Source organism: Streptosporangium heterodermiicola (assembly GCF_051390675.1).
In the GTDB taxonomy this organism is placed as follows: domain Bacteria; phylum Actinomycetota; class Actinomycetes; order Streptosporangiales; family Streptosporangiaceae; genus Streptosporangium.
In genome coordinates, this window is record NZ_JBPJSR010000017.1 from 112,804 (window position 1) to 202,232 (window position 89,429).

Here is an 89,429-nt window from a genome sequence, read left to right on the forward strand (position 1 = left end):
TACATTTTGTAACCTAGCATGGACGGCAACGCGAGGGAGAACGATGACCGCAGCGTCGACCCGCCTGTCCAAGCAGGCCAGGCGGGAGCAGTTGCTCGACACCGCGATGACGATCGTGCGTGCTCAGGGCACCGACAGCCTCACCCTGCTCACCCTCGCGGAGGCCGCCGGGGTGAGCAGGCCGATCGTCTACGACCACTTCGGCACGCGGCCCGGCCTGCTGCTCGCGCTCTACCGGCGGCTCGACGAACGGCACCGGACCGCGGCGGAACAGGCGTTGCGGGAGGCCGCCCCCACCCCCGGCGACACGGCCCGCGTCATGAGCGTCGCGTACTTCACCTGCGCCACCGACATGCCGGAGTGGAACGCCATCTCCGCCGCGCTGAAGGGGAATCCGGAGATGGAGGCGGCCGAGCACGAGATGCTCGCCGGCTACACGGACTGGATGGCCGCGGCGCTGCTGCCGTACTCCGGTCTCACGCCGGAGGCCCTCCGGCTGCGCTGCGTCGGCGCGCTGGGCGCGGCCGAGACGATCGCCGCGGAGCTGAACCGGGGGCGGGCCACCGTGGCCGACGCGGTCACCGCCCTGACCGACCTGATCGTCGGCGGCATCGGCACCGGGGCCGGGGTCGGTCAGTCAGTGGCAGGCGCTTCACGGCCGTACTCCACCGGGGAGTCCCGGCGGGATTGATCCCGCCGGGACCGGCGTACCTCGCGGGGGCTCCGGACCGGCGGGGTACGGCACCGGACCGCGCCCGCCCCGGTCCACCGACAGGCATCTGCAGACACCTGCAGACACCGACAGACACCGGCAGGGCCCCTTCTCACGCCACGACCGCGCTCAGCCGGTGGCGGCGCCGAACCACCTGGGCAGCCGGTCGAGCAGCTCCCCCTGGTCCTCGCCGGCCCACGCCACGTGGCCGTCCGGCCGCAGCAGCACCGCGGGCACGTCCAGCTCCTCGCTGACGTCGACGACGTGGTCGACCCGGTCCGCCCAGCCCGCCACCGAGAGCCGGCCGGTCTGGTCGAGCAGCAGCCCGCGGCCGCCGCGCGTCAGCTCGTAGAGGCGGCCGTGCTTCAGCGCCACGTCCCGCATCCGCCGGCCGAGCAGGTCGGGCCCCTCGCCGAAGTCGTAGCGGATCCCGATCGCGACGATCTTCTCGATCAGGTGGCGGTTCACGTCCTCGAAGTTCATCAGTTCCGCCAGCAGCCGCCGCACCGCCCGCGGCCCCGGCTCGGCGGACATCAGCTCCATCTGCGCGCGGGTGTTGTCCAGTACGTCGGCCGCCACCGGGTGCCGTTCGGTGTGGTAGCTGTCCAGCAGCCCCTCCGGCGCCCAGCCGTTCACCTCGGCGGCCAGCTTCCAGCCCAGGTTGAACGCGTCCTGGATGCCGAGGTTGAGCCCCTGCCCGCCGACCGGCGGGTGGATGTGCGCCGCGTCTCCGGCCAGCAGCACCCGGCCGGTCCGGTAGCGCTCGGCCAGCCGGGTGGCGTCCCCGAACCGGGACAGCCAGCGCGGCGAGTGCACACCGAAGTCGGTACCGGCGAAAACCCGCAGCCGCCGCTTGAAGTCCTCCAGGGTCGGCGGGACCGAGCGGTCCTCGGCCACCCCCTCGGCGGGCACGACGACGCGGTACACCCCCTCCCCGAAGGGCCCGACACCGAACCTCAGGTGGGTCTTGCGGACCTCGGCCACCGCCGCGGCCAGCGTCTCCGGTGGCACGGCCACCTCCATCTCGCCCAGCAGCGTGTCGGCCCTGGAGGGCTCGCCGGGGAAGCCGACGCCGAGCAGCCCGCGCACCGTGCTGCGGCCGCCGTCGCAGCCGACGAGGTAGCGCGAGCGCAGCCGCGTGCCGTCGGTCAGTTCGGCGGTCACCCCGTGCTCGTCCTGGCTCAGCCCGGCCAGCTCGCGACCGCGCCGGATCTCGGCACCGAGCTCGGTGGCGCGCTCGGCCAGCAGGCGGTCGGTGATGGGCTGCCGGATGCCGAGGACGTAGGGATGCGTGGTGTCCAGCCGCTCGGGCGAGGGCCTGGTGACGGCGGCGAAGAAACCGCCGACCGGGTGCCGCCGGCCGAGCGCGAGGAAGCGCTCCAGCAGGCCGCGCTGGTCCATCACCTCGATGCTGCGCACGTGCAGGCCGAGCGAGCGGACGTACGCGGCCGGCTCCGCCTCCTTCTCCAGCACGAGCACGCGCACGCCGTGCAGCCGCAACTCGGCGGCCAGCATCAAGCCGGTCGGCCCGCCACCGGCGATGATCACGTCGATCATGAAAGTCCCCCATCCGACTGATGTCGCGTTCCGGCCGGCGGCTCGGCGCGGTCCGGCGGCGCGCATGTCCGCGCCCCCGCGTCGTGGGTCCCATCGGCGGTTCGGCGTTCTGCGGGCCCCGCACGCCGACAAAGCACGCCTGCCGCGCGAACCCCTGATTTCCCCAGGTCCTGGCCTCGGCCGACGATTCTGCAGCACGACCCGGGTCTTGCCGCAAGCCCCCCGGTGCGCTATACGTTGAAAGTGGCAGGGAGTCTTTTATTTCCCTGCCTTTGCCTTTTGCCGTCCGTTGCGGACGTGCGGGCCCTCCGAAGCGATCCGCCACCGGCCGGACACACCTGGGCCCATCTCCTCCTCTCTCCCCGGCCCCCGATCGCAGGCTCATATTTCCATCTGGCAATATGAGTGGATGAGCGCCTACGCAGCCCTGGCCGAGCCGCACCGCAGGCAGATTCTCGACCTGCTGCGTGATGGCGAGCGGCCCGCCGGGGAGCTGGTGAAACGCCTTGATCTCAGCCAGCCCGGCGTGTCCAAGCACCTCAAGGTGTTACGCGAGGCCGGACTCGTCGTGGTGCGCACGGACGGCAGGCAGCGCGTGTACGCGCTGCGCCCGGAGCCCCTCGCCGAGGTCGACCGGTGGCTGGAGCCCTACCGCATGTTCTGGTCGAGGCGCCTCGACGCCCTGGAACGACACCTGGAGGAGAACCCATGACGGACGGAACCCTGGAAACCGTGGACGGCCGCCCGGCGCTGCGCTTCGAGCGCACGCTCGCCTACCCGATCGAGCGCGTGTGGCGGGCCGTCAGCGTGCCGGCGGAGCTCGAACGCTGGTTTCCCGCGGCCGCCGACTGGACACCGGCGACGGGCGAGATCTTCGAGGCCGGGGGCGCGACCGGCGAGGTGACCGAGGTCGATCCGCCCCACCGCCTGGCCTGGACCCATGCCGGCCAGTCGTACAGCTTCGACCTGGCCGCCCACGGAGACGGCTGTCGGCTGGTCTTCACCCACGTCATCGACGACCGCGGCCTCTCGGCGCAGACCGCCACCGGCTGGGACGCCTACCTTTCCCGGCTTGAGCCTCACCTCGCCGGCAAGGACCTCTCCGAGGAGGAGGCGCACGCGGGGTGGGAGGAGAAGCACGAACGTTACGCCGAGCGCTTCGGGGTCGACCCGGCGCCGGGCCGGCGCCTCGCGGCGGTCCTGCGCGGAGACGGCGAAGACAACAGGACCAACGGCGCCAACGGCGGAGCCTGAGGCCCCTGAGGCGCCGCGCCACCGCGTCGCCGGCGACGTCGGAGAAGGCGAAGGCGACCTCGTCGTGGGCGTTTCCCGGGGCCCAGACGATGCTGTCGCCGTCGGTGTGCAGGGTCATGGTGAGCAACGCCGTCGGGTGTGCGGTCGAACCGCACGTTGTCGTATCGGTCTTTGTAGTCCGCGAATCGGGTCAGCTTCGACATGGTGCTGGTTTCTCTTCCTTGGGTGGGCACAACGTTGGGAGGGCGTGCGCGCTCCGGGCCACGTGGTCGCGAAATGCCGAGACCACGGCCTGCCGGTGCGCACCAAGGTCAGGAGCGCGAGAAGTCCAGGACGAATCGCCCGCGGACTCCTCCGGCCTCCAGGGCGGCGTGGGCGCGGCCGGCGTCGGCGGGGTCGATCACTTCGGCGACGCGGGGTGTGAGTTGCCCGGCCTGCACGGCGTCGGTGAGTTCGCTGAGGCTGCCGGGGATGTCGGGGTTTTCATAGAAGCCGAAGTAGCGGTAGTCGATGCCGCGCGGCGCGGGTTCGGGCAGGGGGGCCGTGCCGCGTTCCCCGATGGCGCGCAGGCTGGAGTAGATGCCGTTGTCGGCGACCGCGTCCAGTACGGCGGCGCCGAGCAGGGCGGCATCGGCGAGGGCGTCGGCGCCGCCAGGGACCTGCCGGCGTACGTCGGCGGCATAACCTGGGCCGCGGCGGACGATCAGGTCGGCTCCCAGGCGGCGGACGAGGGCCTCGTCGGCGGCGCTGGAGTCCGCGATCACGCACGCGCCGGCGCGCTTGCCCAGTTCGATGAAGTAGCCGCCGAACGCCCCGGTGGAGCCGGTGATCGCGAGGGTCACACCGGGCCGCGCCTCCAGGACGCGCAGACCCCGCAGGGCCGTGAGGCCGTTCATCGGGATCGTGGCGGCCTCGATCAGGCTGACGTTCTTCGGGGCGGCGCTCACCTGGCCGGCGGGGACGACGACGTACTGGGCGTACCCGCCGTTGTGGGGCCGGTCGGGGATGACGACGGCCATCACCCGGTCCCCGGCGCTGAACCTGGAGTCGCCGGAGCCGACCTGGTCGATGATCCCCGCGACGTCCATGCCGAGGATGTAGGGCCCTGGCATGGCTCCCAGGTCGACGTCGCCGATGCGGATGAGCGTGTCGGCCGGGTTGACGGCGGCGCCATGGACACGGATGCGCACTTCGCCCGGCCCGGCTTCAGGGGCGGGAAGGTCCAGTTCGGTGAGAACGTCCGGTCCTCCGGGCATGTGGAAACCGACGGCTTTCATGATGTCTCCTTGATCGCTTTCATGGGTGATCTGGCCGCGGCGCGGGCAGGTTCTCTCCGCGCGGGAAGGGGGGAAGGGGGAGTCAGCGCGGGGAGTGGGAGCGTCCACTGCGCTTGATCACCCGCAGCAGGCGGGTGATCAGCAGCACGGTCAGGCCCAGTCCCCTGCGGCCGGGCAGGATCAGAGCTTCGGGGCTCTCGTGTTTGGCGACCAGGTCCCAGGCGGTGTCCGCGATGCGGTCGGGGTCGAGCAGGTAGGCCTCGTCCGACTGCCCCGAGGAGGACATGGCCGCGTGGATGTCGCTGCCGTTGATCAGTCCGCCGATGAGTAGCACGCCGGAGAAAAGGCCCTGCTTGGCGAGTGCGGCGTTGAGCGTGACGGCGTAGCCGCGGGCCGCGGCCGCCGGAACCGTCATCGCGCCGAGTTCCGGGACGGGAAGCACGGCGCTGATGGCGCTGGTGAACAAGAACGCGCCCCTCTTGCGCTCAAGCATTCCCGGCAGCGTCCTGGCGACCACGTCCGCCGCCGGGTGCACCAGGGCCATGGCCGCTTCGACGTCGGATGCCGCGATCTGGTCGATCGGCTTTCGCGCTTCGGTCATGTTGTGCGGCGACGGCCCGTAGTACACGAAGTCGACGTCGCCGAACTTCTGCTCGACCTCGTCCAGGGCCGCGCCCAGCCCGACGGTGTCGCGCACGTCCGCGGCGAACGCGGCCGCCTCGATCCCACGACCGGCCAACTCCCGAAGGGCGTCATTGTGGCGATCGGGGTTCCGTGAAACCAGAGCGATCTTGTATCCCCCGCGCCCGAAGCGTCGGGCCATCGCGAGACCGAGGCCCGGACCGGCTCCGATAAGGACTGCAGTGGGCATTACCGATTTCCTCAATCCTCAAAGTGACAGTTCGCGCTCGTTTTCCGTCGACGGGAACGATGCGGCTATCGTAAGCAGACAACCGGACAGGGTTATCCGTTTGCAGGGGAAGTGGGAAGAATGGCTGCGGAAGAGTCCCAGATACCCCGGGCGGCCGGCGGGTCCCCCGACGCGGAGGCGCCGGAGGCGACTTTGCGTGCCGACGCCCGGGAAAACCGGCACAAGATCCTCGACGCGGCGCGGCACCTGTTCGCGGCGAAGGGCATCGACGTGCCCATGGCGGCGATCGCGCGCGAGGCGGGAGTCGGTATGGCCACGCTGTACCGGCGTTTCCCGACCCGGCAGGAGCTGCTCACCGAAGTCTTCGCCGAGCAGTTCGCCCAGTGTGCCGCCATCGTCGAAGCCGCCCTGGCAGACCCCGACGCCTGGCGAGGGCTGCGCACCGCCGTGGAAGGACTCACGGCGATGCAGGCGGAAGACCACGGCTTCAGCGCCGCCTTCGTCGAACAGCTCCCCCAGGGGGCGATGATCGAGGAGAAACTACGGCAGGGCGTAGCCGGATTCCAGCAGCTCATCCACCGCGCGCAGAAATCCGGTCAGCTCCGCCGCGATTTCGCGTTCGACGATCTCGCGCTGGTTCTCATGGCCAACAGCGGTGTGGTGCACCACGCACCCAATTCCGCAGCCGCAACGTCCAGGCGGCTCGTCGGCTACCTCCTCGACGCATTTCGAACAGACGGCACCGCACGCCAGCCGCTTCCGCCTCCCGTCCCCACGGACTTGAACCAAGTGGCTTTTCCACCAGGCCCTCGATGAAGAACGGCGCGGTCGGCCTCCGGGAAGGACCGGACCGGGTTGTAGCGGTAGCCGACGGCTGCTGATGATCTCGGTCCGCTATCGCGGATAGTAGATGATCATCGTTCACCGGCCGGTGGGGCGGAGCGACCGCGGCGACCTTCAACGCCCGCTTGGACGCTGGGGTTGACGTCATCGTCTGGCGCACCACCGCTCGGCTACCACCCCGGCTGAGCGCCGTCATCTTCACCGCCGCTACCGGCTCCACGGCCACCGCTCCCGCGCCCAGACCTGCGATCTCCGCGACCCGGTGCAGCTCGGCGGTCATCACCCGGCCCGAGGCCCGGGTCGGCGGCGTACGCAGCCGCTCCAGCTCCGAGACCCGCCTGCCCTCGGGCACCTGGAGCAGCCCCGGCAACGCCGAACGCGGCTCCGGCCCTGCGCGCTCGGCCAACGTGCGGTACGGCCGTTCGTTCTCCTGCCCGCGCACCTCGCTGAATCGTCGTCAGGATCGTGTTCCCGCCGCCAAAATCCGGTCCGATCCCCCCGGAGGCTTACACGTCTACCAGCGCAATTCTCCGGTTTCATCCTGAAACGTTCCTGTCGGACCATCCGCGTCGAGGGTCGCCAGGCGTACGACGGTTCTGGCGCTCTCTTCCGGTGATCTTCCGCCTCCGAAGGCCGCGGTCAGGTCGGTGGCGGTGAAGCCGGGTTCGAGCGCGTTGAACTTGACGCCCGGCTGGGACTTGGCGTACTGGACCGTGAGCATGGTGGCCGCCGACTTGGACGCGGAGTAAAGCGCGGTCGCCAGGTGGAACTCCGGCCGGTCGGGATTGGTCACCGCCCAGAACGACCCGGCGCTGCTCGAAACGGTGACCACGGTCGGGTTCGAGGATTTGCGCAGCAGGGGAAGGGCCGCCTCCGTGACGCGCACGATTCCCACCGCGTTGGTGTCGAAGACGCGGAGAGCCGTGGGACCGTCGGTGACCCCGTTCTCCAGGATGCCCGCGTTGTGCACCAGGACGTCGAGCCGGCCCTCGGCCGGGTCGATCGCCGCCAGCGCGGCGCTCACCGACGCGTCGTCGGTCACGTCGAGTTGCACGAACCGTGCGCCGATCGCCGCCGCGGCCTTCTCGCCCCGCTCGACGTCACGCGCGCCGATGTGGACGACGTGGCCCAGCTCCAGGAGCTGCCTGGCCGTCTCGAAGCCGATGCCCTTGTTGGCCCCGGTGATCAGTGTGATGGTCATGCGTTTCCTCTCGAAACATGTGGCCCGAGCGGGCCGTCGGCGCCTCTACGCGCGGCTACCGGCCCTGGGCCGGGGCCGGGGCCCCGACGCGTGTGCCCTCGGCCGTGCGGCGCCGGCCAGGCCGATTCCGCCACCCCCGGCTGGTCCCACGCGAACGGCCCCCTCGATTTCTGTATCGATCGCTACAAAAGTTGTAGAGTAGCACTTCGGTAGCGATCGCTGCGGAAGAGGTAGGCTGCGGGAGTGGAGACGAGACAGAACGGCCCGATCGGCCGGCCGCGGGGATTCGACGCCGACGAGGCTCTCGAGCGCGCCGTGCTGGTGTTCTGGGAGCACGGCTACGAGGGGGCCAGCCTGGCCACCCTGACAGGCGCGATGGGCATCTCCACCACCAGCATGTACGCGGCCTTCGGCAACAAGGAGGAGCTGTTTCGCAGGGCCCTGGAGCGCTACACCGAGGGCCCGAGCGCATACCTGGTCCAGGCCCTGGAGGAGCCGACCGCCCTCGGCGTCGCCACCGCGATCCTGGCAGGCACCGTTCGGACCACCACCCGCCCGGCCCATCCTCACGGGTGCATGGGTGTCCAGGGCGCCCTGGCCGTCGGCGACTCCGGGCGTGAGGTCCGTGACCTTCTCGTCTCCTGGCGCGACAACAGCCACTCCCTCGTCCGCGAGCGGTTCCGGCGAGCCGCCGACGACGGTGACCTGCCCCCGGAGACCGATCCGGGGCTGCTGGCCCGCTACGTCACCACCCTGGCGTTCGGCATCGCCGTGCAGGCCGCGACCGGTGTCGGCCGCGACGAACTCCAGGAGGTGGCCGACGCCGCCCTCCGCAACTGGCCGCTCTCCTGAGAACCACCCGGCGCTCGGCTCAGCGGGTGACCGCTCGCCGTCTTCGTCCGGACACCCCCGGGCTGTCCCCTGTCCAACCGGCGGGCTGACATGTCCGCGTCACCGGTGGACCGGGCCGAGCCCGGCTCCCCGGGAGTCGCGAGACCCCGTCACCCGGTGCGCGTGTGGCTCATCCTCCAGTTGGGGACCCAGGTCCGGCCGCCGTCGGTGGAGAAGGACTGCTCCCACGAGGCCCGCTCCGCCCCGGGGGTCCAGAGGAAGCGCACGTCGATCGGCCGCCCCTCCCACTCGTCCGGGCCCTCGAAGACGCCCGTGCCGTCGGCGCCGAAGGAGCCGGTCACCGGACTCTCAAGTTTTCCGCGCAGGCTGTTGACCCAGTGGATCGACCAGGTCCTCGTCTCCGGACGGAAGAGCCGCAGCGTCACGCCGCGGAACCCCTCGGTCGGGTACCAGCCCTCGTCGAAGCTGATCGCGCCGTCGAAGTACGTGTAGCCCTTCATCGTGGAGGCCGCCTCGTACCACTCCGCGGGCTCGCCGAGCGCGGGCCCGCGGCGCTCGTTGCGCGTGTCCCACCCGCCGACCAGGAAGTCGAAGTCGCCCGTCGGCTTCGGGAGGTCCATCCGCGGCGGCTCGGTGTCGCGGCGGGTGAAATCCATCGTCCAGTTGACCTCCCACGACTCGCCGCCGTCCTCGGAGAAGGACTGCTCCCAGTGCGCGGTCGTGTCGGTGATGTCGGACCAGGCGTAGCTGACCAGGATCGGCCTGCCGTCGAGCTCCTCCTCGCCGACCAGCCAGCACGCCCCGTCCTTCCAGCGGCCCTTCACCGGCGGCTGGAGCTCCATCGTCGTGCTGTCGATCCAGTGGATCGTCCATTCCCTCTCGACCGGGTCGAACAGCCGCACCGACATCCCGTACGACCCCTTGTCCGGGAACCGCATCTCGTCGATGCTGATCGCGCCGTCGAAGTGGGTCCGGGCACTGCACGTGCCCTCGTACTCCCGCCAGTCGTCGCCGCCGACGAAGACCTTCTCCAGGGTCCGGTGCCGGACGTCGAAGTGGCCGTTGAGGAAGTCGAAGTCGCCGGTTTCCTTGGTCCAGATCGTCATGGGGACCAGTCTGCGGACCGACCCTGACAACCTGTGGCAGTGATCCCGCGCCGATCTCTCCCCGCGCGGCCCGGGTCCGGTCGGCGGCGGGGGACGGATCCGGGAGGAGGAGGCCGGGTCAGTTTCCCTTCGCGGCGCGGCCGAGACGGAGGGCCGAGACGAGGAAGAGGATGCCGCCGGGGATGGCGTAGCCGACCGCGTTGGTCAGCGTCGGGTTGTCCGCGGAGGCACCGAGGACGAACGACGCGCCGGCGAGTACGGAGACGCCGCCACTGATGATCATTGGCCACTGGCCGCCCATCCCGCGGCGGGTGACCCCCACGATCAGCTGGACCAGCCCGGCCACGACCGCCCAGGCGCCCCACACGCGCAGCACCGCCGGGATACCGGACGCGCAGGCGACGGCCACGCCGACGGCGGTGATCAGGCTGACCGCGACGTTCACGTACGGCAGGGCGGGTGATCCGGTGGCGCGCGTCGCGCGGGCGTCGACGACGGCGGCGGCCACGTCGAACAGCGGGTAGAGCACGAGCAGGGTGACCGCGAGCGGACCCAGTGTCGAGACGGTCGTGAACATCACGAGAGCCCAGACGATGGCGAACGCGAACCGGACGAAGTACAGCCGCCGCAGCACGGACGCGGTCCCGGAGATGCTGGGCGAAGCGGTGATGGTGCTCATGGTGACCCTTTCACGGGATGAGTGACGAGGAGAGCGGTCCGGTGCGTCCCGCGGCCGGCTTTCTCGATCGGGTGAGGCCTTCTCGATCGGGTGAGCGAGCGGTGCGCACTCGCGTACACGTGCCACTGGGACGACTCCCCAACAAGACAGAACGTTCTACCGCGACACAGCATGGCAACCTGCGGCGCGAGCTGTCAAGACCGAACGTTCTACCCGCTAGGATGGCGGCATGCGCAGCCAATCCGAAGGCCGGCCGTCCGAAGCGCGATCCCGGCTGCTCGGCACGGCCATCCGGCTCTTCTACGCGGAGGGCATCCACGCCGTCGGCATCGATCGCATCGTCGCGGAGGCGCAGGTGACGCGGGCCACCCTCTACCGGCACTTCCCCGGCAAGGAGGACCTCGTCCTCGCCTACCTGAACGAGGTCGACCGGGCCATGCGAGGCCAGGCGGACGCGGCCGTCGCCGCCGGACTCCCGGCCGCCGACACCGTCCGAGCCCTCGGCGAGTCCATCGCCCAGGGCATCCGGTCCCCCGGCTTCCGGGGGTGCGCGTTCCTCAACGCCGCCGCCGAGCATCCCGCCCCCGAGTCCCCCGTGCGCGAGGCCGTGCTCGCCCACCGCCAATGGTTCCTGGAGACCGTCACGGAACTGCTGGCCAAGGTCCGGGAGACGGGCGCCGAGCCCGCCGCCCGCCACTTCGTGATGATGCGCGACGGCGCCATGGCCGCAGGCTGCCTGTTCGACCCGGCGCTGGTCTGTGAGACCTTCCTGCACGGGGTCGAGGGGCTCCTGCGGGTTCATGCCGCCACCGACGACATCGGGCCGGCGGGGCCCGGGCACGCCGTCGACGCGCCTGCACGGTGACCGGCTCCGTCACCGATCTCGTCGGCGTGGTGGCCGGCACACGGCCGGGCCCGGGCGCGCGCCGAGGGGCCGGTGGCGCCGCGCGGTGCCACGGACGTCACCCGGAAATCCTGAGCGTCACGCGGGCGGGGCGGAGGGCTTCGCGTCGCGGCGGTTGGCGTGCACGCTCGTGATCGTGACGGTGATCAGGACCACGACGATGACCCCCAGCGAGATCGGCGTGGGAATCTCCGGGACCCACGTCCAGACGCCGTGCGCCCAGTGCAGGACGAGCTTGGTCCCGATGAAGGCCAGGATGACGCTGAGCCCGTGGTTCAGGTGCCGCAGTTTCGTCAGGACGCCCAGGAGCACGAAGTAGAGCGCCCGCAGGCCCAGCAGGGCGAAGGCGTTGGTGGCGAAGACGAGGAAGGGATCCTCGGTCACCCCGTACACGGCGGGCACCGAGTCGACGGCGAAGACGATGTCGGTGGCGAAGACGGCCACGATGGCCAGCGCCAGCGGGGTCAGGGCGCGGCGGCCGTTCTCACGGACGACCAGGTGGGAGCCGTGGTAGTCGTCGGTGACCGGCATGAAGCGGCGCAGCAGCCGGATCGAGCGCATTGAGGAGATGTCGACCTTGTGCTCCTGCCCCCTCAGCGCGTCCTTGAGGATCTTCCAGGCGGTGACGATCAATATCCCGCCGAACAGCAGGAACGCCCAGGTTCCGCTCCGCAGGACGGCCGCCCCAAGGGCTATGAAGATCGCGCGTAGCACCAGGGCCCCGATGATGCCGTACAGCAGGACGCGCTGGGCCAGCACGGAGGGGACCGCGAAGGCCGACAGCAGCAGCATGAACACGAACAGGTTGTCGACCGACAGTGACTTCTCCACCACGTAGCCGGTGAGGAACTCCACCGCCACACCGGACCCGAAGACCCCCCACACGTAGACGCCGAACAGCAGGGGCAGCATCAGGTAGAAGACCGACCAGCCCACCGCCTCGCGCATCCGCACCTCATGCGGGCGCCGGGTCAGTACGAAGTCCACGGCCAGCAGGACCATCAGGGCGGCCACGGTGATCGTCCACAGTTTCGGTGAACCGATTGTTTCAAGATCGTCTATCGGCAGGATCGCCTCGGCGGGCATGCGACCTCCTCGAACGCGCTCGGCTGTTCGAGGTCTCCTTCACCTGCGCCTGCGGGCGGCCGCCCGGGGACGCCGCGGGACGTCCGTACTGACCGGATCGGCTCTTGGGAAGTACTCCCCTCGTCCTCCCAGGTTAGGCGGATCCCCGGGCGGCGGTCTTCCCCGGGGTGCGTTTGACTATGGCCTGAGCTGCACGGATAGTGGAATTGACACGGAGGGGAGTACCCACCGTCCGACACCCCGATCGTCATCACGGCCCCCGAGCGCGGGGAGGCCCGGCGGGGTGGCCCTCGTCGACACGGGGGTGTGGGAAGACCTTCGTCCTCGTCGTCACCCGAGCGCAGCGAGGCCGAGGGAGGACTCGATGCCGACCACCACGTTTCTCGAAATTCTGCTGGGCGTGCTGCTGACGATCTCCGCGATCGCCGTCGTCGCCGTCCTGTGGCCGGGCAGGCCCCGGCCCCGGCCGCCGCTCCCCCTCGAACCACCCCCTCCGTCCCGTCCGCCGGTCACCGGCACGAGGACAGGCCGGAGGCGCCGCACCCCGGTTTCGCGTCGGCCGAGGCCCGGTAGGGCGCACAGGTTCAGGGGCTCAGCCGGGTTCCGCCCGTAGCTCGGCGGTGATCGCGCGCTCCCTGAGCTGGTCGGACTCGGCGCGCAGCGCCTCCACCTGCTCGCGCAGGTCCGTCAGGCGCATCTGTTCCATGGCCAGCCGCATGCGGGCCTCGTCGCGTTCGGCGAGGGCCTCGGCGACCTTGGCCGTCGCGCGCTCCCCCGCCTCGGCGATCTTCTCGGCGGCTCGTTCCTCGGCCCTGGCCGTCCGGCGTGCCGTCCGCCGCTCCAGCTCCGTCGCCTGCTTGTCCACCCGTTCCGCCCGCGTGCGCGCCTCGGCCGCCTCGGCCAGGGCCTGGGCGCGCGCGGCCGCCTCCGCGTCGGCGCGCGCCAGCGCCCGGTCCCGCTCCGCCTCGGCCGCGTCGGCGCGCGCCGACGCGGCCGAGGCGACACGTTCGGCCTGGCCCCTGGCCTCCTGGGCCTTCCTGGTCTCCTCCAGCGCCCGGTCCCACTCCGCCCGCGCCTGACCGGACTGCTCCTGATCGTGGATGGCGCGCGTCTCGGCCCGGCGCGCCTCGACCTCGGCGGCCTCCACCCGTTCGGCCATCTCCCGCAGTGCCGCGTCGCGGGCGGCCTCGGCCCGCTGAGCCCTGCGGGTGGCCTCCTGCTCGGCCTGCCTGGCCCGGCGTTCGGTGCTGGCCGCCTCGTGCAGCGCGGCCAGCGCCTGCTCCCTGGCGGTCTCCGCGTCGGCCAGCGCGATGTCGCGTTCGGCGTTGGCCTCCTCCACGCGGCGCGCCATCGCGTCCCGCTCGCGCCGGGCGTGCTCGGAAGCCTCCCGCGCCAGGCGTATCTGCTCGAAGGCCTGTTCCCGCTCGGCGCGCGCGATCGCCACCCTGGTGTGCGCCTCGGCCTGCACCGCGCTCACCTTGGCCTCCACCCCCGCCGGGCTCAACTCCTCGGACAGCACCTGCGCCAACGGGGCGATCGCCGCGATCATCCCCTTCTCCATGCGCTCGTAGAACTCCTCGGCCCTGGCCAGCGCCCCTTCAAGCCCCGGCGTCGCCCGCCGCATCTCGCGCTCGCGCTTGGCCGCCGCCTGGCAGTTTCCCTGCGCGCAGTACGCCCTCGGCCGCCCCCGCCCGGGCCGCTGCTCGATCGGCGTCCCGCAGTGTCCGCACGGCGTCACCGCGCCAGGCTCCCGCATGCCGGAATCCTACTGAAAATCTTTGATTTTCCAGAAATTAGAAAACAATAAACAAGATCCGTTGCGTCCCGGCCTGGCCGGGGTGTCCCGTGACAGAGAGCCGTCCTCGGCGAGGAGGCTCTGACCTGGGGCGAGGATTCTCAAGCGGCGAGCTGTCTTCGTGTTCTGTCTCACTCAATCTGAGTGAGCGTTTGATTCTGCGGGTTCTGTCTGGATCGGGTATTTAGGTTCCGCGCCAGGTTGGGGTGTTTTCGCCGGTGAGGCGGCGGGTCATGGTGTCGATCATGGCGAGGTGGATCATGGCATCCCATCAAGGCCGCACCCTTGGAGGTCTCCCCGCCCGGCGGCGACCGGGCGGGGGCCATGCTCGACGACGACGGGCTCCAGCGCCTGGCCGACAAGGTCAGTGCCGCACACCAGGCGCGCCAAGCTCGCGCGCACCCAGCCGGACTCCCGCCGTGGGAGCGTGCGATTCGTCGCCCACCGCGGCGGGCGACGGCGAGCGGCGAAACCCCGCACCGGATACGTCGCTCGCCGCCGCCCGTCCTGGCGCGTACGGGAAAGTCGAAACGACCCCGCACACCCTGCACGCGCACCCGGGCAGGGCCCCGACCCTCCGCAAAGTCACCGAAAAGCTGACCACGACGGCCAGGCCCCGGGGGGCGGGACACCGCGTCGACGCCGGTGCGTTTCGCCGGTTTCGCCAGGACTCTACGCGCGGGCGCGATCGGCCTGACGACGTCGTCGGTCTCGCCCCGGCCTGAAGTGTGGTCGACGCTTGCCGCCGGTCAAGTCCGGCGCCTCCTCGCTGCGCTCGTCAGCTCCGGACTGGACAGTCGGCCGCGCGCCGACCGGACAGGCCAAGGGGGCGAGGCCGGGAAAGGCGAGGAAGCGGCGCCCCCCTCTCCCCTGGTCAGCCGTCGTTCCGTCGCGAGGGAGCGGCCAACGTGCCAGGATAAATCACGTCAAGCCGTAACTCGCGTGGGCCGGTATCGCAGGGCGACCGCCCCCGACCGGAACTCACGGCGGTCCACGGGCTCAAGCTGGATGCGCTCGCGCAGACCGGCGAGCAACGTCGGCCCGTGTCCGGCAAGGACCGGCTGCACAAGGAACTCGTACTCGTCGATCAGTCCCAGATCTGCCAACGCCAGGGGGAGCGTCACGCCACCCACCCACAAGCCCTCGCCTGACTCCTGCTTGAGCCGCTGAACCGCTTGCCCGAAGTCGCCTCGCACCAGCTCGGCATTCCAGTCGACCGCGCTCAGCGTGCTCGACACGACGTACTTCTTCGCCCGGTCGATGGTCTCGGCGAACGGGATCTGCCACTCATCCATCCAGTCAGGCCACGTGTCCGTGGCCGGCTTCCGCCACGCCGACTCCATCATCTCGTAGGTCACCCGGCCGAATAGCAGGGCATCGGCTCGCTCCATCTCAGCGGTCCAGTAACGCATCGACTCCTCGTCCGGGGGGAGCCCCGCCTCGTGATGGCAGCAGCCGTCGAGCGTGACGTTGATCGAGTATCGAAGTGGTCTCATCTAGTTGCTCTCCCTTGATGCGCGCAGCGCGTTTTCACCGGACGTCTACTTAGACGGCCGTCGGCGCCATTTCTCATCGGCGCCCGATCCCACCTACTCCGGGGGCGGCCGGAGTACGCCAGAAACACACCGCGCTCCCATCCCCTTGCCGCTGCGCGATCGTCCACGTCCACGGACGATCTCGCGCGTCTGTTGCGCGCGGAGATGATGTCAGCGGGTCGCGCGGGCTCAATGTCAGTGACCGGCTGTCGATCACCTGGGGCGGCCGGGCGGCAGAGGGTGTGTTGGTGATCACCCGTTGATTCGATCACGATGACGTTCGTGCGGCGCGGGGAACGGTGAGCCCGGGAGAGGGACAGTACGGCCTGGTCGAACCGTGGTAGAACACGGCGGCGGCGAGCAGGCCCAAGCCCCACGACGTGTAGCCGAACATCTCCATCGACACCTTCCAGGCCGGGGCTTGGGCCAGACCGCCCTTGCCAAGGAGCCACGCCGCCATCCCGGCCACGCCGAAGTAGCCGACCAGGCTCGCGCCGACGAACAGGGCGGGTCCGAGCACGAGCCATCGCGGCACATCACGTCCTGCCAGCGGGACCACCCAGCGCGGCCAGATCCTGCCGAACCGGTGGACCAGTGCCAGCGGCAGAAGGGTGCCGGCCAGGATCAGCAAGGCCACGAAGATCCCGAAAGGCGAACCGAGCGCGAACGGCGCCTTACGCGCCGCGACGGAGTCGAGTACCAGCGCGGTCACACGAGCGGCGCAGCCGGCGATCGCGACGTAGGCGGCGAGGTAGGCCCACCGTGGCGTGGGATCGGTGCGCCGCTCCGGCGAACGGCCGTGGACCCGGGCGCAGCGGACGCAGGCCCGCCGGACCCTGCGCTGCTCGGCGACGGCACACGCCAGCGTCAGCGCGCCCGCCGTCGCTCCGGCCGCGCGGGTCGCCAGGCTCCCCCAGTGGTCGGCCTGGCCGAACAGCATGGTGGCGAGACTGATGGCGAGCATGTACGAATAAACGATCAGTCCGGTCCCGGCCACCCACGCCAGCACCACCAGCGTCCACCGCACAGGTGCCGCCCAGCGGTGGCCGATCCCAGCGGCGATCACCGAGCACACCGCCGTGGCCGTGAAGGCGAGCGTCACCGCCACCCACCGGCCAGGCGAGAACGCCTCCTCGGGAGGAGCCGACGGCGACCCCGGGTCCATCAGCCACCATACGTGGGCCACCCCGTAGGCCGAGCTCCACACCGCCGCAACGCAGGGCCATCTGCGTGGCCCGCTCAATGCCTCGGCTCTCATCCGAACTCCTCGGCCCCGTAACTCGATGACTCGATGACTCGATGAGCTTGCTCTGTCAGAGCTGTGATCCCGCTGAGGGGCGCTGAGAATCCACTCAGCGGCGGTTCCGGCGTCGGCCCCGGTGTGCTGGGTCCACGTTGCTGTCCGCGCGACCCACTGACATCAAGTCCGCGCGCAACAAGGTGGGAGGGCCGGGTGTTCGGGGAGAGGCGTTTCCTGCTTCAGCGAGATGAGGAACAGACGTCTGTTCGCCGCCGGTCCGTTCGGGGCTTTCGCCCGCGTTGATCCCCCGCCTACCGTCGTAGGTGATCTGTCCCCGCCCAGGGGCGGGGACGCTTCGCTGGGAAGGGGAGGCCGGTGGTCGACGTCGAGGACGCCTCACCGCCCGAGCCTCGCCCCGGAGGCGGACCGGGCGGCCGCCGCCGACGGGTGGCCGGTGGACGTCCCAACCGCAACACCGTGCGCTTCACCGACGCCGAACAGATCGCCCCCGAGCAGGGCTGGGTGTGGCACTGCGCCATCTCCCTGCCCACCGGTGAGGTGCTGGCCGATGCGCAGTGGGCGGTCGTGGCCCGCGCGGCCGTGGAGCGGCTGGGTTTCGACGAGAGTGACCAGCGGGCGGCGTGCCGGTGGATCGCGGTCCACCACGGGCCCTCGGCCGGTGGCAACGACCACATTCACCTGGCGGTCAACCTGGTGCGCGAGGACGGCGCCTTGGCCGTGCCGGGCCGCGACCGGCGGGTCATGTCGGAGCTGTGTGCGGACATGGAGCGCCGCTTCGGCTTGTACGTGGTGGAGGGACGTCCCGGGCGGGGCCTGCCCGGCTACAGCCGCGCCGAGGCCGAACGCGCCCAGCGCCTCCAGCCGGTCCAGCGTGCCCCGGGTGCGCGGTGCCGGGCCCGGTCCGCCATCGAGGAGCCCGGCCGCCGGACCGGGCCCGAACGGCGGGGATCCGGACCGTCAGCGCCTGGCCCGCCTGATCCGGTCGGCGGCCGCGAGCTCGGCCGGCGAAGCCGAGTTCGTGCGCCAGGCCAGGGCCTCGGGGGTGTGGGCGCGCGAGCAGCACCGCCAGCTGCGCCAGGCCGCCTCCCTGACCACGCACGCCGAGGCCTTGGCCCGCGATCTGCACCGGCGCCGCGCCGAGCATGCCCCGGCAGAGATCCGCGGCCTGGCACAGCGCACCCGTTACCGTTGCCGGATGCACACCATCGAGCTGACCTGTGACGACATGCTCGACTCGGCGGTGCGCGCGGCCTGGGACCGGCTGGCGGCCGAGGGAGTGCCCAGCCAGGCCCGGCACCCGCACCCGACCAACCGCCCCCATCTGACGCTGGCGGTCTGCGAACGGCTGCCGCCCGACGCGCCGGCCGCGTTCGCCGAGGCCTTCGGTGACCTGCCGGTGCCGGTCAGGCTGGGGCCGCTGCTGCTGTTCGCGGGCCGGGCGCGGGTGCTCGCCTGGGGCGTGGTGCCGCAGGCCCGGCTGCTGGCCGTACACGCGGGGGTGTGGCGGGTGCTGGGCGGCTCCCGCGGCGGCAACCCGCCGCACGCGCCGGGACGGTGGCTCCCGCATGTGACGCTCGCCCGCAACCTGGACGCCGCGACCCGGGCGCGGGCGGTCACGGTGCTCGACGGACTGGCCGAGGCCACCGGGGCGTTCTGCGGCGCGCGCAGCTACGACGGCGCGCTCCGCGCGACCGTCCCCTTGGCGGGACAGGGCTGACCCGGCCTGTCACCGCCACCCCTCCCGATGGGAGCTGTGCGTGGTGCTGGCCCTGCGGGACGGGCTCCGCTCCGGCGACGTGTTCGTGCCCGGCTCCCGCCGGTACGCCGACCCGGGCACCTACCTGTTCACGCCCGGGCAGTGGGAGAGCAAGCGAGCGGAGTTCTGCCAGCTGGTCCGCAAGCCCGCCGACGCCTCTGAGGCGATCGACCAGGTCAAGGAAGAGCTCCACCGGGCCCTGGAAGATCTGGAAGAGACCCTGGCGAACGCCGCGCCGAACGACGTTGGCGCGGTCCGCCTGGACGAGGAAGGGCAACGCTGCGGATGGCCGGATCCCTGAGGTTCGGTGAGGCGACCGCGTCGCTGGTGGTCGGAAAGTGGTCGGCGGCATCCCGGCAGAACACCCTCGCCGCGGCGATCAAGGAGTGGGGGCGCATCCGCAGGACCATCCACGCCGCCCGGTATTTGTCGGATCCGGTGTACCGGCGGAAGATCTCCCGGCAGCTCAACAAGGGCGAGAGTTTGCACGCGCTGCGCCGGGACCCGCACTACGCCCAGCAAGGCACGATCGTCCGGCCGCACCTGACCGACCAGTCCTGGTGCCTCACCATCCTCACCAACGCCGTCATCACCTGGACGACCGAGTACTACGGAAAAGGCATCACCGAGCTGCGCGCCCAAGGCCGCGAGGTTCCCGACGAACTGCTGTCGTTCATCGCACCCGGCCACCGCGAGAACATCAACTTCTTCGGATTCATCGAGGTCGACATCGAAGGCGAGACCGCCAAACTCGATGATGGATGGCGGCCACCGCGCCCCACCCTCGTCAACGAGGCGGGCACGACTGGGTCGGGGTGTAGGGGTTGATGTCGTCCGGGCGAGGGCTGCGCTGACCGCGCTGCTTGGCCTCGCGTCGAGCGGCCGCGTAGGCCGGCCTCTCCTCCTGCCAGGCCGAACGGCTGGCTTCCAGCACGGCCAAGGCTCGCGGGAGGGCGGCCTCATCGGTGCGGAACGGCCCAGCTGTGGCGTCCGGGAAACTCAAGGTCGCCTCGAAGCCGATCGGCCGGTAGAGCTGCACGCAGGAGCGAAGCGCGGATAGCCGTCGCTGATGGGGCAAGGTGGTATCGCGCGCCTTGCGGGCGAAGTTGCCGAAGCTCATCTGGCCGCGCTCATCCCCTCGTCGCCGATCCGATCTCACGTACGGGATAATGATCTATCATCACGCACATGAGCGATCATGGCGGAGCGGCGATCAGGAGAACCCTTCGCCGGGACGGTGCACGACTCCGGCACGTTATCCGGTACGTCGCCCAGGCCTGTGCAGCGACCGCCGCCCGGCGGCCAGCATGAGCGCCGCGCCGAAGGCCACCGCCCTTCGCGGTGGAGGCGTCAGCCTCGCCGCGGCCGCCGACGCCTTCCTGGCCACCCCGCGCACCGCCAACCCCGACACCCACCGCTCCTACGCCTAGGCCATCGACCGCGTCACCGCACTGCTCGGCTGCGACCGGCCGCTCGCCGACGTCGCCGACGCCGAGATCGGCGCCGTGCTCACCGAGTTGTGGGGCCGATGCGCGCCGGCGACCTGGAACCGCAACCGCGCCGCCGAGATCCTGGCGCTGAACGTCGAAGACCTCGACCTGGAGCACCGGCGCGCCCCCGTCCGCTCTAAAGGCGGCGCCATCGAGTGGGTGTACCGGGACCGTGGCACCGCCCACCTGCTGCTCCGGCTCCTCCGGCTCCCGGACGGCAGCACGCGCACGCACGGTCCGCTGTTCCTGTCCGAACGCCGCCCGGTCCCCGCCCGCCGTCCGGCGGCCGCCGACATCTGCCCCCACACCGGCCGCGCCCGCCTCGGCTACGACCGCGCCCGCGTCCTGCTCGACACCTACGCCGGGCTCGACCTCCACCAACTGCGCCACAGCGCCGCCACCCACCTCGGCGAAGCCGAAGCTGCAGCTCATCATGGGCAAGACCCGGCACAAGAACCCCCGCACCGCCGTGCGCTACGTCAAACCCGGCGCTGAAGCCATCGCCAAGGTCACCGAGGTCCTGGCGCCCCGCCGCCGTACCCACTGATCAACTGAGTGGCGGCTCGCCGGAGCTGTAGGAGTTCCGGGCCGTCACGGTCGGGCGGCCCGTCGCTGCGCTGGGCATCGTACTGTCCGTGTGGCGCGCCCGCGAGCTGCTCCGCCTGGTGGAGCCCCTGCGCGCCGCCGCGCGGCCGGCATCGCCGGGGCCTACGAGAGGTAGGCCCCGGCTCCCTGGGACGCTATCCCGCTGGCTCGACGACGGTGACCACGTGATTGGTGCTCGTTCCCTTGACGGTCGAGCTCCCGACCAGCGTGACCGTGTAGGTGTGCTTCCCGGCCGTGGCCGGCGTGTCGGTGAAGGCGAACGTCCCGTCGGTGGTGGCGGCCAGCTTCTGACCCTTGGTGGTGACGGTGCCGTCCGGCGCGACGGCCCTGCGGCTGACGGTGACCGTCGTGCGCGGGTAGACGACGCCCTCGGCGGCGAAGGAACCGCTGAACTCAAGCAGCTCGCCGACTGCGCCCGTCGCGGGCCCGGTCACGGTGAGCGCCGGTTCGTACCTGGCCACCGTGACGGTCGCCGTCGCGTAGGCCCCGTAGTACCAGGAGTTGCCCGGCCAGGACAGGCGATACCTGAACGCCCCGATGCCTGGTGGGATGTCGGTGAACTCGTAGGTCCCGTCCGCCGCTGTGGTGACCTCCCGGAAGGGCCGGTCGGTGCCGTCGGGGAGCCAGCTGTACAGTTCCAGCGTCTGCACGCCGGGGGTCGCCCCGGTGCTGAGCGTGAGCCGTCCGCTGATGGTCAGCGGCTTGAGCGCGTTCGCCTCGGCGGGCGCCGTCAGGGTCAGGGCCGAGGAGTGGTAGGGCGCGGACGGCAGCCGCCATAGGTGCATACGCCCGGTGCCGGGCTCCTTCAGTACCGCGAAGGTGTAGATGCCGTAAAAGCCGATGCTGCCCGGCACCAGCGCCTTTCCCTGGTGGCCGGCCGTGTAAATCACCTCTCTCGTGGTCGCGTCATAGACCACGAGCTCCGCCGCGTCACCCAAGGCGGAGTTCCAGCCGCCCACGACGTAGTAGCCGTTCTCGCTGGCCGCGACGGTGGCGGCCAGGTCGTGCCCGGCCGGCCCCTTCTCGTCGTAGGCCTGGGCTCGGTCGAAGGTCGTGGTGTCCCAGGCGTCGAAGCGGTGGGTGCCGGACGGCACCGGCAGCACCGCCGACCCTTGGTAGGCGAGGGCCAGGTCCTCCAGGGGCGGCAGCCCGTTTGCGTCGCCGAGGATCTCGCCGAGCGGGTTGCCCGGGTCGCGGTTGACGTCGTACAGCCTGACGGTGGCGGGGCTGACTCCCGGTTCCGACACGGCGAGGAAGGCGCCGGCGACCGCGACCAGCGGAGGCCTGGTCGTGGCCGGCCCGACCTTGGCGAGGATGGGGGTGGCCCGCACCTCGAGCGCGACGACCCCTCCCTCGCCCGCCCCACCGCAACCGTACCCGATCCACAGCCGGTTGTGGGCCTGCGCCAGCGTGGACGGGCACGGATAGGCGGACAGATCGATGCGCCGGGTGACGGCGACCGTGGCGGTGTCGATCTCGATCACCTCATGCGTGCCGCTCAGCGTCGCGTACACCTTCCTGGCGCCGTCCGGCGCGGACAGGGCGGTGACTCCGGACAGGCCGCCGATCGTGGTGACGGCCTCGCCGTCGAGGTGCGTGACCACGATCCGGTCGTCGGCGGCGACGAAGACCTTGCCGTGGCCGGCCACCAGGTCCCCGCCCATGCCCGCGACCCCGAGATCGGCGACGAGATCGGCGGCCGCGGCGGGGGCTGGGACGGCGAGCAGGCTCGCCGCCAGGAGCAGAGACCCGGCCGAGGCGACTAATCGGCTGATGCGTTCAGAGGCTGAAGGACGCACATGCACTCCGTTCCGAAAGACGATCTTCGTTCTTCGAACGTATATTCGCATGTCGCGCCGTCGCCGTGAAGGGCCAGTCGCCGAGTTTCTGAATGCGGTCCTTAACCAGGGGGGTCGCGATGGCCGCCTTGTGCGGCTGCCCCCTGAGGAACGCCCGGGCGAAACTCTGGCCTGGTCGGGGCCCTGGGTCGTTCCGGACCAGGGGCGGCCGCGAGCGCCGTCACGAGGCGGCGCTGTTCTTCCTGGTCAGTGGCGTCGGCCTGGTGCTCAGCTCTGCGCCGCTCTGGATCTCCCGGTACGTACTCGACCTGGAGACCCCGGACGTGAGCGTGGTGACCCAGGAGATCGCCGACTTCGTAAGCGCACAGATCGTCGGCACGCTGATCGCCATGATCTTCCGCTTCTGGGCGCTCAGGAAGTGGGTCTTCCCCGACGAGAAGCCCTCAGTCCGGCAGCGTGCGATTGGCTCCCGCTCCCGACTCCACGGACGAGGCGGCTTGATGACGGCGAATCCAGAAGCCGCCGGTCGTCGAACACGAAGCGCGCGTCGCAGTCGTCCTTCGCCCTGCCCAGGCGCACACACGACAGGACGGTCGCGGTGCCGGGCGTGCCCGTGTAGCCGAGCGCCACCTTCAGCGGCGGCGTGACGGCGAGGACCACGAACGTCATGAGGCAGGCGAACAAGAGCGTCAGAAAGATCGCGAGCCGCGCCTCCTTGATGAACACCCTGACCGTCGGGCGATCCGACGCCTTGGCGGAAGCCCGTTTCGGTGTGCGCCCTGGCCCGGACCGCCGCCTGCGGGCCAGGGTCTTACGGAGGGCCGGCCGGCGATGCCCTTCGGGCGTCGTGTCTGTGTCGTGTTCCTTCGTGTACGGGCCATGGCGCCCATGCTGGACGCCGGCACTTGGAAACCGCCTGCGACCGGCTGAGTGGTGAGCGTGCCGCCGGCCGTCGGCCGGGTTGATCGCCCGGGTCGAACGATTGGTCGGGCAGGGCGGCGGGGCAGGGATTTTCCGGACGCGCAGCCGTCGATGTGAAGGACTTTCACACGTTCCAAATTGGTCACCATCTGTGCCGAATTGAACCCATAAGGCTACGGTCAGGGCTCTGTCTCGTACGAAGGAGCCCCGTGAGCCGAAGCATCAACGCGTCCCTGCTCGCCGTCGTCCTCGCCGTGCCCCTGGCCGTGGCCGCGCCCGCCGAGGCCGGCGCCATACCGAAAGGCGCGAGAAAGGCGACGGTGGTGAAGATCGTGGACGGCGACACGATCGATGTGCGCTTCACCCGCACCGGCTCCACCGTCCGCGTCCGCCTCTTGCAGGTCGACGCCCCCGAGCGCGGCACGTGCTGGTTCACCGCCGCCACCAGGCGCACCGCCGCCTTGCTGCCCATCGGCAAGACGACGTACCTGCTCGCCGACAAGGAGCCCAAAGACCGCTACGGCCGATCCCGGTTCTACGCGTGGAACACCGGCGGGGTGTTCGTCAACCGCAACCTGGTGCGCTACGGCTACGGCAAAGCCGTGCTGTACAAGCCGAACGACAGGTACATCGCCGTGATGCGCGCCGAGCAGGCCAAGGCCAAGAAGGAGCGGCTGCGCATCTGGTCGGGCCGGTGCGACACCACCAACACTCCGGCCCCGAATCCGACCTCGACGCCCACCTCGACGCCGGATCCGCCCTCGGGTGGGAACGACCCCCGCTTTCCCACCTGCGCGGCGGCCAACGCCGCCGGATACGGGCCCTACCGGCGCGGAACCGATCCCGAGTACACCTGGTACCAAGACCGCGACGGCGACGGCGTCGTGTGCGAGCGCTGATCCTGACCGCGGAAAGGCTCCTGCCCGCAGATGGGCGGGAGTTTTCCGCGATTGATCGAGGTATTCCTCGGCGTACGCGTCGACGGCCTGAATATCTCCGGCCGTCGGCTTTCACTCGTTGCGAAGGACTTCGCAGCCGTCGAACAACTCTGTGACCGATATCTCGAGAGCGTCGGCGATCTGGAACAGGCCGAACTGTCTGCGCGGCTCGGCGAGGCGAGGCGGGATCGGGGCGGGATCGGGGCGGGATCGGGGCGGCCACTCACCCGCCGGCTGCCGATCCAAGCCGCCCAGCCGTCGTGGGAGATCAACTCCATTCTGTCCCTCATTCACGGCGCACGGCGCACGGCTCAACCTCGCCGAAAAGCCGTCCATCCAGCACGAGGCGAGCCCGCTCGCCCAGTAGAGGCTGTTGACATTTCTTTCCCGCTGTGAGGTATATGGCGTATGGTCATGCTCTTTGGTGGTCGGCGCCGGCTGCCGGCCACCGTGGTATTCGCGCTGGTCACCATTGCGCCACTGACCGTCGTTCCCGCCACTCCGGCCGTCGCGGGAGCGGTGAACCCGCTGGAAAGGTGCCTGTACGAGTCAAGCTCGTACCAGAACACCTTCAATATCCCCAGCACCGGGCTTTTGCCTTACACGAGCCCGCCGGGGTATCTGCCGAATGACCTTCTCGGCTTCCGGACGACAGGGTCGATTCAAACTCAACCCGGAGCGGGCGCCGCAAAGGGACCCGACGGCGATCCGGTGAACGCGCCCGCGACGGGAGGCTGGCCGGCACCGGGGCTGCGGCAGTTCGCCCTGCTGATGCGCGTCCAATACGGGCAGGTGCGCCTGGAGAGCAACGGCAGCGTTCCCGACGGTCGTACGCTGGGCGGCACCATGGTGCCCCGGCGCTGGTATGTCGCGGGCTCCTACAGTGGATGCCTGCGCATACTGGAGAATGCTCCGCCGTCCATCGAGTTCTTGGTGAACGAGCCCAATCTGACGGACAACAGCGGCCGTTTCCTCTCCGTGGGCAAGCACTGGTGGTGAGCCGTCACACCCGGTCGCTCTGAGCGGCCATGGTAATTCCGGACACGGCCTTGGAAACAGCGGAGCAGCGGTAAACGGCTGCGTCGCGGGTCGTGGGAGGCCGCTACTCCTTCCAGCCGCCCGACATGCCCGGCGGGCTGCGCGCACTGAACCCGCATGAGCCGCGCGCGGGGCGACAGGTGCCGCACGGCGACGGCGATTCCTTAGGAATGGCCTCCGGGACTGGTAAGAGTCGTTGATTAAGTGGCCTGTGTTCCTGTTCGAACAGGAACACAGACCACTCTTCGTGATCGCTGAGGCTGAAAGCCTCCGGAAACTTCTCCATGAACCGATGGCGGGCGCCGGAGGATTCTTCTGCGGCGAATGACTACGCCACTGTTCTGGCCGAGAATTCGACGACGGTCATCAGTTCCTCCCGGGTGGCGCCGCCGGCCTGCACGGCGATCCCTTGACCAACGGTGGCGACATAGCGGGCAAGAGCACTGGCACTCTGGTCGGCGCGAAGGCCGCCCTCGGCTTTCAGCTGTTCGAACCGGTGCTCCAGCGCGTCTTGGACGGCGCGGCGCAGAGCGGTCAACAGGGGGCACCGCCTGACGGTCCTGATGGAGCCGGGAAGGATCGAACGCGGTCTCGGAACTGACTCGTCTCACGAGCCGGCACTCGTCGCCGGACGCACCTACAGCCTTGTCGTCACGGCGCTCGGGCAAACAGCGCGCCATACCTTCCGCGTAGGCGATCCAGTTCTGAAGGCGGTCGACGAGACACACCGGAGCCTCGTCCCCCCAACGACGGGGAGCCTCGAACCCGCCGCCGTGCACTTCGACAGGGTGATGGACGCCGCCCTTTGCGAGGACGAGATCGAAGTCCTGGCCCCTTCGGGAAAGGTCGTTCAGACGCGTACGTCACTCGCACCGGACGGAACCGCGGCGCGACTCACCCCGAACCACCCGTGGCGCGCCGGGAAGCACCGCCTCGTCGTCTCCGAACGTCTCGAAGACGTTCGTGGCAACAGGTTGGGCGAGGCTCTGGACCATGACCTGGGCGCGGGTGGACCACCGCGGGCCGGGATGATCAACTTCACGACTCGCAGCGTCACCGCGCCCCCACCTGCCCAGGCGGTGGGGTCTGTCCGGAGTCCTCGCAGTGAGACCTTCCCGGCGTTGACCGTTCCCGGAGCGGAAAGGGAGCGGCCGTCCGGCGACGCGTCCCGGCGGTGAGCGCCCCGCGGTGGCCGCGCGGGCTCGGGGCCGCGTATGTTCGCCTTCATGGTTGACGCGATGTTCGGGCATCCGCGCCTCGCCGCCATCTACGACCCGCTCGATCCGGATCGCGGCGATCTCGACGCGTATCTCGCGATGGCGGAGGAGTTCGGCGCGCGGTCCGTGCTGGACGTCGGGTGCGGTACGGGCGTGTTCGCGCTGCTGCTCGCCGGGCGCGGGATCACGGTCACCGGGATCGATCCCGCGCGGGCGTCCGTCGACGTCGCGCGTGGCAAGCCGGGCGCGGAGCGGGTGCGCTGGCTCGACGGCGACGCGGGAGACCTGCCGCCCATGCGGATCGACCTGGTGACGATGACCGGGAACGTCGCCCAGGCGATCACCGATCCGCGGGCATGGCGCAGGACGCTGCGCGGCGCGTACGAGGCGCTGCGGCCCGGCGGGCGGCTCGTCTTCGAGACGCGCGATCCGGCGCGGCGCGTGTGGGAGGAGTGGGCGGGGTGGACGCGCGAGACCACGTACCGCATCACGGACATCCCGGGCGTCGGCCGGGTCGAGACCTGGGCCGAGCTGACGGACGTGAGCCTGCCGCTGGTGAGCTTCCGGGGTACGCACGTGTTCGCCGCCGACGGGAAGGTACTGACCTCGGAATCGACGCTTCGCTTCCGCGAACGTACGGAGGTCGAGCGGGACCTGCGCGAGCACGGCCTCGTCGTCGAGGACGTACGCGACGCACCCGACCGGCCGGGCGGGGAGTTCGTGTTCGTGGCGCGGCGCGATGTCGACCACCGCGCCGAAGTCCGCGGGCCTCTCGGCTCGCGGAGGGCGCGCGTCACCCCGGAACAGGCGGGGCCGCCCGTCCACGGCGGCGACCGCCGCGTCGAAGGGCCGCGCCGGTAGGAGGTCGCGATGCTCGCCGGCCGCCTCCACGGGCCTTTCGCCGGGTGAGGGAGCCGGGTTTACCGACAGCGGACCGACGGCAGGCTCGCCGCTCACCCGGCCTCGACCGGCCATGGGCAGGTCCGACGACGACCACCAACGACGGGAAGGCCTCTCATGCGAGCCGCGCCTACATCGACGAACTGCTGCCCGGGATCCTGGACGGCACCCTGGAGCCCGGCCGCGTCTTCGACCGCACGTCGGCCTGGAGCAGGTGCCCGACGGCTACCGCGCGATGAACGACAGAACCGCGCTGAAGGTTCTCATCCACCTCTGACACCGAGGAGGCGCCCGCGACGGCCACCCGGACCGGTGACGGACTCACCGCGATCGGCGACGCCGGGGAACCGGACCTCGCCTCCCGGCGGGACGACGGCACCCCGCGCCGGCCGGTGACGACATCGTCGGCCGCCAGGAGGAAAGGGCGTCCCACTCCCGGCCCAGGCCGGCCCGTACCGGCGGAGGCGGCCGGGCAGGGGCCTTCTCGCGTCGCCGGAGAGGCCGGGCGACCGGGTCAGAGATCCAGGCCGGAGCCGCCGAACCGGTCCTGGAGGAACCTGCCCTGGTCGCGCAGGGCCTGCTCGTCGCCCCGGTAGACCGACTCGGCCACCTCGCGCAGCCGGGTGTCCAGCAGGTCGAGCTGGGCGAGCAGTTCCTCGTGCGCGCTGCGCTCCCGCTCGCCGCGCCGCGTGAGCGCGTAGGAGCGGGGCAGGTTCGCGTACGCCTCCAGGCTGGACGGCAGGTAGTCCCTGATCGTCTGCGACACGATGTGCAGGTGGTCGGGTGAGGAGGTGAGCGTGTCCGCCCGCCGGAGGATGTCGCGCAGCACCTCGGCGAGCGCGCCGACCCGCGTCGTCACGTCGCCGGGGAACCGGTTCCCGCCGACCTTGGCCAGCAGGGCGTCCAGGTCGGCTCCCAGCTGCCGTGACTCCACCTCCGCGTGCGAGATCGTGAGCCGCACCCGGTCCGCCGGGGCGAGCAGCGCCCCGACGCCGTACAGCCCGGCGACCACGACGGGCCAGTACGTCCCGGCGACGCCGAGGAAGACCAGGACCACCCCGGCGAGGGCCAGGGCGCACCCGGCGATGTTCCTGGTCGACCCGGCGTAGGCGAGGATGCGCCCTCCCGGGCTACTGGTAGCCACGGATCTCCTTGAAGGCCGTGGCCAGCGACCCCTGCCTGGCGTCGAAGGTCGCCCCGCCGGTGAGCTCGGCGATCCGCCTCATCTCGTCGACGTCGCTGTCGCCGAAGAGCACGACGAACGTCCTGACCTTCACGGGAAGCGACGCGTAGTAGGCGGCGAAGTCGTCGTAGGAGCTGCCGTCGGTGTTCTCGCCGTCCGTCATCAGCACGACGGAGGTGAGGTCCTCCGACGGCGACGACCGGACCTGCTCGTAGGCGGCCCGCAGGCTGTCGAAGATCGCGGTACCGCCGTCAACCCGCAGCCCCTGGCTGTAGGAGCGGATCCGCTGGAGCACCGGTCCGGGATCGCGGTCGGGCAGCGTGAAGGTCTGTGGGGTGCCGGGGCCCGTGTTGAACGGGATCATCGTGACCGTCTCGCGGTCGCGGAAGCGCGAGAACGACCCGCTGGCGGAGGTGTCGGCGCCGGACAGGGCGGTCAGCGCCTGTTTGAGCGCGTCGATCCGCTCCCCGCGCATCGAGCCGGAGGTGTCCAGCACGAACAGGGTCCGCGACGGCCTGCGCACCTGGTTGAGGTAGACGCCGATCAGCCGGTCGGCGGCGCCTCGCCGGTTGGGGAAGGGCAGCTCCACCAGCGACGCGGTCCCGAAGCGCGGGTCGGGCCTGACCCCGGGGACGATGGGCCTGCGGTGGGTGGTGGTCATGATCTCTCGCTGGATCTCCGGCGTGCGCAGCCAGGTGGCGAGTTTCCCGTACAGCTCCTTCTTCTCCGGGGACGCCGAGCCGAGAAGCGTGAGCGGATAGTCGGCCGTCACCACCCCGTCGCCCGGGTAGACCAGCGTGAGCGGCTCGGCGAGCCTTCCGGAGGCGTTGAGGCCGAGCAGCACGGACTCGTAGTTCACGAGCCCGTCCACCGCGCCCTCCTTGACGTACGCGTCCGCGAGCCAGCCGGAGGAGCCGGAGGTGAGCGTCTGCGCCGAGAAGAACTCCTTCAGCCTGGGGGTCGCCGCGGCGATCTGGGCCTCCCCCAGCGCCTCACCGGCGTCGGAGAGCGCCGCCGTCACGCCGACCAGCGCCGAGAATCCGGAGTTGGACGCCGCGGGACTGGTCATGCCGAAGGTGAACCCCCCGGCGCCCGCGGCCGAGGCGATGTCGTTCCAGGTCACGGCCTTTTTGTCCCAGCCGAGCTCGCGGGCCTTGGACGCCTTGAGCCCGAGCAGCACGGGCGAGACCATGACCTTGGTCTGGGTCGAGAGCCGCGCGGCCGCCCCGTCGATCAGCGACAGGTAGCGGTTGGAGGAGAACCAGGTCGCGTCGTACCGTCCGTCCGCGCCGCCGCCCGCCACCTGGTCGGCCCCGTCGAGCGTTCCGGCGTACGACAGCGCGACCCGCACGCCGACGGCGTCCTGTGCCCGCCTGAGCAGCGGTTCCAGGTCGCCGACCTCGCTTCCCGCGAGGACGCGGAGCACGCCGGGGCCGTCGGTGGTGTCGCCGGGGGCGACGGGCGTGCCGGCCCCGCCGCACGCGGCCGACGCCACCAGCGGGGCCAGCAGGGCCAGCGCGGCCAGCGCCCGCCTGACAGGGCGGGTTCCTGTGCGTACGGTGAGCGCCCGTCGGGCCGGGAGCGTGTCCGCTCGCGCGCCGGGCACCGGCCCGCTCATCGGGTGGTTCCCTGGTCGTCACCCCGCTGTGAGCGCTCCAGGTACGTGCGCGCGTGGTCCAGCTCGACGGTCAGGCTGTCCACGGTGATCGCCATGTTCTCCACGGCCTTGGCCTTGAACGTGTCGATCATGTCCATGGTGGAGTAGATGTTGTCGAACGCCTTGCGCAGCGCGTCCATGCCGACCGTGGTCGAGGCCGCCTGGGTCTGGATGTCGGCGGCCTGCGTGCGCAGCATCTCGCTGGTCGCCACGATCAGGTCGGAGGTGGTGGCGTTCAGCGCGGTGATCTGGTCGAGCACGAGTTTCTGGTTGGCGAGGGCCTGGGCCACGGTCACGGCCGTGCGCAGCGCCGCGACCGTCGTCGTGGTCGCCCGGTCCACGCCCTTGATCAGTTCGAGGTTGTTCCTGCGGATCAGGTCCAGCGCGAGATATCCCTGGGCGGACACCGCGAGCTGGGTGAGCAGGTCCTGGTGCTTCTGCCGGATGCCGAACAGCGCGTCCGAGCGCAGGGCGGTGGCCTTCTCCGGCTCCGCCGCCTCGATATACATGATCTTCTCTTCCACCGCGGCGTCGAGGGCGGCGGCGAGCAGGGCGTACTCCTGCAGGCGCTTCATCGACTCCCACAGGTTGGTCTTCTCGCCCTCGATGGCCGCGTTGTCCTTGCGCAGCTCGTCCTGCCCGGACTTGAGGGCGCGGATGATGTCGTCCAGGTGTTTCTGCGCCGACTGATACTTCGCGAAGTAGTCGCGCAGCCTGTCGCCGAACGGGATCAGTCCCAGCAGCTTCCTGGCCGGGCCGGACGTCTGCTTGGGATCGAGGTCGACGATCGTCCGGCGCAGCGCGACCAGCTGCCCCGCCACCGCCGCCTGCGCGTCCCGGCCCTCTCCCCTGGCGGACGCCAGCGCGGCCACCGGGCGCCTCAGCATGCGGTTCGCCACCTGGGAGGAGGCCCGGATCTCCGCGTCGCCCATGGTGGTGATGTCGTGCACCTTGCGGGTGAACTCCGGCGACCTCGGGTCCAGGCCGCTCAGTTCCTCGGCGAAGCCGCCGGCCTTCTCCGCCAGCTCCGCGTCCCGCCCCTCCGGGATCGGCAGCATGGTGGCCGCCTTCTCCGTGGGCACCTTGGCCACGGGTTCGGGCGGGCTGAGCACGAGATCGCTCACGGTGGTCTCTCCTCGAAGCCTCGAAGCGCTGAAAAGGGTGAGGTCAGGGGGTGGGTGAAGGGGCCGCCCCGGACCGGTAGAGCGTCTCGACCGCGGAGATCATGCCCTCCAGCCGGTCGTGGTCGGGGGGTTCCACCACGTCGACCAGGCCGGGCGGCAGCGGGGCGCCCGCCTTCGCCACGAGGTCGTCGAACGCCTTGGCGGCGGCGGTGCGGAAGCCGTACAGGGCCGCGAGGCGCCCGAGTTCCGGGTCCTCCTGCAGGAGCCTGCCGACCTCGGTGCCCCGCGCGCTCAGCGGTACGAGCGTGTGCTTGCTCAGGACCGTGGGCGAGGGGTAGAGCAGCCGCATGTCGGGGCGGATCGAGCCGTCCCCGGCGAACAGGCGCGAGGCGTACTGCGCCTCGTAGATCATGACCATGGGCGTCTTCCCCATCCCCAGGGACAGGTAGTCCTCGAACGGCGCCTCGGTGGAGGTCTCGGAGTATCCCTGGTCGAGGAAGAGGGGGGCGACGGCCTGTGCGACCCTGGCGCCCTGCTCGTCCGAGGTGACCACGTCGTCGCCGTTGGCAACGTAACCGGCGATCGAGAGGTACATCGCCGCGGAGTTGGAGGTACGGATGTCGGTGGTGGTGAGCAGCACGCGCTTGCGCGCCGGGTAAGCGGTATTACCCGGCAATTTATCCCACCGAGTGCCTTTCGCCACCATGTCCAGATATTTCTGGATATCGAGTACCTGGTAACCCTGGCCGGAGTTCCGTACGACGCCCGCCTTGGTGAGCACGTCCACGATCGGGGTGAAAGTGGCGACCGCCATGGGCGAGGAGAACGGCGCGAACGTGCGGGTGGCGCCCCGGTCGCGCCTGATCTTCTCGGCCGCCGGAGCGCTGGACGGGAACGCGAAGCCGTATTTCCCCAGGTCCACCGAGGTCGCGATCTGGCGCGATCCGGCGGTGTCGACCTCCACCCGCAGGCCGTGCCCGGCGAAGACCGCCCGCACCCTCGGGTCGTCGAAGAACGGCTTCTTCTCCGAACCGATCACCCCGCGGACCAGGACGGGCTCCCGTGCCTCCGCGCCGCCGCCGCGGTTGCCCACCACGATCGCCGCCACCACGGCGGCGCCGAGGAGCAGCGCCAGCCCGACACCGATCCAACGCCTCATGTGATTCCTCGAAAGCTTGCCCCGTATCGCTATGAAATAGCGGTTTCAATTGAATTATGTGAGTAATGACGGCAGCGCGGAGCGGGGCACTCACGATGTATTGACAATTCACTTTCCGTTCACCGACGCGCCGCTCGGAGGGCGGTCGCCGTCGCCGCGCCGGAACCCGTGCGGGTCCCCCGACGCCGACGACCGACTCCCGCGTCCAGCGGTACGACTCCCGGACACCGGACATCGTCACCGGCCTTCGCGACCAGGGTGAGCGGGTCCGGCCGGTCGGCGTGAGCGCCGTCAATCGACCGGCACCCCGGCGGAAGCGTCCTCGTGCCCGCTCAGGTGGGCTTCCTGATGAGCCGGGCCAGCTCGGCGACCGTGGGATTGTCGAGGATGAGGCGCAGCGGCACCTTCAGGCCCGCGGTGTCGCGCAGGCGGGAGGCCATCCGGATCGCGAGCAGTGAGTGACCGCCGAGTTCGTAGAAGTCGTCGTGCCGCCCGACCCGCTCCAGGTCGAACACGTCGCACCAGATCGCGGCGACCAGTTCCTCGTCCTCTCCTCGCGGCGGGGCGCCGGGCGCGTCACTCGTCTCGCTCATCTCGCCGACCGCCCTTGGACACGTTCGAAAATGATCATTATTGGCTCCGGTGGTCGTAGAGGCCGGTGGTGTGAGGGGCCGCGGTGCCGGCGCCGCCGATGAGGAAGTCGAGACCGGTGCCGCGCAGCCAGGTGTCGCCGAGCGTCGCCGGGTCGGCTCCCGAGCGGCCGGTCTCGTGGGCGAGCTGCGACCAGAGCCCGTCCAGCCGGTGTTCGGACGCCGCGCAGGCGACGTCGGCCAGGTCGAGCACCGCCGGGTTGCCCTGCTCCGCGAGGTCGGCCGAACGGGCGAGCACCACGGAGAGGCCGAGCAGCTCGGCCGCGATCCTGCCGACGAGAGCGAGGGAGCGCTGCCTGGTCAGCAGCTCGTCCATCGGGACGTCATCGGTCATGGCCCGGCAGTGTTCGGCGAGCGCCTCGGCCCGCGACGTGAGACGACGCAGGTGATCGTGGTGTCTCGGCGGGAAGGGGAAGGGGCCGGCCGGTTCTGCTCCCCCCTCGTACGGCCGCGGGTCCGCCTCCGGCTCCGGTCCTCCCCCGGGCTCGTAGTACGGCCGCAGGTTCGCCTCCGCCGACCACAGGTCGAGCATGAACTCGACACCGCCCGCCACCCGCAGCCCGCGGGCGTCCCGGAAGCAGCGTTCCACCGGCAGCGGCGGAGCCCCCCTCGCCGCCTTGCTGCGGGCGGTCTCGTACCCCTCCCCGCCCAGCAGCGCCATCGTCCCGTCCACCGCGCGCCAGCTCGCCAGGGCCACGAGGTTCTTCGCGGCGGTCAGGTCGGGGCGGGTGTCCGCGCGCTCCGCCCCGAGCAGGCACCAGACGAGCAGGCTCTCGATGAGGAAGACCTCGGCGGCGTTCTCCGCCACGCGCCGCCGGATCTCCTCGTACTCGCCGAGCGCGCGGTCGTTGATCCTCCGCCTGTTGACGAAGTCCCGCGACCAGAGCAGCGACGCGCGCGCGACGGCGAGGGCCGGGGGCGCGATGACGAGGTGGCGTCCGAAGAGGGCGAGCTCCCCGAGATCGACGCCCGCCTCGCCGGGCGCTTCACCGGGCGCCTTCCCCGCTGCGGTCCCGGCCTCGGAGGACTCGGAGGACTCCGGTCGCATGCGCCAGCCGCCGGACTCCTCGGGCATGAGCTGCTCGGCCGGTACGCGCACCCGGTCGAGGCGCAGCATGCCGAAGGCCGCGCCGCGCAGTCCCATGAACTCGTGCGTGCTCACGACCTCGAAGCCGGGGCTGCGGGTGTCGACGAAGAAGAGCCTGACCTCCTCGGTGCCGTCGTCGCCGACGACGGTCGCGGAGACGTCGACCAGTTCCGCGACGGAGCCGTTGCCGATGAACACCTTCTCGCCGCTGATCAGGTAGGCGTCGCCCCCTTCGACGGGTACGGCGACCGTGGTGCGGCCACGGTTCCCGGCACCGGCGATCTCGGCGTCGGCGGTGCCGGAGACGACCCCGGCGGCGATCCGCTCGGCGATGAGGTCGCGGAGCGGGCCCGGTGAGAGCGCCCGCAGGTAGACACCGGAGCCGAACCCGTTGTGGATCGCGAGGGCGAACGCGACGGGCATGGACCAGCTCGCCGCCGTCTCGACGACCCGGCAGGCGTTGAGCCACGAGAGGCCGAGCCCGCCGAGCGAGGGGTCGATCATCAGGCTGAGCAGGCCGGCCTCCTGGAGGGCGTCGAGGAACCCCTCGGGCAGGCGCCCGTCGGCCTCGACCGCCGCCGGATCGACGCGGTCGAGCAGGAGACGGCCGAGGCGGGCGACGGCCTCGTCCCCGGCGAGGCGGTCCCCCGGATCCTGCTCAGGGAAGGGGCGGAGCAGATCCCACCGCACGCGGCCCAGGTACAGCTCCTGCAGAAAGCTCGTCGAGGCCGGTGGCGAGGTGTCGGAGGAAGTCATCGGTCCGCTCCCGGAAGTAGAAGTGGTCGCCTGGGAAGATCCGCACGTCGCACGGCCCGGTGGTGTACCGGCTCCACGCGGTCAGCAGTTCGCCGCTCTCCTCGTCCCGGTCGCCGCCGAGGACCACGAGCGGGCAGGTCAGCGGCTCGCCGCGCACGGGCCGGTAGGTGGCGACGATCGTCAGGTCCGCGCGGACGACCTCCAGCGCCGCCGCCAGGACGTCCGGGTCGGCCCTGACCTCCTCGGGTAGGGGACCGTGCTCGCTCTCGATCACGGCGACCAGGTCCTCGTCCCGAGGCTCGGGGAGGTCGGACCCGGCCTCGTGCAGGTGAGGCGCGCGGTAGCCGGAGAGGTACAGCGCGGCCGGTCCTGGCGAGCCCCGTTCGCGCGACGCCAGGGCGGTCTCGTACGCGACGAGCGCGCCGAGGCTGTGCCCGAAGAGGACGTACGGAGCGGCGAAGTCCACCTCGGACACCAGGGCGTCGACCAGCTCCGGCATGCTCGTCGCCGGCGGCTCCTCCCGCCTGCTGCCGCGCCCGGGAAACTGCACCGCCCAGACCTCGACGTCCGGCAGCGCGTCGGACCATCGCATGTACTCGCCCGGCGAGCCGCCGCTGTGCGGGAGGCAGTACATCCGCAGGCGGGCCCGAGGGCGGCGTTCCCGGCACAGCAGCCAGCGGGGGCGGGAGCCGGTCACGGCCGCTCCTGTTCGTCGAGGGCTTCGAGGGGGGAATCGCCAACGGGGGGTTCACCGGGTTCGCCGGGTTCGCCGGTGAGGGACTCCTCGACGAGGGAGGCGAGCGCGGCCACGGTGGGAGCGCGGAAGAACGCGCGAACGCCGAGCTCGACGTCCAGCTCCGCCCGGATGCCCGCCACGAGGCGGGTCGCGATCAGGGAGTCGCCGCCCAGGTCGAAGAAGTTGTCGTGGACGCCCAGCGACGCCAGGCCGAGCGCCTCGCGGAAGGCGGCCGCGATGATCTTCTCTGTGCGGGTCTCCGCCTGGACGTAGTCGGCGTCGAGCTCCGGCCGTTCAAAGCCCCCGAAACCCTCGGAACCCTCGGAACCGGTGGGTTCCACGGCCGGGGCCGCGTCCCGCGCCGGATCCGGCCCGTCGAGCCGGAACCGGCGGCGCTGGAACGGGTAGGCCGGAAGCGCGGCCCGCCGGGGCCCGCGCCCGTGGTGGAGCGCGGACCAGTCGACGGGCACGCCCGCCTGCCACAGCAGGCCGGTGGCATGGAGCAGCTCCGCGGCCCCTCCCCCGGCGTCGGCGGCGTGCGGGAGGCTCTGCGCCACCGGGCGGTCCGCCCGGTACTCGGGGTGCTGCCGGGCCAGGCCACTGAGGGTGCGGCCCGGGCCCAGCTCCAGCAGCGCGTGCTCGCCGCCGGTGAGCAGCGTCCGCAACGCGTCCGAGAACCGCACGGTGTGGCGCAGGTGAGCCGCCCAGGAGGCCGGGTCGCACGCCTCCCGGGCGCTGACGGGAGCTCCGGTCCTGTCGGAGATCCAGCGGATCGCGGGTGGCCGCAGGGTGATCCTCCCGACCAGCTCGGCGTACCCGGCGAGGGCCGGCTCGACGAGGGGAGAGTGCGCGGCCGCGCTGATGCGCAGGGGACGCGCGTCCACGCCCTCCGCGGCGAGGCGGTCCCGCAGGCGGTCCACGTCGGCGGCGGGGCCGGTGACCACGCACTGCGCCGGGCCGTTGATCGCGGCGATCGACAGGCCGCCGTCCAGCGCGGGCAGGAGCGCCGCCTCGCCGAGCGGCACGGCCAGCATCGAGCCGGAGGGCAGGCCGTCGAGGATCCGTCCCCGCGCGAGCACCAGCGTCAGCGCGTCGGCCGGTGCGAGCACCCCCGCCGTGGACGCGGCGGCGTACGCGCCGAGGCTGTGGCCGAGCACGACCTCCGGTGTGACACCGCGCGCCCGCCACAGCAGGGCGAGCCCGTGCTGGATCGCGAACAGCGCGGGCTGGCACACCGTCATCGTGGCGAGCCGCGCCTCCGCCCAGGACTCGGCGCCCGCGCCGGGGTACAGCACCTCCCGCAGGTCCAGCCCCAGTTCCGGCGCGGCCAGCTCGGCGCAGGTGTCGACCGCCTCGCGGAACACCGGTTCCCGCTCGTACAGGTCCCGTGCCATCCCGAGGTGCTGGCCGCCCTGCCCGGGGAAGAGGAACGCGACGCCCGCGGTACGGGCGGCGGCGCGGCCGGTCACCAGGCGGTGCGGCTCGGCACCGGTCAGCGCGCCCACGGCGTCGTCGCCGTCGGCGCAGACCGCGAAGGCCCGGTGCGCGAACCCCCTGCGGCCGGTCTGGAGCGTCCAGGCGACGTCCGAGAGCGGCGTGCCGCCGCGCTTCAGGTGCTCGCCCAGACGGGTCGCCATCTGGGCGAGCGCGCCGCCGGTACGGGCGGACAGCACCAGCAGCTGGGGTCCGCCGGAGGGGCCGGAGGGGCCGGGGAGCGCCGGGTCCGGCCATTCCTCGACGACGACGTGGGCGTTGGTGCCGCCGATCCCCAGGGAGTTGACCCCCGCCCTGCGGGGGGTTGGTCCCTTCGGCCAGGGGGTCGCCTCCGCCCGCACCACGAAGGGGCCGGTGTCGAGGTCGATCTCGGGGTTCGCGCGGCGGAAGTGCGCCGTGCCGGGGACGAGCTCGTGCCGGAGCGACAGGACGACCTTGATCAGCCCGATCACGCCGGCGGCGGCGTCGGTGTGCCCGATGTTCGACTTGACGGAGCCGAGCAGGCAGAATCCCTTCTCGTCCGTGCCGAGCCCGAACGCCTTGGACAGCGCCCGCACCTCGATGGGGTCGCCGACCGGCGTGGCGGTACCGTGCGCCTCGACGTATCCGATGGTGTCCGGGGACACCTCGGCGAGCAGGTGCGCCGCGCGCACCGCGGCGGCCTGCCCGTCGACGCTCGGAGCCGTGAACCCCACCTTGCCGGCGCCGTCGTTGTTGACCGCGGACCCGCGGATCACGGCGTGGACGGTGTCGCCGTCCGCCAGCGCGTCCTCCAGCCGCTTGAGCACGACGATCCCCGCGCCGTCACCGGACACGGTGCCGTCCGCGTCGGCGTCGAACGGGCGGCAGCGCCCGTCGGCCGCGAGGACGTCGTCGTCGCCCTGGCCCTCCATCGGGTGCGGGACCCGGATCGTCGCCCCACCGGCGAGGGCGACGTCGCACTCCCCGGCGAGCAGCGCCTGCGCGGCCTGGTGGACGGCGACGAGCGAGGTGGAACACGCCGTCTGCACGGTCACGGCCGGGCCGTTCAGGTCCAGCTTGTACGCCACCCGGCTCGTCAGGAAGTCCATGCCGCAGGCGAGCCGGAACTGCCAGTCCGTGACGCCGGGGAACAGGTCCCGGCGCTCCCGCAGCATCGCCAGGTGATCGGTGTCCCCGCAGCCGCCGTACACGCCGATCACGCCGGGGTAGGCGCCCGGATCGCATCCGGCGTTCTCCAGGGCCTCCCACGCGCACTCCAGGAAGATCCGCTGCTGGGGGTCGAGCATCAGGGCCTCGCGCGGCGAGAAGCCGAAGAAGCCCGCGTCGAAGAGGTCGGCGTCCGGTACGACGCCGTAGGCGGAGACCCTGCCGGTGCCCTCCTCGGGTGATCGCGTGATGAACTCGGTCCCGGCGGCGAGCCCCTCCCAGAACGCGTCGACGTCCGGCGCGCCGGGGAACCGGCCCGCCATCCCGATGATCGCGATGAACGTCTGCTCGACGTGCTGGGTCTGCTCGGCCTGCGGCGCGGTCATGCGAGGTCCCCCGTCCGCGCGGGCTCCGCGCTGTCCTCGGAACCAACCTCGGGGCCGTCTTCGGGTCCGGCCGGGGTCTGGCCGTCGCGCAGCTTGCGTACCGGGGAGAAGAGGGGAGGCAGCATCGACAGGACGGTGAGGACCGCGGCGATCCAGAAGACCTCGCGCAGTCCGAGGGGGGCCACGAGCAGTCCCCCGACGGTGGCGCCGAGGGGGATCATGCCCCAGGTGACGAAGCGGAAGACGGAGTTCATCCGGCCGAGCAGCCGCGGGGGCGTCACGATCTGGCACAGGCTGACCTGCAGGACGTTGAAGATGTACGCCCCGACGTAGATGACGAACAGGCCGGCGGCGAAGACCACCGGGCCGGTGGACAGCGGCAGGAGTATCGTGCCGCCGCTGAACAGGACGATCGACGTGATGAAGGCGGCGCCGGTGCCGAAGCGCCGGGAGAAGGGTTCCGCCGCGAGCGCGCCGACCAGGCCGCCGGCGTTGCCGACCGCGAGGACGATGCCGATCACACCGGCGCTCAGGTGCAGCTCGTCCGCCGCGTAGACGATCTGGAGGGCGAGCACGGCCGCGAACGCGAGTTCGGCGAGGGTGGCGCAGAGGATCAGCGGGCGCAGCAGCGGGTGGGAGAACACGAAGCGGATGCCTTCGGCGATCTCCCTGCGCAGGCCGAGCCGCTCCGCCGGAGCGGGCTTTCGCTCCTCGACCTTGATGAAGAGCAGGAAGACCGCCGAGACCAGGTAGGTGATCGCGTCGGCCAGGAGCGCCAGGGGCGCGCTGAGCACCTGGACGAGGAAACCGCCGACCCCCGGGCCCCCGAGTTGCGCGACCGAACGGGACAGTTCCAGCTTGCCGTTGGCGTCGACGAGCTTGTCCTCCTCGACCAGTTCGGGGAGGTAGGACAGTTGCGCCACGTCGAAGAAGAGCGTGCCCAGCCCGATGGCGAACGCCACGGCGTAGATCAGCGGCATGCTGAGCACGTCCAGCCACACGGCGACCGGCACGGCCAGCAGTGCCACCCCTCGCAGGAGGTCGGTGAGGATGAGCACCGGCCGCCGGGGAAGCCGTTCGAGCCAGACCCCGGCGGGCAGGCCGACGAGGAGGATGGGCACGTACTCCACCGCCCACACCAGGCTGACCTCGAACGCCGAGGCGTCGAGCAGGAGCAGCGCCGCGAGCGGCAGGGCCAGCAGGGTGATCTGCGTGCCGAACAGGCTGACGGTCTGGGCGGCCCAGAGGTTGCGGAAACCCGAGACGCGCCAGAGGCTCTTTCCCGTCACCTCATGCCTCCGTGCCGCGCGGGCCCGACGGCTGGACGCCCGGCCGTGTTCTCCCGGCGACGACTCTTCCGAAGACGGTTCTCCTGGCGACGGTTCTCCTGGCGACGGCGCGTCGCCGTTCGGCGTTGTCGTGGATCACGGGTGGTCTCTTTCCTCATGGGGTGGCGCGGTGGTCGTCGGTGCGGCGGCGCTGGAGTCCGAGGCGGGCCCGGCCCGCCGCCCGCCTGCTCGCCTGCTCGTCGTCGCCGGTACGAGGGGCCCGCGGGGAACCGGTGCCGGTGTCCGGGGTGTGGCCGGTCCCCGGCGCGCCCCGCTCTTCGAGGTGCCGGGCGAGAGCCGCGATCGTGGGAAACTCGAACAGCGTCACCATCGGTATCCGCCGGCCCAGGACCTCGGTGAGCCGGGCGTGGACGGCGGCGAGGCTGAACGAGGTGCCGCCGAGGTCGAAGAAGTTGTCGTGCGGGTCGATGTGGTCCAGTTCCAGGACCTCCTGCCAGATCCGCCCCAGCGTGAGCTCCCGCTCGCCGCCGCCTGACGCGGGGGAACCCGCGAGTGCCGGGGAGCCGGTGGAGGCCGGGGAGTCCCCGGACGCGGAGGAACCCGTGAACGACGGAGAGCCGGTGGAGGCCGGGCTCGCGCCGGGGTTCCGGACGTCGCCGCCCGCCGTGGGGAGCGGCCACGGAAGGGCGTCCCTGTCGACCTTGCCCGACGTCCGGATCGGCAGGTCGGCGACGACCGCGAGGCGCGGCACGAGCGCGGCGGGCATCGTCCGGCGCAGCCGGGCCCGCGCGCCGCCCTCGTCGAAGCCGGGACCCGGCACGATGTAGCCGACGAGGATCTGATGGCCCAGGCGCGTCGTGCGGACCGCGGCCGCGGCGGCGCCGACCCCCGGCAGCCGCCGCAGGGCCGCCTCCACCTCGCCGAGCTCGACGCGCCGGCCCCCGAGTTTGACCTGCTCGTCGATCCGCCCGACGAAGACCAGGCCCTCCGGCTCGGCCCTGACCAGGTCCCCGCTGCGGTAGGCCCGCTCCCAGCCGAGGGACGGCAGCGGGGCGTACTTCTCGGCGTCCTTCGCGGGGTCCAGGTAGCGGGCCAGGCCGACCCCGCCGATCACGAGCTCGCCGGTCTCCCCCATGCCCACCGGGTCGCCGTCCGGGCCCACCACGGCCAGGTCCCAGCCGTCCAGGGGGAGCCCGATCCGTACCGGGTCGCCGGGCGAGAACAGGGTCGCCGACGAGGTGACGGTCGCCTCGGTGGGACCGTAGCTGTTCCACACCTCGCGCCCGGGGGCGGTGAGCCGCTCGATCAGCTCCCGGGGACACGCCTCACCCCCCAGGATGAGCAGCCGCACGCCGTCGAACACCTCGGCCGGCCAGCGCGAGGCCAGCGTGGGCAACGTCGAGATGACGGTGATGCCGTTCGCCCTCATCCACGGGCCGAGGTCGGTGCCGGTACGGACGAGGGCGCGCGGGGCGGGCACCAGGCAGGCGCCGTTCCGCCAGGCCAGCCACATCTCCTCGCAGGAGGCGTCGAAGGCGGCCGAGAGCAGGGCCTGCACCCGGTCCCCCGGGCCGATCGGACTGTCCCTGAGGAACAGCCGGGCCTCGGCGTCCACGAACGCCGCCGCGCCGCGATGGGTGGCCACGACGCCCTTGGGAGTCCCGGACGAGCCGGAGGTGAAGATGATCCAGGCGTCGTCGTCCACCCCCGGCCGGGCGGCCTCCTCCGGCTCCCGGGACCCGTCCGGTACGCGCGCCGCGGGGGTGAGCGTGATGCGGCGGTTCTCCCCGACGACGGCGCGGACCCCCGCCTCGCCGAAGACGAGTTCCCTGCGTTCGGCGGGATCGTCGGTGTCGACGGGTACGTAGGCGGCGCCCGCGGCGAGGACGGCGAGGATCGAGACGTACAGGTCGGCGGTGCCGGAGGGCACGCACACCCCCACCCGGTCGCCGCGCCGCACACCCGCCGCCCGCAGCTCTCCGGCCAGGGCCTCGACCTCGGCCCGCAGCGAGGCGTAGTCGAGCCGTACGCGCCCGTCGTCGAGCGCGGTGGCCCCGGGGAAACGGCCGGTCGTCTCGTCGAGCACGTCGAGCAGGGTGCGCGGGGCGGGCGCCCGGCCGGCCGAGGTGAAGACCGCGGGCGTCACGGGCCGTTCCGTGCCGTTCCCGGTCGTGACGCGGGCCTTGTCCCGTGGTCCGGCGTCGGCGAGCGGGGGCAGGGTCCACAGGGGAGCCTCGGGGTCGGCCACCACGGCGGCGAGCAGCCGGTGGAAACGGTCGCCGATCGACCGGACCGTGCCGGGGCCGAACAGATCGGTGTCGTAGGTGATCGTCAGGTCGAAGGCGTCGCCGGCGGCCCGGAAGATCGTGAAGTCGAGACCGGCCTTGGCTCCGGTGGGCATGAGATCGACCAGCGACGCGGTGAGGTCACCGAAACGCGGCTCGGCCATCGGGGTCGGCTCGAAGCTGAAGAGGGCCTGCACCAGCGGGTTGCCGTCGAGGTCGCGCTGTGGCGCCAGCTCCTCCACCAGCTTCTGGAACGGGACCCGCTGGTGGCTCAGCATGTCCATCACGGTCTCCCGGGTCCGCCGTACGACCTCGGCGAACGAGGGGTCGCCGGACAGGTCGAACCGCACCGGCAGCGTGTTCACGAAGAAGCCGATCACGGGTTCGAGCTCCGAGGACAGCCGGTCGCCGGCCGGGGTGCCGATCAGCAGGTCGCGCGCGCCGGTGAGGTGGCCCAGCAGTGCCGCGTAGGCCGCGATCATCGGCACGAACGGCGTCACGCGCGTCCGCCGGGCCAGGGCGAGAACCTCCGCCATGAGCGGTCCGGGAAGGGTGACGTGGTGGTTGGCACCACCCCTCCGGCGGACCCGGTCAAGACCACCGGCGCCGTCCGCGTCGGCGTCGTCGGCCTCGTCGGCGTCGTTCCGTGCCGGACCCGGGTGATCGGCGGGAAGCTCCAGCGTCGTCGGGGCGCCCGCCAGCCGCTCGCGCCACCAGGCGAGGTCGGCGGCGTCCACGGCCTGGCGCCGCTGCCAGGCCGCGTAGTCGCCGAACTGGACGGGGAGCGGCGGGGGCTCGGGGGCGCTCGCGTACCCGTCGGCGAGTTCGTCGAAGAGAAGGTGGAGCGACGGCCCGTCGCAGACCAGCTGGTGCAGGAACACGCCGAGGATGTGCCGCTCGGCGTCGAGGCGGATCAGCCTCTTGCGGACGAGCGGCCCGGTCGTCACGTCGAAGGGCTCGTCGGCCCACCGCCGCAGCAACGCGCCCGCGAGGTCGTCGCGACGCTCGGGCGGCTCCGTCGTCAGGTCGACCAGCCGCGGCCCGAAGGGCGGCGACGGCGCGATCCGCTGGTACGGCTCGTCCCTGCCCATCGGAAACGCCGTGCGCAGGATGTCGTGCCGGGCGAGGACCCGTTCGACCGCGCGGCTCAGCGCTCCGAGGTCGAGCGGTCCGTCCAGGCGCACGGCCACGGGCACGTTGTAGGCGGAGCCGCCGGGGTGAACCTGCTCGATGATCCACAGCGCTCGCTGCGCGACGGTGAGCGGAACCGGTTCTCCGGCGTCTCCGCGGGACGGTATCGTCCGCCGCCGCACGGGCATGAGCTTTCTGTCCACGCTGTGGATCCACCGCCTCGCGGTCGTGGGTGGGTGCTGGGGAGTACCGGGGTCTCGCACGGGACCGGTCGGTTTCCGGCGCCGGGAACAGGAGCCGGGAACAACGGCCCCGGCCGCTCCCGGACATGGGCCGGTCGTGATTTCGCGGGTCAGGTGGTTTCGGGTGGCCCGGCCTTGTACCGGCCTTGTCCCGGTTATTCCGGCCCCTGGTTGTCATGCGGATCGATCAGCTCGCTCTCGCCCTGCTCAACAGCGAGAAAAATGCTCGGAGAACAGCGATGGAAAAATACGGCGAAATGGCACGCGGAGAGCCGTTTCCAAAATGTCGAAACTCTTCACGGTGTTTCATACGCCGATGAGAGGTAAGGGGAAACGGTTCGTCCCGATGCCCGTCCGGTGTGCCGTGGATTCACGGATTGGTGTCGTACGGAATCCTCTGACGCGTCCCCATGACGCACGGATTTCCGCACGGTAGTTAATGGGTGACGTTATGGACCATCGGTGGGTTGCGGACGGCGGTCAAGGAGGTGGAGCGGATGTTCACGCAGGGTATGGCCGTCTGTCACATCTTCTCGCCTTGTCCTCGGTCGCCCCAATGCTGAGTTGGCCAGGTTAACGAAGGGTTACCGAAGAAGGTGTCATCGGGAACGCGACGGTGGCCATTTCGCGGGTGAGGTGCCGTGTACATTACTCTCGGTAAATACTTCAGTTATGTCCGCAAAAGCCGTCGGTCGCGGCGATCCGGGCGTATTGCCACCGGCCGAACCGGTATGTATTGTCCGTTCGGGCGAAGCCACAACTCATGCGGTCGACCAGCCGGCACCTTTCCGGCCGCCCCCGTCCCGTAGGCCGAACAGTGCCTGGGACGGCGCGTTTCCCGCGATCCTCTCCCCTTTCTCACGCCCTTTAAGGCTGCCCATCTCAGCCTCGCCGTTCGGTGTGTGAACCCTGTACCAGTGAAGGAGCGTTCTCCCATGCCCGGAATTCAGGAGACAACTGAGGTCGAGCAGACGGTCAGGTCGATTCTGGTGACGGACCTGTTCGTCGAGGTGCCGGAGATAGGGCTCGACGACGGCCTCCGGGGCATCGTCGGGCTCGACTCGCTGGGCTTCGTCGAACTGCGTGTCCAGTGCGAGGACAGGTTCGGCGTCCGCATCTCGGAGAAGGAGTTCAGCCCGGAGAACTTCGCCAGCATCCGCTCGATCTCCGAGCTGATCCGCAGGCTGCAGGCCGCCGGGCCGGCCGCGCCCGGCGGCCACGACGTGACCGCGGATCGGACGCCGGGCGAGGAGCGCTCCGATGCTGGATGAGAACGGCACCGGCCTCGCCACGTACGGACCCGGCGAGGTCTGGTTCGACCGGACGATGCACATGAACCACTACGGAGAGAAGCTTCCTTTCGGCTGCGTGGGGGCGAAGGGGATCGTCCAGCGGTTCGTCGAGCTCGACGGCCCGCGGGCGGGGCGGTCGCTGGACGTGCTGGACGCCAGCGGGGGCTACGCGTCCGCGTGCCTCGGAGCGGGGTCGCCGGTGGTCGTCCCGGCTCTGGCGCGCGCCGTCGAGGAGAGCGGCTACGTGACCGACGAGATCGCGTCGCTGGAACGGGCCCGGCTGCTGGAGCGGCTGTTCGGCACCGGCGGGCTGTGGGCCGGCCGGTTCCCCGCCGCCGACTACCACGTCACCGGCCGCAACTCCGGTTCCGAGGGAATGGAGCTGGCGCTGCGCCTCGCGCTGGAGTCCCGCTTCGACCGCCGTAACCTGCGCGCCACGAAGAGCGGGGAGGGGCGCGATGTCGTCCTCGCCTTCGAGGGGGCCTGGCACGGCTGGACCGGCGGGCTGCTCCCGCTGCTGAACAGGCGGCACTACCGGGTCGGGCTGCCCGCCGTGGCCGCGGAGCCGTTCGGCTTCACGGCCGAGCACATCCCGTTCGGCGAGATCGAGGTGGCCCGGGAGTACTTCGCCCGCGAAGGGCACCGGGTGCTCGCCGTGGTGATCGAACCGGTCCAGGGAGACGCCGGGATCCTGACCCCGCCCCCCGGCTATCTCCGCGAGGTGGCGCGCCTGTGCCGGGAGAGCGGCGCGCTGCTCGTGGCGGACGAGGTCCTCACCTTCGCCAAGACCGGCGGGTTCTTCGGGATGACGGACGAGGAGGGCCCGATTCCCACCGATGTCACCGTGCTGGGCAAGAGCCTCGGCATGGGCGTGCTGTCCACGTCCATGGTCGTCGCCCGCCGGAGCCTGAGCGTACGGGAGTCCGGCGCGGTCGCCACGTCGGACCTGCGCCCGATCACGTGCGCGGTGATGGGAGCGGGCATCGAACACGTCCACGCCGAAGGCCTGCTCGAACGGTCGCGGACGCTGGGAGAGCACCTGGGGGCGTCGCTGCGGCGCGACCTGGTGGAACAGTTCCCCGCCCTCTACCGGGAGGCCAGGGGGGTGGGCGTCATGCACGGCGTGGAGCTCACCGAGGCGGCGGCCGCGCACCTCGGCGCGTTCCGGGAATGCATGATCCGAAGCGGCGTGTACGTGGAGTTCATGGCGGGCGCCGGACGGCGTTCGCACGGCCTGCGCTACGTGTTCCCCACCATGCGGGTCGCTCCGCCGCTCGTCGTCACCGCCGCCGAGGTGGAGTCGATGGTGGAGCGGCTGGTCGACGGCTCGCGCTCGTTCCGCAAGGAGGCCCTGTGACCGCCGCCGCGACGACCGGCCGTCCCGCGCTGCTCCCCGTCCGGCGCCGGGTCGAGCACGTCGACATCGACGCGTCCGGCGTGGTGCACTTCGCGCGCTACCCGTCCATGCTCGAATCCGCGGCCCTGGAGAACCTGGACCGCCTCGGCGTCGGGCTCGACGCCCTCGCACGCGACGGTCTCGACCTCGTCGTGGCGGAGATGAGCATGCGCTACCACGCGTCCGCCCGCTTCCTCGACCGGCTGGACCTGGAGATCTCCGTCCTGCACGTCGGGGCCGCGAGCTTCCGGCTCTCCGGCACGGTACTGCGCGCGCGACCCGGCTCCGAGCCTGAGTCCGGCTCCGAACAGCAGTCCGAGCCCGAGAACGAGCCCGAGAACGAGCCCGAGAACGAGAACGGGTCCGGGCGCGAGGAGGAGCCGCGGCGGCTGTCCACCGGCGTCTTCGTCTTCGGCGTGGTCGACAGGACGACGGGCGCGGTGCGCCCGCTCCCCGAACAACTCAGGAAATCGCTGAAGGAGTGCCGCCACGATGCAGACATCTGAGCCCGCCGTCACCACACCCCCGAACGGCACCACCCCGGCCGCCACGGGTGACAGGACCCTCGGGTTCACCGAGATCAAGCAGTGGCTCCGCCACCGGCATCCCATGATCTACATCGACCGCGTGCTGGACCACGAACCGGGTTCGCACCTCACCAGCACCCTTCTCGTCTCCGGCACGATGGACGTCATCGCCGGCCACTTCCCGGAACGCGCCATCTTCCCGGCGAGCCACCTCACCCAGGCCTTCGCGCAGTCGGGGATCATCCTCTACCAGCTCAGCACGTCCCCCGTCGCGGACGACGAGCTGACGCTCATCGGCTCGATGAAGTCGAGGTTCACCCGCATCGTGGTCCCCGGCGACCTGGTGGTCTTCACGGTGAAGAGCGAGCTGATCCAGGACTCCACCTTCTTCTTCTCCGGGCGCGCGACGGTCGACGACCGTACCGTGGCCGCGTTCAAGGGCACGCTCGTGCGCGTCAAGGTCGCCGACATGGGGCGGATGCTGTGGTGAGCGGCCCGGACACCACGAGTACGCCGGAGGTGTGGGTCACCGGAATGGCGTGGTCCACCCCTCTCGGCACCGGTCTCGACGACGTGTGGCGCTCCCTGCTGGAGGGGCGCGGCGGCGTCCAGACCCTCCCCTCGGCGCATCCCCTGCGCAACGACAGGGCCGCCGTCCTTCCGCACCTCCCGCTGGACAAGGACCCGGGCGAGCGGCTGCACGTCCTGAGCCGCGACACGCTGGCGGAGGCGGTGGCGGACGCGGGACTGGACGTCACCGACCCGCGCCTGCGGGCGGTCTTCGGAACCAGCTACGGTCCCCACCTGGACGACACGGGTGTGACCGCCCTGGACGACTGGTGCGCGGACGTGACCGGCGAGCTGAACATGCCCCAGGCCCCGGTGTCGCTCACCACCGCGTGCTCCTCGGGTTCGGACAGCCTCCTGGTCGGCGCCGAGCTGATCAGGAACGGTGACGCGGAGATCTGCGTCTGCGGCGCGGCGGACGTCCTCACCCCGGCCAAGCGACTGGGGCACTCGGCGCTGGGCACCATGTCGCCGACCTCGCTGCGCGCGTTCGACGAGGCCCACGACGGGACGATTCTCGGCGAGGGGGCCGCCTTCCTCGTGCTGGAGTCCGCCCGCTCGGCGACGGCGCGCGGCGCGCGGCCCCACGGGTACCTGCTGGGCGCCGGTTCGGCGAACGACGCGGTGAACGCCGCGGCCCCCGACCTGTCCGGTGACAGTGTCGTACGCGCCGTGGGCAGGGCGCTGCTGGCGGCCGGCCGGCACGCCGAGGACGTGGCCGTGGTGAACGCGCACGGGTCGGGCACCCCGGTCAACGACCTGGTGGAGTGCCGCAGCTACGAACGCGTGTTCTCCTCGGCGGGCTCCGCCGCGACCTCCCCCACGGTCTTCGCGACCAAGGGCGCTTTCGGCCACACGCTCGGCGCCACCGGCGCCCTGGAGGCGGTCGCCGTCCTGCTGGCCCTGCGGGACGGGGTCGTGCCACCGGTCCGCGGCCTGACGACCGTGATGCCCGGCTTCCCGCTCCCCCTGCCGATGGGGGGTCCGGCGGCGTTCGACGGCCGGATCGACCGCATCGACCGGGTCGGGCTGAGCGTGACGCTCGGGTTCGGCGGGTTCAACACCTGCCTGGCGTTCGAGGGAACGAGATGACCGGCATGATCGGCACGGCCGCCGGGCGGTCCGGGGTTCCCGGGGAGATCGCGGGCGAGGGCGTCGTCGTGGTGGCGCGGGGCGAGGCCGCCCGTGCGGAACTGGGCCCGGTGCGCAGCAGGATCCCCTCCCTCTACGCCGACCCTCTCGCCTGGCTCGTGGTCGACGCGGTCGACGACGCCCTGTCCACCCGCGCCGACGAGCTGGACGCGGTACGGGACGAGGTCGCCGTCATCCTGGTCAGCGCGCTGTGCACGCTCCAGACGATGGAGGCGCTCGCCCGATCCGCGCGGAGCGGCCGGGTGTCCCCGCTGCGGTTCGCCGGGGCCAGCCCGGGCGGCGCGGGAAGCCTCGCCTGCGTCGTGCGGGGGTTCAAGGGACCCTCGCTGACCCTGGCGACCGGCCCCGGGCAGGGGATCCCCGTGGCCCGTACCCTGGCCCGCTCGTGGCTGCGGTCCGGGGCGGCCGAGTACGTCGTGGTGAGCGTCCACCACACGGAGGAGGACGGCGGGCACCGGGTGCGCAGCACGGTGCTCGGGGCCGGGCCGGACCTCCGTCGCGCCCTCCCGGTGCCGGGCCGGTGAGCACGTTGAACACCGCGAGCGCGGACGGCGTCCCCGGCCAGGACGTGATCGACGCCTTCCTGGCGAACGTGACCGACGCCGACCGGCCCGCCTCCGGCGTGTCGCCGGCCGCCGTCGCCGACGAGCTGGCGGGCCTCGGGGTGAAGCCCGGCGCGGCGGTCGTGATCGCGATGCCCAACGGAAGGCCGCTGCTGCGCCTCTTCTTCGCGGTGCTGCTCGCCGGTGGGGTCCCGGTCCTCGTGCCCCCGTCGGCGAGCGCGACGCGTATCGGCGCGATCGGCCGCCGGTTCGGCGCCGACGCCCTGATCGCGCCCATGGTGAACGCCGAACGGTACGGCGCGCCGGCCAAGCACCCGGTCGGGGACGCCGAGATCGTGTTCTTCCCCTGGCCGGAGCGGCGGCACTACGCGGCCGGCGAGGTGATCCTGATGACGTCCGGAACGTCGGGCATCTTCAGCGGCTGCCTGCACGACGTCGGCTCCCTGCTGCGCAACGCCGCCATGCACGCGCACGCGGTCGGCCAGCGGGACACCGACACGGTGCTGCTCAACCTCCCGCTCCACTACTCCTACGGCCTCGTCGCCCAGGCGCTCGCGTCGCTGGTCGCGGGCTCGCGCCTGGTCGTCTGCGGACCGCCGTTCACGCCTTCCGCGTACGCGGCGACGCTGCGCGAACACCGCGTCACGTTCTCGTCGCTGACACCGGCGCTGGTCGCCCGGCTGGCGGCGGGCGACGCCTCCTGGTCGCGGCCGTTGCGGGTCCTCACCGTCGGCGGCGACCACCTCCACCCCCGGTACGTCGAAGGGCTGCTCGCCGGGCATCCGGAGCTGGAGCTGTACCTGACGTACGGCCTCACCGAGGCGGGTCCCCGGGTCTCCACCCTGGCGGCCCACCTGGAACCACCCCGCAGGCACGCCTCGGTGGGACTGCCGCTGCCCGGCGTCCGCACCAGCCTGCGCCCGTCCGCCCTCGGCGACGGCTCCCGCGAACTGCTGGTGGAATCCGGCACGGTGCTGCGCCGCCGGGTGCCCGACGACCGCGCCGACCCGCTGGTGGCACCCGGCACGATCGCCACCGGCGACCTCTTCGAGATCGACGACGACGGCTACCACTACTACCGGGGACGGCTGTCGGACTCGGTGGTCGTCAACGACGAGAAGGTGTGGCTGCCCTCCGTCCGGGAGATCGCGGCGTCGATCCCCGGCGTGCTGCGGGCGACCACCCGGGTGTACCAGAGCGACGACGAGCGCCGCTACGACCTCGACGTCTACGTGGACCGTCCGGACCAGGCACAGGCCACCGAGATCGAGCGGACCCTCGGGCGCCTGCTGCTGAGGGCGGAGAGACCCGCACGGATCACGCTGCGCCCGATCTCGGACGCGGGCTGGCACAAGTGAGCACCGCGCCGAGCACCGCGCTGAATACCGCGCCGAGTACCGCGTCGACCGGACCGGCCACGGTTCCCGCGCCCCCTACGGCTCCCGCGCTCCCTACGGCCCTCGCGACCATCACGGCCCTCGCGGCGAGAAAGGCAGGAAGAGACGATGAACGACCTTGAGCGGGTGGCCGGGACGGACCGGCCGCCACCCGTGCTGCGGGCCGTCGCGGAGCGGATCCGCCTCGCTCCCGACGCCGAGGCGGTCACCTTCCACGGGGACTCCGTGACCTACCGCGAGTTCTGGACCCGATCGGAACTCGTGGCCCGCCGGCTCGCGGGTCTCGGCGCCGGTGTCGGCACCAGGGTCGGGCTCCACCTCGACCGGTCGATCGATCTCGTGGTGACCCTCGTCGGCGTCATGCGGGCCGGCGCCGTCGCCGTCCCGCTCGACCCGGCCTACCCCGTGGACCGGCTGCGGTACATGTGCGCGGACGCGGGCGCCGACCTGGTGGTCGGGCACGCGGGCCATCTGGAACGGCTGGGCGGCCTCCGGCCGCTCGTCACGGACGGCCCGCTGGTCTACGCCACCCGGCGGGCGGAGGACGACGACGCGGGACACCGCTCGTCACGGACCGCCGAGCCGGACGGCCCGCTCCCGTCGGTCTCCGGTGAGGACCTCGCCTACGTCATGTACACCTCCGGCTCCACCGGACGGCCCAAGGGCGTCCTGTTCGAGCACCGCAACCTGGCCAACCTCATCGCCTGGCAGATCGCGGCGAGCGGCTGCGCCGAGGGGGACCGGACGCTGCAGTTCTCCCCCGCGGCCTTCGACGTCGTCTACCAGGAGGTTCTCACCACGCTCGGGGAGGGCGGCACCGTCGTGTGCTGCACCGAGGACGAACGGCTCGACCCGCAGTTCCTGTGGGAGCTGATCGCCCGCGAGCGGGTCAACCGGCTGTTCGTGCCGTTCGCCATGCTGCGCTCGCTCGCGCTCTTCGCCGACGACGTCGCCCCCGACCTCCACCCGCTCCGCGAGGTCTACTCGACGGGCGAGCAGATGCAGTGCGGCGACAGGCTCCGCGCCATGTTCGCCCGGCTGCCCGGCTGCCGCCTGGCCAACCAGTGGGGAACGACGGAGACACACGTCGCGACCTGCCGGTGGCTGCCCGAGGACGTGACGGCGTGGCCGTCGCTCCCGTCGATCGGGACGCCGATCCACGGCGCGCGGATCCACGTGTGCGACGAGGACGGCAGGCCGCTGCCCCCGGGACGGACCGGAGAGCTGTGGATCGCCGGAGAGGGCGTCGGACCGGGGTTCGTGAACCTGCCGGACCGCACCGCGCGAAGCTACGTGCCCGATCCCCTGGACCCGGCCGTCCGCGCCTACCGCACCGGGGATCTCGGACGGGTGGGCGAGGACGGGGAGTTCGAGTGCCTCGGCCGGCGGGACGGCCAGGTCAAGCTGCGCGGCTTCAGGGTCGAGCTGGGGGAGATCGAGACCCTGCTCACCTCGATGCCCTCCGTCGCCGAGGCGGTGGTCGCGGTGGTGGGAGAGGACCTGGAGGACCAGAGCCTGCGGGCGTTCGTGGTGGCCACGTCTCTGCCGTTCGACCGTGCCGGGGCGCTGGCCGTGCTCCGCGACAAGGTTCCCGCCCATATGGTGCCGTCGCGGATCGAGGTGGTCTCCTCCTTCCCCAGAACCTCCAGCGGCAAGCTGGACCGGCTCGCCGTCGCCACCTCGGCGACCGCGACCGGCTCCCCCGCGGCGTCCGGCCCCGGCCCCGCGATCGGCCCCGCGATCGGATCCGCGACCGGCGCGGGGTGACGAGGCCGGGCCCGCCGCACCGGCTGTCACGACCGCCTGTCACAGCGAGTTCGGCCCCGCACCGTCGCGCGACCGCGCGTCCGGCCGGGCCGATGCACCGATGCACCAATGCCACGACACCAGCGAACAGGGACCCAAGTGAGTGCCATGAATCATCAGCTGGAGAACCTCAAAAAGGTGTACCTCCCCCCCGCCGAAGGACAACCGAGCCTTTTCCAGATCTGGGAGGAAGGCGGCGCACGCGACGACTCGGTGACCCCGTCCACCTACTCGACGGAGTACCGGTCCTGGATGACGGAGAAACTGGTGGCCGAGCTCGGCCGCGGTGAGGGCGGCGGCCTGCTCAGCCTGGGTTGCGGCAACGCGGCGGTCGAGTCCGAGATCGCGCGAAAGGGATACCGGGTGCTCGGCGTCGACGCTATGGAGGAGGCCGTCGTCCTCGCGAAGGCCAAGGGCGTGGACGCGGTGTGCGCCGACATCGGCCAGTGGTCCCCCGAGGAGTCCTGGTCGGTGATCTACATGGACGGTGTGCTCGGTCACCTCTACGACCCGGCGAAGGGCCTGCGACCGGCCATGGAGCGGGTCCGCGCCTGGCTCGCACCCGCCCGTGACGCGGGGGTCGCGACGTTCGTCGCCTCCAACGACGCCACGAACAACGGGGCCCTCGCGCAACCGGCCCCCGGCATCGCCGGCTTCCACTGGCTGTCGGCGGAGTACATGCGCGACGAGGCCATCGCGGCCGGCTACGACGACGTGGCCGTGGAGGAGATCCACTACAAGCGCCCCAGGTCCGGAGACCGCGTCCGGTCGATCATCGTCGCGCACGTCCACCAGTGACCGTGGAACCCGATTCGACAGGGAGTCCCCCATGCCCATGAGCCCCGCCTTCGAGAACCGCCTCAAGGCCGCGCTGCCCCGGATCGTCGAGACCTTCGGCACGCCGTTCCACATCTACGACGCCGAGGGCCTCCACCGGACCTGCGAGTCGTTCGTCCAGGCCTTCCAGGAGATCGACTGCCGGGAGTACTTCGCGGTCAAGGCGCTCCCCAACCCCGCGGTGATGCGTCTGCTGGCCGGGCACGGCTTCGGCTTCGACACCAGCTCGATCTCCGAACTGACCCTGGCGCGGACGGCCGGGGCGACCGGCGACGACATGTGCTTCACCTCCTCCAACACCAGCGAGGCCGAGCTGGCCGCCGCGCTGGAGGCCGGCGCCATGATCACCGTGGACGACGAGGCGATCCTGGCCACGCTGGCCGACCGGCTCACGGTCCCCGAGGCGCTCGCCTTCCGGGTGAACCCGGGACGGTCACTCGAAGGGCAGGGCAACCACCTGTTCGGCGAGCCGGAGACGACCAAGTTCGGCGTGCCCGCCGACCGTCTGGTGAAGGTGTGCGCGCAGGCCCGCGACCTGGGCGTCCGCGAGATCGGCCTGCACATGATGACGACGTCCAACGTGCTCAGGCCCGAACCGCTCCTGCTCACCCTGGACCTGCTGCTGGAGCGGGCCCGCGAGATCGAGCACGAGGCGGGCCTGCCGGTGACGTCGATCAATCTCGGCGGGGGCATCGGCATCCCCTACCGCCCCGAGGAGGAGCCCTTCGACCTGACCGCGTTCGGCGTGGCCGTCGCCGAACGCCTGGCCGGCTGGAGCTCGCCGCACGGCGACGCCCGGCCGGCGATCCGGTTCGAGTGCGGGCGCTACATCACCGGGCCGCACGGAGCGCTGGTGACGCGCGTGGTCAACCGGATGGACAAGTGGCGGCCCTTCGCCGGGGTGGACGCGAGCATGGTCTCCCTGATGAGACCCGCGCTGTACTCGTGGGCCTACCACCACATCACGGCGCCGTTCGCCGAGGGCCGCCCGCGCGAGGTGGTCGACGTCGTCGGCTCGCTGCCCGAGAACAACGACCGGCTCGGCAGGGAGCGGGACCTGCCCGTCCTCGAAGAGGGGGACGTCCTCGTCGTCCACGACACCGGCGCGCACGGGCACGCCATGGGCTTCAACTACACCGGGCGGTCCCGCCCGCAGGAACTGCTCCTCCACCCGGACGGGTCCGTCGAGCTGATCCGGCGCGCCGAGACCGAGCGGGACCTGTTCGCCACCCTCGACTTCACCCCGCGCCTGCTGGAATCCCCCGCCGGTCAGGAGGACCCGGTGTGAGCGGAGCCGATACCGGCAGCACCTGGAACGCCGGGAGCGCCGGGAGCGTCTGGAGCAGGGAACGGGCGTGGGAGCTGGCGGCGTCGTCGGGACGGCCGCCGCTCGACCTCTCGCTGGGCGTTCCCGCCGAACCCGCGCCCGCGACCTCCCCCGCGGGCTCCCGCGAGAGCCGGACCCCGGCGGCCTACCCGCCGAGCGCGGGCACGGAATCACTGCGTACGGCCGCCGCCGGATACCTGGAGCGCCGCTTCGGCGTCACGGTGCCCGCGTCGGCGGTGGCGGCCTGCGCCGGAGCGAAGGAGTTCGTCTCCACGGTGCCGTCGCTGCTGCGGCTCGGCCGGCGTGACCGGTCGCCGGAACGCGACGTCGCCCTGATCCCGGCGCTGGGGTATCCGCCGTACGAGTTCGGCGCGCGGCTGGCGGGACTGGCCGTCCACCGCGTCCCCGTCGACGCGGCCGGCCGGATGGACCTCGGCCGCGTCCCGGGCCACCTGGCCGCCCGCGCCCTGTACCTCTGGGTGAACAGCCCCGCCAACCCGACCGGCACCCTCGAACCCCGGCCGGCCGAGATCGTCGGATGGGGACGCGAGCACGGCGTCGTCGTCCTCTCCGACGAGGTCTACACCGAGATGACCTGGGACGGCGCCCCCCGGACCGCACTGGCCGCCGGGCTCGGCGGCGTGCTGGCCGTGCACGGCGTGGCCAAGCGGTCGAACGCGCCCGGGCTGCGGCTCGGCTTCTACGCCGGGGATCCGGCGCTGGTGTCCGAGCTGCTGCCGCTGCGCCGGGACGCCGGGCTCATCGCCGCCGGGGACTCCCAGCGGGCGGCGGTGGACCTGCTCGGCGACGACGCCCACGCGGACGGCCTGCGCGCCCGCACCGCCCGGCGGCTCTCCGGGCTGGTCGAGGCGCTGAACACCCACGGCCTGCGATGCGACCACCCCGGGGGCGGCCCGTTCGTGTGGCTCGCCGCCCCGGGAGGCGACGGCGTGAGGTTCGCCTACGAGGTCGCGGCACGCGCCGGGCTCGTGATCGCGCCGGGGATCGCGTACGGCCCCTCGGGAGGCGGTCACGTCCGCGTCGCCGCCGTACACGATCCGGATCTCATCGAGCCCCGGCTCGCCACGCTCGGCCTCCGAACGCGTGAGCGGCCCGGCGACAGGAAGGAGCGCGTCCCATGACGCCGAGCACGTTACCGGCCGAGGTCGACGAGCTGTGGGACCGGCGGAGCGGCCTCACCCCGGCCGACGCCGCCGCCCGCGACACGGTCGTGGCCGCGGTCGACATGCTCGACCGCGGCGAGGCGAGGGTGGCGGTGGTCGATCCGGAGACGGACCTGGTCCGGGTGGACGAGCGGGCGAAGCGGGCGATCCTGCTGTCGTTCCGCCTCCTCGGCATGGTGGAGGCGGAGGTCGGCCCGTTCCGCCACCACGACCGGATTCCTCTCAAACGCTTCGGCCCGGGGGTACGGGTCGTCCCCGGAGCCGTCGCGCGCTGGGGCAGTTACCACGCGCCGGGCGTGATCCTCATGCCGTCGTTCACCAACATCGGCGGTTTCGTGGACGGCGGCACGATGGTCGACACCTGGGCCACCGTCGGATCGTGTGCCCAGATCGGACGGAACGTGCACCTGTCCGGCGGGGTCGGCATCGGCGGGGTGCTCGAACCGCCCACGGCGGTGCCGGTGGTCGTGGAGGACGAGAGTTTCATCGGCTCGCGGTCGCTCGTCGTCGAGGGAGCCAGGGTACGCACCGGGGCGAAACTGGGCGCCGGCGTGGTGCTGACCGGGAGCACCCGCGTCTACGACGCGGAGACCGGGGCGCGGCTGCCGAGCGGGGAGGCGCCGCCCTGGTCCGTCTGTGTCAACGCGACCCGGCCCAGGACGTTCGGGGGCGGCACCTTCGGCCTGTCCTGCCTGCTGGTCGTCAAACGGCTCGAAGAGGGCGAGGTCCACGACAAGCTGGCCCTGGACGCGCTGTTCCGCGAGCACGGGCTCGGAGGTTGAGCTCCGATGCGCCCGACCTGCCCACCGGCGAGCGACAAGGCCCCGCCGACGAGCGGCGAGATCCCATCAGCGGGCGTCGAGGCCCCACCGCCGGGAGAAGAAGGCTCCGGCGTCGGGCGAGAAGGCCTCAGCGGTGAACGAGAAGGCTTCGGCGGCGAGCGAGAAGGCCTCAGCGGCGAGCGAGAAAGCGGAAAAGTCATGACGGACACCCTTCACCTGTGGATGCGGCACGAGGCCCATCCGACCGAGGCGCGGGCACCGATCGCGCCCGCCGACGCCCGCGTCCTCACGGCGGACGGGATCACCGTGACGGTGGAGGACTCCCCGCGACGGATCTTCCCCACATCGGACTACGCGAAGGCAGGCTGCCGCATCGCCGAGCCGGGCACCTGGCCGGACGCGCCGGAGGACCACTACATCATCGGGGTGAAGGAACCGGCGGACACGCCGGTCCCGCTGAGACACCGGCACCTGTTCTTCGGCCACGCCTACCGGGGACAGGAGGGCGCGGGGAGGTTGCTGCGCCGGTTCGCCGCGGGCGGCGGCAGCCTGCTCGACCTGGAGCACGTGACGGACGCCGACGGGACCCGCGTGGCGGCGTTCGGCTACTGGGCCGGATACATGGCCGCCACGCTCGCCGTCCTGCACAGCGGAGGGCGGCTGGACCGGCCGCTGCGCCCCCTGCCCGAGCGGGCACTGACCGCGGCGCTGAGACAGCGCGGGGAGAAGGCGCCGACGGCCCTGGTCATCGGCGCGCTCGGCCGGAGCGGGCGCGGGGCACGGAGCGCGCTGGCCGCGGCCGGCATCGCGACGACCTGCTGGGACGTCGAGGAGACCCGCGACCTGGACAGGAAGGCCCTGCTCGCCCACGACATCCTGATCAACGCGGTGGCCACGGCCGAACCGGCACCGGCCTTCCTGACGCGCGCCGACCTCGACGCCCCCGACCGGCGACTGAGCGTCATCAGCGACGTGACCTGCGATTTCACCTCGGACCGCAACCTCCTGCCCGTTTACGACCGCCCCACCGACTGGCACCGGCCCGTACGGCGCCTGCGCGAGGGGCCGCCGCCGGTGGACATCATCGCGATCGACAACCTGCCCTCCCTGGTACCGCGAGAGGCGAGCGCCGCCTTCTCCGCGGACCTGCTGCCCCACCTGAGGCTGCTGGGCGGCTGGACACCCGCCTGGCAGCGCTGCCTGGAGACGTTCCACGCCGCCCGCTCGCACGCGGCCGTCACGAAGGAGACCGATGTCTGAGCAGATCACTCCCACCGGACGCGTCCACTGGGTGGGCACCGGCCTGTCGACCGGCAGCGGTCTCGGAATCGTCCGCGACCTCGCCTCCCGCGTCGTGCTCTGGGGCCGGACCCGGCGCAAGGCCGAGGACTGCCTGGCGCGTCTCGGCCAGGGCGGCCGGGCGGAGACCCGGGCGTTCGGCATGGACGCGCTGGCCGCCGAGCTCACCGCCGGTGACGTCGTCGTCTCGATGCTCCCGGCCGCGCACCACGCCGCCCTGCTGCGGCTCTGCCTGGAACGCGGCGCGCACTTCGCCTCTTCGAGCTACGTGTCCGCCGAGATCTCCGCGCTGGCGGCCGAGGCGGCCCGGGCCGGCATCGTGGTGCTGACCGAGGCGGGTCTCGATCCCGGCATCGACCATCTGCTCGCCCACCGGCTGGTCGCCCAGGCCAGGGCCGCGACGGGCGACGGCGGGGCGTCGGCCACGTTCACCTCCTACTGCGGCAGCAATCCCGCCGAGCCGAACGAGTTCCGTTACCGGTTCAGCTGGGCGCCACGAGGCGTGCTGACCGCGTTGCTGACACCGGCCCGGTACGTCGACCAGGGAACGGAACGGGTCGTGGACCACCCCTGGGAGGCCGTCCGCGAGCACGCGCTCGGGGACGAGAAGTTCGAGGTGTACCCCAACCGCGACAGCGTTCCCTTCGTCGAGCGGTACGGCCTCCCCGCCTCCTGGCGGCTGGACACCTTCGTCCGGGGCACCATCCGCCTGGACGGCTGGAGCGACGCGTGGGCGCCCGTCTTCGCGGTACTGCGCGAGGGCGACGACGAACGCGTCAGCGCCCTGGCCCAGGAGCTCGCCCTCCGCCATCCGACCTCGGAGACGGACCACGATCGCGTCCTGCTCTCCGTCGCGCTCGCCGTACGGGCGGACGACGGGTCCACCTGGTCGGGCGAGTACGTGCTCGACGTCGAGGGCGACGAGAAGGAGAGCGCGACGCCGCGCCTGGTGTCCGTGGCGCTGGCCTGCGGGATCGGGGACATCCTCGCCGGTCTGACCCCCGCCGGCCTGCACAGGGCCGCCGAGGAGCCGGAGGCGGTGCGGCGGTGGCTGGGCTTCCTGGAGGACCACGGCGTCGTCTGCGAGTTCCGGGGTCCCCGCCACGGCTGACCACCGCACGAGATCCGTCCGTGGCCCCGTACGACGCCATCGGCGGAGCGGGTCCCGCACAACGTCGTTGACGGAACGCCACCGAACCAACCTGGGAGTTTCACAATGATATTTCGTAACATCGCCGATGTCCTCGGCACCGAAAGGGACGTCACCAACGAGAACTACCGCAGCACGCGACTGCTCCTCGCCGAGGACGGGGCCGGCGTCGGCCTCACCGACACCGTCCTCAGCCCCGGGATCAAGGGCACCTACGGCTATCCCGACCGCACCGAGATCGCCTACTGCGTCGGCGGTGCCGCCACGGCCGTCGACCTGGAGACCGGCGAGGAGCACACCGTCGTGCCGGGCGTGCTGTGGGTGGCCCCCGCCGGTTCGACGTTCACCCTTGTCGCCACCGAGCCCCTCCGGCTCATCTGCGTGTTCGACCCGCCGCTCGAAGGGACGGAGACGGGGATCGTCGACGAATGATCGCGACACGCGCGGCACGGTGACGCCGGGGCGATTGCTCATCCGCCCGGCATCGGACCACCACTCCAGTGTCAACTCGATGTCATGAAGGCGAGTCAGATTTGGGTCGCAGGACGTTCTCCGAATGCCGAGGAGACCCATGTTCCGACGACTCGCCCTCACTGTCACGACCACGCTGGTGGTGCTGGCGGCCGGACTCCCGGCCGCCGCACAGTCGCCGGCCCCCACCACGGTCGCCCACCGCGGGGCATCGGCGTACGCGCCGGAGAACACCATCGCGGCGTTCGAACTGGCCGACAGGCAGGGCGCCGACATGTTCGAGCTCGACGTCCAGGAGACGAAGGACCACAAACTGGTCCTGATGCACGACACGACACTGGCCCGTACCACCAACGCCGAGAAACTCTTCCCCGGGCAGGCGCCCTGGAAGGTCGGCGACCTCACGCTCGCGCAGATCCGCAGGCTGGACGCGGGCTCGTGGTTCGACGCGAAATACGCGGGCGAACCGGTGCCCACGCTCGGAGAGGCCCTGCGCGCGATGAGCGCGAGCCGGCCCGGCCTGCTGCTGGAGATCAAGGCGCCACGGCTCTACCGGCGCATCGAGGCCCACGTCGCCGACGAGCTGCGACGCCACCCCGCGTGGCTGAGCCCCGGACGGCTCGTCGTGCAGTCGTTCGACTGGGGCTCGATGCGCACGTTCCACCGGATCATGCCCCGGGTCCCGATCGGCCTGATCGGCACCCCCGCGATCGCCGACCTCCCGGCACTGGCGAGGTTCGCCGACCAGATCAACCCGCCCCACGACGATCTCACCCCCGAGTACGTCAGGCGCGTCCACCGCCACCGCATGGAGGTCTTCACCTGGACCGTGGACGATCCGGCGACCATGCGGCGCATGATCTCCTACCGGGTGGACGGCATCATCACCAACAAGCCCGACCTGATGCCCTGACCCGCTCGCGCTCGAAGCGACGGAACCGACGGAACCGACGGAACCGACGGAACCGACGGAAGCGATGGAACACCCGCCCGCCGGGAACGCGCCGCAGCCCTGGCCGGAGAACGCGAGCGACGAAGAGGTCGGGGAGATGTCTCGCGCCGTTCATCCCGGCCGGGTGACGACGCCGGCCGCCCTGTTGGAAACATGGGCGTGCGAGACATCAGGCCACGACTCTGGAGCACGCACGGTGAGACCGACCAGCCCCGCCGCCGACATGTCCGGCGGCACCTCCCTGCTCCGCGAGTTCCTTCGAGCCCCGCTGCTGACCGCCACGGTCGCTCCGAGCTCACGATGGCTCGCCGCGCAGATGGTCGTGCCGATCCCCGAACGCGGAGAGCCGACGATCGTCGAACTGGGGCCGGGAACCGGCGCGTTCACCCAGGTCATCCAGGACCGCCTGGGCGGCAGGGGCCACCATCTGGCCGTCGAGCTCAACTCGCGCCTGGCCGGGCTCCTCGGCCGCCGCTTCCCCGGGGTCGAGGTCGTGCACGCCGGCGCGGCCGAGCTGCCCGTTTTGATGGCCGAGCGCGGCCTGTCCGCCGACATCGTGGTCAGCGGCCTGCCCTGGGTCGCGTTCCGGCCGGTGGCGGGCACGCGGCTGCTGCCGCTGGTGGCCGGCTCCCTGTCCCCCGAGGGGGTGTTCACCCAGTTCGCCTACCGCTGGACACGATGGGCGCCACCCGCGCGAGAACACCTGCGTGACCTTCGTACGACATTCGAGGAGGTCGTGCTCAGCCGGACGGTGTGGCGCAACCTGCCCCCCGCCCTGGTCTACCTCGCCCGCCGTCCCCGGTGACGGCGTGGAGCACGTGACGCCCACCGGATGAACCGCCGGGCCACCTCCCGCGTATCTGTGGGCATGAGGTGGGCTCCCCCGGCCGCGACGGCCGAAGACATGATCCACGATCCCGGTCTTCTCGGCGGGCCGCCCTCCTGACAAGATGTCGTTCGTGAGCCCTACGGCGTCGGCGCTGCGCGTGCCGCGAGCCGTCGTCTTCGCGACGATGTGCCTCGTGGCCTCCGCGGGCGGCCACGTCCTGGCCGGAGGCGGCCTGATCCCGCCGCACCTGGCCGTTCTCGGCGCTCTGGTCGCCTTCTGTGTGGCGTACGCGCTGAACGGGCGCGAGCGCGGGGTGGAGGTCGTGCTCGGCGCGACCACCGGCGCGCAGGTCCTGTTGCACGAGCTGTTCAGCCGTGCCGAGCCCGCGTCGCACGTGATGTCGTCCGCCGAGCACGGCCATTCCGGGCTGGGCATGACGGTGATCCACCTGGTGGTGGCGCTGGGCACCGGCTGGTGGCTGCACCGGGGCGAGAGCGCCCTGTGGCTGATGATCCGCCTGTACGCCGGGCCGAGACCGCTGATCCGGCTGCTGTTCGCCGTCCCCGCCGAGGTGGCGGCGCCGGTGTGGCGGGCCGTCGCGGCCGCCGACGTCCGGCCGTACGGCGGCTGGGAGATCCTGCCGGTGCGGCGGCGGCGCGGCCCGCCCGCTCCGCGACACGCCGGCTGAAGGACCCGCGAGGAAGGGGTCCGGTGGGCGGCGTGCCCCCGTGACCACGACGCCCTTTCACCGGAGGCGTCCCTTCCGTTCTCGCCGGCCCGCATCGAGGGCACGGCGAAAGGCCCTTTCTGGAGCCCACGATGGCGTCCCTGCCACGATCTGTCCGCACGACCGTTGTCACCACGCTGTGCTGCGCCATGTTCGTCCTGCTCGGCGCACCCGCCGCCCTGGCCCATGACCGCCTCAAGAGCAGCTCCCCGGCCAAGAACGCCAAGGTCTCCGCCGTCGAGCGGATCACGTTGAGGTTCAGCTCACGGATGCGCTTCCCGGTGGTCGCGCTGCGCACGGCGGACGACACGGTCATCGGCGTCGGCAAGGCCAGGGCGAGCGGCGACACGGTCACCTCCGACGTTCCCGAGCCGCCCGCGCCGGGCAGGTACGTGATCGCCTGGCGGGTGGTCTCCTCCGACGGCCACCCGATCGAGGGAGAGATCCCCTTCACCGTGACCGCCCCGGCGACACCGTCCGGCACCCCCTCCGCCGCCCCGTCCGCGGCTCTCACGCCGACGTCGGAGGAGCCCGAGACCTCCGCCGTCCCGTCGCCGGCCGCGCGACCCACCTCGCCCGCGCCCGCCCTGGCCGGCGGCCCTGTCCCGGCGGCCGACGACCAGGAGACCTCCCGGGGCCTGCCGGGCTGGACCTGGATCGCGGTCCTCGCGCTCGTGGTGATCGGCGCGGGCGTCTGGTCGCTCACCTCCCGCCGGCGCCGTCCCGGCGGCGCGGAGTGATCCGCCGCCCATGCCCGCGCACCTGACGTTACGTCTCGCCCGCGCCGCGGCCTTCGCCGCGGTGTGCCTGGGGCTGGGCGTGCTCGCTCACGTGTCAGGCGGGGGCGTCGTCTCCGCGCCGTCGGCGGCGTGCGCCCTGGCGCTGGCGTTCCTGGTGGCGCTGCCCGCGACCGGTGGCGAGCGCGGCCTGGCGGTGATCTGGCCGTTGCTGGCGGGTACGCAGGTGGCGCTGCACCTGCTCTTCTCCACGGTTCACCTCATCGCGCCGCTGGCCGAGGCCGCCGGCCACGCGCACTCGGGTTCCGGGCTGGTCCCCGGCCTGGGCATGGTGGTGGCGCACGGCTGGGCCGGAGCGCTGGCCGCGCTGTGGCTGGCGCGCGGCGAGGCCGCGCTCTGGGCGGTGCTGCGCCGTCTCGCCGTCCGGCTGCTGCGGCTGCTGAGGGTCCGGTGCGGTCAGACGGCCGCGCCCGCCCGCCCATGGCTCGCGAGCTCTCCCGCCCCGTCCCTGTTGCGATCGGCGTTACTGCGGTACGCGCTCAGCGGGCGGGCCCCGCCGCCGATCCGCGGCTGAGCCGCTCTCCCTCCACGGGCTGACCTTCACCGGCGGTCCCGTCTCCTCATGGTGCCCTCCCGGGCGGACCTGTGCCCGCCCGGCCGCCGCCGTGCCCCCACCCCCCACCCGGAGTACGCCCATGCCCGTTCCCCTTTCCGACTCCCCCACGAGCGCCGCCGGCCTGCGGCTGTCCGCCGTGAGCTGCCGGCACGGCAGGCTCCTCGCGGTGGACGCCGTCGACCTGGCGCTCGCCCCGGGTGAGCATCTGGCCATCACCGGCACCAACGGCTCGGGCAAGAGCACGCTGCTGCGCGCGCTGCTCGGACTGCACCGCGAGGTCTCCGGTGTGATCGAGGTCTCGGGGCGGCGGGCGCGTACGCCGTCCGACTGGGCCCGCCGTCGCGCCGAGGTCGCCTGGATCCCGCAGCGCCAGGCGGCCGGACGCTTCCCGCTGTTGGTCCGCGAGTTGCTGGCCAGCGGCGGGCACGCGGAGCGGGCGTTCGCCGCGGCCGGGGACCTGGGGGTGGGCGCCCTGCTGGAACGCCCGCTGGCCACCCTGTCGGGCGGCCAGTTGCAGCGCGCCTACCTGGCGCGGGCGCTGGGACAGGTCACGGCCGGAGCGGGGCTGGTGCTGGCCGACGAGCCGACCGCGGCCCTGGACTTCGCCGGTCAGGAACAGGTCGCCGGGGTGCTGGCCGGCCTGGCGGTGAGCGTGGTGGTGGTCACCCATGACCGGGTGGTCGCCCAGGCGTGCGGGCGGGTGGCCGAGATGGCCGCCGGGCGGCTGCGGGAGGTCCGGTGAACTCGATCTGGACGCTGCTGGAGATCCCCTCGGTCCGGCTCGCCCTGGTGGCGCTGCTGCTCGGCTCGGTGGCACTGCCGATCGTCGGGGTGTTCATCGTGGGGCTGGACATCATGCCGGTCCGTTTCGCGATGATGCACGTCGCGCTGCTGGGCATCGCGATCGGCCTGCTGACCGGCCTGGACCCGCTGCTGTGCGCGCTGGTGCTGTGCGGGCTGACCGGCGGCGCGCTCACGCCGCTGGCCCGCAGCGGCGCGGGGTTGTCTGGGGCGATGGGCCTGCTGATGACGCTGGCCATCGCGGCGGCGCTGCTGGTGCTGTCGATCTCCGGGGTGAACGCCAACGGGGCGTTCGAGCTGCTGTGGGGGTCGATCCTGGCGACCCGCCCCGGGGACGTGGCCGCGCTCGCCGTCCTGGCCGCGCTCGTCCCGGTGCTGTACGGGCTGCGCAGGAGGGACCTGGCCCTGCTGCTGCACGACCGGGAACTGGCCGTCTGCTCGGGGGTGGCCGTGGAGCGGCTCACGCTCGTCCTGCTGGTGGTGATCGCGGTGGCGATCGCCTCGGCCATCCGGCTGACCGGGGCGTTGCTGGTCGACGCGCTGACCCTGCTGCCCGCCCTGGCCGCGCGCCGGGTCGGCCGGTCGCTGTCGGCCATGGCCGGCTGGTCGGTCGCCTTCGGGCTGGCCTTCAACCTGGGCGGCTTCCTGCTCGCCCTGCTCCTCGACTTCCCGCCCGGCCCGGTACTGGTGCTGGTCGGCGGGCTGTGCACCGTCCTCCTCTACTCGATCCCGGAAAGGATCCTCACGAAATGATCATCTCGCGCCGAATCCGTCTCGCCGCCCTGGCGGCCGTCGCCGCGCCGGCCATGCTGGTCATGGCCGCCTGCGGGAGCACCCAGCCTCAGCAGGCCGCCCCCGCTTCGGCCGGGGGCGGCCTGAAGGTGGTCGCCGCCTCCACCTGGGAGGCGGGGTTCGCCAAGGCCGCGGGCGCGACCGACATCACGGTGATCGTCCCGCCCGGCGTGCACCACGCCGCCGACTACGACCCCAAGCCCTCCGACCTGGCCAAGGTCGCCCAGGCCGACGTGGTGCTGTACGCCGCCTTCGAAGGCTTCGCAGGCAAGCTGAAGGAGGCCGCCGGATCCGAGGCCAAGCTGATCGAGGTCTCCCTGGACAACGCCCCCGACAAGGTCAAGGCCGAGGTGCGGCGCCTGGGCGGCGAGTTCGGCACCGCCCAGGCCGCCGAGGCGTGGACCACGGCCTTCGACACCGAGTACACCGCGTTGAAGGAGAAGGTCACCGCCGCCACCGGGGGCACCGCGCCGGTGATCGTCTCGCAGGCGTTCGTGGCCTGGGCCGCCGACCTGACCGGCGCCCGGCCCGCCGGGGTGTTCGGCCCGCAGCCGCCCACCGCAGGCCAGATCTCCGAGCTGGCCGCGAAGAAACCCCAGCTGGTGCTCGACAACTCCGCCATGCCCGGCGGCGACGCCCTGTCCGGTGTGCGGTCGAAGCGTGTGGTCATCGACAACTTCCCTGACCAGGGGCTGGATCTGATCGCCGTGTACCGGGCCAACGCCGACGCGCTGACCGCGGCCCTGAGCTGACCCGTCGTGCAGGGCGGTTCCACACGGGCCGCCCCGCCCCTCTGTCGGAAAGGACGAACGTGGACGTTCCCATACCCGTCGTCGGCGCGGGACCGGCCGGCCTGTGCGCGTCCGCCGCGCCGTCCTGCTCAGCAGGTGAAGGGGTCGATCACCTCGGTGAGGATCGCCAGGCCCACGGCCAGGAAGAAGTCGCCCCACACCAGCTCGTGGCGGGTGGCCACGCCGTGCTCGACGTCGTGACACCCGTCCAGGAGGCGGCCGTCGCGCAGGTGCGCCGTGACCAGCTCGCGCAGCACGGCGACGGCTCGCCCCCGCAGCCGGGCCGCCGTGCGCGGGCAGGTGGCGACGGCTCGCGCGGCCAGCTTGAGGGCGGCCACGGCCTCGATCGCGGCGGCCGAGGTGTCGGGCGGCCCGCCGGGACGTGCCGGGGGAACGGCGGGCGAGGTCGCGGCGAACCGGGCGGCCACCCGGGGATGGGCCAGCAGTTCTCGCCGCGCCGCCTCGTCGCCGGTGTCGGCGACCGCCAGGGACAACCAGGCCGTCGTACGGCTCCAGCCGGGCGCCGGATCGGGGTGGCGGGCCCAGGTGCCGTCCGGCCGCGCCCGCCAGGCCGGATGCGGCTCCCGCTCTCCGAGCGTCAGCCCGAGCTGCAGTCCGAGCTGGTCGCCGGCGGCGGTGATCCCACCGGCTCCCCGCAGGCACAGGAGCCGCAGGAGGCCGGGCAGCCCGTCGACCCTGGCCACCTCACGAGGACCGCCGAACACCGCCCCCCAGGGCACCAGCCCGAGCCCCGGATCGTAGGCGTCCAGGCAGGCCCGGGCGGCGCGGTCGCGAAGCACCGCCGCCTCGGCGTCTCCGCCCGCCACGCCGAACGCGGTGCCGTACCAGAGGATCAGGCCCCGGGTCGCGGTGTCGGCCTCGATCCAGGGGGCGAGCAGCGCGGTGCGGCCGGTCGCGGCGGCCCGGTCGGCGCGATCACCGCTCACGATCGCTCGCAGCCAGAGCAGGCCCGCCCAGAAACCACCGGTCCATGACCCGCGGGCGGTGGTCGTCCAGCGGCCGGAGCCGGGATCGGCGTGCAGCGGCCACCGCCCGCCCACCTCGGCCTCGGTGTCCCCCGCCCGGACGAGGATCTCCGCCAGTGCTCTCTCCGCCCACCTCATCGCGGCGCTCCGGCCCGGAACCGCAGCGGTGCCGCGACGGCGGCGGCGACGGCGAACTCGGCGGCCACCAGCACCCAGCCCGGCCCGTACCCCGAGACCTCGACGAGGATCGCGAACAGGGGCGGCCCGGCGGCGAAACCGGCGAAGAAGCCCGCCGAGACGAGCGCGGAGTCGCGACCGGCGCCGCGAGGGTCGGCACGCCTGATCACCGCGACCATCGTGACCGCGTTGCCCGCGACGGCGAGGGCGCCGACGGCCGCCGCCCCCACCCAGACCAGGAAAGGAGTCGACGAGGCCGCCGCGAGCAGCAGGGCGGCCCCGCACGCTCCCGCCGCGAGAGGGGCGAGCAGCACCTCGGACCGGCCCAGCCGGCCCGCCCGCCGCGACCAGCCGACCCGGCCCGCCACGCCGGTGACGCCCAGCGCGGCGACGAGCCACGCCGCCACCACCGGTCCCAGTCCCAGCCGCTCGGCCCCGAAGAGCGCGAGGTAGGTGTTCACCGGGGCGATCCCGCACCCCAGCAGGAAGGAGAACAGCGCCAGCCGGCCGACGCGGGCACGCGGCACCTCCCGGGACGGCGGCGCCTGCGCGGGGCCGGGATCGGGCGGCAGCGCGCGAACGGCCCAGCAGGCGATGAGAGCGGCGAGCACGGCGGCCGTCCACACCGAACCGCGCCATCCCGTCCAGGCGGCGAGCGCCGCCAGCGGCAGTCCGGCCGCGAAGGCGCCGAGCTGCACCCCGGACTGCTTCCAGCCGGTGACCGCGCCGCGCCCGGCCGGTTCGACCACCGCCATGATGATCTTGTTGGTGGCCGGGTTGGCCAGCGCCTGCGGCAGCCCGCCCAGGGCCACCGCCGCCAGCAGGACGAACGCGTTCGAGGCGGCGCCGATCAGGGCCAGCGCCACCGCGGCCAGCAGCAGCAGGGCGACCAGGCAGCGGCGGGCGCCCAGCCGGTCCACCCAGCGGCCGGCGGTGAGCGAGAGCAGCGCGGCGACCCCGAACCCGGCGGTCGTGGTCAGGCCGATCGCCGTGCGGGAGATGCCCGCTTCGGCGACCAGGCGCGGGCCGAGGGCGCCGATCAGGAAGAGCTGGAGCATCGACACGCCCATGGCCGCGGTGAGCAGGACGGTCACCCACCGTCCCCCGGCCGTGCCGGGTGCGGGGCCCGCCGGTCGTTCCAGCCGCATCGCGGCCTCCTTCCCCTCGCGGAGTCCTCGTGACGACCGCGCTCCAGACAGTCGCTCGCGGGCCCGCCGGGGTTCCCGTGGCGGCGGGCGCGATGACGCGGCCCGCGCGAGCGGCTCTCCGGCCGCCCCGCGCCCTGCGACCCCGCGCCCTGCGACCCCGCGGTCCGCCTCCCGGCGTTCCGTGCCCGTCCGGCGCCCCTGTCTCCTCCACCAGCCCGTCAGGGGCCGCCTCTCTTCGAACCGTGTATCCGTTCTGCACCGCTCTGCACTGTTCTGCATCGCTCTGCACCGTGACCCGAGGAACGACCATCATGAGTTCTGTCACGCGCGACCACCGCGCCCCCGACCACGACACCACCGCGTGCTCCGACGAGCAGCTGACGGTACTCGCACTGGCCGCGCGCGGAGGAGCGCCCGCGGACGTCGAGGCCTTCACCCGCGCGGTCTACACCGACGTACGCAGGTTCGTCGCCTATCTGGCCGGGACCCCGTCGGCCGAGGATCTGACCCAGGAGACGTTCGTGCGCGTCCTGCGGAGCCTGCCCCGCTTCGCCGGCCGCTCGTCGGCCAGGACCTGGCTGCTGTCCATCGCCAGGCGGGTCGTCGTCGACCGGTTCCGATCGGCGTCCTGCCGCCCGAGGATCGCCGATCTCGCCGACTGGCAGGCCGCCGCCGAACGATGTCAGCCCCGCGGGCTACCGGGGCGCGAGGACGGGGTGGTCCTGGCGGACCTGCTGGCCAAGGTGCCGCACGAACGGCGTGAGGCCTTCGTGCTCACCCAGGTCGTCGGCCTGCCCTACGCCGAGGCGGCCTCGCTGATCGGCTGCCCCATCGGTACGGTGCGCTCCCGGGTGGCGCGGGCCCGTACCCAGCTCATCGAGTCGCTGGAGGCCGCCGACCGGGCCGCTTGAGCGAGGATCCCTCCCGGGCCGAGGGCGCCCTCGGCCCGGGAGGACTCACACTGATTCACGCTTTTTCACACTGATTCACATTGGCTCACGCTGGTTCACGCGGATTCCTGGTGCCCGGCGAGCAGGAGGTCGCGCAGCGCGTCCCGGTCGGGCTTGCCCGCCGGGGTCAGCGGCACCTCCGCCACCAGCAGCAGGCGCTCGGGGTGCCTGCCCCGCTCAAGTCCCCGCCGGAGCAGATGGGAGGACAGGCCGGGCAGGTCGGGTACGCGGCCGGGGCGCGGCACCACGCAGGCCGCCAGCCGCTCTCCCATCACCTGGTCGGGCACGCCCAGGCACACCACCTCCCGTATCTCGGGATGGTCGGCCAGCGCGTGCTCCACCTCGGCCAGGCTGATGTTGGCGCCACCGCGGATGACGACGTGCTTGAGCCTGCCCATCAGGCGCAGCCGCCCGTCGGCGTCGATCACCCCCAGGTCGCCGGTGCGGACCCAGCCGTCAGCGGTGCGATAGCGCTGGTTCAGCTCCGGCGCGCCGACGTAGCACATCGGCGTCATCGGACCACGGGCGATGATCTCACCGAACCTCTCCCCGGCCGGGGGCGCGGCGATGCGGATCTCCGCCACCTGCGGGTCGGGCAACCCCACCACCACGCCGGGGCCGCCGTCGCCCGCCGTGGCCGGGCGGAACCCGCTGTGGCAGTTCACCCCGTCGGCGGAGCCGTACAGGTTGATGACCGGGCAGCCGAACGCCTGGCCCGCCTCGGCCGCCGTGGCGGCGTCCAGCTCGGCGCCGCCCAGTACCAGAGCCGTCATGGGCGGTGTCGGCCCGGCGTCCGGCTGGTCGAGCATCATGCGGATCATCGTCGGTACGGCCAGCACGTGGGTGGGCCGATGCTCACGGATCGCCGCCAGCGCGGCCCGGGGAGAGAAATGGTCGAGGAGCACCAGGCAGCCGCCGTGCCGGGCCAGGGTGACGGCGGTGCCGTTGCTGCCGAAGGCCGAGGCGAGCGGGACCAGGAACAGGCAGCGCGGCGTACTCCCGCCGGGAATGAGGGTGGCCATGAAGTTGCCCCGCCCGCCGGCGAGCGCGTTGTGGGAGTAGGCGACCATCTTGGGCTCCGACTCCGACCCGGAGGAGACCAGGATGCGGGCCGCGCCGTCGGGGTCGGGCCTGGCCGGGACGAAGGCGCCGCCGTCGGCCGACAGCACCCGGCTCCAGGCGACGCTGCCCGGCGGAGGCTCCTGCGGACCCGCGGCGATCACCGCCCGCAGGCCCGGCAGGTCGCCGGCGGCGGCCACCAGGTCGCGGGCGTGGGCGGCGCCCCGATGGTCGACGGCGGCGACGACGGCCCGCGCGCCGGAGCGGCCCAGCAGGGAGGTCGCCTCGGCCACCCCCCGCCCCGCGGGGAACGGCAGCGCCACCGCGCCGAGCGCCGCCACGGCCAGGTCCGCCACGACCGCGTCCCGGCCGTTGGGCAGCTGGACGCCGACGACGTCACCCTCGCAGACGCCGAGCTCGCGCAGCCCGGCCGCGCCCGCCCGCGCCAGGCGGTCCAGTTCCGCGTAGGTGAGCTCGCCCGCCGCGTCGATCACCGCGACCCGGTCCGGGGCGGCCAGGCGGCGGGTGCGGAACAGGGCGTACAGGTCGAGGTCCGGGCAGGTGCCGTCGGCGGCCCACCGGCGCCTCAAGGTGGTGGGTACCAGGTCGTCCAGGCGCAGCGTCATGCGAACCTCCAGGGAGCGGGTACGGCCAGAGCCCCGTGCTCGTCACGGGTGAGGGCGGAGGCGAAACGCGGATCGGCGGGCAGTGCCTCCAGCGAGGTCGTCACGGTGGTGGCCCGCAGCCCCCGGCGCCGGAACGAGGCCAGGGCCTCGGCCGAGGTCATCCCGGTGATTTCAGTGATCCCGTCGATCCCGTCGACCTCGTCGAGCAAGGCCGTGCCCGCCCGTCCGGCGGAGTCGTCGGCGAGGCTCACCCAGCCGTCCGCCGTCCGCAGGGGACGGCGGAAACCCTCCGGAGCGCGGGACCCCTCGCCGCCGGCGGCCCGGCGCAGCGCGGGCCCGGTGAGCACCTCGGCCGCGCCCAGCAGCGAGGAGTCCACCCGCACCCCGCGCCCTTCGCGCTCGCGCAGCAGGAGTCCGGCGAGCACCGCCTCGGCGCCGAGCAGGCCGCCGAGCACGTCCAGCAGGGTCATCAGCGACGGCGCGGCCGGCTCACCGGCGGGCCGTACGGCCTCGCCCACACCGGTGCGGGCCTGGACCATGAAGTCGGTCCCCAGCGGCGCGCCGGCCAGCCGCCCGGCCCAGCCGCTGGTGTAGGCGTAGACCAGGCCGGGGTTGACCGCCGACAGGTCGCCGTCGTCCAGGCCGAGGCGCTCGGCCGTGCCCGGCGCCCAGTTGTGCACGAAGACATCCGCGCCCGCGACCAGTTCGCGCAGTTCGGCCCGGCCCGCGGCGGCCTTGATGTCGATCTCCACCGCGCGTTTGCCCCGGTTGAGCGCGAGCCACCGGGCCGACAGGTCACCGCACATGGGCGGCATGCCGCGCAGCGGATCCCCGCCGGGCGGCTCGATCCGCACCACGTCCGCACCCAGCAGGCCCAGAAGGTAGGCGGTGAGCGGCGCCTGGATCCGCCGCCCGGCCTCCAGGACCGTGAGCCCGGCCAGCGGGCGGGCGTTCTCGGCCGCCGCACCCGGCGAAGGCGGCCCGGAAGCCGACGAGGGCTGCCCGGAAGCCGGCGGAAGCGGTCTGGAAGCCGGCAGCAGCGGCGACAGCCGCCAGGGCGCCGCCGGGCGGGGTTCGGACAGGCGGTCGGCGAGGGAGCGCAGCGCGCACACCGAGGCCCCCGACTCCTTCGCGGCGTGCCGCACGCCCTCCCAGTCCGTCGCGCGAGCCCGCGCGTGCAGTTCCCCGGGGAGCGGGCAGCAGGCCGTGGCGTAGCGGAACTGGAAGGACCTCCACGCCGACCCGGCGAGGCGCTCGGCCACCCCCAAGGCCCGCCAGAACGTCACCCACGCGGCCGGGTCGAGGGTCTCGACCTCGAAGCACACCCCGTCGGCCGTGGTGAAGGGCGGCCCGCCGGGCGAGAACGGCACCGCCTCCTCCTCCCCGGCCGTGGCGGCGGCCAGATACTGGCCGACGGCGAGCAGCCCGGCCAGGTCCACCCCGGTCCGCACGGTCTCGGCCGCGCAGCCGCGGGCCCGGCCGACCAGGGCGGCGAGGAGCCCCTGGACGGCCAGTACCGAGCACGCGGTCGTCAGGTAGTCCGCGGCCAGGCCACGCGGCTCGCCGTCGCGGCGGCCGTGCACGTGGGCGACCCCGGTCGCGGCCTGCGCGGTGGCCTCGTCGCTCACCTCCTCCCGAGGGGCGAGGGCGGCCCAGACGATCTCGGCGCCGAGCGGGCGCCCGCCCGTACCGTCGAGTGACACGATCCCGGGGCCGTCCGACACGGTCGATCCGAGGTCGGTGGCGCCCAGCAGGGCCAGATGCCGGGCGGCGACGGCGGTGAGCGCGGGTGGCCCCGCCACCCGCAGGCCGAGGCCGTCGAGCGGGTGCGCCGCCGTGACGGTGACGGGGTGTGCCATGGCTCTCCTCTCCCGCGGCGGTGGCCGCGAGTCGTGCCCGACGCGGGCGGGAACTCCGCCGCGCGTCTACGCGACCTGTTCCACAGCAGGAAGTCGGATGAATTTTTCAATCAGTTCCCGACATGTACGGAGTTGGAATGTCACAGCAGACCGTCACCGCGACCGGCGTCGAATCGCCCGGCCCGGATACCTGGGGGGCGCCAGCCTGCCCGCCTCGGGTGCTCGCACTGCGCGAGCGGGTGGCCGGATTCGTCCGTGAGCAGGTCATGCCGCACGAGGCGGAACTGGACGCGGGCGGCGCGCCCGCGCGCGAACTCCTCACCCGGCTCAGGCACCGGGCGCGCGCCGAAGGGCTCTGGGGGCTGCCGCTGCCGGTGGAGCTGGGCGGCGCGGGCCTGCCGCTGACGGAGTACGCGCACGTGGCCGAGGCCGAAGGCGCGAGCGATCACGGTCCGGCCGTGCTCGGGTCCACGGCGCTGCTGGACGTGACCACCCTGGCCGGACACGCCGACCCCGCCGTACGGGACCTCTACCTGCCCCGGGTGGCGAGCGGGCGGCTGACCATGTGCAACGCGATGACCGAACCGGAGGCGCCCGGCTCCGAACCCGGCCTCACCACCACCCGGGCCACCCAGGAGGCCGACGGCTCCTGGACGGTCTGCGGGCGCAAGTGGTTCGTCACCGGTGCGGGTGACGCGGACCTGGCCGCCGTGCTCGCCCGTACCTCCGGCACCCCGCCCTCCACGACCGGCCTGTCCCTGCTGCTCGTACCCACCCGCGCGCCCGGCTTCCGCGTTGTCCGTGAGCTGCCGGTCCTCGGCGCGGGCGGCCAGTGGGAGATCGCCCTGGACGCGGTCACCGTCCCGCCCGACCACCTCCTCGGGGAGGCCGGGCGGGGGCTGCGCGTGCTCGCCGAGCGGGTACGGCTCGGCCGCCTGCTGCGCTGCCTGCGCTGGCTCGGCCAGGCCGAACGCGCCTTCACCCTCATGCGCGAGCGGGCCCGCTCACGGCCGTCGGCCTCGGGACGGCTCGCCGACCTGCAACTCGTCCAGGCGCTCGTCTTCGAGGCCCTGCTCGCGATCAGGACCACCCGCCCGCTGGTGTTCGAGGCCGTGGCCCTGGTGGAGGCGGGACTGGACGCCAGGGTCGAGACCGGCCTGGCGAAGGTGGCCGCCGCCCGGATGCTGCAACAGGTCACCGACGCGGCCGTCCAGGTCCACGGCGCGGCCGGACTGGGCCCCGGCACCCCGCTGCCCGCGCTGTTTCGCACCGGCCGGACGGCCCGCCTCCTCGACGGCCCCGACGAACTGCACATCACCGCGGTGGCCCGCAGGATCCTCGCCTGAGCTCACCACTGAGCTCACCACGCCGTGCGGCCTGCCGGTGCTCAAGCGTTCTCCAGAGGGTGGCGCGCCGGGAAAGAGGGCAGGTGAGAAGCGATGTCGATCAAGGGAGTGGTTGGTGTGCGGTTGAGCGCGCGTAACAAGATTCCGGCGAGGGTCGTCGCCGTGACCCACGGTGAGGCGACGGCGAACGTGGAGCTGGACGCCGGCGGGGTGCGGCTGGTGGCCTCGATCACCACCGAGGCCGCGCAGGAGCTGGGCCTGTCACAGGGCAGCGAGGTGATCGCGGTGATCAAAGCCTCCGACCTGATCCTGGCGGTGCCGGACTGAGGCCGTACCGGACTGAAGCCGTACCGGACTGAAGCCGTGGCGTGGCGGGCCGGGAAGGAGCGGGCGGGCCTTGCGCTCGCAGGCGCCGAAGCCCGGTCCGGCCGGTCGCGGAGCGCGCGGTACCCGGCGTTCCCCGGCGGCGTGAGCGCCGCCCCGCCCTGCCCCGGCCGGGTACGGCGAGGGCAGGGCGGGGCGGGACGGATCGCCTCAGGGCCGCTTCACGCTCACTCCGGGATCACTTCAGGATCACGGGTAGCTCGGCCAGCCCGCGTACCACCATGCCCTCGTTGCGCGCCGGGTTCTCCTCGGCGAGCCGCATGTCGAGGCGCGCCAGCGCGCCCACCGCCACCTGGGCGGTCACCCTCGCCAGCGGCGCGCCGATGCAGTAGTGGATGCCGTGGCCGAAGCCGAGGTTGCGCGCCCCGGAACGCCGGGTCAGGTCCAGCTCGTCCGGGTTCTCGTAGACCCTGGGGTCGCGGGCGGCCCCGCCGAGCACGAGCAGCAGGGTCTCCCCCGCCTTGACCGGGGTGTCCCCGACCTGGGTGTCCTCCAGCACCAGCCGGGAGATCATCTGGGTCGGCCCGTCGAAGCGGAGCAGCTCCTCCACCGCCCCGGCGACCTCCCCCGGGTTGTCGCGCAGCCAGGCGAGCTGGCCGGGGTTGCGCAGCAGGGCGAGCACGCCGTTGCCGATGAGGTGCACGGTGAGCGCGTACCCCGCGCTGATCAGCAGGGTGCAGGTGGTGACCAGCTCGCTCTCGGTGAGCTTGTCGCCCTCCTGCTCGGCGGCCACCAGCGCGCTGATCAGGTCGTCCGCGGGCTCGGCGCGCCGCTGGGCGGCCAGTCCCGCGAAGTAGCGGTTGAACCGCTCCCGCCCGCCCTGGCGCTGGCCCACCTGGTCGCGGGTGAGCACGAAGTCCGGGTCGAGGCCGCGCCCGATGGCGGTGGACCAGGCGCGGAACTCCTCAAGGTTGTCGGCCGGGACGCCCATCAGCTCGGCGAGCAGGATGCTGGGCAGCGGGTGGGCGACCGCCTTCATGAGGTCGACGGGGCCCGTCGTCCCGGCCTCGCGGGCCTCGGCGACCAGCTCGGCGACCAGCCGCTCGGCCCTGGGCCGCAGCCCCTCCACCACCTTGGCGGTGAACGCCTTGCTCACCAGGCCCCGGAGCCGGGTGTGGTCGGGCGGGTCCATGAAGGCGAACTGCCGTACCGGGTTGCCCTCGGCGTCCTTGGCGAAGTGGTCGGCCACGAGGTGGCCGTCACCCCAGCCGTTGCGGGGGTCGGCGAGCGCCTCGGTGACCTCGGCGTGCCCGGTCACGACCACGGTGCCCGCGGGGGTGCGCACCACGGGCCCCTGCCCGGCGATCCGCCGGTAGATCGGGTACGGGTCGTCGCGAAAGGCCGGGTCGAACGGGTTGAACGGCAGCATCTGCGAGATGATGTACTGCCCGGCCTGCTGCGGCAGGGACGAGGGCGGCAGCTCGGGCGCGGCGGGGGCGGGCACGGGACTGACGCCTTCGTAGGCCACCGGCATCCGCAGGATCACGGTGTGCTTGTTGTCCTTGGCCCACTCGACGGGGCCGGTGAGCCGGATCCGCTCCACCCGGTCGAGCAGCGCCTCCAGGACGAGCCGGACGTCGAGCCGTCCCATCTGCTCGCCCATGCAGCTGTGACTGCCGAAGCCGAAGGCCAGGTGCGGGTTGTGCGCGCGGCGGATGTCGAAGGTGAACGGGTCGTCGAACACGGTCTCGTCCCGGTTGGCCGACGCCCACCAGAAGGTCACCTTGTCCCCGGCCCTGATCTTCGCGCCGCGGAACTCCACGTCCCGGGTGGCCGTCCGCCGGTTGTACGGCGTGGGCGAGGCCCACCGCAGGATCTCCTCGATGGCCCCGGGCAGCAGGGAGCGGTCGGCGCGGAGCGCCTCCCACTGGTCGGGGTGCTCGGCGAGGGCGAGCAGGCCCAGCGCGATCGCGTTGCGCGGCGGCTCGGTGCCGGCGCCGAGCGTCAGGTTGAAGAACACCTCTCGCTCGTACGTGCCCAGCGGCTGCTGGCCGGAGCCGGCCGGGATCTCCGCCCGGCCCACGGCCGACATCAGGTCGGCCTCCGGGGCCGCCCGCTTGCCCTTCAGCACGCCCGTGCCGTACTGGTAGAGCGCTAGCCTGGCCATCTGCGAGCGCTCGTTGTCCTCGCCCGCCTCCCGGTCGTCGAAGCCGGTGCTGACGTCAACCCATCCCAGCAGCGCGTCCCAGTCCTGGCGAGGCGCGCCGAGCAGCCGCAGCGCCGACTTGATCGCGAACTGCCCGGCGATGTCGCCGATCAGCTCGCCCTCGCCCTTGGCCACCGCGTCGGCCACCACGGAGTCGGCCAGGGCGCGCAGGTCGGGTTCGACGGCGGCCAGCGTGTCGCCCGTCGCGCCCGGCCGGACCTGGTCCTTGATCAGCTGGTGGCGCGGGTCGTCCATCATGTTGAGCAGCGTCCCGGCGTGCACCCCGGGGGCGAGGTCGTCGATGTGCGTGCCGCCGCCGGTGCGTCCGCCGCCGCCCTGTGAGGAGAAGACCGGGTCGTGCGCGGCGGCGACCATGTCCTCGTAGCGGCTCAGCACCCAGAAACCCTCGCCGTCGGCGGTCTTGCCCGGCGGGTGGAACAGGATGCCCTCCTCCCGGCGCAACCTCGTGAAGACGTCGTGCGGGAAGCCCTCGGCGTATCTGCTCCGGTCCGACAGGTCGAAGCCGCCGAGGACCGGGGGGAACTCTTCGGATGACATGACTATCGCTCCAGGGTGGGGTTGGGGAGGATCTGCTTCAGTGCGCGGACGAGCGGGACGAGGTCGGTGTCCCGGCCGGCCGCGGCGACGTAGCCGTCGGGCCGCAGCAGGACGAACCCGCTGCCCGCGGTGGTGCGGTGGCGGTGCGCGACCAGGGTGGGCTCCTCCTCGGCGAGCTCGCGCCCGCGGCGGCTCATCGTGCCGTCCGCCGGGCCCATGCTGACGAGCTGGAAGCGCCCGATCGGGTCGGGGTCGGGTTCGAGGGGCCACGCGGGGCTGCGGGTACCCGGTGCGGGCAGGCCCCTGGGCGTCTTCTGACCCGCGAGGCCGAGGGCGTCGGGGTAGCGCACCTGCCACCCGGCGAGCATGGGGACGAGCTGCTTGGCCAGCACGCCGGTGCGGTGGGCCAGGCTCATGAGCGTGTTGCGCACCACGAGGGCCACCGGCCCGAGCACCGCGTTGCGGGTCATCCTGCCGGTCGCCGCGACGGTCTGCTCGGCCGCCGCGCGCCGCTCGGCGTCGTAGCTGTCCAGGATCGCCGGAGCGTACCTGCCCTCGATCACGCCGGCCAGCTTCCACGCCAGGTTGCGCACGTCGGCGAAGCCGAGGTTGAGCCCCTGCCCGCCGGTCGGGGTGTGCACGTGCGCGGCGTCGCCCACGAGGAAGCAGCGGCCGGCCCGGAAGGTGTTGGCGACGCGCTCGCTGCTGGTGAAGACGGAGACCAGCGTCACCTCCGCGAAGCGCAGCCCGCCCGGCCCGCGCTCGTCCAGCATGCGCTGCGCCGTCTCGGGCGTGACGACGTTGTCGCCGCCGTTCAGGGTGCCGGAGATGCGGGCCTTGCCGCCGGGCAGCGGCGCGATGAGCATCACGCCCGTACGGCCCAGGTAGTAGTTGACCGAATCGGTGTCGAAGGCGCCCTCCAGCGGGCCCTCGGCGATCAGGAACGAGGTGGGGACCTGCTCCCCGGGGAACACGATGCCGAGCTTCTCGCGGACCGTGCTGTGGTGGCCGTCGGCGCCGACGAGCCAGTCCGCCGTCAGGACGACCTCGGTGCCGTCGGCCCGGCGCGCGGTGGCCGTGACGGAGCCGGGGCCGGTGACCAGGCCGGTCACCCGCAGGCCGCGTTCCACCGTGCCGCCGAGCCTGCGCAGCTCCTCCTCCAGCAGCTCGCCGGTGTCCTGCTGGGGCAGCACCAGCGGCGCGTGGTGCGGGTCCAGCGGCAGCCGCAGCACGGTGCCCGGCGCGGTGTGGTAGCTGAGCGCCTGGACGGCCAGGCCCCGCTTGTCCGCCTCGGCGCGCAGCCCCAGGCCGTCGAAGAGCTCCAGGGAGTACGGCCACAGCAGCACCGCCCGCGACCCGGTGGCGCCCTCCTCCTCGGCGTCCACCACCGTCACCGCGACGCCGCGACGGGTCAGCTCGACCGCCGTCATGAGACCGCAGGGCCCGGCCCCGATGATCAGCACCTTGCTCGTGTTCATCTCTCTCGCACCTCTGGCACCGTGGGGAGGCCCGCCAGCAGATGCCGGGCGAGCGCTCTGGGGGTCGGATGTTCGAAAACCAGGGCTACTCGTAGCGGCAGCCCGGTGGCCCGGCTCAGCCGGTTCCTGAGCTCCATCGCCGTCAGCGAGTCGAGCCCGAGGTCGGGAAGGGGGTGGTCCGCGCCGATCGTGCCGGGGGTGTCCAGCCGGAACACGGCGGCGGCGTGGGCGCGTACCAGATCCAGCAGGACCTCCTCGCGCCCGTCGCGGTCGAGCCCGGCGAGCCGCTCGGCCAGGGCGGCCTCCTCGGCGGGGTCCATGTCCGGTGAGTCCGTCCCGAGCGCGCGGGCGGTGTAACCGGCCGACAGCCAGTAGCGCCGCGACTCGAAGGGGTAGGTCGGCAGGTCCACCCGGCGGGCCGGGGTCAGCACCCGCGTCCAGTCGACCCGCGCGCCGTGGACGTGGGCCCGCGCGGCGGAACGCAGGAAGTCGCCCGGTCCCGCCTGGTCGCGCCGCAGGGTGGGCACCACCGCAACCTCGGCACCAGCCGCCTCGGCGCTCTCCTGGACACCGACGGACAGCACCGGGTGGGGGCCGCACTCCACGAACAGGGTGTGCCCGTCGCCGAGCAGCGCCCCGACCGCGTCGGCGAAGCGGACCTGTTCGCGCAGGTTGCGGTACCAGTACGCGGCGTCCAGGCCGGTGGTGTCGGCGGGCCTCCCGGTGACGGTCGAGTAGAACGGCACCTCTGACGCCTTGGGCACGATCGGCGCCAGGTCGGCCAGCAGCCGGGAGCGTACGGCCTCGACCTGCGGCGAGTGCGAGGCGTAGGCGACCCGGACCGTCCTGGCGCGCACCCCGTCGGCCTCGCACCCGGCCAGCAGCCCGGCCAGCGCGTCCGTGTCCCCGGCGACGACGACGGAGGCGGGACCGTTCACCGCGGCGAGCGAGAGCCGGCCGTCCCAGCGGGCCAGCCGCCCGGCCGCCTGCTCGGCGGGGAGCGCGACGGACAGCATGCCGTACCCACCGGTCAGCCCGGCCAGCGCCGCGGACCGCAGCGCGACGACCCTGGCCGCGTCGTCGAGGGACAGCGCGCCCGCGACGGTGGCGGCGGCGATCTCGCCCTGCGAGTGCCCGGCCACCGCGGCCGGGCGTACGCCCAGCGACCGCCACAGGCCCGCCAGCGAGACCATCACGGCCCACAGCGCGGGCTGGACGACGTCGTCCCGGTCCAGGCCTGGCGCGCCCTCGTCACCCCGGAGCACGCCGGTCAGGGACCAGTCCACGTACGGGGCGAGCGCCTCGGCGCAGCGGGCGATCTCCTCGGCGAACGCCGGGGACGCGCGCAGCAGCTCGGCGCCCATGCCCGGCCACTGCGCGCCCTGCCCGGAGAAGACGAACGCCACCCGGGCGCCCTCCGATGGTGCCACGCCCTCGACGACGTCGGCGGAGGGCCGCCGCCCGGCCAGCGCGTCCAGCGCCTCCAGCGCGCGGCCGAACCGCTCCCGTCCCGTGCCGACGATGACGGCCCGGTGCTCGAAGGAGGCGCGCGTGGTGGCCAGCGACCAGGCCACGTCCTCCACTGTCGCGTCCGTCGCGTCTGTCGTGCTCGTCGTGTCCGCTGCGTTCGTTTTGTCCACTGCGTCCGGCTCATTCGGTTCGTCCGGCGCGGTCGGTCCGTCCGGCTCGCTCCGGCCGGGGTGTTCGGGGTGTTCCGTCAGGTGCGCGCGGAGGCGGGCGGCCTGCGCGCGCAGCGCGGTGGCGCTGCGTGCCGACAGCACCCAGGGCACCGTGCCGCCGTACGCCCGCTCCGTCCCGGGCGCGGTACCGGCGGGAGACGCGGAGGCGACCGGGCGCGGGACGATGATGGTGGTGGGTGCGGGGAGCGGAGCGGTGGTGGCGGGTGTGTCCGCCGGGGGTTCTTCGAGGATGGTGTGGGCGTTGGTGCCGCTCACGCCGAAGGAGGAGATCCCGGCGCGGCGCGGTTCGTCGCCCCGGGGCCAGGGGCGCGACCCGGTGAGCAGGGCGACGGCACCGGAGGACCAGTCCGCCTGCGGCGTGGGCTCGTCGACGTGCAGCGTGCGCGGCAGGACGCCGTGCCGCATCGCCATCACCATCTTGATCACCCCCGCGACACCGGCCGCGCCCGCGCTGTGGCCGATGTTGGACTTGATCGAGCCGAGCCACAGGGGCCGGTCCGCGGGACGGTTCTCGCCGTAGACGGTCAGCAGCGCATGGGCCTCGATCGGGTCCCCCAGCGGGGTGCCCGTGCCGTGCGCCTCCACGGCGTCCACCTGGCCCGCCGCCAGCCCCGCGCCCGCCAGCGCGGCGCGGATCACCCGCTCCTGCGAGGGGCCGTTGGGCGCGGTCAGGCCGTTGGAGGCGCCGTCCTGGTTGACCGCGCTGCCCTTGATCACGGCCAGGACCTGGTGGCCGTTGCGGCGGGCGTCCGAGAGCCGTTCGAGCAGCAGGACGCCCACGCCCTCGGCCCAGCCGGTGCCGTCGGCGGCGGCGGCGAAGGACTTGCAGCGCCCGTCCGGAGCCAGCCCCCGCTGACGGCTGAACTCCACGAACCCCGCGGGGATGGACATCACCGCCACGCCGCCCGCGACGGCGAGCGGGCACTCGCCCAGCCTCAGCGACTGGCAGGCGAGGTGCAGGGCCACCAGGGACGCCGAGCACGCGGTGTCCACGGTGACCGCGGGCCCCTCCCAGCCGAAGCTGTAGGACAGCCGGCCGGACAGCACGCTGGCCGCCACGCCGGTCATCCGGTAGCCCACGACGTCCTCGGCCGCCGACTGCAGCAGCGCGCCGTAGTCCTGGCCGCTGGAGCCGATGAAGACGCCGGTGTGGCCGCCGCGCAGCGTGCCCGGGTCGATGCCGGCGCGTTCGAGCAGCTCCCAGGAGGTCTCCAGGAGCAGCCGCTGCTGCGGGTCCATGGCCAGCGCCTCGCGCGGGGAGATGCCGAAGAACGCGGCGTCGAAGTCTCCCGCCGTCTCCAGGAACCCGCCCTCGCGGACGTACGACGTGCCCGGGTGGCCGGGATCGGGGTGGTAGAGCGCCTCCATGTCCCAGCCCCGGTCCTCGGGGAAGGGCCCCACGGCGTCCACCTCGCCCGCGACCAGCTCCCACAGGCCTTCCGGGGAGCGCACGCCGCCGGGATAGCGGCAGCTCGCCGCGACGATCGCGACGGGCTCGGGCCGCCGCTGCTCCAGCTCGTGCAGCCGCCGACGGGTCTCGTGCAGCTCGACCGTGGCGCGCTTGAGGTATTCGCGCAGTTTTTCCTCGTTCACAGCCCGGGTCCTTCCTCGCCGAATTCCGCGTCCAGCAGCCCGAAGAGCTCGTCGTCCGAAGCCTCCTCGACCAGCTCGGCCATGCTTCGTGGCCCGGTGTCGGCCGGGTCGCGGGTCAGTTCCGCGACCAGCGTCCGGAGCCGTGCCGTGATGCGCAGCCGCTCCGGGTCGGCCGTGTCGAGCGCGCCGAGCGTGGCGGCGAGGGAGTCGAGTCCGGCGTCGATCGACGGCCCGGCCGCGGGGTCCAGCCTGCTGTCGAGATAGGCGGCCAGCGCCTCCGCGCTCGGATGGTCGAAGGCCACGGTCGCGGGCAGTTTCAGGCCGGTGGCCGCGGCCAGCCGGTTGCGCAGGCCGACGGCCGCCAGCGAGTCGAAGCCGAGGTCGAGGAAGGGCCGCGCCGGAGGGACCGCGTCAGGGGAGTCATGGCCGAGCGCCGCCGCCGCCTCGGCCCGGACGACACGCAGCAGCCGCTGCCGCCGCTCCCCCTCGGGCAGGCCGGCGAGCCGTGTCACCAGCTCGGGGGACCGCCCGTCGCCGGGCTCCCTCGCGGCCTCGCCCAGCGCCAGCCGTACCTCGGGGAGGTCGGAGATCAGCGGGCGGGCCCGCAGGGCGGTGAACACCGGGGCGAAACGCGCCCAGTCGACGTCGGCGACCGTGACGGTGGCCCGGTCCTCCTCGATGGCCTGCCACAGCGCGGCCAGGGCGGCCTCGGTCGCCATGGCGGTCACCCCCCGGCGGCGAAGCTGGTCGCGCCGTTCGGCGTCCGCCTGCCCCGGTTCCTCCCAGAGCCCCCAGGCGACCGAGGTGGCGGTCAGGCCGAGTGCCCTCCGGCGCGCGGCGAGCGCGTCCAGGGAGGCGTCGGCCGCGGCGTAGGCGCCCTGGCCCGCGCCGCCCCACACGCCCGCGACGGAGGAGAACAGCACGAAGGCGTCGAGGTCCCGGCCGAGGAGCGCGTCGTGCAGGTGCGCGGCACCCGCCGCCTTCTCCCCGAGCGCCTCGGCGAGAGCCGGTACGTCGAGGTCGGCGAGCGCGGTCACGCCCGGCACGCCCGCGGCGTGGAACACGGCGGTGAGGTCGGGCACCGTGCCGAGCAGTTCCTCGGCCGCGCGCCGGTCGGCCAGGTCGCACCCGACGACCGAGACCCGCCGCGCGCCCAGCTCTCCCAGCTCGGCCACCAGCCGGTCCACGGCCCCGGTGTCTGCCTCTGTCCTGACCTCTGTCCCGGGCTCTGTCCCGGGCTCGATCTCTGTCCCGGGCTCGGGAGCGTCGGTGGGGCGCGTCAGCAGCAGGTGTTCGGCGCCCTCGGCCGCCAGGCGGCGGGCGACGGCCGCGCCGAGACCGTCGGTGCCGCCCGTGACGAGGACGGTCCCCGCGGGCCGGAAGTCCCGCCGCCGCACCGGCGCGCCCGCGCGGACGAGGCGGCGGACCAGCGGGCCCGCCGGGCGGATGGCGACCTGGTCCTCGGCGGCGTTCTCCGACGGGTTTCCCCTCGTTCCCTCTCCCAGCGAGCCCGCCAGCGTGCGGATCAGGTGGTCGGCCTCCCGGTGGCCGAGCGACTCGGGAAGGTCGACCAGGCCGCCCCAGAGCCGCGGATACTCCAGCGCGACCGCGAGGCCGAGCCCCCATGTCTGCGCCTGGGCGAGGGACCCCACCCCACTGGCCACGCCGGTGCCGGTGTCGCGTACGTCGATCTCGCCCACATCGGTGGTGCCGACGTCGGCCCGGGTCACGTCGGTACCGCCGACGTCGATCCGGTCTGCGTTGATTCGGCCCACGTCGGTCCGGTTCGCGTTGGTACCGCCGAGGTCGATGGCGCCGCGAGTGGCGAGCCACAGGGGGGCCGTCACTCCGGCCGCGTCGAGCGCCTTGACCAGGTCGAGCGTGCGGGCCAGCCCACGGGGGACGATCGGGTGAGACGGATGCGGCTCCTCGTCGAGCGCGAGCAGGGACAACACCCCGCTGATCGTCCCGGCGTCCGCGGGCAGGTGAAGGGCGTCCGCGGAGATCCGCACCACCTCGGCCCCATGCCGTCGTACGGCGGCCTCGCAGGCGTCGGCGAGCGGCTCGTCATCGGTGGCCGCGAGCAGCCAGGTGCCGTTCAGCACCGGCGTGCCGGTCTCGCTCACCGGCCGCCACTCGACCCGGTACCGCCACGCTCCAGCCCGCTCGGCGGGAGGCGTCTGGGGTGGTTCGAGCCAGTAGCGCTGCCTTTGGAAAGCGTAGGTCGGCAGGTCCACCCGCCTGCCGCGCCCGCCGAGCACGGCCGCCCAGTCCGGCAGAGCGCCTCGCGTGTAGGCCGTCGCGACGGCGGCGTACAGGGCCGTCACCTCGGGTCGTTCTTTGCGCAGTGTCGGGAGGAACAGGCTGTCGTCTGCGGAGTCTTGGCCCATCGCCGACAGCACGCCGTCGGGTCCCAGTTCGACGAAGGTGCGTACTCCGTGGGAGTGCAGGTAGGTCAGGCCGTCGGCGAAGCGCACCGCTTCGCGGATGTGGCGCACCCAGTAGTCGGCGGAGAAGTCTGTGACCGGTTCGCCGGTGAGGTTGGAGACGACTGGGATCGAGGGGGGACGGTAGGTGATGGTTTCGGCGATCCGGCGGAAGTCCTGCAGCATGGGTTCCATCAGGGGTGAGTGGAAGGCGTGGCTGACCCGCAGGCGACGGGTCTTACGCCCCAGGGCTGCGAAATGAGCGGATATTTCCGTCACCGCGGCCTCGTCGCCGGAGATGACGACGGCGTTCGGGCCGTTGACCGCCGCCACCGAAACGGTGCCGGGCAGGAGGGGGAGCACCTCGGCTTCGGTGGCCTGCAACGCGACCATGGCTCCGCCCGCGGGCAGTGCCTGCATCAACCGGCCCCGTGCCACCACCAGATTGGCCGCGTCTTGCAGCGACATCACCCCGGCCACATGGGCGGCCGCCAGTTCCCCGATCGAATGCCCCAGCAGGAGATCCGGCCGCACCCCCCAGGACTCCAGCAGCCGGAACAGCGCCACTTCGATGGCGAACAGCGCGATCTGGGCGTTCTCCGTCCGATCCAGCCCCCCGTCCGAGGAGGTGAACACCACCTCCTTCAGTGACCCGTCGAAGTGAGCGTCGACCTCGTCGAAAGCGGTCGCGAACACCGGGAACGCCTCATACAGCTCCCGGCCCATCCCTGCCCGCTGAGCACCCTGACCGGTGAACAAAAACCCCAGCCCACTCCGCCCGGCCACCCCGGCCGGCACATCCCCCGCCGCCAGCTCCGCCAGCCGACCCACCAGCTCATCTCGGCTCCGGCCGACCACCGCGGCCCGGTGTTCCAGCACCGCACGACCCGCCACCAGCGAATGCGCCACATCCACAGCCGACAGCTGTGATGCCCTCACATGAGCACCCAGCCGCTCGGCCTGCGCGCGCAACGCCGACTCGCTCTTGGCCGACAACGGCCACACCACCACCTCACCGCCCTCGGACCTGGCAGCGGGCTTCTCGGTCGGGACGGCCTCCACGATGACGTGCGCGTTCGTACCGCTGATCCCGAACGACGACACCCCCGCCCGCCTCGGACGCCCCACCTCCGGCCACGGCACCGACGACGTCAGCAGCGACACCGCGCCCGAGGACCAGTCCACATGCGGCGACGGCTCGTCCACGTGCAGGGTGGGCGGCAGCACCCCCGCCCGCATCGCCATCACCGATTTGATCACGCCCGCGACCCCGGAGGCGGCCTGGGTGTGCCCGATGTTCGACTTCACCGATCCGAGCCAGAGCGGCCGGTCGCGGTCCCGGCCGTAGGTGGCCAGTAGCGACTGGGCCTCGATCGGGTCCCCCAGCGGCGTGCCGGTCCCGTGCGCCTCGACCATGTCGATGTCACCGGGCGTGAGGCCCGCGTCGGCCAGCGCGCGGTGGATCACCCGCTGCTGGGAGGGGCCGTTGGGCGCGGTCAGGCCGTTGGAGGCGCCGTCCTGGTTGACCGCGCTGCCCTTGATCACGGCCAGGACCTGGTGGCCGTTGCGGCGGGCGTCCGAGAGCCGTTCGAGCAGCAGGACGCCCACGCCCTCGGCCCAGCCGGTGCCGTCGGCGGCGGCGGCGAAGGACTTGCAGCGCCCGTCCGGGGCCAGCCCCCGCTGACGGCTGAACTCCACGAACGTGCCCGGCGTGGAGAGGACGGTCACCCCGCCCGCCAGCGCGAGCGAGCACTCCCCGTGCCGCAGCGCACGGGAGGCCAGATGCAACGCCACCAGCGAGGAGGAGCACGCCGTGTCGATGGTGACCGCAGGGCCCTCCAGGCCGAAGGTGTAGGCCAGCCGCCCGGAGGCGACGCTGCCCGCGGTGCCGGTCCCGAGGTAGCCCTCCAGCTCACCGGGGACGGCGGACAGCAGGGTCCCGTAGTCGTGGTACATCATTCCGGCGAAGACGCCCGTGTCACTGCCGCGCAGCGACAGCGGGTCGATGCCCGCCCGTTCGAAGAGCTCCCACGTGGTCTCCAGCAGCAGCCGCTGCTGCGGATCCATGGCCAGCGCCTCGCGCGGGCCGATCCCGAACAGTTCGGCGTCGAACCGGTCGGCGTCGTAGAGGAACCCGCCCTCTCGCGTGTAGCTGGTTCCCGGCGTGTCCGGGTCGGGGTCGTACAGCGCGTCGAGGTCCCAGCCCCGGTCGGCGGGGAACAGCGAGATCGCGTCGCCACCGGAGGCCAGCAGCTCCCACAGGTCCTCGGGGGACCGTACGCCGCCGGGATAGCGGCAGCTCATGGCGACGATCGCGATCGGTTCGTCCACGGCTGACTTCCGCACGGCGGGGACGGCGGGGACGGGCGTACCGGCCAGTTCGGCCGTCACGAAGGCGGCCAGCGCGGCGGGGGTGGGATGGTCGAAGACCAGCGTGGCGGGCAGCCGCATGCCGGTGGCGGTGTTCAGCCGGTTGCGCAGCTCGACGGCGGTGAGCGAGTCGAGGCCCAGCTCGGAGAACTTGCTTCCCGGCGGCACGCCGTCCGGCGTGGGGTGGCCGAGCACGTCGGCCACCAGGGAGCGGACGGCTGCGAGGGCGATCCTCGCGCGCTCCCCCTCCTCCGCCGCCGCCAGCCGCCGGGCCAGCGTGGTCTCGCCCGTCGTACGCCGGGGGCGGGCCCGGACCAGGCCGCTCAGCAGGGCGGGGACGTCACCGTCGCGGAGCGCGGCGGTGTCCAGCCGTACGGGGACCAGGAGGGCCTCGTCCGTCGTGAGGGCGGCGTCGAACAGCGCCAGCCCCCCGCCCGCGCTCAGCGTCGCCCGTCCGGCCGAGGCGGTACCGGTGCCCATGCCGTGTTCCCACAGTCCCCAGGCCAGGGAGGTGGCGGGCAGCCCCTCGGCTCTGCGGTGCGCGGCGAGACCGTCCAAGAACGCGTTCGCCGCCGCGTAGTTGCCCTGCCCCGCGTTGCCGAAGGTCGCCGAGGCCGAGGAGAACAGCACGAACGCGGTCAGCGGCATCTGCCGGGTCAGCTCGTGCAGATGCCAGGCCGCGTCCGCCTTCGGCGCGAGCACCCGGTCGAAACGCTCAGCGGTGAGCGAGGTGACGACCCCGTCGTCGAGGACACCCGCCGCGTGCACCACGGCGGTCAGCGGCCGGTCCAGACCCTGCAGCAACCCGCGCAACGCCACCCGATCACCCACGTCGCAGGCCGCGACGGTGACCCGGGCGCCCAGCGCCGCCAGCTCACCCTCCAGCTCGGCGGCCCCGTCGGCGTCGCGACCCCGCCTGCTCACCAGCAGCAGGTCTCGTGCGCCGTGTTCGGTGACGAGGTGGCGGGCCAGCAGACCGCCCAGCGCCCCCGTACCGCCGGTGACCAGCACCGTCCCCTCACCCCAGGATGGTCCGGCCGCCCCTGCGGCACCGGCCCGCACCAGCCTCGGCGCGTACAGCACACCATCACGCACCGCCACCCCGGGCTCGCCCACCGGCACCCCGTCCGGAACCTCACCCCCCTGTATGACGTCCACCACCGCGAACAACCCCGGATACTCCACCTGCACCGACCGCATCAACCCCCACACCGCCGCCGCCACCGGATCCACCCCCTCACCCGGCACCACCGCCACCCCACCACACGTCACCACCACCAACCGCGACGACGACGAACGACCATCCTCAACCCACCCCCGCACCACCCCCAACACCTCACCCAACACACCCCGCACCCCCGAAACCACGTCCCTCTCACGACCCGCACCGACCCGCACCACCACCCCCGGCGACACCACCTCACCACCCACCACCGGCACCCACCCCACCCGGAACAACGAGTCGGGTGTCTCGCGCAGTCTTTCGGGGGCGAAGGGGCGCAGGGCGAGCCTGCCGATCGTGGCCACCGGCTCGCCCGTGTCACCGGCCAGGACGAGGGACACGGCGTCCGCGCCGTCCGGGGTCATCAGCACGCGCAACGACCGCGCTCCCGTACGGTGCAGCCGTACCCGGTCGAAGGCGAACGGCAGCCTGCCCTGTTCGGTGCCCGGCAGCAGGCCAAGCCCGGCCGCGTGCAGGGCGGCGTCGAGGAGCGCCGGGTGGATGCCGAAGCCCTCCACGTCCAGCTCCTCGGGCAGGGCCACCTCGGCGTAGAGCCGGTCGCCGTCCCGCCAGGCGGCCCGCAGCCCCCGGAAAGCGGGACCGTAGTCGAGCCCGGCGGCGGCCATGTCGTCGTACAGCCCGGCCACGTCGACCTCGGCGGCTCCCGGCGGGGGCCATGCCGTCAGGTCGGTGGGTTCCACCGGGGTGGTCGGGGCCAGCGTGCCCCGCGCGTGCCGGGTCCACGGGAGGTCCTCCGACGCGCCCTCCTCCCGGGAGAACACGCCCAGAGGTCGCCGTCCCGTCCCGTCCGGCGCGCCCACCGACACCTGCAACAGCCGCGTCCGCGCCTCCGGCAGGAGCAACGGCACCTCCATGACCAGCTCGTCGAGCGTGTCGCAACCGACCTGATCCCCCGCGTGCAGGGAGAGTTCCGCCAGCGCGGTGGCGGGTACCACGGTGAGACCGGCCACGAGGTGATCGGCGAACCAGGGCTGGGCCCCCGCCGAGAGCCGTCCGGTCATCACCACGCCGTCGCCCTCGGCGAGCGGCGTCGTCACGTCCAGCAGCGGGTGCCCGGCCGACGGCGCCGACTTCGACAGCAGCTTCGACGACAGCCAGTAGTGCCGGTGCTCGAAGGGGTAGGTCGGCAGGTCGACGAGCTTCCCGCGGTTGCCTGCCTGGTATGCCTGGTACGCCTTCCAGTCGACCTTCGCGCCTGCCACGAACGCTCTCGCCAGTGCGGTGACCAGGCTTTCCGCTTCGGGTCGTTCTTTGCGCAGTGTCGGGAGGAACAGGCTGTCGTCTGCGGATTCTTGGCCCATCACCGACAGCACGCCGTCGGGTCCCAGTTCGATGAATGTCCGTACTCCGTGGGAGTGCAGGTAGGTCAGGCCATCGGCGAAGCGCACCGCTTCGCGGACGTGGCGCACCCAGTAGTCGGCGGAGAACTCCGTGACCGGCTCACCGGTCAGGTTGGAGACCACCGGGATCGAGGGGGGAC

76 protein-coding genes and 2 pseudogenes are annotated in these 89,429 nt (G+C 72.6%); 44 read left to right on the forward strand and 34 right to left on the reverse strand.

Annotation, left to right across the window (positions count from 1 at the left end):
* The first annotated feature begins 43 nt into the window (after positions 1-43).
* On the forward strand, positions 44-691 hold the full coding sequence (locus ACSC1Q_RS31340) for a TetR/AcrR family transcriptional regulator (RefSeq protein ID WP_436762294.1): 648 nt from the start codon (positions 44-46) through the stop codon (positions 689-691).
* Positions 692-841: 150 nt separating this feature from the next.
* On the opposite strand, the gene rox is transcribed toward ACSC1Q_RS31340, so the two are convergent.
* Positions 842-2,269 (reverse strand): rifampin monooxygenase, encoded by a 1,428-nt coding sequence (rox, locus tag ACSC1Q_RS31345; protein WP_436762295.1) that lies wholly within the window; start codon positions 2,267-2,269, stop codon positions 842-844.
* Between the two features lie 409 nt (positions 2,270-2,678).
* Here rox and ACSC1Q_RS31350 point away from each other — a divergent pair, with 409 nt between their 5' ends.
* Together ACSC1Q_RS31350 and ACSC1Q_RS31355 are read left to right on the forward strand one after the other, a co-directional pair.
* Positions 2,679-2,981: an ArsR/SmtB family transcription factor gene (locus tag ACSC1Q_RS31350; protein ID WP_436762296.1), complete on the forward strand. Its 303-nt coding sequence runs from the start codon at positions 2,679-2,681 to the stop codon at positions 2,979-2,981.
* Positions 2,978-3,523, forward strand: coding sequence for an SRPBCC domain-containing protein (locus ACSC1Q_RS31355; RefSeq protein ID WP_436762297.1), 546 nt, complete (start codon positions 2,978-2,980; stop codon positions 3,521-3,523). Before ACSC1Q_RS31350 ends, ACSC1Q_RS31355 begins: the two co-directional genes overlap by 4 nt.
* Positions 3,524-3,834: 311 nt before the next feature.
* On the opposite strand, the gene ACSC1Q_RS31360 is transcribed toward ACSC1Q_RS31355, so the two are convergent.
* Together ACSC1Q_RS31360 and ACSC1Q_RS31365 are read right to left on the reverse strand one after the other, a co-directional pair.
* The gene (locus ACSC1Q_RS31360) at positions 3,835-4,800 is read right to left on the reverse strand and encodes an NADP-dependent oxidoreductase (RefSeq protein WP_436762298.1); all 966 of its coding nucleotides are present in this window, start codon (positions 4,798-4,800) and stop codon (positions 3,835-3,837) included.
* An 82-nt stretch (positions 4,801-4,882) separates the two neighbouring features.
* Entirely contained in the window at positions 4,883-5,671 is a 789-nt protein-coding gene (locus tag ACSC1Q_RS31365) for an SDR family NAD(P)-dependent oxidoreductase (RefSeq protein WP_436762299.1), read from the reverse strand.
* Positions 5,672-5,791: 120 nt separating this feature from the next.
* Here ACSC1Q_RS31365 and ACSC1Q_RS31370 point away from each other — a divergent pair, with 120 nt between their 5' ends.
* A complete protein-coding gene (locus tag ACSC1Q_RS31370) occupies positions 5,792-6,487 on the forward strand; it encodes a TetR/AcrR family transcriptional regulator (protein ID WP_436762300.1) in 696 nt (231 codons plus the stop codon).
* A gap of 541 nt (positions 6,488-7,028) precedes the next feature.
* Here the strand turns inward: ACSC1Q_RS31370 and ACSC1Q_RS31375 are convergent.
* A complete protein-coding gene (locus ACSC1Q_RS31375; RefSeq protein ID WP_436762301.1) occupies positions 7,029-7,715 on the reverse strand; it encodes an SDR family NAD(P)-dependent oxidoreductase in 687 nt (228 codons plus the stop codon).
* A 243-nt stretch (positions 7,716-7,958) separates the two neighbouring features.
* Here ACSC1Q_RS31375 and ACSC1Q_RS31380 point away from each other — a divergent pair, with 243 nt between their 5' ends.
* The gene (locus ACSC1Q_RS31380) at positions 7,959-8,567 is read left to right on the forward strand and encodes a TetR/AcrR family transcriptional regulator (RefSeq protein WP_436762302.1); all 609 of its coding nucleotides are present in this window, start codon (positions 7,959-7,961) and stop codon (positions 8,565-8,567) included.
* 149 nt (positions 8,568-8,716) lie between these two features.
* Here ACSC1Q_RS31380 and ACSC1Q_RS31385 read toward each other — a convergent pair whose 3' ends face one another.
* Both ACSC1Q_RS31385 and ACSC1Q_RS31390 read right to left on the reverse strand, forming a co-directional pair.
* Positions 8,717-9,673: a hypothetical protein gene (locus ACSC1Q_RS31385; protein WP_436762303.1), complete on the reverse strand. Its 957-nt coding sequence runs from the start codon at positions 9,671-9,673 to the stop codon at positions 8,717-8,719.
* Between the two features lie 118 nt (positions 9,674-9,791).
* Complete coding sequence (locus ACSC1Q_RS31390; protein ID WP_436762304.1) at positions 9,792-10,352, reverse strand: hypothetical protein; 561 nt, start codon at positions 10,350-10,352, stop codon at positions 9,792-9,794.
* A gap of 229 nt (positions 10,353-10,581) precedes the next feature.
* Between ACSC1Q_RS31390 and ACSC1Q_RS31395 the strand changes: the two genes are divergently transcribed.
* Positions 10,582-11,217: a TetR/AcrR family transcriptional regulator gene (locus ACSC1Q_RS31395; RefSeq protein WP_436762305.1), complete on the forward strand. Its 636-nt coding sequence runs from the start codon at positions 10,582-10,584 to the stop codon at positions 11,215-11,217.
* 117 nt (positions 11,218-11,334) lie between these two features.
* Here ACSC1Q_RS31395 and ACSC1Q_RS31400 read toward each other — a convergent pair whose 3' ends face one another.
* The 5 genes from ACSC1Q_RS31400 to ACSC1Q_RS31420 form a co-directional block, all read right to left on the reverse strand.
* Complete coding sequence (locus ACSC1Q_RS31400; protein WP_436762306.1) at positions 11,335-12,342, reverse strand: TerC family protein; 1,008 nt, start codon at positions 12,340-12,342, stop codon at positions 11,335-11,337.
* A 330-nt stretch (positions 12,343-12,672) separates the two neighbouring features.
* The gene (locus ACSC1Q_RS31405) at positions 12,673-12,855 is read right to left on the reverse strand and encodes a hypothetical protein (RefSeq protein ID WP_436762307.1); all 183 of its coding nucleotides are present in this window, start codon (positions 12,853-12,855) and stop codon (positions 12,673-12,675) included.
* A 79-nt stretch (positions 12,856-12,934) separates the two neighbouring features.
* Positions 12,935-14,098 (reverse strand): hypothetical protein, encoded by a 1,164-nt coding sequence (locus tag ACSC1Q_RS31410; RefSeq protein WP_436762308.1) that lies wholly within the window; start codon positions 14,096-14,098, stop codon positions 12,935-12,937.
* A gap of 965 nt (positions 14,099-15,063) precedes the next feature.
* Positions 15,064-15,633 (reverse strand): dihydrofolate reductase family protein, encoded by a 570-nt coding sequence (locus ACSC1Q_RS31415; protein WP_030925166.1) that lies wholly within the window; start codon positions 15,631-15,633, stop codon positions 15,064-15,066.
* A gap of 307 nt (positions 15,634-15,940) precedes the next feature.
* Complete coding sequence (locus ACSC1Q_RS31420) at positions 15,941-16,837, reverse strand: hypothetical protein (RefSeq protein ID WP_436762309.1); 897 nt, start codon at positions 16,835-16,837, stop codon at positions 15,941-15,943.
* A 552-nt stretch (positions 16,838-17,389) separates the two neighbouring features.
* Here ACSC1Q_RS31420 and ACSC1Q_RS31425 point away from each other — a divergent pair.
* The 4 genes and pseudogenes from ACSC1Q_RS31425 to ACSC1Q_RS31440 all read left to right on the forward strand — a co-directional run.
* Positions 17,390-17,704, forward strand: a pseudogene (locus ACSC1Q_RS31425) (relaxase/mobilization nuclease domain-containing protein); the annotation flags it as partial.
* Positions 17,705-17,951: 247 nt separating this feature from the next.
* Complete coding sequence (locus ACSC1Q_RS31430; RefSeq protein WP_436762310.1) at positions 17,952-18,650, forward strand: 2'-5' RNA ligase family protein; 699 nt, start codon at positions 17,952-17,954, stop codon at positions 18,648-18,650.
* Between the two features lie 40 nt (positions 18,651-18,690).
* A complete protein-coding gene (locus ACSC1Q_RS31435; protein WP_436762311.1) occupies positions 18,691-18,990 on the forward strand; it encodes a hypothetical protein in 300 nt (99 codons plus the stop codon).
* On the forward strand, positions 18,975-19,517 hold the full coding sequence (locus ACSC1Q_RS31440; RefSeq protein WP_436762312.1) for a Tn3 family transposase: 543 nt from the start codon (positions 18,975-18,977) through the stop codon (positions 19,515-19,517). Before ACSC1Q_RS31435 ends, ACSC1Q_RS31440 begins: the two co-directional genes overlap by 16 nt.
* Here ACSC1Q_RS31440 and ACSC1Q_RS31445 read toward each other — a convergent pair.
* Positions 19,477-19,809, reverse strand: coding sequence for a hypothetical protein (locus ACSC1Q_RS31445; protein ID WP_436762313.1), 333 nt, complete (start codon positions 19,807-19,809; stop codon positions 19,477-19,479). The two genes, ACSC1Q_RS31440 and ACSC1Q_RS31445, sit on opposite strands and share 41 nt — an antisense overlap.
* A gap of 187 nt (positions 19,810-19,996) precedes the next feature.
* Here ACSC1Q_RS31445 and ACSC1Q_RS31450 point away from each other — a divergent pair, with 187 nt between their 5' ends.
* Positions 19,997-20,119: a hypothetical protein gene (locus ACSC1Q_RS31450; protein WP_436762314.1), complete on the forward strand. Its 123-nt coding sequence runs from the start codon at positions 19,997-19,999 to the stop codon at positions 20,117-20,119.
* 75 nt (positions 20,120-20,194) lie between these two features.
* On the forward strand, positions 20,195-20,674 hold the full coding sequence (locus tag ACSC1Q_RS31455) for a tyrosine-type recombinase/integrase (RefSeq protein WP_436762315.1): 480 nt from the start codon (positions 20,195-20,197) through the stop codon (positions 20,672-20,674).
* A 245-nt stretch (positions 20,675-20,919) separates the two neighbouring features.
* On the opposite strand, the gene ACSC1Q_RS31460 is transcribed toward ACSC1Q_RS31455, so the two are convergent.
* On the reverse strand, positions 20,920-22,584 hold the full coding sequence (locus tag ACSC1Q_RS31460) for a hypothetical protein (protein ID WP_436762316.1): 1,665 nt from the start codon (positions 22,582-22,584) through the stop codon (positions 20,920-20,922).
* Positions 22,585-22,703: 119 nt separating this feature from the next.
* Between ACSC1Q_RS31460 and ACSC1Q_RS31465 the strand changes: the two are divergent.
* Positions 22,704-22,952: pseudogene (locus tag ACSC1Q_RS31465) on the forward strand (hypothetical protein); the annotation flags it as partial.
* A gap of 43 nt (positions 22,953-22,995) precedes the next feature.
* Here ACSC1Q_RS31465 and ACSC1Q_RS31470 read toward each other — a convergent pair.
* Positions 22,996-23,310, reverse strand: coding sequence for a hypothetical protein (locus ACSC1Q_RS31470; protein ID WP_436762373.1), 315 nt, complete (start codon positions 23,308-23,310; stop codon positions 22,996-22,998).
* Between the two features lie 404 nt (positions 23,311-23,714).
* On the opposite strand from ACSC1Q_RS31470, the gene ACSC1Q_RS31475 reads away from it, so the two are divergent.
* Genes ACSC1Q_RS31475 through ACSC1Q_RS31485 form a run of 3 tightly spaced genes read left to right on the forward strand, consistent with a single transcriptional unit; the run spans position 23,715 to position 25,442 of the window.
* Entirely contained in the window at positions 23,715-24,404 is a 690-nt protein-coding gene (locus ACSC1Q_RS31475; protein WP_436762317.1) for a thermonuclease family protein, read from the forward strand.
* A gap of 51 nt (positions 24,405-24,455) precedes the next feature.
* Positions 24,456-24,839, forward strand: coding sequence for a hypothetical protein (locus ACSC1Q_RS31480; RefSeq protein WP_436762318.1), 384 nt, complete (start codon positions 24,456-24,458; stop codon positions 24,837-24,839).
* Positions 24,840-24,851: 12 nt separating this feature from the next.
* Complete coding sequence (locus ACSC1Q_RS31485; protein ID WP_436762319.1) at positions 24,852-25,442, forward strand: hypothetical protein; 591 nt, start codon at positions 24,852-24,854, stop codon at positions 25,440-25,442.
* Positions 25,443-25,809: 367 nt separating this feature from the next.
* Here ACSC1Q_RS31485 and ACSC1Q_RS31490 read toward each other — a convergent pair whose 3' ends face one another.
* Positions 25,810-26,019 carry a hypothetical protein gene (locus tag ACSC1Q_RS31490; protein ID WP_436762320.1) on the reverse strand — a complete coding sequence of 70 codons (210 nt, stop codon included), beginning with the start codon at positions 26,017-26,019 and terminating at the stop codon, positions 25,810-25,812.
* A 25-nt stretch (positions 26,020-26,044) separates the two neighbouring features.
* On the opposite strand from ACSC1Q_RS31490, the gene ACSC1Q_RS31495 reads away from it, so the two are divergent.
* Together ACSC1Q_RS31495 and ACSC1Q_RS31500 are read left to right on the forward strand one after the other, a co-directional pair.
* Positions 26,045-26,659 (forward strand): hypothetical protein, encoded by a 615-nt coding sequence (locus ACSC1Q_RS31495; RefSeq protein ID WP_436762321.1) that lies wholly within the window; start codon positions 26,045-26,047, stop codon positions 26,657-26,659.
* Between the two features lie 48 nt (positions 26,660-26,707).
* Entirely contained in the window at positions 26,708-27,559 is an 852-nt protein-coding gene (locus ACSC1Q_RS31500) for a class I SAM-dependent methyltransferase (RefSeq protein WP_436762322.1), read from the forward strand.
* Between the two features lie 553 nt (positions 27,560-28,112).
* On the opposite strand, the gene ACSC1Q_RS31505 is transcribed toward ACSC1Q_RS31500, so the two are convergent.
* The 10 genes from ACSC1Q_RS31505 to ACSC1Q_RS31550 form a co-directional block, all read right to left on the reverse strand.
* Entirely contained in the window at positions 28,113-28,742 is a 630-nt protein-coding gene (locus ACSC1Q_RS31505; RefSeq protein WP_436762323.1) for a hypothetical protein, read from the reverse strand.
* A complete protein-coding gene (locus ACSC1Q_RS31510; protein WP_436762324.1) occupies positions 28,729-30,399 on the reverse strand; it encodes a VWA domain-containing protein in 1,671 nt (556 codons plus the stop codon). The genes ACSC1Q_RS31505 and ACSC1Q_RS31510 overlap by 14 nt, the downstream gene beginning before the upstream one ends.
* Positions 30,396-31,562: a toxic anion resistance protein gene (locus ACSC1Q_RS31515; RefSeq protein ID WP_436762325.1), complete on the reverse strand. Its 1,167-nt coding sequence runs from the start codon at positions 31,560-31,562 to the stop codon at positions 30,396-30,398. Before ACSC1Q_RS31515 ends, ACSC1Q_RS31510 begins: the two co-directional genes overlap by 4 nt.
* 43 nt (positions 31,563-31,605) lie before the next feature.
* Positions 31,606-32,721, reverse strand: a complete 1,116-nt coding sequence (locus ACSC1Q_RS31520) for a hypothetical protein (protein ID WP_436762326.1) — start codon at positions 32,719-32,721, stop codon at positions 31,606-31,608.
* Positions 32,722-33,053: 332 nt separating this feature from the next.
* Positions 33,054-33,314: a phosphopantetheine-binding protein gene (locus tag ACSC1Q_RS31525; RefSeq protein WP_436762327.1), complete on the reverse strand. Its 261-nt coding sequence runs from the start codon at positions 33,312-33,314 to the stop codon at positions 33,054-33,056.
* Between the two features lie 37 nt (positions 33,315-33,351).
* Complete coding sequence (locus tag ACSC1Q_RS31530) at positions 33,352-35,214, reverse strand: acyl-CoA dehydrogenase family protein (RefSeq protein WP_436762328.1); 1,863 nt, start codon at positions 35,212-35,214, stop codon at positions 33,352-33,354.
* Positions 35,117-35,911 (reverse strand): thioesterase II family protein, encoded by a 795-nt coding sequence (locus ACSC1Q_RS31535; RefSeq protein ID WP_436762329.1) that lies wholly within the window; start codon positions 35,909-35,911, stop codon positions 35,117-35,119. Before ACSC1Q_RS31535 ends, ACSC1Q_RS31530 begins: the two co-directional genes overlap by 98 nt.
* The gene (locus ACSC1Q_RS31540) at positions 35,908-38,958 is read right to left on the reverse strand and encodes a type I polyketide synthase (protein ID WP_436762330.1); all 3,051 of its coding nucleotides are present in this window, start codon (positions 38,956-38,958) and stop codon (positions 35,908-35,910) included. Before ACSC1Q_RS31540 ends, ACSC1Q_RS31535 begins: the two co-directional genes overlap by 4 nt.
* Positions 38,955-40,247 (reverse strand): MFS transporter, encoded by a 1,293-nt coding sequence (locus ACSC1Q_RS31545; protein WP_436762331.1) that lies wholly within the window; start codon positions 40,245-40,247, stop codon positions 38,955-38,957. The genes ACSC1Q_RS31540 and ACSC1Q_RS31545 overlap by 4 nt, the downstream gene beginning before the upstream one ends.
* 154 nt (positions 40,248-40,401) lie before the next feature.
* Positions 40,402-43,866: a non-ribosomal peptide synthetase gene (locus tag ACSC1Q_RS31550; RefSeq protein ID WP_436762332.1), complete on the reverse strand. Its 3,465-nt coding sequence runs from the start codon at positions 43,864-43,866 to the stop codon at positions 40,402-40,404.
* 974 nt (positions 43,867-44,840) lie between these two features.
* Here ACSC1Q_RS31550 and amcB point away from each other — a divergent pair.
* From amcB to ACSC1Q_RS31610, 12 genes are all read left to right on the forward strand, one after another.
* Positions 44,841-45,176, forward strand: coding sequence for a cispentacin biosynthesis acyl carrier protein AmcB (amcB, locus tag ACSC1Q_RS31555; RefSeq protein ID WP_436762333.1), 336 nt, complete (start codon positions 44,841-44,843; stop codon positions 45,174-45,176).
* Positions 45,166-46,554 (forward strand): amipurimycin biosynthesis protein AmcC, encoded by a 1,389-nt coding sequence (amcC, locus tag ACSC1Q_RS31560; protein WP_436762334.1) that lies wholly within the window; start codon positions 45,166-45,168, stop codon positions 46,552-46,554. The genes amcB and amcC overlap by 11 nt, the downstream gene beginning before the upstream one ends.
* Positions 46,551-47,099, forward strand: coding sequence for an acyl-CoA thioesterase (locus ACSC1Q_RS31565; protein WP_436762335.1), 549 nt, complete (start codon positions 46,551-46,553; stop codon positions 47,097-47,099). Before amcC ends, ACSC1Q_RS31565 begins: the two co-directional genes overlap by 4 nt.
* Positions 47,086-47,610: a cispentacin biosynthesis cyclizing decarboxylase AmcE gene (amcE, locus tag ACSC1Q_RS31570; protein WP_436762336.1), complete on the forward strand. Its 525-nt coding sequence runs from the start codon at positions 47,086-47,088 to the stop codon at positions 47,608-47,610. The genes ACSC1Q_RS31565 and amcE overlap by 14 nt, the downstream gene beginning before the upstream one ends.
* Complete coding sequence (gene amcF / locus ACSC1Q_RS31575; protein ID WP_436762337.1) at positions 47,607-48,779, forward strand: cispentacin biosynthesis acyltransferase subunit AmcF; 1,173 nt, start codon at positions 47,607-47,609, stop codon at positions 48,777-48,779. Before amcE ends, amcF begins: the two co-directional genes overlap by 4 nt.
* Positions 48,776-49,363 (forward strand): cispentacin moiety biosynthesis protein AmcG, encoded by a 588-nt coding sequence (gene amcG, locus ACSC1Q_RS31580; protein ID WP_436762338.1) that lies wholly within the window; start codon positions 48,776-48,778, stop codon positions 49,361-49,363. Before amcF ends, amcG begins: the two co-directional genes overlap by 4 nt.
* Positions 49,360-50,760, forward strand: coding sequence for an adenylate-forming 2-oxoglutaryl-ACP ligase AmcH (amcH, locus tag ACSC1Q_RS31585; protein WP_436762339.1), 1,401 nt, complete (start codon positions 49,360-49,362; stop codon positions 50,758-50,760). Before amcG ends, amcH begins: the two co-directional genes overlap by 4 nt.
* Before the next feature lie 147 nt (positions 50,761-50,907).
* Positions 50,908-52,566, forward strand: a complete 1,659-nt coding sequence (locus ACSC1Q_RS31590; protein WP_436762340.1) for an amino acid adenylation domain-containing protein — start codon at positions 50,908-50,910, stop codon at positions 52,564-52,566.
* Between the two features lie 147 nt (positions 52,567-52,713).
* Positions 52,714-53,403 carry a class I SAM-dependent methyltransferase gene (locus ACSC1Q_RS31595; protein WP_436762341.1) on the forward strand — a complete coding sequence of 230 codons (690 nt, stop codon included), beginning with the start codon at positions 52,714-52,716 and terminating at the stop codon, positions 53,401-53,403.
* Between the two features lie 31 nt (positions 53,404-53,434).
* Complete coding sequence (locus ACSC1Q_RS31600) at positions 53,435-54,730, forward strand: diaminopimelate decarboxylase family protein (RefSeq protein ID WP_436762342.1); 1,296 nt, start codon at positions 53,435-53,437, stop codon at positions 54,728-54,730.
* Entirely contained in the window at positions 54,727-55,911 is a 1,185-nt protein-coding gene (locus ACSC1Q_RS31605) for a pyridoxal phosphate-dependent aminotransferase (protein WP_436762343.1), read from the forward strand. Before ACSC1Q_RS31600 ends, ACSC1Q_RS31605 begins: the two co-directional genes overlap by 4 nt.
* Complete coding sequence (locus ACSC1Q_RS31610; protein ID WP_436762344.1) at positions 55,908-56,735, forward strand: 2,3,4,5-tetrahydropyridine-2,6-dicarboxylate N-succinyltransferase; 828 nt, start codon at positions 55,908-55,910, stop codon at positions 56,733-56,735. Before ACSC1Q_RS31605 ends, ACSC1Q_RS31610 begins: the two co-directional genes overlap by 4 nt.
* A 66-nt stretch (positions 56,736-56,801) precedes the next feature.
* Here ACSC1Q_RS31610 and ACSC1Q_RS31615 read toward each other — a convergent pair whose 3' ends face one another.
* Complete coding sequence (locus tag ACSC1Q_RS31615; protein ID WP_436762345.1) at positions 56,802-56,951, reverse strand: hypothetical protein; 150 nt, start codon at positions 56,949-56,951, stop codon at positions 56,802-56,804.
* Here ACSC1Q_RS31615 and ACSC1Q_RS31620 point away from each other — a divergent pair.
* From ACSC1Q_RS31620 to ACSC1Q_RS31670, 11 genes are all read left to right on the forward strand, one after another.
* Complete coding sequence (locus tag ACSC1Q_RS31620) at positions 56,934-57,995, forward strand: saccharopine dehydrogenase (RefSeq protein WP_436762346.1); 1,062 nt, start codon at positions 56,934-56,936, stop codon at positions 57,993-57,995. The genes ACSC1Q_RS31615 and ACSC1Q_RS31620 overlap by 18 nt on opposite strands.
* Positions 57,988-59,145 (forward strand): saccharopine dehydrogenase C-terminal domain-containing protein, encoded by a 1,158-nt coding sequence (locus ACSC1Q_RS31625; protein WP_436762347.1) that lies wholly within the window; start codon positions 57,988-57,990, stop codon positions 59,143-59,145. The genes ACSC1Q_RS31620 and ACSC1Q_RS31625 overlap by 8 nt, the downstream gene beginning before the upstream one ends.
* Before the next feature lie 105 nt (positions 59,146-59,250).
* Complete coding sequence (locus ACSC1Q_RS31630; RefSeq protein ID WP_436762348.1) at positions 59,251-59,616, forward strand: ectoine synthase; 366 nt, start codon at positions 59,251-59,253, stop codon at positions 59,614-59,616.
* Between the two features lie 139 nt (positions 59,617-59,755).
* Positions 59,756-60,568, forward strand: coding sequence for a glycerophosphodiester phosphodiesterase (locus ACSC1Q_RS31635; RefSeq protein WP_436762349.1), 813 nt, complete (start codon positions 59,756-59,758; stop codon positions 60,566-60,568).
* Between the two features lie 235 nt (positions 60,569-60,803).
* Positions 60,804-61,412, forward strand: a complete 609-nt coding sequence (locus ACSC1Q_RS31640) for a class I SAM-dependent methyltransferase (RefSeq protein WP_436762350.1) — start codon at positions 60,804-60,806, stop codon at positions 61,410-61,412.
* Positions 61,413-61,566: 154 nt separating this feature from the next.
* Complete coding sequence (locus ACSC1Q_RS31645) at positions 61,567-62,124, forward strand: hypothetical protein (RefSeq protein WP_436762351.1); 558 nt, start codon at positions 61,567-61,569, stop codon at positions 62,122-62,124.
* Between the two features lie 131 nt (positions 62,125-62,255).
* The gene (locus ACSC1Q_RS31650) at positions 62,256-62,903 is read left to right on the forward strand and encodes a copper resistance CopC family protein (protein ID WP_436762352.1); all 648 of its coding nucleotides are present in this window, start codon (positions 62,256-62,258) and stop codon (positions 62,901-62,903) included.
* A gap of 10 nt (positions 62,904-62,913) precedes the next feature.
* Entirely contained in the window at positions 62,914-63,474 is a 561-nt protein-coding gene (locus tag ACSC1Q_RS31655) for an MFS transporter (RefSeq protein WP_436762353.1), read from the forward strand.
* Positions 63,475-63,595: 121 nt separating this feature from the next.
* The gene (locus ACSC1Q_RS31660; protein WP_436762354.1) at positions 63,596-64,258 is read left to right on the forward strand and encodes an ATP-binding cassette domain-containing protein; all 663 of its coding nucleotides are present in this window, start codon (positions 63,596-63,598) and stop codon (positions 64,256-64,258) included.
* The gene (locus tag ACSC1Q_RS31665) at positions 64,255-65,070 is read left to right on the forward strand and encodes a metal ABC transporter permease (RefSeq protein ID WP_436762355.1); all 816 of its coding nucleotides are present in this window, start codon (positions 64,255-64,257) and stop codon (positions 65,068-65,070) included. Before ACSC1Q_RS31660 ends, ACSC1Q_RS31665 begins: the two co-directional genes overlap by 4 nt.
* Complete coding sequence (locus ACSC1Q_RS31670; RefSeq protein WP_436762356.1) at positions 65,067-65,861, forward strand: metal ABC transporter solute-binding protein, Zn/Mn family; 795 nt, start codon at positions 65,067-65,069, stop codon at positions 65,859-65,861. The genes ACSC1Q_RS31665 and ACSC1Q_RS31670 overlap by 4 nt, the downstream gene beginning before the upstream one ends.
* Positions 65,862-65,989: 128 nt before the next feature.
* On the opposite strand, the gene ACSC1Q_RS31675 is transcribed toward ACSC1Q_RS31670, so the two are convergent.
* Together ACSC1Q_RS31675 and ACSC1Q_RS31680 are read right to left on the reverse strand one after the other, a co-directional pair.
* Positions 65,990-67,024, reverse strand: coding sequence for a hypothetical protein (locus ACSC1Q_RS31675; RefSeq protein WP_436762357.1), 1,035 nt, complete (start codon positions 67,022-67,024; stop codon positions 65,990-65,992).
* On the reverse strand, positions 67,021-68,211 hold the full coding sequence (locus ACSC1Q_RS31680; RefSeq protein WP_436762358.1) for an MFS transporter: 1,191 nt from the start codon (positions 68,209-68,211) through the stop codon (positions 67,021-67,023). The genes ACSC1Q_RS31675 and ACSC1Q_RS31680 overlap by 4 nt, the downstream gene beginning before the upstream one ends.
* A 311-nt stretch (positions 68,212-68,522) precedes the next feature.
* Between ACSC1Q_RS31680 and ACSC1Q_RS31685 the strand changes: the two genes are divergently transcribed.
* A complete protein-coding gene (locus ACSC1Q_RS31685; protein ID WP_436762359.1) occupies positions 68,523-69,122 on the forward strand; it encodes a sigma-70 family RNA polymerase sigma factor in 600 nt (199 codons plus the stop codon).
* A 95-nt stretch (positions 69,123-69,217) separates the two neighbouring features.
* Here ACSC1Q_RS31685 and ACSC1Q_RS31690 read toward each other — a convergent pair whose 3' ends face one another.
* Positions 69,218-70,846 (reverse strand): class I adenylate-forming enzyme family protein, encoded by a 1,629-nt coding sequence (locus tag ACSC1Q_RS31690; protein WP_436762360.1) that lies wholly within the window; start codon positions 70,844-70,846, stop codon positions 69,218-69,220.
* On the reverse strand, positions 70,843-72,705 hold the full coding sequence (locus ACSC1Q_RS31695) for a CoA transferase (protein WP_436762361.1): 1,863 nt from the start codon (positions 72,703-72,705) through the stop codon (positions 70,843-70,845). Before ACSC1Q_RS31695 ends, ACSC1Q_RS31690 begins: the two co-directional genes overlap by 4 nt.
* A 137-nt stretch (positions 72,706-72,842) precedes the next feature.
* Here ACSC1Q_RS31695 and ACSC1Q_RS31700 point away from each other — a divergent pair, with 137 nt between their 5' ends.
* A complete protein-coding gene (locus ACSC1Q_RS31700; protein WP_436762362.1) occupies positions 72,843-74,051 on the forward strand; it encodes an acyl-CoA dehydrogenase family protein in 1,209 nt (402 codons plus the stop codon).
* 93 nt (positions 74,052-74,144) lie between these two features.
* Positions 74,145-74,378 (forward strand): TOBE domain-containing protein, encoded by a 234-nt coding sequence (locus ACSC1Q_RS31705; protein ID WP_436762363.1) that lies wholly within the window; start codon positions 74,145-74,147, stop codon positions 74,376-74,378.
* 235 nt (positions 74,379-74,613) lie between these two features.
* On the opposite strand, the gene ACSC1Q_RS31710 is transcribed toward ACSC1Q_RS31705, so the two are convergent.
* The 4 genes from ACSC1Q_RS31710 to ACSC1Q_RS31725 are packed head-to-tail and all read right to left on the reverse strand — an operon-like array spanning position 74,614 to position 89,412.
* Positions 74,614-77,139 (reverse strand): cytochrome P450, encoded by a 2,526-nt coding sequence (locus ACSC1Q_RS31710; protein WP_436762364.1) that lies wholly within the window; start codon positions 77,137-77,139, stop codon positions 74,614-74,616.
* Between the two features lie 2 nt (positions 77,140-77,141).
* Positions 77,142-78,617, reverse strand: a complete 1,476-nt coding sequence (locus tag ACSC1Q_RS31715) for an FAD-dependent oxidoreductase (protein ID WP_436762365.1) — start codon at positions 78,615-78,617, stop codon at positions 77,142-77,144.
* A complete protein-coding gene (locus ACSC1Q_RS31720) occupies positions 78,614-81,910 on the reverse strand; it encodes a type I polyketide synthase (RefSeq protein ID WP_436762366.1) in 3,297 nt (1,098 codons plus the stop codon). The genes ACSC1Q_RS31715 and ACSC1Q_RS31720 overlap by 4 nt, the downstream gene beginning before the upstream one ends.
* Positions 81,907-89,412 carry an SDR family NAD(P)-dependent oxidoreductase gene (locus ACSC1Q_RS31725; protein ID WP_436762367.1) on the reverse strand — a complete coding sequence of 2,502 codons (7,506 nt, stop codon included), beginning with the start codon at positions 89,410-89,412 and terminating at the stop codon, positions 81,907-81,909. Before ACSC1Q_RS31725 ends, ACSC1Q_RS31720 begins: the two co-directional genes overlap by 4 nt.
* Positions 89,413-89,429 lie beyond the last annotated feature (17 nt).

What these genes read in the sequence shown, in the direction of transcription:
- ACSC1Q_RS31450 (WP_436762314.1), top strand. Translation starts at nt 19,997, where the DNA reads ATGAGCGCCGCGCCGAAGGCCACCGCCCTTCGCGGTGGAGGCGTCAGC.
- ACSC1Q_RS31440 (WP_436762312.1), top strand. Translation starts at nt 18,975, where the DNA reads ATGGCCGGATCCCTGAGGTTCGGTGAGGCGACCGCGTCGCTGGTGGTC.
- ACSC1Q_RS31350 (WP_436762296.1), top strand. Translation starts at nt 2,679, where the DNA reads ATGAGCGCCTACGCAGCCCTGGCCGAGCCGCACCGCAGGCAGATTCTC.
- ACSC1Q_RS31620 (WP_436762346.1), top strand. Translation starts at nt 56,934, where the DNA reads ATGACGGACACCCTTCACCTGTGGATGCGGCACGAGGCCCATCCGACC.
- ACSC1Q_RS31650 (WP_436762352.1), top strand. Translation starts at nt 62,256, where the DNA reads ATGGCGTCCCTGCCACGATCTGTCCGCACGACCGTTGTCACCACGCTG.
- ACSC1Q_RS31700 (WP_436762362.1), top strand. Translation starts at nt 72,843, where the DNA reads ATGTCACAGCAGACCGTCACCGCGACCGGCGTCGAATCGCCCGGCCCG.
- amcC (WP_436762334.1), top strand. Translation starts at nt 45,166, where the DNA reads ATGCTGGATGAGAACGGCACCGGCCTCGCCACGTACGGACCCGGCGAG.
- ACSC1Q_RS31485 (WP_436762319.1), top strand. Translation starts at nt 24,852, where the DNA reads ATGGTCATGCTCTTTGGTGGTCGGCGCCGGCTGCCGGCCACCGTGGTA.
- ACSC1Q_RS31595 (WP_436762341.1), top strand. Translation starts at nt 52,714, where the DNA reads ATGAATCATCAGCTGGAGAACCTCAAAAAGGTGTACCTCCCCCCCGCC.
- amcG (WP_436762338.1), top strand. Translation starts at nt 48,776, where the DNA reads ATGACCGGCATGATCGGCACGGCCGCCGGGCGGTCCGGGGTTCCCGGG.
- ACSC1Q_RS31355 (WP_436762297.1), top strand. Translation starts at nt 2,978, where the DNA reads ATGACGGACGGAACCCTGGAAACCGTGGACGGCCGCCCGGCGCTGCGC.
- ACSC1Q_RS31705 (WP_436762363.1), top strand. Translation starts at nt 74,145, where the DNA reads ATGTCGATCAAGGGAGTGGTTGGTGTGCGGTTGAGCGCGCGTAACAAG.
- ACSC1Q_RS31370 (WP_436762300.1), top strand. Translation starts at nt 5,792, where the DNA reads ATGGCTGCGGAAGAGTCCCAGATACCCCGGGCGGCCGGCGGGTCCCCC.
- ACSC1Q_RS31600 (WP_436762342.1), top strand. Translation starts at nt 53,435, where the DNA reads ATGCCCATGAGCCCCGCCTTCGAGAACCGCCTCAAGGCCGCGCTGCCC.
- amcB (WP_436762333.1), top strand. Translation starts at nt 44,841, where the DNA reads ATGCCCGGAATTCAGGAGACAACTGAGGTCGAGCAGACGGTCAGGTCG.
- ACSC1Q_RS31695 (WP_436762361.1), bottom strand. Translation starts at nt 72,705, where the DNA reads ATGGCACACCCCGTCACCGTCACGGCGGCGCACCCGCTCGACGGCCTC.
- ACSC1Q_RS31410 (WP_436762308.1), bottom strand. Translation starts at nt 14,098, where the DNA reads ATGCGGGAGCCTGGCGCGGTGACGCCGTGCGGACACTGCGGGACGCCG.
- amcE (WP_436762336.1), top strand. Translation starts at nt 47,086, where the DNA reads ATGCAGACATCTGAGCCCGCCGTCACCACACCCCCGAACGGCACCACC.
- ACSC1Q_RS31660 (WP_436762354.1), top strand. Translation starts at nt 63,596, where the DNA reads ATGCCCGTTCCCCTTTCCGACTCCCCCACGAGCGCCGCCGGCCTGCGG.
- ACSC1Q_RS31685 (WP_436762359.1), top strand. Translation starts at nt 68,523, where the DNA reads ATGAGTTCTGTCACGCGCGACCACCGCGCCCCCGACCACGACACCACC.
- ACSC1Q_RS31530 (WP_436762328.1), bottom strand. Translation starts at nt 35,214, where the DNA reads ATGACTTCCTCCGACACCTCGCCACCGGCCTCGACGAGCTTTCTGCAG.
- ACSC1Q_RS31680 (WP_436762358.1), bottom strand. Translation starts at nt 68,211, where the DNA reads ATGCGGCTGGAACGACCGGCGGGCCCCGCACCCGGCACGGCCGGGGGA.
- ACSC1Q_RS31670 (WP_436762356.1), top strand. Translation starts at nt 65,067, where the DNA reads ATGATCATCTCGCGCCGAATCCGTCTCGCCGCCCTGGCGGCCGTCGCC.
- ACSC1Q_RS31390 (WP_436762304.1), bottom strand. Translation starts at nt 10,352, where the DNA reads ATGAGCACCATCACCGCTTCGCCCAGCATCTCCGGGACCGCGTCCGTG.
- ACSC1Q_RS31710 (WP_436762364.1), bottom strand. Translation starts at nt 77,139, where the DNA reads ATGTCATCCGAAGAGTTCCCCCCGGTCCTCGGCGGCTTCGACCTGTCG.
- ACSC1Q_RS31655 (WP_436762353.1), top strand. Translation starts at nt 62,914, where the DNA reads ATGCCCGCGCACCTGACGTTACGTCTCGCCCGCGCCGCGGCCTTCGCC.
- ACSC1Q_RS31395 (WP_436762305.1), top strand. Translation starts at nt 10,582, where the DNA reads ATGCGCAGCCAATCCGAAGGCCGGCCGTCCGAAGCGCGATCCCGGCTG.
- ACSC1Q_RS31625 (WP_436762347.1), top strand. Translation starts at nt 57,988, where the DNA reads ATGTCTGAGCAGATCACTCCCACCGGACGCGTCCACTGGGTGGGCACC.
- ACSC1Q_RS31340 (WP_436762294.1), top strand. Translation starts at nt 44, where the DNA reads ATGACCGCAGCGTCGACCCGCCTGTCCAAGCAGGCCAGGCGGGAGCAG.
- ACSC1Q_RS31385 (WP_436762303.1), bottom strand. Translation starts at nt 9,673, where the DNA reads ATGACGATCTGGACCAAGGAAACCGGCGACTTCGACTTCCTCAACGGC.
- ACSC1Q_RS31610 (WP_436762344.1), top strand. Translation starts at nt 55,908, where the DNA reads ATGACGCCGAGCACGTTACCGGCCGAGGTCGACGAGCTGTGGGACCGG.
- ACSC1Q_RS31375 (WP_436762301.1), bottom strand. Translation starts at nt 7,715, where the DNA reads ATGACCATCACACTGATCACCGGGGCCAACAAGGGCATCGGCTTCGAG.
- ACSC1Q_RS31590 (WP_436762340.1), top strand. Translation starts at nt 50,908, where the DNA reads ATGAACGACCTTGAGCGGGTGGCCGGGACGGACCGGCCGCCACCCGTG.
- ACSC1Q_RS31715 (WP_436762365.1), bottom strand. Translation starts at nt 78,617, where the DNA reads ATGAACACGAGCAAGGTGCTGATCATCGGGGCCGGGCCCTGCGGTCTC.
- ACSC1Q_RS31520 (WP_436762326.1), bottom strand. Translation starts at nt 32,721, where the DNA reads ATGAGGCGTTGGATCGGTGTCGGGCTGGCGCTGCTCCTCGGCGCCGCC.
- ACSC1Q_RS31445 (WP_436762313.1), bottom strand. Translation starts at nt 19,809, where the DNA reads ATGAGCTTCGGCAACTTCGCCCGCAAGGCGCGCGATACCACCTTGCCC.
- ACSC1Q_RS31690 (WP_436762360.1), bottom strand. Translation starts at nt 70,846, where the DNA reads ATGACGCTGCGCCTGGACGACCTGGTACCCACCACCTTGAGGCGCCGG.
- ACSC1Q_RS31675 (WP_436762357.1), bottom strand. Translation starts at nt 67,024, where the DNA reads ATGAGGTGGGCGGAGAGAGCACTGGCGGAGATCCTCGTCCGGGCGGGG.
- ACSC1Q_RS31360 (WP_436762298.1), bottom strand. Translation starts at nt 4,800, where the DNA reads ATGAAAGCCGTCGGTTTCCACATGCCCGGAGGACCGGACGTTCTCACC.
- rox (WP_436762295.1), bottom strand. Translation starts at nt 2,269, where the DNA reads ATGATCGACGTGATCATCGCCGGTGGCGGGCCGACCGGCTTGATGCTG.
- ACSC1Q_RS31635 (WP_436762349.1), top strand. Translation starts at nt 59,756, where the DNA reads ATGTTCCGACGACTCGCCCTCACTGTCACGACCACGCTGGTGGTGCTG.
- ACSC1Q_RS31525 (WP_436762327.1), bottom strand. Translation starts at nt 33,314, where the DNA reads ATGAGCGAGACGAGTGACGCGCCCGGCGCCCCGCCGCGAGGAGAGGAC.
- ACSC1Q_RS31540 (WP_436762330.1), bottom strand. Translation starts at nt 38,958, where the DNA reads ATGACCGCGCCGCAGGCCGAGCAGACCCAGCACGTCGAGCAGACGTTC.
- ACSC1Q_RS31365 (WP_436762299.1), bottom strand. Translation starts at nt 5,671, where the DNA reads ATGCCCACTGCAGTCCTTATCGGAGCCGGTCCGGGCCTCGGTCTCGCG.
- ACSC1Q_RS31420 (WP_436762309.1), bottom strand. Translation starts at nt 16,837, where the DNA reads ATGGACCCGGGGTCGCCGTCGGCTCCTCCCGAGGAGGCGTTCTCGCCT.
- ACSC1Q_RS31400 (WP_436762306.1), bottom strand. Translation starts at nt 12,342, where the DNA reads ATGCCCGCCGAGGCGATCCTGCCGATAGACGATCTTGAAACAATCGGT.
- ACSC1Q_RS31495 (WP_436762321.1), top strand. Translation starts at nt 26,045, where the DNA reads ATGGAGCCGGGAAGGATCGAACGCGGTCTCGGAACTGACTCGTCTCAC.
- ACSC1Q_RS31415 (WP_030925166.1), bottom strand. Translation starts at nt 15,633, where the DNA reads ATGAGACCACTTCGATACTCGATCAACGTCACGCTCGACGGCTGCTGC.
- ACSC1Q_RS31500 (WP_436762322.1), top strand. Translation starts at nt 26,708, where the DNA reads ATGGTTGACGCGATGTTCGGGCATCCGCGCCTCGCCGCCATCTACGAC.
- ACSC1Q_RS31510 (WP_436762324.1), bottom strand. Translation starts at nt 30,399, where the DNA reads ATGAGCGGGCCGGTGCCCGGCGCGCGAGCGGACACGCTCCCGGCCCGA.
- ACSC1Q_RS31630 (WP_436762348.1), top strand. Translation starts at nt 59,251, where the DNA reads ATGATATTTCGTAACATCGCCGATGTCCTCGGCACCGAAAGGGACGTC.